Origin of the sequence: Pseudomonas sp. 6D_7.1_Bac1 (assembly GCF_025465945.1) — a bacterium.
Lineage (GTDB): Bacteria > Pseudomonadota > Gammaproteobacteria > Pseudomonadales > Pseudomonadaceae > Aquipseudomonas.
In genome coordinates this window covers 1-115343 of the sequence record NZ_JANLNW010000074.1, presented here as the reverse complement: position 1 = coordinate 115343, position 115343 = coordinate 1, and the positions used below count along the sequence as shown (strand labels likewise).

General features: G+C 57.3%; 102 protein-coding genes, 3 tRNA genes and 5 pseudogenes (1 of these 110 running past the window's edge). 56 read left to right on the top strand and 54 right to left on the bottom strand.

All coding sequences use genetic code 11. From position 1 onward, the window contains the following. Positions 1 to 1063, bottom strand: the 5' portion of a protein-coding gene (locus NTD87_RS21590; RefSeq protein WP_262116210.1) for a 3-deoxy-7-phosphoheptulonate synthase. It extends 29 nt beyond the left edge of the window; the window shows 1063 of its 1092 coding nt (coding positions 1-1063); the start codon lies at positions 1061 to 1063; the stop codon falls past the left edge of the window. A 627-nt stretch (positions 1064 to 1690) separates the two neighbouring features. Here NTD87_RS21590 and NTD87_RS21585 point away from each other — a divergent pair. From NTD87_RS21585 to NTD87_RS21560, 6 genes are all read left to right on the top strand, one after another. Further along, positions 1691 to 2449, top strand: coding sequence for a carbon-nitrogen hydrolase family protein (locus NTD87_RS21585; RefSeq protein WP_262116209.1), 759 nt, complete (start codon positions 1691 to 1693; stop codon positions 2447 to 2449). A 9-nt stretch (positions 2450 to 2458) separates the two neighbouring features. Next, positions 2459 to 2893 (top strand): GNAT family N-acetyltransferase, encoded by a 435-nt coding sequence (locus tag NTD87_RS21580; protein WP_262116208.1) that lies wholly within the window; start codon positions 2459 to 2461, stop codon positions 2891 to 2893. 135 nt (positions 2894 to 3028) lie between these two features. Then, complete coding sequence (gene uvrY, locus NTD87_RS21575; RefSeq protein ID WP_019690936.1) at positions 3029 to 3670, top strand: UvrY/SirA/GacA family response regulator transcription factor; 642 nt, start codon at positions 3029 to 3031, stop codon at positions 3668 to 3670. Between the two features lie 2 nt (positions 3671 to 3672). Beyond that, positions 3673 to 5496 (top strand): excinuclease ABC subunit UvrC, encoded by a 1824-nt coding sequence (gene uvrC / locus NTD87_RS21570; RefSeq protein ID WP_262116207.1) that lies wholly within the window; start codon positions 3673 to 3675, stop codon positions 5494 to 5496. A 33-nt stretch (positions 5497 to 5529) separates the two neighbouring features. After that, positions 5530 to 6090, top strand: a complete 561-nt coding sequence (gene pgsA / locus NTD87_RS21565) for a CDP-diacylglycerol--glycerol-3-phosphate 3-phosphatidyltransferase (RefSeq protein ID WP_262116206.1) — start codon at positions 5530 to 5532, stop codon at positions 6088 to 6090. A gap of 63 nt (positions 6091 to 6153) precedes the next feature. After that, positions 6154 to 6229, top strand: a tRNA-Gly gene (locus tag NTD87_RS21560). A 164-nt stretch (positions 6230 to 6393) separates the two neighbouring features. Here NTD87_RS21560 and NTD87_RS21555 read toward each other — a convergent pair. The 5 genes and pseudogenes from NTD87_RS21555 to NTD87_RS28150 form a co-directional block, all read right to left on the bottom strand. Continuing rightward, complete coding sequence (locus NTD87_RS21555; protein ID WP_262116205.1) at positions 6394 to 8133, bottom strand: dipeptidase; 1740 nt, start codon at positions 8131 to 8133, stop codon at positions 6394 to 6396. Positions 8134 to 8830: 697 nt separating this feature from the next. Further along, positions 8831 to 9232, bottom strand: a complete 402-nt coding sequence (locus NTD87_RS21550; protein WP_262116204.1) for an ester cyclase — start codon at positions 9230 to 9232, stop codon at positions 8831 to 8833. A 57-nt stretch (positions 9233 to 9289) separates the two neighbouring features. After that, a complete protein-coding gene (locus NTD87_RS21545) occupies positions 9290 to 10048 on the bottom strand; it encodes an SDR family oxidoreductase (protein ID WP_262116203.1) in 759 nt (252 codons plus the stop codon). A gap of 141 nt (positions 10049 to 10189) precedes the next feature. Beyond that, complete coding sequence (locus NTD87_RS21540) at positions 10190 to 11125, bottom strand: LysR family transcriptional regulator (protein WP_262116202.1); 936 nt, start codon at positions 11123 to 11125, stop codon at positions 10190 to 10192. 191 nt (positions 11126 to 11316) lie between these two features. After that, positions 11317 to 11391: pseudogene (locus tag NTD87_RS28150) on the bottom strand (hypothetical protein); the annotation flags it as partial. A gap of 561 nt (positions 11392 to 11952) precedes the next feature. On the opposite strand from NTD87_RS28150, the gene bcsE reads away from it, so the two are divergent. From bcsE to bcsC, 9 genes are read left to right on the top strand one after another with little or no spacing between them, the layout of a single operon-like run. After that, positions 11953 to 13497 carry a cellulose biosynthesis protein BcsE gene (bcsE, locus tag NTD87_RS21535; RefSeq protein ID WP_262116201.1) on the top strand — a complete coding sequence of 515 codons (1545 nt, stop codon included), beginning with the start codon at positions 11953 to 11955 and terminating at the stop codon, positions 13495 to 13497. After that, a complete protein-coding gene (bcsF, locus tag NTD87_RS21530) occupies positions 13494 to 13685 on the top strand; it encodes a cellulose biosynthesis protein BcsF (RefSeq protein ID WP_262116200.1) in 192 nt (63 codons plus the stop codon). The genes bcsE and bcsF overlap by 4 nt, the downstream gene beginning before the upstream one ends. Next, positions 13672 to 15300 carry a cellulose biosynthesis protein BcsG gene (bcsG, locus tag NTD87_RS21525; RefSeq protein ID WP_262116199.1) on the top strand — a complete coding sequence of 543 codons (1629 nt, stop codon included), beginning with the start codon at positions 13672 to 13674 and terminating at the stop codon, positions 15298 to 15300. Before bcsF ends, bcsG begins: the two co-directional genes overlap by 14 nt. Next, positions 15270 to 15512: a cellulose biosynthesis protein BcsR gene (gene bcsR / locus NTD87_RS21520; protein WP_262116198.1), complete on the top strand. Its 243-nt coding sequence runs from the start codon at positions 15270 to 15272 to the stop codon at positions 15510 to 15512. The genes bcsG and bcsR overlap by 31 nt, the downstream gene beginning before the upstream one ends. Next, positions 15509 to 16231, top strand: a complete 723-nt coding sequence (gene bcsQ, locus NTD87_RS21515; RefSeq protein ID WP_262116197.1) for a cellulose biosynthesis protein BcsQ — start codon at positions 15509 to 15511, stop codon at positions 16229 to 16231. The genes bcsR and bcsQ overlap by 4 nt, the downstream gene beginning before the upstream one ends. Further along, entirely contained in the window at positions 16228 to 18822 is a 2595-nt protein-coding gene (gene bcsA / locus NTD87_RS21510) for a UDP-forming cellulose synthase catalytic subunit (RefSeq protein WP_262116196.1), read from the top strand. Before bcsQ ends, bcsA begins: the two co-directional genes overlap by 4 nt. After that, positions 18819 to 21110, top strand: coding sequence for a cellulose biosynthesis cyclic di-GMP-binding regulatory protein BcsB (gene bcsB, locus NTD87_RS21505; protein ID WP_262116195.1), 2292 nt, complete (start codon positions 18819 to 18821; stop codon positions 21108 to 21110). Before bcsA ends, bcsB begins: the two co-directional genes overlap by 4 nt. A 4-nt stretch (positions 21111 to 21114) precedes the next feature. Beyond that, complete coding sequence (gene bcsZ, locus NTD87_RS21500; RefSeq protein WP_262116194.1) at positions 21115 to 22230, top strand: cellulose synthase complex periplasmic endoglucanase BcsZ; 1116 nt, start codon at positions 21115 to 21117, stop codon at positions 22228 to 22230. Next, the gene (gene bcsC, locus NTD87_RS21495; RefSeq protein WP_262116193.1) at positions 22218 to 25694 is read left to right on the top strand and encodes a cellulose synthase complex outer membrane protein BcsC; all 3477 of its coding nucleotides are present in this window, start codon (positions 22218 to 22220) and stop codon (positions 25692 to 25694) included. Before bcsZ ends, bcsC begins: the two co-directional genes overlap by 13 nt. On the opposite strand, the pseudogene NTD87_RS21490 reads toward bcsC, so the two are convergent. Continuing rightward, positions 25687 to 25875: pseudogene (locus NTD87_RS21490) on the bottom strand (LysR family transcriptional regulator); the annotation flags it as partial. The gene bcsC and the pseudogene NTD87_RS21490 sit on opposite strands and share 8 nt — an antisense overlap. Positions 25876 to 26051: 176 nt before the next feature. Between NTD87_RS21490 and NTD87_RS21485 the strand changes: the two are divergent. Then, on the top strand, positions 26052 to 26696 hold the full coding sequence (locus NTD87_RS21485) for a hydrolase (RefSeq protein ID WP_262116192.1): 645 nt from the start codon (positions 26052 to 26054) through the stop codon (positions 26694 to 26696). Between the two features lie 66 nt (positions 26697 to 26762). Beyond that, the gene (locus tag NTD87_RS21480) at positions 26763 to 28610 is read left to right on the top strand and encodes an amidohydrolase (RefSeq protein WP_262116191.1); all 1848 of its coding nucleotides are present in this window, start codon (positions 26763 to 26765) and stop codon (positions 28608 to 28610) included. A 96-nt stretch (positions 28611 to 28706) separates the two neighbouring features. Here the strand turns inward: NTD87_RS21480 and NTD87_RS21475 are convergent, their stop codons facing one another. Together NTD87_RS21475 and NTD87_RS21470 are read right to left on the bottom strand one after the other, a co-directional pair. Next, positions 28707 to 29771 carry a DNA/RNA non-specific endonuclease gene (locus NTD87_RS21475; RefSeq protein WP_262116190.1) on the bottom strand — a complete coding sequence of 355 codons (1065 nt, stop codon included), beginning with the start codon at positions 29769 to 29771 and terminating at the stop codon, positions 28707 to 28709. 102 nt (positions 29772 to 29873) lie between these two features. Next, positions 29874 to 30563: a substrate-binding periplasmic protein gene (locus NTD87_RS21470; protein ID WP_410017503.1), complete on the bottom strand. Its 690-nt coding sequence runs from the start codon at positions 30561 to 30563 to the stop codon at positions 29874 to 29876. A gap of 399 nt (positions 30564 to 30962) precedes the next feature. On the opposite strand from NTD87_RS21470, the gene NTD87_RS21465 reads away from it, so the two are divergent. After that, entirely contained in the window at positions 30963 to 31847 is an 885-nt protein-coding gene (locus NTD87_RS21465) for an alpha/beta fold hydrolase (protein ID WP_262116187.1), read from the top strand. A 1-nt stretch (position 31848) separates the two neighbouring features. On the opposite strand, the gene NTD87_RS21460 is transcribed toward NTD87_RS21465, so the two are convergent. Continuing rightward, the gene (locus NTD87_RS21460; protein WP_262116186.1) at positions 31849 to 32619 is read right to left on the bottom strand and encodes a DeoR/GlpR family DNA-binding transcription regulator; all 771 of its coding nucleotides are present in this window, start codon (positions 32617 to 32619) and stop codon (positions 31849 to 31851) included. 264 nt (positions 32620 to 32883) lie between these two features. On the opposite strand from NTD87_RS21460, the gene NTD87_RS21455 reads away from it, so the two are divergent. Further along, positions 32884 to 34164, top strand: coding sequence for a haloacid dehalogenase-like hydrolase (locus tag NTD87_RS21455; protein WP_262116185.1), 1281 nt, complete (start codon positions 32884 to 32886; stop codon positions 34162 to 34164). Positions 34165 to 34216: 52 nt separating this feature from the next. Here NTD87_RS21455 and NTD87_RS21450 read toward each other — a convergent pair whose 3' ends face one another. The 3 genes from NTD87_RS21450 to NTD87_RS21440 are packed head-to-tail and all read right to left on the bottom strand — an operon-like array spanning position 34217 to position 36876. Further along, entirely contained in the window at positions 34217 to 34837 is a 621-nt protein-coding gene (locus NTD87_RS21450) for a TetR/AcrR family transcriptional regulator (protein ID WP_262116184.1), read from the bottom strand. Beyond that, positions 34824 to 35675, bottom strand: coding sequence for a 3-hydroxybutyryl-CoA dehydrogenase (locus NTD87_RS21445; RefSeq protein ID WP_262116183.1), 852 nt, complete (start codon positions 35673 to 35675; stop codon positions 34824 to 34826). Before NTD87_RS21445 ends, NTD87_RS21450 begins: the two co-directional genes overlap by 14 nt. 16 nt (positions 35676 to 35691) lie before the next feature. Next, positions 35692 to 36876 (bottom strand): acetyl-CoA C-acyltransferase family protein, encoded by a 1185-nt coding sequence (locus NTD87_RS21440; RefSeq protein ID WP_262116182.1) that lies wholly within the window; start codon positions 36874 to 36876, stop codon positions 35692 to 35694. Between the two features lie 133 nt (positions 36877 to 37009). Here NTD87_RS21440 and NTD87_RS21435 point away from each other — a divergent pair, with 133 nt between their 5' ends. Further along, positions 37010 to 38032, top strand: coding sequence for an AraC family transcriptional regulator (locus NTD87_RS21435; protein ID WP_262116181.1), 1023 nt, complete (start codon positions 37010 to 37012; stop codon positions 38030 to 38032). Between the two features lie 83 nt (positions 38033 to 38115). On the opposite strand, the gene NTD87_RS21430 is transcribed toward NTD87_RS21435, so the two are convergent. The 5 genes from NTD87_RS21430 to NTD87_RS21410 form a co-directional block, all read right to left on the bottom strand. Then, entirely contained in the window at positions 38116 to 39579 is a 1464-nt protein-coding gene (locus NTD87_RS21430) for a GDL motif peptide-associated radical SAM/SPASM maturase (RefSeq protein WP_262116180.1), read from the bottom strand. Positions 39580 to 39731: 152 nt separating this feature from the next. Beyond that, positions 39732 to 40322, bottom strand: a complete 591-nt coding sequence (locus tag NTD87_RS21425) for a DUF1842 domain-containing protein (RefSeq protein ID WP_262116179.1) — start codon at positions 40320 to 40322, stop codon at positions 39732 to 39734. Positions 40323 to 40375: 53 nt separating this feature from the next. Further along, positions 40376 to 41008, bottom strand: a complete 633-nt coding sequence (locus NTD87_RS21420) for a DUF1842 domain-containing protein (RefSeq protein ID WP_262116178.1) — start codon at positions 41006 to 41008, stop codon at positions 40376 to 40378. 37 nt (positions 41009 to 41045) lie between these two features. Further along, entirely contained in the window at positions 41046 to 41234 is a 189-nt protein-coding gene (locus NTD87_RS21415; protein ID WP_262116177.1) for a DUF1843 domain-containing protein, read from the bottom strand. A 312-nt stretch (positions 41235 to 41546) separates the two neighbouring features. Then, complete coding sequence (locus tag NTD87_RS21410; RefSeq protein ID WP_262116176.1) at positions 41547 to 43088, bottom strand: FAD-dependent oxidoreductase; 1542 nt, start codon at positions 43086 to 43088, stop codon at positions 41547 to 41549. A gap of 210 nt (positions 43089 to 43298) precedes the next feature. Here NTD87_RS21410 and NTD87_RS21405 point away from each other — a divergent pair, with 210 nt between their 5' ends. Genes NTD87_RS21405 through NTD87_RS21395 form a run of 3 tightly spaced genes read left to right on the top strand, consistent with a single transcriptional unit; the run spans position 43299 to position 46541 of the window. Beyond that, entirely contained in the window at positions 43299 to 44588 is a 1290-nt protein-coding gene (locus NTD87_RS21405) for an NAD(P)/FAD-dependent oxidoreductase (RefSeq protein WP_262116175.1), read from the top strand. A gap of 25 nt (positions 44589 to 44613) precedes the next feature. Next, positions 44614 to 45171 (top strand): helix-turn-helix domain-containing protein, encoded by a 558-nt coding sequence (locus NTD87_RS21400; RefSeq protein ID WP_262116174.1) that lies wholly within the window; start codon positions 44614 to 44616, stop codon positions 45169 to 45171. A gap of 23 nt (positions 45172 to 45194) precedes the next feature. Further along, on the top strand, positions 45195 to 46541 hold the full coding sequence (locus NTD87_RS21395; protein WP_262116173.1) for a glutamine synthetase family protein: 1347 nt from the start codon (positions 45195 to 45197) through the stop codon (positions 46539 to 46541). 48 nt (positions 46542 to 46589) lie between these two features. On the opposite strand, the gene NTD87_RS21390 is transcribed toward NTD87_RS21395, so the two are convergent. From NTD87_RS21390 to NTD87_RS21355, 8 genes are all read right to left on the bottom strand, one after another. Next, entirely contained in the window at positions 46590 to 47264 is a 675-nt protein-coding gene (locus NTD87_RS21390; protein ID WP_262116172.1) for a DUF3313 domain-containing protein, read from the bottom strand. Between the two features lie 44 nt (positions 47265 to 47308). Continuing rightward, complete coding sequence (locus tag NTD87_RS21385) at positions 47309 to 48583, bottom strand: OmpP1/FadL family transporter (RefSeq protein ID WP_262116171.1); 1275 nt, start codon at positions 48581 to 48583, stop codon at positions 47309 to 47311. 59 nt (positions 48584 to 48642) lie between these two features. Then, positions 48643 to 50244: an arylsulfatase gene (locus NTD87_RS21380; RefSeq protein ID WP_262116170.1), complete on the bottom strand. Its 1602-nt coding sequence runs from the start codon at positions 50242 to 50244 to the stop codon at positions 48643 to 48645. 211 nt (positions 50245 to 50455) lie between these two features. Then, entirely contained in the window at positions 50456 to 52042 is a 1587-nt protein-coding gene (locus NTD87_RS21375; RefSeq protein ID WP_262116169.1) for a class I adenylate-forming enzyme family protein, read from the bottom strand. A 42-nt stretch (positions 52043 to 52084) separates the two neighbouring features. Continuing rightward, positions 52085 to 52861: an SDR family NAD(P)-dependent oxidoreductase gene (locus NTD87_RS21370; protein ID WP_262116168.1), complete on the bottom strand. Its 777-nt coding sequence runs from the start codon at positions 52859 to 52861 to the stop codon at positions 52085 to 52087. 72 nt (positions 52862 to 52933) lie between these two features. Continuing rightward, positions 52934 to 54091: an acyl-CoA dehydrogenase family protein gene (locus NTD87_RS21365; protein ID WP_262116167.1), complete on the bottom strand. Its 1158-nt coding sequence runs from the start codon at positions 54089 to 54091 to the stop codon at positions 52934 to 52936. Positions 54092 to 54117: 26 nt separating this feature from the next. After that, a complete protein-coding gene (locus NTD87_RS21360) occupies positions 54118 to 55359 on the bottom strand; it encodes a thiolase family protein (protein ID WP_262116166.1) in 1242 nt (413 codons plus the stop codon). A 50-nt stretch (positions 55360 to 55409) separates the two neighbouring features. Then, on the bottom strand, positions 55410 to 56195 hold the full coding sequence (locus NTD87_RS21355; RefSeq protein ID WP_262116165.1) for an enoyl-CoA hydratase/isomerase family protein: 786 nt from the start codon (positions 56193 to 56195) through the stop codon (positions 55410 to 55412). Positions 56196 to 56470: 275 nt separating this feature from the next. Here NTD87_RS21355 and NTD87_RS21350 point away from each other — a divergent pair, with 275 nt between their 5' ends. The 3 genes from NTD87_RS21350 to NTD87_RS21340 are packed head-to-tail and all read left to right on the top strand — an operon-like array spanning position 56471 to position 61824. Further along, entirely contained in the window at positions 56471 to 58522 is a 2052-nt protein-coding gene (locus NTD87_RS21350; protein ID WP_262116164.1) for an alkyl/aryl-sulfatase, read from the top strand. Positions 58523 to 58532: 10 nt separating this feature from the next. Further along, positions 58533 to 60002: a coniferyl aldehyde dehydrogenase gene (locus tag NTD87_RS21345; protein ID WP_262116163.1), complete on the top strand. Its 1470-nt coding sequence runs from the start codon at positions 58533 to 58535 to the stop codon at positions 60000 to 60002. 43 nt (positions 60003 to 60045) lie between these two features. Further along, positions 60046 to 61824, top strand: a complete 1779-nt coding sequence (locus tag NTD87_RS21340) for an arylsulfatase (protein ID WP_262116162.1) — start codon at positions 60046 to 60048, stop codon at positions 61822 to 61824. Between the two features lie 152 nt (positions 61825 to 61976). Here the strand turns inward: NTD87_RS21340 and NTD87_RS21335 are convergent, their stop codons facing one another. The 3 genes from NTD87_RS21335 to NTD87_RS21325 form a co-directional block, all read right to left on the bottom strand. Then, positions 61977 to 63098: a CaiB/BaiF CoA transferase family protein gene (locus NTD87_RS21335; protein ID WP_262116161.1), complete on the bottom strand. Its 1122-nt coding sequence runs from the start codon at positions 63096 to 63098 to the stop codon at positions 61977 to 61979. 90 nt (positions 63099 to 63188) lie between these two features. Continuing rightward, complete coding sequence (locus NTD87_RS21330; RefSeq protein WP_262116160.1) at positions 63189 to 63548, bottom strand: hypothetical protein; 360 nt, start codon at positions 63546 to 63548, stop codon at positions 63189 to 63191. Continuing rightward, the gene (locus NTD87_RS21325; protein ID WP_262116159.1) at positions 63517 to 65178 is read right to left on the bottom strand and encodes a GMC family oxidoreductase; all 1662 of its coding nucleotides are present in this window, start codon (positions 65176 to 65178) and stop codon (positions 63517 to 63519) included. The genes NTD87_RS21330 and NTD87_RS21325 overlap by 32 nt, the downstream gene beginning before the upstream one ends. A 216-nt stretch (positions 65179 to 65394) precedes the next feature. Between NTD87_RS21325 and NTD87_RS21320 the strand changes: the two genes are divergently transcribed. From NTD87_RS21320 to NTD87_RS21285, 8 genes are all read left to right on the top strand, one after another. Continuing rightward, on the top strand, positions 65395 to 66450 hold the full coding sequence (locus NTD87_RS21320; RefSeq protein WP_262116158.1) for an AraC family transcriptional regulator: 1056 nt from the start codon (positions 65395 to 65397) through the stop codon (positions 66448 to 66450). A 247-nt stretch (positions 66451 to 66697) separates the two neighbouring features. Further along, positions 66698 to 68497, top strand: a complete 1800-nt coding sequence (locus NTD87_RS21315; RefSeq protein ID WP_262116157.1) for a DUF1302 domain-containing protein — start codon at positions 66698 to 66700, stop codon at positions 68495 to 68497. Between the two features lie 32 nt (positions 68498 to 68529). Continuing rightward, positions 68530 to 69894 (top strand): DUF1329 domain-containing protein, encoded by a 1365-nt coding sequence (locus NTD87_RS21310; protein WP_262116156.1) that lies wholly within the window; start codon positions 68530 to 68532, stop codon positions 69892 to 69894. 74 nt (positions 69895 to 69968) lie between these two features. Beyond that, positions 69969 to 71045, top strand: coding sequence for a WD40/YVTN/BNR-like repeat-containing protein (locus NTD87_RS21305; RefSeq protein WP_262116155.1), 1077 nt, complete (start codon positions 69969 to 69971; stop codon positions 71043 to 71045). Positions 71046 to 71072: 27 nt separating this feature from the next. Further along, positions 71073 to 73502, top strand: coding sequence for an efflux RND transporter permease subunit (locus NTD87_RS21300; protein ID WP_262116373.1), 2430 nt, complete (start codon positions 71073 to 71075; stop codon positions 73500 to 73502). 322 nt (positions 73503 to 73824) lie between these two features. After that, positions 73825 to 73898, top strand: a tRNA-Cys gene (locus tag NTD87_RS21295). A 610-nt stretch (positions 73899 to 74508) separates the two neighbouring features. Continuing rightward, complete coding sequence (locus NTD87_RS21290; protein ID WP_262116154.1) at positions 74509 to 75402, top strand: hypothetical protein; 894 nt, start codon at positions 74509 to 74511, stop codon at positions 75400 to 75402. A gap of 251 nt (positions 75403 to 75653) precedes the next feature. Next, positions 75654 to 76310, top strand: a complete 657-nt coding sequence (locus NTD87_RS21285; RefSeq protein WP_262116153.1) for a hypothetical protein — start codon at positions 75654 to 75656, stop codon at positions 76308 to 76310. Positions 76311 to 76405: 95 nt separating this feature from the next. Here the strand turns inward: NTD87_RS21285 and NTD87_RS21280 are convergent. Next, a pseudogene (locus tag NTD87_RS21280) lies at positions 76406 to 77471 on the bottom strand (tyrosine-type recombinase/integrase). Positions 77472 to 77548: 77 nt separating this feature from the next. On the opposite strand from NTD87_RS21280, the pseudogene NTD87_RS21275 reads away from it, so the two are divergent. Further along, positions 77549 to 77794, top strand: a pseudogene (locus NTD87_RS21275) (lysis protein); the annotation flags it as partial. Between the two features lie 120 nt (positions 77795 to 77914). Here the strand turns inward: NTD87_RS21275 and NTD87_RS21270 are convergent. From NTD87_RS21270 to NTD87_RS21245, 6 genes and pseudogenes are all read right to left on the bottom strand, one after another. Beyond that, positions 77915 to 78202: a hypothetical protein gene (locus NTD87_RS21270; RefSeq protein WP_262116152.1), complete on the bottom strand. Its 288-nt coding sequence runs from the start codon at positions 78200 to 78202 to the stop codon at positions 77915 to 77917. Then, on the bottom strand, positions 78199 to 78912 hold the full coding sequence (locus NTD87_RS21265) for a peptidoglycan recognition family protein (protein WP_262116151.1): 714 nt from the start codon (positions 78910 to 78912) through the stop codon (positions 78199 to 78201). The genes NTD87_RS21270 and NTD87_RS21265 overlap by 4 nt, the downstream gene beginning before the upstream one ends. A gap of 6 nt (positions 78913 to 78918) precedes the next feature. Further along, positions 78919 to 79452, bottom strand: a complete 534-nt coding sequence (locus NTD87_RS21260; RefSeq protein ID WP_262116150.1) for a PAAR domain-containing protein — start codon at positions 79450 to 79452, stop codon at positions 78919 to 78921. Between the two features lie 829 nt (positions 79453 to 80281). Further along, positions 80282 to 80695, bottom strand: coding sequence for a hypothetical protein (locus NTD87_RS21255; RefSeq protein ID WP_262116149.1), 414 nt, complete (start codon positions 80693 to 80695; stop codon positions 80282 to 80284). 190 nt (positions 80696 to 80885) lie between these two features. Then, positions 80886 to 81254 (bottom strand): hypothetical protein, encoded by a 369-nt coding sequence (locus NTD87_RS21250; protein WP_262116148.1) that lies wholly within the window; start codon positions 81252 to 81254, stop codon positions 80886 to 80888. A 122-nt stretch (positions 81255 to 81376) separates the two neighbouring features. Beyond that, positions 81377 to 81586 (bottom strand): annotated as a pseudogene (locus tag NTD87_RS21245) (hypothetical protein). Positions 81587 to 82130: 544 nt separating this feature from the next. Here NTD87_RS21245 and NTD87_RS21240 point away from each other — a divergent pair. Further along, the gene (locus NTD87_RS21240; RefSeq protein ID WP_262116372.1) at positions 82131 to 82319 is read left to right on the top strand and encodes a DUF1737 domain-containing protein; all 189 of its coding nucleotides are present in this window, start codon (positions 82131 to 82133) and stop codon (positions 82317 to 82319) included. 115 nt (positions 82320 to 82434) lie between these two features. Here NTD87_RS21240 and NTD87_RS21235 read toward each other — a convergent pair whose 3' ends face one another. From NTD87_RS21235 to NTD87_RS21200, 8 genes are all read right to left on the bottom strand, one after another. Beyond that, complete coding sequence (locus NTD87_RS21235; RefSeq protein WP_262116147.1) at positions 82435 to 83880, bottom strand: heavy metal sensor histidine kinase; 1446 nt, start codon at positions 83878 to 83880, stop codon at positions 82435 to 82437. Then, positions 83877 to 84548, bottom strand: a complete 672-nt coding sequence (locus NTD87_RS21230; RefSeq protein WP_262116146.1) for a heavy metal response regulator transcription factor — start codon at positions 84546 to 84548, stop codon at positions 83877 to 83879. The genes NTD87_RS21235 and NTD87_RS21230 overlap by 4 nt, the downstream gene beginning before the upstream one ends. A 146-nt stretch (positions 84549 to 84694) precedes the next feature. After that, entirely contained in the window at positions 84695 to 84949 is a 255-nt protein-coding gene (locus tag NTD87_RS21225; RefSeq protein WP_262116145.1) for a DUF2790 domain-containing protein, read from the bottom strand. A 185-nt stretch (positions 84950 to 85134) separates the two neighbouring features. Beyond that, positions 85135 to 85932 carry an alpha/beta fold hydrolase gene (locus NTD87_RS21220; RefSeq protein WP_262116144.1) on the bottom strand — a complete coding sequence of 266 codons (798 nt, stop codon included), beginning with the start codon at positions 85930 to 85932 and terminating at the stop codon, positions 85135 to 85137. 100 nt (positions 85933 to 86032) lie between these two features. Further along, the gene (locus NTD87_RS21215) at positions 86033 to 86308 is read right to left on the bottom strand and encodes a hypothetical protein (protein WP_262116143.1); all 276 of its coding nucleotides are present in this window, start codon (positions 86306 to 86308) and stop codon (positions 86033 to 86035) included. 199 nt (positions 86309 to 86507) lie between these two features. After that, complete coding sequence (locus NTD87_RS21210) at positions 86508 to 86837, bottom strand: hypothetical protein (protein ID WP_262116142.1); 330 nt, start codon at positions 86835 to 86837, stop codon at positions 86508 to 86510. Positions 86838 to 87172: 335 nt separating this feature from the next. Beyond that, on the bottom strand, positions 87173 to 88603 hold the full coding sequence (locus NTD87_RS21205; RefSeq protein WP_262116141.1) for a GGDEF domain-containing protein: 1431 nt from the start codon (positions 88601 to 88603) through the stop codon (positions 87173 to 87175). 378 nt (positions 88604 to 88981) lie between these two features. Continuing rightward, complete coding sequence (locus tag NTD87_RS21200) at positions 88982 to 90811, bottom strand: hypothetical protein (RefSeq protein WP_262116140.1); 1830 nt, start codon at positions 90809 to 90811, stop codon at positions 88982 to 88984. A 733-nt stretch (positions 90812 to 91544) separates the two neighbouring features. Between NTD87_RS21200 and NTD87_RS21195 the strand changes: the two genes are divergently transcribed. Next, a tRNA-Leu gene (locus NTD87_RS21195) sits at positions 91545 to 91631 on the top strand. Between the two features lie 460 nt (positions 91632 to 92091). Continuing rightward, positions 92092 to 92355, top strand: coding sequence for a hypothetical protein (locus tag NTD87_RS21185; protein ID WP_262116139.1), 264 nt, complete (start codon positions 92092 to 92094; stop codon positions 92353 to 92355). 729 nt (positions 92356 to 93084) lie between these two features. Here NTD87_RS21185 and NTD87_RS21180 read toward each other — a convergent pair. Next, positions 93085 to 93312 carry a DUF6555 family protein gene (locus NTD87_RS21180; protein ID WP_262116138.1) on the bottom strand — a complete coding sequence of 76 codons (228 nt, stop codon included), beginning with the start codon at positions 93310 to 93312 and terminating at the stop codon, positions 93085 to 93087. A 320-nt stretch (positions 93313 to 93632) separates the two neighbouring features. On the opposite strand from NTD87_RS21180, the gene NTD87_RS21175 reads away from it, so the two are divergent. After that, positions 93633 to 93821: a hypothetical protein gene (locus tag NTD87_RS21175; protein WP_262116137.1), complete on the top strand. Its 189-nt coding sequence runs from the start codon at positions 93633 to 93635 to the stop codon at positions 93819 to 93821. 8 nt (positions 93822 to 93829) lie between these two features. Here NTD87_RS21175 and NTD87_RS21170 read toward each other — a convergent pair whose 3' ends face one another. After that, positions 93830 to 94360 carry a GNAT family N-acetyltransferase gene (locus NTD87_RS21170; RefSeq protein ID WP_262116136.1) on the bottom strand — a complete coding sequence of 177 codons (531 nt, stop codon included), beginning with the start codon at positions 94358 to 94360 and terminating at the stop codon, positions 93830 to 93832. Positions 94361 to 94519: 159 nt separating this feature from the next. Between NTD87_RS21170 and NTD87_RS21165 the strand changes: the two genes are divergently transcribed. Further along, positions 94520 to 94855 (top strand): hypothetical protein, encoded by a 336-nt coding sequence (locus NTD87_RS21165; protein ID WP_262116135.1) that lies wholly within the window; start codon positions 94520 to 94522, stop codon positions 94853 to 94855. Positions 94856 to 94865: 10 nt separating this feature from the next. After that, on the top strand, positions 94866 to 95381 hold the full coding sequence (locus NTD87_RS21160) for a hypothetical protein (RefSeq protein ID WP_262116134.1): 516 nt from the start codon (positions 94866 to 94868) through the stop codon (positions 95379 to 95381). A 51-nt stretch (positions 95382 to 95432) separates the two neighbouring features. Here the strand turns inward: NTD87_RS21160 and NTD87_RS21155 are convergent, their stop codons facing one another. Beyond that, positions 95433 to 95714, bottom strand: coding sequence for a DUF3761 domain-containing protein (locus tag NTD87_RS21155; protein WP_262116133.1), 282 nt, complete (start codon positions 95712 to 95714; stop codon positions 95433 to 95435). Positions 95715 to 96032: 318 nt separating this feature from the next. Further along, the gene (locus NTD87_RS21150; RefSeq protein ID WP_262116132.1) at positions 96033 to 96578 is read right to left on the bottom strand and encodes a DinB family protein; all 546 of its coding nucleotides are present in this window, start codon (positions 96576 to 96578) and stop codon (positions 96033 to 96035) included. A 730-nt stretch (positions 96579 to 97308) separates the two neighbouring features. Between NTD87_RS21150 and NTD87_RS21145 the strand changes: the two genes are divergently transcribed. Then, a complete protein-coding gene (locus NTD87_RS21145) occupies positions 97309 to 97944 on the top strand; it encodes a lytic polysaccharide monooxygenase auxiliary activity family 9 protein (protein WP_262116131.1) in 636 nt (211 codons plus the stop codon). 46 nt (positions 97945 to 97990) lie between these two features. Further along, complete coding sequence (locus NTD87_RS21140) at positions 97991 to 99457, top strand: glycosyl hydrolase family 18 protein (protein ID WP_262116130.1); 1467 nt, start codon at positions 97991 to 97993, stop codon at positions 99455 to 99457. Positions 99458 to 99584: 127 nt separating this feature from the next. Here the strand turns inward: NTD87_RS21140 and NTD87_RS21135 are convergent, their stop codons facing one another. The 3 genes from NTD87_RS21135 to NTD87_RS21125 form a co-directional block, all read right to left on the bottom strand. Next, the gene (locus NTD87_RS21135) at positions 99585 to 99740 is read right to left on the bottom strand and encodes a hypothetical protein (RefSeq protein ID WP_262116129.1); all 156 of its coding nucleotides are present in this window, start codon (positions 99738 to 99740) and stop codon (positions 99585 to 99587) included. An 84-nt stretch (positions 99741 to 99824) separates the two neighbouring features. After that, positions 99825 to 101372, bottom strand: a complete 1548-nt coding sequence (locus tag NTD87_RS21130; RefSeq protein WP_262116371.1) for a sensor domain-containing diguanylate cyclase — start codon at positions 101370 to 101372, stop codon at positions 99825 to 99827. A 228-nt stretch (positions 101373 to 101600) separates the two neighbouring features. Beyond that, the gene (locus tag NTD87_RS21125) at positions 101601 to 101852 is read right to left on the bottom strand and encodes a hypothetical protein (RefSeq protein ID WP_262116128.1); all 252 of its coding nucleotides are present in this window, start codon (positions 101850 to 101852) and stop codon (positions 101601 to 101603) included. 294 nt (positions 101853 to 102146) lie between these two features. On the opposite strand from NTD87_RS21125, the gene NTD87_RS21120 reads away from it, so the two are divergent. The 9 genes from NTD87_RS21120 (at position 102147) to NTD87_RS21075 (ending at position 108559) form a co-directional block, all read left to right on the top strand. Next, positions 102147 to 102863, top strand: coding sequence for a metallophosphoesterase (locus tag NTD87_RS21120; RefSeq protein WP_262116127.1), 717 nt, complete (start codon positions 102147 to 102149; stop codon positions 102861 to 102863). 181 nt (positions 102864 to 103044) lie between these two features. Continuing rightward, positions 103045 to 103260: a hypothetical protein gene (locus NTD87_RS21115; protein WP_262116126.1), complete on the top strand. Its 216-nt coding sequence runs from the start codon at positions 103045 to 103047 to the stop codon at positions 103258 to 103260. Between the two features lie 91 nt (positions 103261 to 103351). Then, positions 103352 to 103900 (top strand): NADPH-dependent FMN reductase, encoded by a 549-nt coding sequence (locus tag NTD87_RS21110; protein ID WP_262116125.1) that lies wholly within the window; start codon positions 103352 to 103354, stop codon positions 103898 to 103900. Positions 103901 to 104303: 403 nt separating this feature from the next. Beyond that, on the top strand, positions 104304 to 104504 hold the full coding sequence (locus tag NTD87_RS21105; protein WP_262116124.1) for a hypothetical protein: 201 nt from the start codon (positions 104304 to 104306) through the stop codon (positions 104502 to 104504). A 94-nt stretch (positions 104505 to 104598) separates the two neighbouring features. Continuing rightward, positions 104599 to 104988: a hypothetical protein gene (locus tag NTD87_RS21100; RefSeq protein WP_262116123.1), complete on the top strand. Its 390-nt coding sequence runs from the start codon at positions 104599 to 104601 to the stop codon at positions 104986 to 104988. 42 nt (positions 104989 to 105030) lie between these two features. Continuing rightward, positions 105031 to 105267 carry a hypothetical protein gene (locus NTD87_RS21095; RefSeq protein ID WP_262116122.1) on the top strand — a complete coding sequence of 79 codons (237 nt, stop codon included), beginning with the start codon at positions 105031 to 105033 and terminating at the stop codon, positions 105265 to 105267. A 664-nt stretch (positions 105268 to 105931) separates the two neighbouring features. Then, entirely contained in the window at positions 105932 to 107467 is a 1536-nt protein-coding gene (locus NTD87_RS21085) for a sensor domain-containing diguanylate cyclase (RefSeq protein WP_262116370.1), read from the top strand. Between the two features lie 141 nt (positions 107468 to 107608). Then, positions 107609 to 108037, top strand: coding sequence for a hypothetical protein (locus NTD87_RS21080; RefSeq protein ID WP_262116120.1), 429 nt, complete (start codon positions 107609 to 107611; stop codon positions 108035 to 108037). Between the two features lie 336 nt (positions 108038 to 108373). Beyond that, entirely contained in the window at positions 108374 to 108559 is a 186-nt protein-coding gene (locus NTD87_RS21075; RefSeq protein WP_262116119.1) for a hypothetical protein, read from the top strand. Between the two features lie 63 nt (positions 108560 to 108622). Here the strand turns inward: NTD87_RS21075 and NTD87_RS21070 are convergent, their stop codons facing one another. Next, positions 108623 to 109375, bottom strand: coding sequence for a carbonic anhydrase (locus NTD87_RS21070; RefSeq protein ID WP_262116118.1), 753 nt, complete (start codon positions 109373 to 109375; stop codon positions 108623 to 108625). A 233-nt stretch (positions 109376 to 109608) separates the two neighbouring features. On the opposite strand from NTD87_RS21070, the gene NTD87_RS21065 reads away from it, so the two are divergent. Continuing rightward, on the top strand, positions 109609 to 109851 hold the full coding sequence (locus NTD87_RS21065) for a DUF1652 domain-containing protein (RefSeq protein ID WP_262116117.1): 243 nt from the start codon (positions 109609 to 109611) through the stop codon (positions 109849 to 109851). Here the strand turns inward: NTD87_RS21065 and NTD87_RS21060 are convergent. After that, a complete protein-coding gene (locus NTD87_RS21060) occupies positions 109738 to 110673 on the bottom strand; it encodes a nitrilase family protein (RefSeq protein WP_262116116.1) in 936 nt (311 codons plus the stop codon). The genes NTD87_RS21065 and NTD87_RS21060 overlap by 114 nt on opposite strands. 43 nt (positions 110674 to 110716) lie before the next feature. After that, on the bottom strand, positions 110717 to 112216 hold the full coding sequence (locus tag NTD87_RS21055) for a purine-cytosine permease family protein (RefSeq protein WP_262116115.1): 1500 nt from the start codon (positions 112214 to 112216) through the stop codon (positions 110717 to 110719). Positions 112217 to 112499: 283 nt separating this feature from the next. Between NTD87_RS21055 and NTD87_RS21050 the strand changes: the two genes are divergently transcribed. The 3 genes from NTD87_RS21050 (at position 112500) to NTD87_RS21040 (ending at position 115298) form a co-directional block, all read left to right on the top strand. Beyond that, on the top strand, positions 112500 to 113405 hold the full coding sequence (locus NTD87_RS21050) for a LysR family transcriptional regulator (protein WP_262116114.1): 906 nt from the start codon (positions 112500 to 112502) through the stop codon (positions 113403 to 113405). Between the two features lie 102 nt (positions 113406 to 113507). Then, complete coding sequence (locus NTD87_RS21045; RefSeq protein ID WP_262116113.1) at positions 113508 to 113738, top strand: hypothetical protein; 231 nt, start codon at positions 113508 to 113510, stop codon at positions 113736 to 113738. An 864-nt stretch (positions 113739 to 114602) separates the two neighbouring features. Beyond that, positions 114603 to 115298 carry an alpha/beta hydrolase gene (locus NTD87_RS21040; protein ID WP_262116112.1) on the top strand — a complete coding sequence of 232 codons (696 nt, stop codon included), beginning with the start codon at positions 114603 to 114605 and terminating at the stop codon, positions 115296 to 115298. The last annotated feature ends 45 nt before the right edge of the window (positions 115299 to 115343 follow it).

The window sequence follows — 115343 nt, the reverse complement described above, 5'->3', positions numbered from 1 at the left end:
GGATGCGCAACTGCTGTGAGGCCTTGCGCAGTAACTGTTGTGTAGCCTCCCATCCCAGGCAGCCGTCGGTCACCGAAACCCCATAACGCAATGTGTTGCTCAACGGTTGGCAGCCTTCGAACAGGTGGCTCTCAAGCATCATGCCGATCAGTGAACGGTCACCTTGCAGGCGTTGCTCAAGTACATCAGTGAACACCGCAGGCTGACGCGACGGATCTTTACCGCTGTTGGCATGACTGCAATCGACCATGATCCGTGCCGGGATTGCCAGCTTGTTCAGGGCGCTCTGGACTTGGGCAACGCTATGCTGATCGTAATTGGGGCCTCGGTGGCCACCACGCAGTACCAGATGAGTATCCGGGTTGCCTCGGGTATGAATGATCGCCGGATGACCCTGGCTGTCGACACCGAAGTGACGATGAGGGTGGGAAGCCGAGCGCATGGCATCAGTGGCTACGCCAACGCCACCATCGGTGCCGTTCTTGAAGCCGACCGGCATGTTCAGGCCGCTGGCCATTTCACGGTGAATCTGCGACTCAGTGGTGCGGGCACCGATAGCGACCCAACTGAGCAGGTCGTCGAAGTAACTGGCGGCCATCGGTTGCAGGAGTTCGGTCGCGATCGGCAAGCCCAGGCGCAGCATTTCGCGCATCAGTTCTCGCGACAGGGTCAAGCCACCTGCCATGTCATCGCTGCCGTCCAGATGCGGGTCGTAGGCCAGGCCTTTCCAGCCGACCGTGGTGCGCGGTTTTTCGACGTAGGCACGCATTACCAGAAGCATTTCATCGCTGACGTCGGTGGCCAGGTGTGCAAGCTTCTCGGCGTATTCGAGTGCGGACTGCGGATCATGGATGGAGCACGGGCCGACAACTACCAGCAATCGGGAGTCTTCACCGTTGAGGATGGCGCGGATGGTTTGGCGATGAGTGCTGACTTGTTGGGTCAGGGCACTGGTGAGTGGCAGTTGTTGCTTGAGCTGCAATGAGCTGGGCAGACGCTGGGTCAGTGCTTCATTGGCAGGGTTCAGGGTGGACAGCGGCAGAGCAGATACGGACGAGTTCATATTCAGGCTTCCTGGGCTGGCGGCGGGTTCTGTCCCGCGCGCTCGGCCCTACTGGGGTGTTCGACAATTGGCCGGATTGGCTTCGAGTGTGTGCTTGCCACCTGTGGGTGACCGATCGGAGGCGGCAGGCTGTCCCGAACGGAGGCTGGTAAATCGCCAAGCGGAAAAACTGTCGTAACGGTAATAAGTGGCGTAGTTCATGTCGTGATTCCTTGAAGTCAGTGATGTTGCTAAAAAATGGTTGGGGCTGAAAAAACAAAACCCCCGATCGGGAGGCCGACCGGGGGTTGAGAATTCTCTGGTAGGCGACCCCTTGAGTAGTGGGCGCCGTGTGGGTATCAGGCGCGCCAGTGGCTAAACCAATACCCAAAATAAAAGTTTACCGGTGCGCAGACGTCATTCACCCGTGCAGCCGCCACCGAGCGCGGGGCGCTGGCGATACGAAGCTGTGAAGGGGTATGCAACATAGTCTGTCTCCGATGGATGCGTCGAGCTTACTAGAGGCCGGTGTGCAGATTCAATCAGAAAATGCTATCGGTTCGGTGACCAGCATCTATGGCTTAAGCGCCGCGTCGCTTTGTGACACACTTCAGGATTGCTCGCGGACACTCATCAAGGACAGCGCAGATGACCACACTGACTATCGCCGCCGCTCAATCGATCTCGATTGCCGGTAATCTTCACGCCAATATTGCCCGGCACCAACGCTTCATCCAGCTCGCAGCCGAGCAGGGCGTGCAACTTCTGGTGTTTCCCGAGTTGTCACTCACAGGTTACGAGCGCGGGTTGGCGGCGGAGTTGGCAATCGCGCCGGATGCGGCTGTTTTAAAGCCACTGCGGGATTTGGCTCGGGAGTTGGGTGTAACCACCGTAGTCGGTATGCCTATTCGTCTGTCGGCCGATGCGCCGGTCTTGATTGGCGCGCTGGTACTCGCTGCCGATGGTTCGCTGGGGGTCTACAGCAAGCAGCATTTGCATTCAGGCGAGGAGGTGGCGTTTGCGCCGGGTTCGGGCGGCTCACTGCTGGCCATGGGGGGCGATTCCATCGCGCTGGCGGTGTGCGCTGACTTTTCGCATGCCAGTCATCCCGCCGAGGCCGCTGACAAGGGGGCGAATATTTACGCTGCTGGCGTGCTGATTACGGAAGGTGGTTATGCACCGGATACTGCATTGCTGCAGGGTTATGCCAGCGAGCACTCGATGGTAGTGCTGATGGCCAATCATGGTGGTGCAACGGGCGGCTGGGAGTCGGCAGGACGCAGCGCAATCTGGGCGTCGGATGGTTCGTTGATAGCGGCAGCTCCGGGAACCGGGGATTTACTGGTGATCGCCCGCCGAAATGCAAGCGAGTGGAGCGGGGAGGTCGTGCCGGTGGTGAGTGCTTGAGGAGGGCGAATGGGTTTTGAGCTGCGATTGGCCTCTTCGGAACATTTGCCATTTGCTCGAGCGTTGACGTGCCAAACCATGCTTGGCTATTACATCAGGCATGATCTACCGTGGATCGACGAGGCCTTCGATGCTGCCTGGGCAGGTCGGGAAAACTGGCTGATTTGCCAAAATGAAACGGTGCTGGGTTTTACCAGCCTGAGTCGCGACTCGAAGGCCCTGTACATTCGCGAGTTGCATATGGTCGAGGCCTTTCGCGGTCAGGGCGCTGGCGCCTGGACCCTCGAGCAGGTGTTTTCAAAAGCCTGTGCGGAGCATCGTCCGGCGCTGCGTCTGACGGTGTTCAAGGACAACCCGGCTCAAGCGCTTTATCAGCGCATGGGCTTGCAGATAGTCGGGCAGGACGACTGTTTCCTGAGGATGGAGCGCAAATGTCCGCGCTGAAACGTCTGCAAAGCGTGTAGCTCAAGCCCCTCAAGACGAATTGAAACTTTTTATATGGCGCTTGCTGCTAGGTCTGCCGGATGCTTTTTGCTAAGGTGTTCGGCAACCAATAAGACTATATCGCGAGGTGTCTGCTTGATTAGGGTGCTAGTAGTCGATGACCATGATCTCGTTCGTACAGGTATTACACGAATGTTGGCTGACATCGATGGTCTGCAAGTAGTCGGCCAGGCTGAGTCGGGGGAGGAATCCCTGCTTAAAGCGCGTGAGTTGAAACCGGATGTGGTGCTGATGGACGTCAAGATGCCCGGGATCGGCGGTCTTGAAGCCACGCGCAAGTTGTTGCGCAGCCATCCGGACATCAAAGTCGTCGCAGTCACGGTGTGCGAGGAAGATCCGTTTCCTACCCGACTGTTGCAGGCAGGCGCTGCGGGCTATCTCACCAAGGGCGCCGGGCTTAATGAAATGGTCCAGGCGATTCGCCAGGTATTTGCCGGGCAGCGTTACATCAGCCCGCAAATTGCCCAGCAATTGGCGATCAAATCGTTCCAGCCGAGCAATGATTCACCCTTCGATGCCTTGTCAGAGAGGGAGATCCAGATCGCCTTGATGATTGTCGGCTGCCAGAAGGTCCAGATCATTTCCGACAAACTATGCCTGTCGCCAAAAACCGTGAACACCTACCGTTACCGCATTTTCGAGAAGCTTTCGATCAGCAGCGATGTTGAGTTGACGCTGTTGGCGGTTCGTCACGGCATGGTCGATGCCAGTCTCTGACAATGACCGACCCGTTTGATCCAAGCGCCTTTCTTTCGACCTGCAGTGGGCGCCCCGGTGTGTATCGCATGTTTGGAAGCGATGCGCGCCTGCTGTACGTGGGCAAAGCCAAGAATCTGAAAAAGCGTCTGGCGAGTTATTTTCGCAAGACCGGCCTGGCACCCAAAACGGCTGCGCTGGTGGGGCATATTGCCCAAATCGAAACCACCATCACCGCCAACGAAACCGAAGCACTGCTGCTTGAGCAGACGCTGATCAAAGAATGGCGGCCGCCCTACAACATTCTCCTGCGTGACGATAAGTCCTATCCGTATGTGTTTCTTTCGGAGGGAGACTTTCCACGCTTGAGCATCCACCGCGGTGCGAAAAAGCCGAAGGGCAAATACTTCGGTCCTTATCCTAGTGCGGGTGCGATCCGTGAAAGCCTGAGCCTGCTGCAAAAAACCTTTTTTGTTCGTCAGTGCGAAGACAGCTACTACAAAAACCGTACGCGACCGTGCTTGCAGTATCAGATCAAACGTTGCAAGGCACCCTGCGTCGGTCTGGTCGAGCCGCAGGTGTACGCCGAGGATGTGCGTCACTCGGTGATGTTCCTCGAGGGTCGTAGTAATGCGCTGACAGACGAGCTGTCCGCAGGCATGGAGCAGGCGGCGAGTACCCTGGATTTCGAGCGTGCGGCCGAGCTGCGGGACCAGATTTCCCTGCTGCGCCGGGTGCAGGATCAACAGAGCATGGAAGGCGGAACAGGGGATGTCGATGTCATCGCGGCATTTATCAATCCGGGCGGTGCCTGCGTTCATTTGATCAGTGTCCGCGGTGGGCGGGTGCTGGGCAGCAAGAACTTTTTCCCGCAGGTGGGTATTGAAGAGGATGTTGCCGAGGTCATGGCGGCGTTTCTTGGCCAGTACTTCATCAGCAGTCCCGAGCGCGACTTGCCGAGCGAATTGATCGTCAATGTGGTCCACGAGGACTTCCCGACCCTGATCGCGGCCATCGAAGAGCTGCGCGGTCGCGAGTTGACCATCAGCCATCGGGTTCGTGGTACGCGAGCGCGCTGGCAGCAACTGGCCGTGACCAATGCCGAGCAAGCGCTTGGCGCGCGGCTGGCCAATCGTCAGCACGTTGCCGCACGGTTTGAAGCCTTGGCGCAAGTGCTTGACCTGGATGAGCCGCCGCAACGGTTGGAGTGCTATGACATCAGCCACTCCAGCGGCGAAGCAACTGTGGCGTCCTGCGTGGTGTTTGGCCCCGAAGGGCCGCTCAAGTCTGACTACCGTCGCTACAACATCGAAGGTGTCACGCCGGGCGATGACTACGCGGCGATGCACCAGGCATTGACTCGACGCTTCAGCAAGCTGAAGGACGGCGAGGGCAAGTTGCCGGACATATTGCTGGTGGATGGCGGCAAGGGGCAGCTATCCATGGCGCGTGATGTGCTCAACGAGTTGGCGGTGCCCGACCTGATTCTCTTGGGCGTGGCCAAAGGCGCGACGCGCAAGGCCGGATTTGAAACGCTCTACCTCAATGACGCCGCCCATGAGTTCACCTTGCGCGGGGATTCTCCAGCGCTGCACTTGATTCAGCAGATCCGCGATGAAGCCCACCGCTTTGCAATTACCGGTCACCGCGCACGGCGTGGGAAAACTCGTCGCACCTCGACACTCGAAGGCGTTGCCGGGGTAGGGCCGACACGGCGGCGTGACTTGTTGAAACATTTTGGTGGATTGCAGGAGCTGTCTCGTGCAAGCATCGAAGAGATCGCCAAAGCACCGGGGATCAGTAAAAAGCTCGCTGAGTTGATTTATGCAAACCTGCACAGCGAGTAGAATGCCCAACTCACCTCGTAGCCAGTTGTGCCGATGAATATCCCTAATCTGATCACCGTTCTACGCGTTCTGCTCATCCCGATCTTCATTTTGTTGTTCTACCTGCCGTACCAGTGGAGCTACCTGGCATCCGCCTCGGTCTTCGCGTTCGCTGCGGCGACGGACTGGCTCGACGGATACCTTGCCCGCCGTCTGGAGCAAAGCACACCGTTCGGGGCCTTTCTCGATCCTGTTGCCGATAAACTGATGGTGGCGGTGGCGCTGGTATTGCTGGTGCAGGAACACGGCAATCTGTGGCTCACTCTGCCGGCAGCGGTGATCATCGGTCGCGAAATCGTCGTCTCCGCACTCAGAGAGTGGATGGCCGAACTGGGCGCGCGTGCACATGTCGCCGTGTCGAACCTGGGCAAATGGAAAACCGCTGCGCAGATGCTGGCGCTGGTGATCCTGCTGGCCAATCCGTCGGACTTCAGCTTTTGGGTTCTGGTGGGTTATACCTTGCTGATGGTCTCCGCAGGCCTGACATTGTGGTCCATGCTGCAGTATCTACGCGCGGCCTGGCCGCATCTGAAAACCGATGTGGAAAAGAAATAAAACTTTTTTGAATCAAGGGGTTGACGGGGCTTCTAATTTCTATAGAATGCGCCACACCAAGACGCGGGAATAGCTCAGTTGGTAGAGCACGACCTTGCCAAGGTCGGGGTCGCGAGTTCGAGTCTCGTTTCCCGCTCCAAATACAGAAAAACGCCACTCATTGAGTGGCGTTTTTTTTTGCGCGTGATTTTGTTGTCGGCATTGAAAAGAGAGTCTTCGCAGACTGTGCGAAAACCTGGCGATCCGACGAGATCAACACGATCAAAGAGGTGGACCCGCCAGAATAGCGGGTCCGAAAGGGAGTCAGAGCTTCGGCAACTGCCCGATGCGCCCCAGCATCTCGGTCACGATCTGCAGGTCGAGCAGGAACTGGTCGACAGTCTTGAACTCGTTGTCGGTGTGACCGGTGTACTTGACCTCGGGCCTGGCCAGGCCGAACTGCACGCCATTGGGCAGCTCATGGACCGAGGTGGCGCCGGCGGAGGTGCCGAACTTGTGTTCCATGCCAAGGTTTTCGCTGGCCACGGCCAGCAGGGCCTTGACCCAATCACCCTCAGGGTTGCGGTACATCGGCTCGGCGATCGAGTAGTTGAAGGTCGCCGCAATATGGGTCTTCTTGCTCCAGGCGCCAAGCTTTTCGGCGATTTCGGTCTTGAGCGCTTCTGGGGACTTGCCCACCGGCACACGCAGGTTGACCGCGAGCTTGAAGGCTTTTTCATCCATTGCGACATAGGTCAGGGAAGTGGTCAGCGGTCCCATGAACGCATCGGAAAAGCCGACCCCCAATTTGCCACCCAGGTAGTCCAGTCCCCAGTTGTCGGCGGCGTAGCGGGCGGCGTCGGTAATGTGGTTGTGCTTGAGTGCGATCTTCCCGTCGAGGCTGTTGATGAAGTCCAGCATTCTTGCCACCGGGTTGACGCCTGACTCGGGCTCGGAGGAGTGGGCGGAGACGCCAGTGACCGTAAGCTTGACGTCCTTGTCGACGACCTTGGCGGTCACGTCGAAGTTGCCGCCGTTGTGCGTGGCGTAGTCCGTGCCGGCCTTCTGTAGGCTGGCGGCCAGCTCGGCGGGTTTGTCTGTCACGAAGGTGGCGATCGACGTCGAAGGAATCTGGTTGGTGGCCAGCCCGCCCGTTACTGAAGTCATTTCGGCGCCTTTGCCCTCTGCGGCACGCCGGGTAAAACTGGCCATGACGGTGCCGTAGCCTTTCTCGGCAATCACCACCGGGTAGCCGCCATCCAATGCCAGATTGTAGTTGGGTGTCGGGTTGTGTTCGAAGTAATAGGGGATGGCGTCGCCGGAGGTTTCCTCGGTGGTGTCTACCAGCAGCTTGAAATTCCTGGCCAGCGGCAGCTTCTCTTCCTTGATGATCTTCATGGCGTAGAGCGCCACCACGATGCCGTTCTTGTCGTCTTCGGTGCCGCGGCCATACATGCGGTCGCCGACCAGGGTGACCTTGAACGGATCGAGTCGGGTGCCGTCTTTCAAGACCCAGTTCTCCGGCGTCACGGGCACCACATCGGCATGAGCGTGAATGCCCACGACTTCATCGCCAGCGCCTTCGAGGGAGATTTCATAGACGCGGTTGTCGATGTTGCGAAAGTTCAGGTTGAAGGCCTGGGCAAGGCCCTTGAGCTTGTCGGCGATCTTGATGAATTCGGGATTCTCGTGCTGGGCAACGCCGTCCACGCGGAAGGTCGGGATTGCCACTAACTCACGCAGGGTCTCGGTGGCAGCGTTGCCGTACTTCACCCGTGCATAGAGGCCAAGCAGGCGATGGATATCGTTCTGCTGTTCAGGGGACAGGGTCTTGTTGCCCTGGAAAGCACTGATTGCCGGGCCAAGGTCGTCGGTTTTGGCAAGCTCGCTCTTGGCCAGGTGTCCCAGGAACTGCCTGAAATCCGTTACCGATGCATCACTGAAGGTCTTGAGGATGGTCGCGCTCTGTTGCGGTGTGATGTTGGCGTACGCTGGTGTGGTGATCGACGAGAGGCTGGCCAGTATCAAGGTTGTCGCGGCCAGGTGCTTGAGTGAGAAATCCATTGTTGGGGGCATTCCTTTGCAGGTAGTTGGTGAGAAATTTCTGATCGATGAGACAGAAACTTTTCCAAACTAACACCGCGAGGGAGCGGTAGGGGAGTCCCTGAAGTGGGATCTGTCGCACAGAAATGCAAAAGCGACGCAGAAACGAAAAAGCCCTGGAAGGCTCTCAGGGCTTTCAGAGTCGTCGACTACTCATCCCAAGGTTTCTCTGACGATGATCCTGGCTGTCGTTTGCTGAGCTGGCCCTGTGTCGGTCCGATCATCGCTAGCCTACCGGCTGTGGATATGGGCGATGGTCAACAGTAGAAATGCAGCCGCGACTTCGCCGCTTCTGTCGGCCTGGTGCCTGGACAGTACAGCACTCCCACATTTGTTCGGTGTCGTTGGTGAATGGTGTGACCGGCGCTGGCCCCTTGTGGGAGCGTTCAACGGATCGGTGTACGTGTACGCACGTCGAACGCAGCATCGAGTCTTCCTGCATCGTGTAGACGATTGTAGTGGATCATCCCTTTCTCTCATCAACGCGTAGGGCCATAACTCAAACTCGTGCAGAGCCTGCGCGTTGTCTCTAGTGGGCGTGAGCAATGTGCGCCTGAGGAGTGCCGTTCCCTGGACACTTTTTGTCCAGGTCGGGGGGGCCGCATTTTTACTACGTTGCTGGTCGCCGCAAAGACGACCGAGTGGTTGTTCGGGGGCGTCAGTCCGGGAAGTGATCGCCGAACATGGGATGGCCGCCGATGGAGCTTTCGCGCGTCGCCTCGTCCTGGATGACGTCCCAATGTTCGACCATCACGCCGTCCTCGAGGCGGAGGATGTCGACCACGACCCAGTTCGTCGGCTGGCCGAGGCCAGAGAACCGGCCGTGCAGCATGACGAAATCGCCTTGCGCCACAGCGAGCTGGCATTCGTAACGCAGGTTGGCCGGCCCCGTGGTGACCAGACCGAACAGGCCCTCGCGACCTGGGGGTACATGAGCACTATGTTGGATGTAGGAGGGCGACCAGAAGTGTTCGGCCGCAGCCAGATCCTTGCGATTGAATAGGGTTTCGAAGCCTTCGAGAACGATTGCCTTGTTCTCGGTTGGTGTGCGTGCGGTCATAGTCTTGATCCTGTTAACAATGTGAGGGGCAGGCGACCGCTGGGGCCGCCCGGCCGGTCAGCTCAAAGCCGGCCCGGCTGCGATCATGTCGTTGAACTGATTGACCCACGCATGCTCGTTCGGGCCGGGGTTGGCACGCATAGCCTCGGCAGGAGAGACGAGAATTTCGTCCACGCCGCTCTCGAACTGCGTCATCGCTTCAGTAATGAACTGGTCGAGAGGAATAGCGCGCGCTTCCTCGCTGCTATCGAGCAGCTCGGTGCGTACCCAAGGCGGCGCGATTTCGACCAGTTGGATGCCATGTCCCCGCAGCAGGTAGCGCTGTGACAGCGTGTAGGAATGGAGTGCTGCCTTGGTCGCCGAATAGACCGCCGTCACTGCCATCGGCACGAAGCCGAGAACGGAGGAGACGTTGACGATCACCGCATCAGGCCGTGCCTTCAGATGCTCGACCAGCGCCGAGGTCATGCGGATCGGGCCGAGCAGGTTAGTGGTGACGGTCGACAGCGCGAGTGCATCGTCCACCGGCCTGTCTGCGTGATCCAGCATCATGATGCCGGCATTATTGATCAGCACATTCACGTCCGGGTAATTGGCGATGAGAGTCTGTGCTGCCGCCTGGATGCTGCCCGGATCAGTAATGTCGAGCTCAATTGCGGCCATGCCAGGGTTGGCGTCGAGCGTCTCCTGCAGCCGCTCCTTGCGCCGGCCAGAGATGATCACCTTATTGCCGAACGTGTGGAAGGCTTCGGCCAAGCCTCGGCCAATACCGGAGCCGCCGCCGGTGATGAAGATAGTATTGCCGGTCATACGCATGACACTTCTCCTTGATTGATGAAGTAAGGGGCGTCCAGCGCGCCGCTCGGCTGAAAAGGTCGACCGATGCGTCGTGCAGGATGACGGCACTAAATTGGCAGGTGCGGCGGGATCAGAGTAGCCACTCTGGCTCGCTATCTTCTATGTATGGGATGCATAGGTATTGCCGCGATGTGTTCCGAGCGCGTCGCAGCCCTCGCCAAGAAGGCTGGATACAAGATGCTCGATCAAGGCGCGGCCGGCACTCCGGGTACGCGATCCATGGGGGAAGTAGGCATGAACAGGTACGGATTCGGTCTCCCAATCGGTGAGCAGTGCGACGAGTTCACCACTTTCAAGCTCACGCCGGCACGCCCAGGCCGTTGTCGACGTGATCCCCAACCCGGCGGCTGCGGCTGCGACAGCGCCCTCATTTTCGTCGGTCGAGAAGTGAGCCTCGAGCTGAATGGTCCTGGTCTCTCCATTGCGTGTGAACATCCAGCCGCTCGGGACAGTCGAGGCCGGACCTGCAATGATTCGATGTGATTGCAGGTCCTGCGGTGTAGTCGGCTCTCCAGCGGCGCGCAAGTAGGAGGGGGAGGCGAGAATGAACCTGGAGATTGTCATGATCTGACGGCTTGTTGCACTGGAATCCAATAGCCGTCCCAGCCTTATCGCAACATCGATATTTTCGCGGACCAGGTCTTGCCAGTGATCAGCGAGCAGGACCTGGATATGCAGGTTGGGATGTATTGCCGCGAACGGAGCTATACGCGGAATGATTTCCCTTACGCCGATGCTCGTTGGCATGCTGATCCGGACGACGCCACGCAGCTCTCCACCTGCGCGAACGCTCTGCTCAGCTTCTTCCACCGCCGCAAGGATGGGTTCCATGCGCGACAGAAAATCAGCCCCCGCCTCAGTGGGTACAACTGCGCGTGTCGATCTGGCCAAAAGCAGGGTGCCGAGATCGGCTTCGAGTTCGGCAACAATCCTGGAGACCTGGGATTGAGAAAGACCCATTTCGCGTGCCGCGGCCGAAAAACTGCCCAGTCGCGCCACCCTTGTGAACAGCCTGTAGGTGAAAAGGTCCTTCATATAGGCACCTCTTTGGAAACGAAATAGGTGTCCATGGGCAGCTGGGGGCAGCTATGGCCCCCCAGTTGCCGGTGGTGCAGAGTATCAGGCAGCTTCGGTGTAGAAAGGATAGTCCGTGTCACCCACCTCCATGCCACCGAAGAAAGCCTCGCGGTCGTACGGGTTCAGCGGCCAGCTGTTGCGCAGGCACTTTTGGCGCTAGTGAAATGACGGTCGCGGTGGTTGACGGCCTTGAATTTGCTGTCATCAATGGCGACCAGGTTCTCTTCGATGTCTCATGCGCAGCCCAACAACGGTCGCGCGTCGAACAACCGCTCAGATAGAGGGGCAGACGTATCAATTCGCTGTTAACTCTAGGATATAGTGCTCCCCTTAAGAGGGTTTGGAGTATTCCCCAAGCGGCATGAATCAGCTTATTGAAATTGTGCTGACCTACTGGTCGCCAATAAAATGGCGAAATATTGAGTATCACCGTTTGTTCACAATATTTGACCTCGTTGGTAACGACTTATTGACACTGGCAGTCCGACATCATCACAATTGCGCGCCATTACCAATGGTATAAGAGAGTCTGGGAATGGTGATTGGCGGAGAATGTGACGTCTCGTCGTCCTCTAGCCGCTTTATATTGTTTTGAAAGTTCGGTCCCTGAGCATCACAGGGGAATGCTTGGCAGTACGACATCTAATTTATGCTGACTAAGTCTGACACTGAGCTTGGCTCGGAGCACTTGTATTGGTCGTCAGAAAAATGACTCCCTTGCAAAGCTGTGACGGGGAGAAAGTGCTGATCGTGCCGAATCCGGTTTAAAGGGAAGGGAACTACATTTGAGTCAGGTCACCTTAGGCATCCGCCATCTGCGCGATGAGCAGATCTTGTTGCGCGACGGCGGGCTTTATTGGGTGGCCGTGGATCAGGCGAGCGATTCTGCCGCGCTGGCGGTCCAGTGCCTGGCAGCGATGCCGGCCAATGCGCGAGGGATGTTGGTGTGCTGCGGGCATTCAAGTCAGGACCTGGCCCAGCAGCTGGCGGCAGATACCGGTCCCGGTCAGTTGAAGCTGTTTGACATCAACCAGGACGACATCGGCCTGACCCTCAAATCGCTGGTCGGCGAGCTGACCCGTGCTGCTCCTGCTGCCGGCACTGCCATTGTGCTGATGCTGCCGGACAGCGCCTGGCAGAGCGACGTCGCGCCAGAGCTGCGGCATTGCTGCCTGTCCCTGAGGCAATGGCTGGGCGGACGTCAATGCCCCCTGTTGGTGATCAGCCATGGCCAGACGCCTCAACTGCATGAACGTTTGTTGCGGCTCAACGATACGATCTCCGGGCTCGCTCAGCTCTATCGCCGTGATGGGGGCATTCGCTATCAATTGCACTACTGGCACAGCGAACTGGGCGTGTGCAGCGGGCAGGAGTTCGAGCTCGAGTTGCAGGTGGACGGTTTTGCGCTATCGGTCAATGAGCAGGCCACTGTGCAACTGACCCATACCGATGACCAGCGGATCTACCTGACCCAGCGTTCTGTGCTTGAAGGCTCGCCACCGTTGTCGGATCAGTGGCGGCTGTTCGAGAGCCGCGAGGACTTGCTCCAGCAAGCCAGCCACGCTCGTGCTGCCAGCGTCATCGTGGCCATCGACAGCAACCTGCAGGTCGAAGAGTTGGCCCGTCAGATTCACGCCCTGCGCGAGCGTTGCGGCATCGCGCTGAAGATCATCGTACGCGAGATGGAGCCCTGCCTGCGTTATCGGGACGAGCGTCTGCTGGTGTCTTGCGGCGCCAACATCACCGTGCCCTATGGGACTACGCTGGCACACTTCTTCAGCATCATCGACAGTGTCCAGGGCCAGACCTGGCGCCGGAGCCGCACCACCGACTTCCAATCGCTATTCGAGCGCCTGCGACCGCCCGCCGAGCGCGGCCTGTTAGCGCCCCGGGAATTCATCAGCATGGTGGAGCGCGTCTACAGCGGCGCCTCTGGCGAAATCAGCCACCAACTGCTCAGACTGATGCCGCGCGGTGGCCTGGAAATCGAACAGTACTTGAATCAAATCGGCTTGCGTCGCTTCGGTGACGTCGCCTGCGTGGTCAACGGTGCCTTTTATCTGTTCCTGTTTGCCTGTCGCGCAGACGGACTGGAGCCCGCATTGGGGAATATCTGCCGGCTGGCCTGGCGCGATCTGTTCAGCGACTTCCAGATTCTTCCTGGCGTTGAAGCGTTGCCGCGCGAGGACTTCCTCACAGTAGCCTCGCTGCCTCCCACATTCCTTCTGGCAGAAGAACGCACGGCCGGTAGTAGCTCCGCCGAAGCCGCTGGGCGTGGCGCCTATTCGCCTCAACGCACCACACTACCCATTACGGATCCCTGTTCATGAGTTATTCCGAGCTGATCCAGGTGATCGGCCTCACCAGCCTGCTGACCCTCGCACTGATCGTGGTACTGATCAGGTTTGGTCGCCATTTTCTGGCGATCGTGCAGGGTCTATTGCCCCCGCGTTACCTGAAATCCCGTGGCGTGCGTCGTCGCGCCCCTGCCCAGAGCGAGCCCCATGAGCCGGTATGAAGCCATTAACCCGGCGCCAGTGCGCGTCTGGCCGGGCCTGGGTCCCTGGAATCTGTATTTCATCCTCAAGTTCGTACTGCTGTGGGCCGGCTACCTGAACCTGCAGGTATTGCCCAACCTGGTGTTCGCTGCTGCATTGCTGCTGCCGTTGCCACATCGTTATTTGCGCATCCTGCGCACGGTCATTGCGATCCCCGTGGGCGTTGCGCTGTTTTACCAGGACACCTGGCTGCCTCCCTTCAGCCGCCTGCTGGACCAGCCCGGTGTAATGAGTTTCAGCGGTGCATACGTGGTCGAGCTGGTGGGTCGTTTCATCGACTGGAACCTGTGTGCGCTGCTGGCTGTGCTGGTGGTGGTCTATGCCTTCGTCCGTCACTGGCTGCGCCTGACCACCCTGAGCGTGCTGGGTTTGGCCTGGCTGGGCAGCGCCAATGTGCTGGCCCTGCACACCAGCAGCGAGCCGGTCGCGGCGCCGGCCAGTGGCGCCCCCATGGCTGCGGTGAGCACGGCCGCCCCGGACAGCGCGACACTGGAAGCCTACCTGCAGAAGTTCTATAGCACCGAGGCCGGGCGTCAGGTGGAGTTCAAGCCTGCGACTTCTGCCGTGCAGCCTTTTGACCTGTTGCTGATCAATATCTGTTCCATGGCCTGGGATGATCTGGAAGAAGTGGGTCTGCGCGATAACACGCTGTTCCAGCAGATGGACGTGATTTTCGACAGCTTCAACTCGGCCACTTCCTACAGCGGCCCGGCAGCCATTCGCCTGTTGCGCGCCAGTTGTGGGCAGGTTCCGCACAGCCAGCTCTACGGCACCGCCCCGGAGCAGTGCATGTTGATGGACGATTTGAGCAAGCTGGGTTTTTCCAGCGAAGTGATGCTCAACCACACAGGACAGTTCGAAGGCTTCCTTGACGAAGTCCGCGCCCAAGGTTCGTTGCCGGCCCCCTCCGTCAGTACCAGCAAATTGCCGCGTGCACTGGTGGGCTTCGACGGTTCGCCGATCCTGCGCGATGCTCAGGTACTGGACACCTGGTGGAAGCACCGCGAAGAAGAAAAGAGCGATCGCGTGGCGCTGTTCTACAACACCACCACGCTGCATGACGGCAACCGTGCGTTGACCGCCGATGGCGGCACCAAGAGCAGTGATTACAAACCGCGTGCCCAGGGGCTGATCGACGACCTCAATGGCTTCATTAAACAACTGGAGCTCAGTGGCCGTCGGGTGGTGGTGGTGATTGTGCCGGAGCATGGCGCGGCGCTGCATGGCGACCGCATGCAGATAGCCGGCATGCGCGAGATACCGAGCCAGTCCATCACCCACGTACCGGTCGGCATCAAGCTGGTGGGCATGGGTCGCAACCCCAATGCCGCACCGCTGCACATTACCGAGCCGAGCAGTTTTCTGGCCCTGTCGGAAATCATCAGCCGCCTGTACAGCGCCCAGCCCCAAGGGGATGGCCAGGGCCCCAGCTGGTCGGCGCTGCTGAGCAATCTGCCGCAGACGGCGGCAGTCTCCGAAAACGCTGGCACTGTGGTCGTTGACTACGCCGGAAAACCTTACATACGAATCAAGGAGAAAGCAGGATGGCTGCCCTACCCACAGCGCTTCAAGTGAAGGCCAGGGTGCAGTCGCGTGCGGATCGTGCCGATGACATCGCCCGCCTGAAACTGGAGCTTGAGCTGCCCGAGCTGGACTACGTGGACACGTCTGCGCAGATCGAATTGCAAAAGGCCCTGCATCGCTGGCCGCTGCTGGCGGAGATGGAGCGCCTGCAACCCGCGGTCCAGCCGATGATGCATCAGTCCGAATTCGAGACGCTGTCGTGACCGCCCTGAGTTTGCGTGGTTTGCGCGGCGGTGTCGGCACCAGCTCACTGCTAGCGGCCACTGGCCATGCATTGCACAGTCTGGGCGAGCGCGTGCTGCTGGTCGACATGTGCCCGGAGAACCTGCTTCGCCTGCACTTCAACGTCAGCGTCAGCGAACCCGGCGGCTGGGCGCGCGCCATGATTGACGGGGAGGGCTGGAACACCCAGGCCTGGACCGTGGAGCCGGGATTGAGCGTGTTGCCTTACGGCCGCTTGAAACTGGAGGAGCAGGGTCAAATCGAGCAACACCTGCTAAAGGAGCCGAAGCTATGGCGCCACCGACAGGCCAGCCTTGCCGAACACTTTGACTGGATCCTGTTCGATGTGCCCTTGCGACTGCCCGGTCATGCTCGTGTCGGACCCTGCGCGTTGCGCCTGCAGATTGTCGAGGCGGATGCTGCCTGCCATGTGCTGCTGCAGCAGGAAGAAGCCCCCAGCGAGCATCTGCTGATCAACCGTTTCGACCCGGTCAGCCAATTGCAGCGCGACCTGCTGCTGATCTGGCGCAAACAATATGGTGCCCGTCTGTTGCCACTCAACGTGCATCAGGATGAAGCCATGCGCGAAGCCCAGGCGTTCAAGAAACCGGTGGGTGCTTATTCCGAAGCCAGTCTGGCTGCCCAGGATGTATTGAGCCTGGCCACCTGGTGCCTGACCCGACGCTTGGGGGCGGTATGATCGCCCGCGTTTTCCCTTATGCTCACCTGCGTCGACGCTATGACTGTGCGCCGCCAGTTGCGCTGCTGTTGGCGACAATGAGCGCCCTGGCGTGGTTGCTGTTGCGTCTGGAGTCACCGAGCTGGCGCGCTGTGCTCGATCAGCCCAAGCGCTGGTATCCGCAACTGTCCAACAAGACACCGAGTCTGGGCGACCCGTTGCGCTATGCAGTGCAAAGCCTCTGGCTGCTGCTGGTTCGCCCGGCCAAGCCACAGGCGTGGACGCTGTCGACCCCGGCCTGGCTCAAGGCCGTCGGGGCGCTGCACCTGCGGCTGTGGGCTCGGATCGGCAAGGCGCTGGAAGAATTGCCCTTGCGCGCCGAGGCCAGCCCGCAGATTCGCCAGAGCAGCCATTGGTGGAAAGGCCTGGACCGTCGCAGCCAACGATTGGTAAACGCGGCCATCGGTGTCGTCGCCTTTATTTTGACATTGCTATGCATCACAGAGCCCTTCGGCTACGTCGCCCAGCTGGTATTCGTCTTGCTGCTGTGGGGCCTGGCCATGCTGGTGCGGCGGGTTCCGGGACGCTTTCCGACGTTGCTGATGGTGGTGTTGTCGACCATCGTTTCGTGCCGCTACCTGTGGTGGCGCTACACCTCGACCCTGAACTGGAACCAGCCCCTGGACCTGGCGTGCGGGATGATCCTGCTGGTGGCCGAAACTTATTCCTGGGTGGTGCTGATCCTGGGGTACATCCAGACTTGCTGGCCCTTGGGCCGCAAACCGGCGTCGCTGCCGCGCGACACGCGCCTGTGGCCCAGCGTCGACCTGTTGATCCCGACCTACAACGAAGACCTTTCAATCGTGCGGGGTACCGTGTACGCGGCCATGGGCATCGACTGGCCGGCCGACAAGCTGAACATCTACATTCTCGACGACGGCAGACGCGAGAGTTTCCGTCAGTTCGCCGCCGAAGTAGGGGTGGGCTACATCACTCGCAACGACAATCGTCACGCCAAGGCCGGTAACCTCAACCATGCGCTGAAGCAGCTGAACGGCGAGCTGGTCGCCATTTTCGACTGTGACCACATACCTGTGCGCTCATTCTTGCAAATGACCACCGGGGGCTTTTTGCGTGATCCGAAACTGGCGCTGGTGCAGACTCCGCACCATTTCCTGTCACCGGACCCTTTTGAGCGCAACCTCGATGTGTTCCGCGAGCACCCCAACGAAGGCGAGCTGTTCTACGGGTTGATTCAGGATGGCAACGACATGTGGAACGCGGCGTTTTTCTGCGGCTCATGCGCGGTGCTGCGGCGCACCGCGCTGGACGCGATCGGCGGCTTTGCCGTCGAGACCGTTACCGAAGACGCCCACACGGCGCTACGCCTGCACCGCAACGGTTGGAACTCGGCCTATATCAAGGTGCCGCAAGCGGCCGGCCTGGCAACCGAGAGCCTGTCAGCGCACATCGGCCAGCGCATTCGCTGGGCCCGCGGCATGGCGCAGATCTTCCGCACCGACAACCCCTTGCTCGGAAAGGGCCTGACCTTCTTCCAGCGCATCTGCTACGCCAACGCGATGATGCACTTCTTGGCCGGCCTGCCGCGCCTGGTGTTTCTGCTGGCGCCGCTGGCATTTTTGTTCCTGCATGCCTACATCATTTACGCCCCGGCGCTGATGATCCTGCTGTACGTGCTGCCGCACATGATCCACGCAAGCCTCACCAACTCGCGGATGCAGGGTGCCTATCGGCGGACGTTCTGGGGTGAGGTGTACGAGACCGTGCTGGCCTGGTACATCGCGCGCCCCACCACCGTGGCACTGTTTAACCCCAAGAAGGGCAAGTTCAACGTCACCGCCAAGGGCGGCCTGATGGAGCACAACCAGTTTGACTGGAAAATCGCCCAGCCGTACCTGCTACTGTCGCTGCTGAACATTACCGGCCTGGGATTTGCCATCTGGCGTCTGATCTGCGGCCCCCGCGACGAGATCGTCACCGTTGTGGTGAGCATTCTCTGGGTGGTTTACAACCTGGTGATCATCGGGGGCGCCATGGCGGTCGCCGCTGAAGCGCGTCAGGTTCGCCAGACCCACCGTGTACAGGTCAAGTTGCCCGCTGCCGTGCGCCTTGAAAGTGGTCACTGTTACCCAGGCATGTTGCAGGACTATTCCGACGGTGGTGCAGGCATCCAGCTCGACACCTCGCTGTCGCTCGCGGTGGGCGGGAGCATCTCGCTGATGATGCAGCGCGGTACTCGTGAATTCCTGTTCCCGGGCTACATCTGCCGCAGCCACAAGAACTTCATCGGCATCAGCTTCACCAGCCTCAATGCACAACAGAGAGTCGACTTTGTGCAGTGCACGTTTGCCCGCGCCGACGCCTGGCTCAACTGGGGCGAGAATTTTACCCCTGATCGCCCGCTGCGCAGCTTTGTGGACATCGTCAAGCTTGGCGGCACCGGTTACTACCGCCTCTACGAATACCTGCCTGCCTGGATCCGCCGCATCGCCGGCCCGCCTTTGCGAGTGTTGCGCTGGTTGGTCAGTTTCCTGCCGCGCATGCCGGCGGCTGCCCCCATTCCCAATTCCCGATCAGTGAGCGCACCATGAGCCGCTACTTCAGCAAATCCCTTGTTGCCAGTCTGGCGCTCCTGGCCGCCGGCTGCGCCCAGGCCGTCACCGCACTTGCGCCTGTCGCGCCTGTCGCGCCGGCCGTGGTCAGCAACGTACCGAGCTGGAGCACCGCGTACAGCTTCGAGCAGTTGGGTCGTCCCGCCGACAGCCTATTGCTGGGCATCCACAATAGCGACCAGATCGAATTCAGCCTGCGCCGCGATCGCATCGCCAGCGACGCGAAACTGCAACTGGAGTACACGCCGTCGCCTTCGCTGCTGCCACAGATCTCGCATTTACGTGTGTATCTCAACGACGTGCTGATGAGCGTTGTGCCGATCGAGAAGGACCAACTGGGTAAGAGGGTCAACCAATCGGTAGCCCTGGACCCGCGTCTGATTTCGGACTTCAACCGCGTACGCCTGGAGTTCGTCGGCCACTACACCGATGTCTGCGAAGATCCGGCCAACAGCACCCTATGGTTGAACGTGGGGCGCAGTAGCCAGATCCAATTGCAGGAGCAGGCACTGACGCTCAAGAACGACCTGGCCTATTTCCCGATGCCGTTCTTCGACATTCGAGGCCAGGACAAGCCGATCCTCAATTTGGTCTTCGCCGATGCGCCGACCCTGGGCGAGCAGCGTGCAGCCGGTATCCTGGCGTCCTATTTCGGCAGCCAGGCCGCTTGGCGCGGTGCGCAGTTCCCCGTTCTGTTCGACCAGCTTCCGCCCGCGGATGAACACCATCGCGTCAGGTCGGCCATTGTCTTCGCCACCAACGATCATCGTCCGTCCTTCCTGGCGGACACAGACAAGTTCCCGATGGTGGATGCGCCTGTTGTACAGATGATCGACAACCCCCAGGACCCTTACAGCAAGGTGTTGCTGGTGCTGGGTCGCAACGACGATGACCTGGCTGTGGCTGCCCGCGCCCTGGCCTTGGGCGCAGGCGCGTTTCGTGGCTCGCACGTGACCGTCAACAAGGTCGAGCAGCTCAAGCCCCGGGTGCCTTATGACGCGCCGAACTGGATGCGCACGGACCGCTCGGTACGCTTCGCCGAGCTGATCAAGTACCCCGAGCAGCTTCAGGCCAACGGTCTGCAGCCACGGTCCATCACGGTGGACGTGAATTTGCCGCCTGACCTGTTCGTCTGGCGTAACCAGGGGATTCCGCTGCAAACCAAGTTCCGTTATACGCCACCGTCGATCAACGACGAGTCGCGCTTGACCATCAGCCTGAACAACCAGTTCATCACCAGCCTGCCGCTGCAAAGCAGGACCGACAGCCGTCTGGAGGAGCTGCGCCTGGCAGTGTTGTCCAACGAGTCGGCTAACCTCAGCGACAAGCTGCTGGTGCCCGCGCTGAAGATTGGCGACCGTAACACCCTGCGTTTTGACTTCAACTTCGCCAGCACCTTTGGCAGCGCCCAGCGCGACCGTTGCCAGACTTCGCTGCCGGTGAACAACCAGGCCGTGATCGATGAAGAATCGACCATTGACCTGTCCGGCTACTATCACTACATCGCCATGCCCGACCTGCGTGCCTTTGCCCGAGGCGGTTTCCCCTACAGCCGCATGGCTGACCTGTCGGAAACCCTGGTGATGGTCCCGGCCCACAGTCGCCCTGTGCAACTGAGCACTGTGTTCGAGACCATTGCTGGAATCTCTGCGCGCTCAGGCCTGCCTGCGTTTGGCCTGCGGCTGTCGGACAACTGGGACGACGCCAGGGCAGATGTCGATCTGCTGGTATTCGGCGCCATGGCGCCGGGCGTGGGCGATGGTGCCGATGCCAATCTGGTGCTGGATAAGACCCGTGCCTGGCTACTCAAACCGTCCAATGAGCAGAGCGGTAAGTCGGCCCGCGCCGGTCAGTTCAGCGATGAACGCGACCTGGGTGCCAACCGCGTCGAAGTCAACGCCCAGGCACCGATCGCCGCCATTGTCGGCTTGCAGTCGCCGTATCACCCACAGCGCAGCATTGTGGCCTTGCTGGCCAGCGATGACGCCGACTACCAACTGCTGCGCGACACCTTGGGCGACACGGGAAAAATAGACGCCGTTACCGGTTCCGTGGCGCTGATCCGCAGCAGTGGCGTAGGCAGCAGTTGGGTGGGCCAGCAGTACTTCGTCGGCCACCTTCCGTGGTGGCTGTTGCTCTGGTACCAATTGTCCGAGCACCCGATCCTGTTGGCGGCCATGGCCACCATCAGTGTGCTGCTGACGGCCTTCCTGCTGTGGCGTGCACTGCGTTGGGCGGCCCGTCGTCGCCTGGCTGCTCAGGAGTAGTCGGGTGAAAGCCTTCCTCGCGCGGGCTTTGACCGCGATCATCGTAGCGCCAGGCTTTGCCGGTGCCGCGGAATGCGCCTGGCCGGCCTGGCAGCATTATCGCCAGGCCATGCTCAGCCCGGACGGACGGGTCGTTGACCACTCCTCGGAGCAGTTGATCTCCACGTCTGAAGGACAGAGCTACGGGCTGTTTTTCGCCTTGCTGGGCAATGACCGTAAAAGCTTCGCCCAGGTGCTGCGCTGGACCCAGGACAACCTGGCCGGCGGCGACCTTGATCGGCAGCTTCCGGCGTGGCAGTGGGGCCGCGACAAGGCTGGCCGCTGGCAGGTACTTGATAGCAACAATGCCACCGACGCCGATTTGTGGATCGCCTATAGCCTGCTGGAAGCCGGGCGTCTGTGGCATCAACCGACTTACCTGGCATTGGGCCGCAACCTGCTCTGGCGCAGCGCTGCGCAAAGCCTGCGCAAGCTGCCGGGCCTGGGCCTGATGCTATTGCCCGGCGACGTCGGATTCGACAATGCCGAGGGGTGGCGTCTGAATGCCAGCTATCTGCCGCCGCAATTGCTGGCACGCTTCGCCCAGGAAGCACCGATCTGGGCGGAGCTGGCCAGTAACACCGAGCGTCTGCTGATCGAAAGTTCGCCCAAGGGCCTGGCATCCGACTGGCAACTGTGGAAAGCCGGGCAGGGGTGGGGCGTGGACAGTCAGAAGGGCAGTGTTGGAAGCTATGACGCCATTCGCGTCTACCTCTGGCTGGGCATGCTGGACAAGGATGCGCCGGGGCGTGCCAGGTTGATTGAGCACTTCAAACCCATGCTGGACCTGACTACGCGGCTGGGCCATGTGCCGGAAAAAGTCGACACAACCACCGGCATTGAAAATGGCACCGGCCCGGTCGGTTTCAGTGCCGCATTGCTGCCCTTGCTGGCCGCAAGCCCCGACGGTGCGGGCGCCCTCAAGGCCCAGCGCCAACGCCTGCAACAACAGCCGCCCTTGGCGGATGCCTATTACAACCAGTCGCTGATGCTGTTCGGGCAGGGCTGGGACCAACAACGTTATCGCTTCGATAAAAACGGACGCCTCGTGCCAAACTGGACTGCCGCATGTACAAATTGACCAGTTTTGGGCTGCTGTTGAGCAGCGTTTATGGGGTCGCCCTGGGTCAGCCGCTCAGCCCGCCCGACCAGCAGCAATGGCTGCTGGAGCAAGTCCGCATTGGTGAGGCTCTGTACCGCGAAGACCTGGTGCATGACTCGCTGGCTCGTCTGGAGCTGATCGCCCCGGACAATCCGCGGGTGAAAGTCGTTGAGGTCCGCCAGGCACTGCTGCAAAAGAACCAGCCGGAAGCCGAACGCGTGGTCGCCCAACTGCGCCAGCAGGCGCCAGGCACTGCGGCCCTGCGTCAGGCCGAGAGCTTGCTGAAAATGCACAGCACCGATGGTCAGAGGGCCCTGCAGGAGGCGCGCCTGCTGGCCGTCGCCGGCCGTTCCGAAGACGCCGCCAAGGACTATCAGAAATTGTTCGGCGATGACATGCCGGACTTTGCCACGACCCTGGAATACCTGAACGTGCGTAGCGGCATCAAGGCTCAGCGCCCGGTCGTGATAGAGCAGTTTCGCGAGTTGGACCGGCAGTACCCTGGCAATGCCGCGCTGCGCCAGACCTTGGCCGGCCTGCTGTTTGCCGAAAAACGCGATCCCGAGGCGCTGGACGTCCTGCATCAATTGGCTGGCGATCCAAACGCCAGCAACAATGCTGCCGAACGCGAATACAACTATTGGCTCAAGCAGCCGGTAGGGCCCGAAACCGCGCAGGGCTGGCGCGCTTTTCTGAAGTTCTACCCCTACGCCAGCCTGCACGCTGACGCGACCCGACAGTTGCAAGGGCAGGAGCAATACCTGGCTGATCCGGCCTGGCAAGCTGGAGTCAAAGGCAAGGCCTTGCTCGAAGCCGGCGACAACGTCGGCGCTGAAGCCAGTTTGCGTCGGGCGATCAAGGGTTATCCGCAAGACTCCAGCCTGCTCGGTTCGCTGGGTATTTCGCTGATGCGCCAGAACAAGAACGAAGCGGCGTACAACACTTTCGTCCAGGCCTCGGCCATCGAGCAGGACACCTACTGGATGACCAAGTGGCAGGATCTCAAGGCCGCCAACTACCAGTGGATGCTGTTGCAAAAGGGTGATGAAGCCCTCGAACGAAAGGATTATCCCGCCGCGAAAAAATGGTACCGGCAGGCGGACAAAGCCAAGCCGAACGATCCTGCATCGCTGATTGGCCTGTCCTATGTTGCCCGTGGCGAATCCGATGACATCACCGCAGAAGCCCTGTTGGTGCAGGCGCGCAAGCTCGATCCGAGCAACGCAAGCGTGGTGCGTGCCATGGTCCGCCTGTACCAGTCGCAATCACCGGAAAAGGCCGAGCACTACCTCGACAGCCTGACGCCCAAGGAGCAGCAAGAGTTCCAAAGCGTGCGTCGGGGGCTGACGCTGGATCGCCTCAACGCGCAGGCCGATGACGCCACCCGACGCAGCGATTGGGCGCAGGTGACGGTAGCCTTGAACAAGGCTCGAGTACTGGACCCGGACAATCCCTGGCTGGTGTACCGCTTGGCCAATGCCCAGCGCGAACTGGGCCTCAATGCCGAGGCCGATCAAAGCTTCCACTGGCTGTTACAACGTCAGGGCCAGAACACCGAGGCGCGCTATGCCCACGGCCTGTTTCTGGCCAATGGTGACCGTGACGGCGATGCCATGGGCAGTCTGCAACAGATCCCTCGCGCCGCCTGGAGCGACAACATGAACGAGCTGTGGGCACGCCTGCAGCGGCGCCAGTTGCTCGCGAAGGCCCGGACACTACGCGATGCCGGCCATGAGGCCCAGGCTGAAGAGCTGCTGATGCGCGCGCCGACCACTGACGACTACCTGACCCTGGCCGACTGGGCCCAGCAGCGTGGCGACCTGGCGCAGGCCGAAAGCCGCTACCGCAAGGTGCTGGCCAGCGCGCCAAAAAATACCGAGGCCCAACTGGGCCTGAGCGAAGTGCTGATCGCCCGCGGTCAGCCGAACGCCGCCAAGGCCAGTCTTATGGCAGTGACTGCGCCAGTACCGGTCGATGCGTCGTTCCAGCGCCGCCTGGCCAATGCCTGGGCGTCGCTGGGCGACAAGACACGTGCGAACGCGCTGTTCGCGCAGTTGCTCAAGACCCCGCAAAGTGATCCGCTGGTCTATCGGGATGCGGCGCGTCTGCTGTCCCCAGAAGAGCCGCAGCGGGCTCTGGATGACTATGCGCGCAGCATGGGCGCGGCAAAGATGATCGAGCCGCAACAGGCCGAACCGCGTGACAACCGTGCCATGACCTTGGCCAGCCGTGCCAAGGACAGCGATGGCTGGATGCAGCGCAGCATCCGCAGTGACGTCGACGAGTTGTACCAAAAGCAGAACCCGACGGTGAACCTGTACCATGACCTCGCCTGGCGTACCGATAACAGCTCATCGGGAGTCTCGGACCTGACCACCCAGACCACCATCCTGCGCATCGACGCGCCGGTGGCGCAAGGACAGGGTTTCGTCCAGGCCGAAGACATCAATCTGGATGTCAGCAATTTTTCCAGCACCGACCAGTTCGGCTTGTGCGCGGTGGTGCAGGGTGGCTGTGCCACCGCTTCGCAGAGCGTGCGTGGCACCCTGCTGGGCATGGGCTGGCACGATGATCGCTGGGCCTTCGACCTTGGCCATACGCCACAAGAATTCACGGTGTCCAACTGGGTGGGCGGTGTCACCTACAGCGGTGACTGGAGCAGCGTGGGTTACCGGCTCACGGCATCGCGGCGGCCCCTGACCAACTCACTGGTGTCGTACGCCGGTGCGGTCGATCCGGTCACCGGAACCAAGTGGGGCGGCGTTACGGCCAACGGCTTCACCCTGGGCCTGAGCCATGACCAAGGCGGCGCTGATGGCGTGTGGGCAAGCCTGAGCAGTCATTGGTTAGTGGGTCAGAACGTTGAGAACAATCAGCGGCGCACAGCCATGGGCGGCTATTACTATCGCCTGGTGGAACGCGCCGACGAACGTCTGCGCACTGGCCTGACCCTGATGTACATGGGATATGACAAGGACTTAAGCGAACTCACCCTCGGCCAGGGCGGTTACTACAGCCCCCAGCAGTACTACTCGGTCAGCGTGCCGGTGAACTATGCCTGGCGTAACGCTGACTGGTCGGCCCTGCTCGAAAGCTCGGTGGGTTGGTCGTTCGCGAAAATCGACGGCTCTGACCTCTACCCTAAAGACACACGCGAAGCCGATCTGCAAAACCTGCTGGCGCAATCGAATCGGACCCTGGTGGACAACCCGTCCCTGACCAAGAGTGGCAGTAGCAGCAACGGCGTCAACTTCCGTGTCCAGGGTCTCGTGGAGCGTCGCCTTTCCGACAACCTGGTGCTGGGTACCGGCATCACATGGCAGCACAGCGAAGGCTATGCGCCGAGTCGCGCCTTGCTTTACTTGCGCTACACGTTTGACCCTTGGCAAGGCAACCTGCCGCTACCCGTGGAGCCGATCGCGCCTTATGCGGATATGCGCTAGCGCGCCAGAGCAGGCAGCTGCGCGTCGTGTGCTGCGGCAGTTGCACGCCGATGGCCTCTTCCAGTGCCTGAATCTGCTTGCTGACTTTTGAGCGTGGCCCCTCCATCGCGCGGGCTACGGCAGCGAAGCCGTTTGCTCCAACGGTGGCGACAAAAGTACGCATGCATTCGATTCGGTCCAAGATTGTCCCGTTTTTGGAAATTATGAATGTTGATTTCAGCTAATTGTTTCTGTTTTATCCAGAAACTACATTAGCTTCCAAGCCGGCAGCACACAGCCTCCCACCGGGGTACGCGCCGAGCCTTGCAGACAAACGAATTCATCCATCCAGAACGCCGACATCAAAAGGAACACGCCATGTCTATCCGTGAATTGCTCAACCCAACCAACTCCGCCTTGATCCTGATCGACCACCAGCCGCAAATGTCGTTCGGCGTGCAATCGATCGACCGTCAGACCTTGAAGAACAACACCGTCGCACTGGCCAAGGCCGCGAAGATCTTCAACGTGCCGACCATTCTGACGTCGGTCGAAACCGAAAGCTTCAGCGGCTATATCTGGCCGGAATTGCTCAGCGTGTTTCCTGATCACCAGCCGATCGAGCGCACCTCGATGAACTCCTGGGAAGACAAGAAACTGGTGGAGGCGGTGAAGGCCGCCGGCCGCAAGAAGCTGATCATGGCCGCACTGTGGACTGAAGTGTGCTTGAACTTCCCGGCACTGGAAGCGCTGGCCGAGGGCTACGAGGTGTACATCGTCACTGACGCATCGGGTGGCACGAGCAAAGAAGCGCACGACATGTCGGTGCAGCGGATGATCCAGGCCGGTGCGGTGCCGGTGACCTGGCAGCAAGTGTTGCTCGAATACCAGCGTGACTGGGCTCACAAAGCGACTTACGACGCCGTCATGGGCCTGGTGCTGGAACACAGCGGCGCCTACGGCATGGGCGTGGATTACGCCTACACCATGGTGCACAAGGCGCCTCAGCGTCAGGTCAAGTGAGCCCGTTGACCGGGCGCGCCAGACGCGTCCGGTCACGCTACCGTCTTCCGATAAAGGAGTGCCGACATGAGCAACGTTATCGCCGATCTGATCCTGTACAACGGCCGTCTGCATACGGTCGACCGTGAAAAACCGCATGCGACTGCCGTGGCGATCAAGGATGGCCGCTTCATTGCCGTGGGCAACGACGGCGAGGCCATGGCCCTGCGTGGCAGTGCCACCCAGGTGATCGACCTGCTGGGACGCGTGGTGATTCCGGGGCTCAACGACTCCCACTTGCACCTGATTCGGGGTGGTCTGAACTACAACCTGGAACTGCGCTGGGAAGGTGTGCCGTTGCTGGTCGACGCCTTGCGCATGCTTAAGGATCAGGCTGAACGCACGCCAGCACCGCAATGGGTGAGGGTGGTGGGCGGCTGGAACGAATTCCAGTTCGCTGAAAAGCGCATGCCGACGCTGGACGAGTTGAACAAGGCTGCGCCAGATACTCCGGTGTTCGTGCTGCACTTGTATGACCGGGCCTTGCTCAACCGCGCGGCGTTACGTGTGGTCGGCTATAACCGCAACACCCCGAACCCTCCCGGTGGCGAGATTCAGCGCGATGCCAATGGCGAACCGACCGGCATGCTGGTGGCACGGCCCAACGCAATGATTCTGTACTCGACACTCTCCAAGGGGCCGAAACTGCCGCTGGAGTATCAGGTCAACTCGACCCGTCAGTTCATGCGTGAACTCAATCGCCTGGGCGTCACCAGCGCCATTGATGCCGGCGGTGGCTTCCAGAACTACCCGGACGATTACGAAGTTATCAACGAGCTGGCTGCCAAGCAGCAACTCACGGTGCGTATCGCCTACAACCTGTTCACCCAGAAACCCAAGGAAGAACTCGCCGACTTCAAGAACTGGACCAGCAAGGTCACCTACGGCCAGGGCGATGACTTTCTACGGCACAACGGAGCAGGGGAGATGCTGGTGTTCTCTGCCGCCGATTTCGAAGACTTCCTCGAACCGCGTCCGGATTTGCCGCAGACCATGGAGCAGGAGCTCGAACCAGTGGTGCGCCACCTGGTGGAACAACGCTGGCCGTTCCGCCTGCACGCCACCTATGACGAATCGATTTCACGGATGCTCGACGTGTTCGAAAAAGTCGACCGTGATATTCCGTTCAATGGCTTGCCGTGGTTCTTCGATCACGCCGAAACCATCAGCCCGAAAAACATCGAGCGGGTTCGTGCCTTGGGCGGCGGTATTGCCATCCAGGATCGCATGGCGTTCCAGGGCGAGTATTTTGTCGATCGTTACGGCGCCAAAGCCGCAGAAATGACCCCGCCGATCCAGCGCATGCTGGCCGAGGGTATCCCGGTCGGTGCCGGTACCGATGCCACCCGAGTGTCGAGCTACAACCCCTGGACTTCGCTGTACTGGATGGTCAGCGGTCGAACCGTCGGCGGGTTGGCGCTTTACCCGCAGGGGTTGCCCCGCGAAACCGCCCTGGAGCTGTACACCCACGGCAGCGCCTGGTTCTCTTCCGAGCAAGGCAAAAAAGGCCAGATCAAGGTCGGGCAATTGGCCGATCTGGTGGCACTGTCGGCGGACTATTTCAACGTCGACGAAGAGGCTATCAAGTGGATCGAGTCGCTGTTGACGGTGGTGGGTGGCAAGATCGTGCACGCCGCCGGCGACTTCCACAAACTGGCGCCACCGACTTTGCCGGTGACACCGGACTGGTCACCGGTGGTCAAGGTCCCAGGGCACTGGAAGCCAAGCTCGCCGGTACTGACCCAGGTGCATCAATGCAGTGGCCCGTGCGGCGTGCATGCCCATGGTCATGAGCGGGCACGTATGTCGAATGTCCCCGTCAGTGACTTCCAGGGCTTCTGGGGCGCCTTTGGCTGTTCGTGCTTTGCCTTTTGAGTAAATGCTGTGCGGTGGCGTTCATCAGCGTTAGGTGAGCGTCACGTTTCCCGCTCCAATTATTGCGCTGTGGAGTTCCACCGGTGAGGTCCAGGCTTAGTAGGGCTTTTTCCTGTTGCGGCCGGTACCGCGATCAATGCTCCTCAAGGCCGTACTGTCCGCGTAAGTCAGCTGTGCGCGCTTGTCGCTGTTGTATTTGGCACTGATGAGCATGGCATTGCTGTAAGCGGCGGATCCGCTGGTGGATTTGGGGATTACGTGGTCGACTTGGGGTGTGAGGTCGTGCCCCCCCTCGACGAGCAAACCAAGCGGCTGGCCCGGAATGCGGTACTGGTCCGTGTACACCGGGTCAACTGCGGCGTCGCTGATGAGAAATCCGTCGTTGAGAACACGGTTTACCGCACGGATAGTCTCGATCTGCGTGCTCGAAAATTCGGCCGCCTGCGCCAGCATCAGGTTGTTGTTCCAGCGGGCAAGCGCCTCGGGGTTGTCCTTGGCGGCCTTCCACTCGGCATAATCAAGGAATGCGTAGGGCTTAGCCGCGCTGGGAAACAGGGGGAGGCGCCGGTAGGAGGGAAACCCCACGGCGCTGAGGTGGTCCTTGATGTCCCAGCCGGCGTTCGTCATCTCGGTGATGAGCGCGAGGTATTCGGCCTTCCTCGTCGGGTCGGCGCCGCTGACCATCGGCGCCGGCTTGGTGTGGAGAATGGGCCACGTGTGCGTGCGCCCGCCGTTCATGACCTTCGCGGTGATTGTGAACCTCGTGGGTACACGCTGCTCGTCGGCATCGTTGATGGCGTAATCGCAGACGATGGTCACCTCGCAATTTCCGCCAGCTGCGTTGACCCATGACTCGAGTTCTCGCTCGAATTGGCGCCAGATACCGCCGGAGTTGAACGAGCCATACATGGGTACCAGATTGTCCGAGGCCTCGGGCCCGCCGAATTCCAGAGCAATGAGGTGTCCCCGGTGGCAGTCCTGGTGCCGCGTGTCAGCTATGACGCCTTCGCGCATCGAAAGAGGCAGGACGGTGTTGTCGCGCGGGGTCGGAGTATGTGGCTTCATCGTGGGAGACATCTCGGCGACGAGCCGCTTCACTCGCTGGCGGGCTCCACCCTTGAAGTTTTCCGGCGGATTGCTGATGAACTTGACGAAGCGCATGGTCCCTCCTTGGATGGTGCGAGATTGCATTCAGGCGTGGTTCCTGATTGACAGCGTAGTTCCTTCTGCACGCTATGGTTCGATGCAATTGTTTTTGTGGACCTACCGCGACAAATAGCGCTTTTGTATACGCGCCAGAGCACCGTCACTGCGAAGCGTTGCAACCGCTTTGCGCAAGTCTTGTACCAGTTGAGGGGAGCATTGCTTCGAGCAGGCCAGGTAGAGATCCGCTCTGTTCATGACGGGACTCATCAGCAGTGTGTGTCGAGACACCTTCGGCCAGATGTATTGACTCTCCGGGATACCGTTGAACCAGGCATCGATGCGCCCCTTCAAGAGCATTTGCGCGGGGTTGTCACCGATGGTCAGCGGGTAGATCTGCTCGCTGCTGAAGCCTTGCGCGCGCAGGATTTCCTCTTGCGCACTGCCCAGGCCTACACCGATCACGCGGTAAACCTTCCTGGCTTCTTCGAAGCTGCTCACTGGCTGCTTAAGGCTAAAGAAAGCTCGCTCCATGGGCATGATGGGGGCGATCCAGGTGAAGTGCTGTTCACGCTCTGGCGTGCGTGACAAAGGGGCTATCAAGATGTCCTGTTGCTCACTGACGTGTTTTTGCGATCTGGCCCAGGGAAGCGCCTGTACATGAGCGACATAGCCGGCTTCGGCAACGGCCATCAGGACGACATCTCCGACGATTCCGTGACCTTTTGCATCATCGACAAACGTCAGTGGGGGAGCGTCGGGGATAAACAGTTCAATCGGTAAGGGTTCACCACACGCGTTATAGGTCATCAGCGGCAATACCGATAGACACAGTCTGCAAAGCGCCTTGGTACGGGTACTTGATACGCGTGTGATCCGGTTCATGATTGATATTTCAGGCATGGGAAGGAGAGGGTCGACTCAACTCATCGCCGACTCAAGGCGGCAAACATCTTCCCATAGGTGCATGGGTTATGCGATGGCAGCGATCCCGGGCGAAGCCTCTGCATCAGGTTTGGGAATCCTGGATTGTGAGTCAGGTCATCGCTTGCGGCTCGACCGGAATAACTCGTCTGCGTTCTTGCAGACGGGAAAATCCCTGCTTAACTCTGAACCTCTGGTCAGTCAGTGACTGATCGGTCATGAATGCCGTCTGGGCAGTCGCTCATGCTGTGCGCTTAGTCCAATTTGTTCAGGGAAGAAAATGACATGATGCCGAAAACTGCCATCGTCGAGATTTGCAAGAAGTACAAGGTTTATACCGAGCACTATCTCAACGCCGCCGCTGACAAGACCATCATTCTGGTCAACGGCTCGCTGGCAACGACCGCATCCTTTGCCCAAACGGTGCGTTACCTGCAGCCGCGATTCAATGTGGTGCTCTACGACCAGCCTTACGCCGGTCAGTCGAGACTACACAACCTCCATGGCCAGCCGATCCGAAAGGAAGACGAGGCCGAGATACTGCTGGAATTGATCGAACACTTTGGCGTGCACCATGTGCTGTCCTTTTCCTGGGGCGGTGCGGCTACCTTGCTGGCGCTGGCCCAGCGGCCGCGACGAATCGAGAAGGCGGTGATCAATTCATTTGCCGCGCGGATCAATACGCCGATGCGCGATTACCTGGAGAGCGGCCTGGACTTTCTCCAGGCCAGTGATCGCCTCAATGTCGGGCGCTTGATCAACAGCACCATCGGCAAGCACCTGCCATCGTTGTTCAAGCGGTTTAATCACCGCCATGTCTGCAGCCTGGCCGAACACGAATACCGGCAGATGCATTTTCACGTCAATGAGGTGCTGACCCAGGACACCCACTGCTACGTTGCCTGTGCCGACGCCATCGAAGTCCCGCTGCTGTTTGTCAACGGCGAATGGGATGAGTACACCTCGGTGGAAGACGCCCGGCTTTTTGCCGCTCATGCCCGTCAATCCCGGTTCCATACCATCAAGAACGCCGGGCACTTCCTCGATATGGAACACCCGGCGGCCTGGCATGACACCCAGCAGGCCTTGCTCGGCTTTCTGCAGCCGGCTTCCGGGACGCTGGGCCAGGTCCGTAATCGCTCTTTCAGTCGCGAGTCAGCACCGATTTGAGCTACGCCAGAACAATGTGTTTCAGCTTGGCGTTCAGTGCAGCAAACGCCGCTTCAGAGCTGGCCCTGTGGTTGGTGATGAGCAGGTCGATGCGTTCTGGCGGGCAGTAGGCGACGCGGCTCTCTACACCGATCTTGCTGTAGTCGGCGAGGATGACCACGCGTTCGGCATGGTCAGCCATGGCGCGCGCCACTTCGGCTTCACGGTGGTCGTAGTTGCTGGCACCGCGTTGGGCGTCGATGCCGACGGGCGACAACAGCGCGAGGTCGGCCCGATAGCGGCCAATTTCCGCCACCGTGGTGCCACCGACCGTAGCCGGCGCACGGTCGTCGAGCGAGCCCCCCAGTACGATCACCTCGTTGTGCTGGCCGCCCGGCACGGTGGGATTGCGCAGTTGCAGAGCGACGTTGAACGAGTTGGTGATCACGGTCAGCCCGCCCAGCTTGGCCAGCTCTTCGGCGAGGATGACGGTGGTGGTGCCCGCGTCGATAAACACAGTCTGCCCATGCGACAGCAAGCTGACTGCTGCGCGCGCAAGGTCACGCTTGAATTTGACGTTGATGTGCGCCCGCTCGGCGATGGGCGCCTCGTCCTCGACGCGGATGGCGCCGCCGTGTATGCGCTTCAACTCCCCCAGTTCTTCCAGAGCGACCAGGTCGCGCCGCACGGTCTCGCGTGAAACATTCAGCTCCGTGACGATGCGGTCGGTGGTAACGCGCTGCAAGGTCGATAGCAGTGCGCGGATCCGCTGGTAACGCTCTTCTTGCCACATGCCGGGTGTCCTGCTGTTTGAGTCGTTGTCCGAGCACGCATTGTGGAGGGGGCTCGATCACTGTCAAGTTCGACCCGGCCCCAAAAACATTGCTCAGGCGCAGCCTGCTCATCATGAAATTGTAATGTTGTGGCAATATTGTATTTTTGTGTATTTGAAGATAGCCTCGTCGCCGGACGGTTTTTCCCTCTCGTCCATATTTTCGAAACACGCTTTCGCCATCGCCTCGGTTGTAACCTATCGTCTAGAAGTAGGAGCTATACCATGCAGCGTCGCCAGTTTCTGAACACCCTCGCTACTGTTTCCGTCGTAAGCCCACTGCTGTTGACCTCCCGTATAACGCAAGCCGCCACGCCCTCGGCCACACCGAGCGCGCTGGATCCGGCACGCTGGTCGCCGCTCAACACCCAGCGCCTGCAGGCGGTGATCGACCAGCACGGCGTGAAAAGCGCGTCCTACCGTCCTGACCAGCGCCCGTACGCGGTGTTCGACTGGGACAACACCTGCATCATGAACGACTGTGAAGAAGCGCTTCTGGTCTACCAGATCAATCATCTGCAGTACAAGCTGACGCCCGATGAGTTCGCCGCCGTGTTGCGCCAGGACGTGCCGAACGGCGCGTTCATGAAGGACTACGCCACGGTGGACGGCAAGCCGGTCAAGATGGAAGACATCGCCAGCGACGTGGAAGCGGATTACCGCTGGTTGCACGCCAACTACAAGGGACTCGCCGGCGACAAGAGCCTGGAAGAGATCCAGGCCAGCGAGCAGTACAAGGACTTTCTCGCCAAGCTCTACTTCATGTACGACGCGATCTGCGACAGTTACCCGGTGGAGATCGGCTACAAGTGGATTCTGTACTTCTACAAGAACATGACCACTGCCGAACTGCAGGCGATGGCCGAGGCCTCCAATAACTACGCCATCGGCGACGCGCTGCGCAAGGTCAAGTACGAGAGTTCACGCACGTTGCCGGGTAAGGCAGGGGTGGTGGCGGACACGCACTTCCATGGCATCCGCATCCACGAGGAAATCCGTGGCCTGATGCACACGCTGCGCGCCAGCGGTATCGACGTCTACGTTAGCACCGCCTCGATCGACGACGTAGTGCGCGTGTTCGCTGGCAATCCCCATTACGGATACGGTGTGCCGCCCGAGAACGTGATCGGCCTGCGCATGGCCATGGAAGACGGCAAGTACACCACTCGTTATCAGCCGGACTGGCACTTCAACTACGGGCCGGGCAAGACCGTCGGCATCAAGAACGTGCTGGTGAAACAGAAGGGCTATGGCCCGGTGCTGGTGGCGGGCGACAGCGATGGCGATGCCTGGATGCTGCGCGACTTCAACGATACGGCGGTGGGGGTGATCGTCAACCGCATGAAGAAAGGCGAGATCGGCGCCGACAGCCAGCAGGCCGCTACCCAGTTGGGCAAGCCGGACGCCCGCTTCATCCTGCAGGGGCGCAACGAGCACACTGGCCTGATGATACCGGACGAAAAATCCCTCAAATACGGTAAAGACGAGCTTAAGCTGCTGGCTTGATGGTACTGGCTCGCGGAGGGTTGACTGCCATCCGCGAGCCGCAGAGCGCTTTTCAGGCAACCTTGGTCTGAATCTCTGGCAGATCACGGGAAGCATGAACCAGCAAACGTTCAATGGCCCCGGTCAGCAGGTGCTCCAGCAATTCGTCCCGTTCCCGATCATCCAGCCGGTGTAGCGCCAACCAGCTGGGCGCGCTGTTGAGCACACTGGCAATGGCATGCCCAGCGGCCAGAAGCGCTTGTTCAGTGAGTCGGGGCGTGGGGCAGAGCATCAGCAACAATTGCCGTTCGTAGCGCTCCTGCAATTGCCGCACACGCGCTTGCTGATCCTCGTTCAGGCAGCCACTGTCGCGCTCCACCAAACGAAAATGCCAGGGCATTTCCCGATGCAGGTTCAGGTGCGCGTGGATGATGTTTTGCAGGCTGTCGCGCAGGTCTCGCGGTTGTCGTTCGATACGTCCGAGGGTTGCCAGCAATTCCTCGTAAAACTCCTCGATCAGGTCGAGCAGCAAGTGTTGCTTGCTCGGGTAATGGTGATACAGCGAGCCTGGGGCAAGCCCCAGGCAAGCTGCCAGCTCACGCATACCGACCTGACCAAACCCCTTGCTGGCGAACAGCTCCAGGGCTTTGTCCCGGCTCTCGGCAAAGCGTGAGCAACGCTCAGTCATAGGCATGGAAGCCACGTCCGGTCTTGCGCCCCAGATAACCGGCGGCGACCATTTCCTTGAGCAACGGAGCGGGGCGGTATTTGCTGTCGTTGAAGCCGTCGTAAAAGGCTTCCATGATCGCCAGCAACGTATCCAGGCCAATCAGGTCAGCCAGCGCCAGCGGGCCTATCGGCTGGTTGCAGCCCAGACGCATACCGGCATCGATGTCTTCGGCGCTGGCCAGGCCTTCCTGAAACACCAGGATCGCTTCATTGATCATCGGCACCAGAATCCGGTTCACCACAAAGCCTGGACGATTGCCGGCGGTGATCGCGGTCTTGCCCAAACGTTGCGCCAACTCCAGGGCCAGGGCATGGGTCGCGTCGCTGGTTTGCAGGCCGCGAATCACTTCGATCAGCCCCATCACCGGCACCGGGTTGAAGAAGTGCAGACCGATGAAACGCGCAGGCGAACTGACGCTGGCGGCAAGCTCGGTGATCGACAGCGATGAGGTGTTGGACGCAATGACGCAGTCGGCGCTGACCTGGGCAGCGATCTGTTGCAACACCCGCCGTTTCAGTTCGAGGTTTTCGGTGGCGGCCTCGATCACCAGCTGCACGTTGTGCAGGGTGCTGTAGTCGGTGCTGGTGCGGATCTTGTCCAAGGCCGCGTGCTTTTGCTCCTCGGTCAGCAACGCCTTGGCGACCTGTCGATCGAGGTTCTTGCCCACCGTTGCCAGAGCCTTTTGCAAGGCGACATCGGAAATGTCCAGCAAGGTCACGTTGAGGCCGGCCAGTGCACAGATTTGCGCAATGCCGTTGCCCATGGTGCCGGCGCCGATCACGCCAATGTTCTGCAGATTCATCTTCATGTCCTTCCCGTCAAACCCGTTCAAACAACACGGCGATGCCTTGGCCGCCACCAATGCACATGGTCGCCAGGGCATAACGGCCCTGACAGCGGTGCAGTTCGTGAATGGCTTTGGTGGCGATAATCGCACCGGTGGCGCCTACCGGATGACCCAGCGAGATGCCCGAACCGTTAGGGTTGACCTTCTCTGGATCGAAACCCAGTTCTTGCGCGACCGCACAGGCCTGGGCGGCGAAGGCTTCGTTGGACTCGATGACATCGAGGTCGGCAACGGTCAGGCCCGCGCGCTTGAGTACCAGGCGAGTGGCGGGAATCGGTCCCAGTCCCATCATCGAAGGCTCGACGCCTGCATGGGCATAACCCACCAGTCGGGCCATGGGCTTGAGGCCTTGTTCCTGAACGATTTTCCCGGTGGCCATGATCAGTGCGCCGGCACCGTCATTCAGACCCGACGCGTTGCCGGCGGTGACGCTGCCGTCCTTTTTGAACGCAGGTTTCATACGGCTCAATTGCTCGGCATTGACCTCCGCTCGCACATGCTCATCAGTGGCAAACGAAACTGTACCTTTGCGGGTTGCCACTTCGATCGGCACGATCTGCCCAGCAAAACGTCCTTCGGCAATCGCCCGGGCGGCACGCTGTTGGCTGAGCAGCGCCAATTCATCCTGGGTCTGACGGCTGATGCCGTAGTGTTCGGCGATGTTTTCTGCGGTGATGCCCATGTGGAAACCGGCAAACGGGTCTTGCAGCACGCCGAGCATGTAGTCGATGGCCTGCATGTCGCCCATTCGTGCGCCCCAGCGTGCCTGTGGCAACAAGTAGGCGCCACGGCTCATGGACTCGACGCCACCCGCCAGCGCGGCCCCGGCATCGCCCAGCATCAAGCTTTGCGCGGCACTGACAATCGCCTGCAACCCCGAACCGCAGAGGCGGTTGACGTTGAAGGCGGGGGTCTCTTTCGTCAGGCCGGCATTGATCGCCACAGCGCGGGAAATGTAGGCGTCGCGAGCTTCAGTCGGGATCACATGCCCCATCACGGCGTGACCGATGTGTTCGGGCGCCAGGCCTGATCGTTCAATGGCTGCGCGGCAAACGTCGGTGGCCAGCTGGATAGGCGGCACATCCTTGAGTGATCCGCCAAAGCTTGCGATGGCAGAACGGACCGCGCTCACAACAAAAATATCGGAATGGTTCATGTTGTTTCCCTGAAATAGGTCTTTTTTGTTGGGCACGAGTCTAGAATCAGCAGCGCCGCTGGCCTATGCCGGAACTGTTCAAGGCGGATGGCGTTTTTTGCCACTTTCAGATGATGGGGAGAGAGACGATCACATGCGGGAAACGGATTCGGTGGCTGTCTACTTCATGTATCCAATGATCCACGCGCTACGTGAAAATCCGCAGCGTCTGCGGGCGGTACTTGAGCAGGTGGGAATCGATCCGCAACTGATGGATCAGCCTAGTGCACGGGTACCGGCCACTGCTTTTGCTGCGTTGTGGCTGGTGCAGATTCGTGAGTTGAACGACGAATTCTTCCAGCTGGACTCCCATGGCATGCCACCGGGCAGTTTCGCCTTGATCTGTCGGGCATTGATTCAGGAACCGACTTTGGAAAAAGCCATGCGTCAGTGCCTGGCCAATTTCGCGCTGTTCCTGCGTGACTTTCGCGGCACGTTGACAGTGCGTGGCAAGCGCGCGGTCATCGGCTTGCAGACTCGGGCGCAAAACAGCGACGTCGCGCATTTCGGTGAAGAGACGTTTCTGGTGTTGATGATCAGTCTGCTGTGCTGGCTGGGCGGGCGGCGTATTCCCATCGACCGTGCAGACTTTCGTCATGAGCGTTTATCGCTCAGTGATGATTCATTGCTCTGGGGCGCCAACCTGACCTTTGGCGCCGAGCGCACCGAGATCGAGTTCGACAGTCGTTATCTGCAATTGCCGGTGGTTCAAGACCTTGTTTCACTCAAGGCATTTTTGCGCAGTGCACCGCAATGGCTGGTGATTCGTTTCCGTAACCAGCATGGCCTGGCGTCGCAGGTTCATCAGCGTTTGCGTAACAGCCATTACAGCCAATGGCCGACCCTGGAGGCCTTTGCAATCGAACAGCATCTGAGCCCTAGCACCGTTCGCCGAAAACTGGAGCGTGAAGGCTGTTCCTTTCAAGAGATCAAGGACGAGGTGCGCCGCGGCGTTGCCTTTGAACAGCTGCGCCAGACCCAATCGAGCATCACAGCGATTGCCGAGCAGATCGGGTTCCAGGAGCCCAGCGCGTTCCACCGTGCGTTCAAGAAGTGGACCGGTGAAAGTCCGGGTCGTTACCGGGCGAGGTTCCAGGGCAAACACCTCGATGCCTGATATGTACATCACTAGAACGCCACTCATTGAGTGGCGTTTTTATTTGCGCGTGTTCCCGTACACGCCAGCCGTCGAGACCGCCGCTACATCAAGTTGCTTTGCGGCAGCCCCAGCAGGCCGGTGAGTGTATTGATGATGGTTTGTTGCCGGGCGCGGTTTACCTGGTGTTCGGCTTCTGCGGCGGCGACATCGGCGGCGCAATGTGGACAGGTGACTTCATGTTCATGGATGTACTGCAAGCAGCCGCGACACAGGGCCAGTTGCGGCGGAATACGGCCTTCATCAGGCGATTTCTGGCCCTGGTTTGCCCAGGCCAGTTTGATCACCTGGCCGCTGTCGCTGACGCTGTTGACCTTTTCGCCGGTATCGATGCGTTCGGTAATCAGGTCAAAACGTCCGACAGCGAAGGACGTCTGTGCCGCGTCCTCGAGTTTGACAATCCGCTCGCGCAGGCCCTGCTTTTGCAGGTCCAGCGTGCGGTAATGACAGTAGGGGTTATTGCCGGGTTTGCCGAGCAAGGAGTGCGAGGTCCAGGTGCAGCCGCCGCGGCAGACATCGTTGTAGTAGCAGCTGCGGCAGTAGCCCCACAGGTCGTCGACGCCGCGCAGGCGGCCAAAGTGCATGCCTTCGCTGTAATGCCAGATATCGTGCAGGCTCATGTTGCGCACGTTACCGCCCGAAAAGCCCACCGTTGCCAATGACGGGCAGCCTTTGACGGTGCCATCGGCTTCGAGTGCCAGCACGGTTTGCCCGGCCGCGCAGCCAGTCCAGTGCACGCGCTCATCGCCGAAGCCACGCCACATGTGCTCATAAGGGCCGTAGTAACCAATATTGTTGCCGACGTTCATCAGCAGGCCGCGATCGACACCTTCGCGGTAGAGACGCGCCAGCAAAGGCATCACTTCAAGCAGTTGGTAGGGCTGCAATAGCAGCTCCGGATGATCGACGGCATTGCCCATGGCGACGGTTAGCTGGATCTGCCAGTGGGTGGCACCGAGTTCGATGATCAGGTCCATCAATTCGGGCAAATCGGGCAGGGTAGCCGCGCCGATCTGGGTGTTGACGCTGACCGCAAGCCCTGATTGTTTGGCGCGTCGCAGGGTGTCCACGGCCTTGTCGAAAGAGCCTGGAACATTGCGCACGGCGTCATGCAGCGGGGCCAGTCCATCCAGTGAAACACCGACGCCATTGAGCCCGGCATCCACCGCGGCCTGCATTTTCGCCGGTGTCAGGTTGCGTCCACCGGTTTGGATGGCGCAATACATGTCGTGGTTGTGGATGGCCTGGATCAACTGAGTCCAGTCCTTGCGCAAATAGGCTTCACCGCCGATCAAGGTGATCTCGCGGGTGCCGAGTGCTGCGAGGGAATCGATGACGTCCAGGCATTCCCGGGTGTTCAGTTCATCGGGGCGTCGATGGCCTGCGCGTGAGCCGCAATGCAGGCATTTGAGATCGCAGGCCAGGGTGATTTCCCAGACCACATGGACCGGCACGTAGCGTTTGAGGTCGGTTTCACTGAGGTAGCGGGCAGGGCGATTGTCTGACATGGGAAATCCTTGCGCACAGACACGTACGCGGCACGAATCCATCGAAGTGTTCGCGCCTTCCTTAGCGTCAACGGCGCGAGCGGATTTACCTCTGGGTGCGAAAGATCCCGGGCTCGGCCACTGGTAGTTTGGCCAAGCCCGGGCATTGCCGGTTAGCGTGCTTCCAGTCGGGCGATTTCTGCGTGCAACTGCTCCAGTGCGCTGCGCAAGGCACCGCTGTGGGCCAGTTGCTGTTCGCCCTGGCTCACTACCGACTTCAGTTGCGCCAGATCACCGCTGGTTTGCGCTTGTTGTACCGCGACGGCGTAGAGCGGCACGTGAGGATAGTGCGCCTGCTCCGAGCGCTCCTGGCGCACCGCCGGGGCCTGGCTGACGGCTGCGTGTCTCACTGTAGTCCAGTGGTCCTGATCGTAGTACTTGTAGTCGGCAAAACCGCTGGCCCAATCGGCACCTAGAATCCCCCGCAGATCGAAGGTCTGGGCGATATTGCTGTTAGGGCCACTTGGGCTGCCATCCAAAGTGAGGATGATGTGGCTTTCCGCCTCGGGGATCAGTTTGGCCTCGGAGTAACTACCCCATACCCGCGCACGGAAGTTGAGGGGTGGGTAGGTACTTTGAAAAATGCTGGCCACACCGCTGACTTTCTTGTTGACGGTATCCACCAGCAGATCGAGGGTTAAAACCGGTGCGCCCAATAGCGAGCTGGTAACGTTGAGGCGGGTGTGAAAAAGTCCAATTGACATGGTGCAACTCCCTTAGTGGTATTCAGGACAAGCCAGGCACGTTCAGTGGCCGGTCAGCGGCGTTCCAGCCGGCTGATTTCACCCTTGGCCGCTTCAAGCGCACTCTGCAGCTGTGGTTGTTGGTCCAGTTGTTGTTTGGCAAGGCTCGCCAGACTTTTCATATGGGCCAGGTTACCGCTGGCAATGGCACTCTGAATCGGCGCGGCGTACAGCGGCAGGACCGGTGAATATGCCGGAATCACCGGGCCGGGTTCCAACGGCAGTACATGGGCGTAGGAGGGCACCGACTCGACGAGATGAGCGGGCGCATTGACCTGAACCCAGCGCTGGCCATTGAAGTACTCGTAGTTGGCGACGCCTTCTTTCCAGTCGCTACCGACCACCAGATGCAACTTGAAATTCACGATGGAGTTCGAGCCCGGGCCGCCATTGTTGCCTTGAACGGTGATCAGGATTTTGCTGACGCCGGGTTTCATCACCGTCATGTAGGTGTACTCACCCCAGACATCGGAATGCACATCCAGCGGTGGGTTGGTTGCCTGAGTGATTGCGGCAGTACCGCTTACCGTTTGCTCAGGTGTAAAAACCAGGAGATTGAGTGCCAGGTTTTGTGCGCCGGGTGCCGAAGTGCCAATTCGATAGCAGAGTGGGAACAAACCGACAGGCTGTTGATTAGAACCAGACATAATTGCCTCCATTGCAATAGATAGAGTGGAAAAAGCGTTAGTGCTTTTCCAGGCGAGCGACTTCCTTTGCCAACTGCTCGTAAGCAGTACTTAGCTCTTTGGGTTCTGGCTTGGATGCATCGCGTTGTTTCAGCAGCGTCTTCATTTGCGGCAGGTTGCCTGCCTTGATCGCGCCTTGGATGGCCACCCCATAGGGGGGCATGCTATGGCCAGTTGAATTGCTCATAACGACTCCTTCCGTGGTGTTGCGAAGACTGCTCTCATCAGCAGTTTTTGCAGTTAAGCAGGCGCGGATAAATATGCAATGGGCGATGGCGGCGTAATGCCTGTTAATTGTTTAAAACTATTTTATTAATAACGATGCGTTAGGGTGTTTGCTGTTTGATATTAAGATTGGCGATGAGGGTGGGTGTGTTCAATTCTTTCCTCATAAGAACCATGGATTCTTATCGCTATTAATGTTGAGTGTGCGATGTTGTTGTTTTTAATGTTGATTAGTGGCGAAATTTCTTACAAGTACCTTGCCTTTTGTGTGGATTCAGCCTTCTTGCGCGACCATCTGCCGAATGATTTGCAGGGCCTCCTCGCGCAGCAACGGCAGTTTCATTCGCTCGGCCAGTAACGCCATTTGCCGCGAGTACTCGCAGGCGACGACGGCCTCGACCTGTTCCCCCTTGCACAGCAACGCGATGAAGGCGTATTGCTCGGGGTTGCCCTCGAAAACGATCCGGTCCCATTGATCGGCGTGACCGAGCATCTCGAAGGTCTTGTCGAAGTGATACGTCCAAAAGAACGGCACGTCCGCATAGCGTGTTTCACCCCCCAACATGTTCTGCGCAGCGATCCGCGCCTGCTGTTGGGCCAGGCGCCAGTGCTCGATGCGTGTGGGAACGCCTTGCAAGGCAAAGGATGCGATGTCGCCGGCGGCCCACAGGCCAGGCGCGGCGCGCATGTCTTCGTTGACCGGTAATCCACCGTCGTCGTTCAGCTCAATGCCTTCGAGCAGCTCGGTGACCGGGCTGACGCCGATGCCGACCAACACCAGGTCGGCGGGAAGTCTTTGACCATCTTCGAGCAAAACGGCCTCAACGTTGTCCTGGCCCTCGAATGCTTTCGGCTGGGTAGCGGTGTGAAAGACCACGCCGTGGTCTTCGTGCAGGGACAAAATCGCCAGGCCGATGCGCTCTCCGAACAGTTGGCTGAACGGTGTTGCATGGTGGGTGACCACGCTGACTTCCAGACCATGGCGGCGCAAGGCCGATGCCGATTCCAGGCCGATGAAGCTGCCACCGATGATGACCGCGCGGGCGCCAGGTTTTGCCGTTTGGAGAATGCGCTCGGCGTCCGCTCGCGAGCGCAACATCAGGATGTTGTGCAGATGCGTGCCCTTTACCGAAAGCGGTCTGGGTTCACCGCCACTGGCCAGGAGCGCGGCGTCGTAGTCGAAGGTGCGCCCGTCAGCCAGGGAAACCCGTTTGGCGGCCACATCAAGACGGATGACCTCACCTTTGACACGCTCGATTTTCTGCTTGTTGTAAAAGAACTCATCCAGCAATGGCGGCGTTTCCTGAGGGGACATTTCCCCGGCGAGGACATATTTGCTCAGTACCGTCCGGTCATAGCCTGGGTCCGATTCACGATCGATCAACACCAGGCGGCCGGCAAAGCCTTGTTCCCGCAGGGCGGCAGTGGCGGCTGTTCCCGCAGCGCCTGCACCGACGATCACGAAGCAGCGTGAATCAGGGGCCTGAGCCACCTCGTTGGGCGCAAGCGGTTGGTCGTCCACCTGAACATCGCCATCGATCACCTTGACCGGATAGCGGGTCAGCCCACTCAGGGCCGGCGGTTCGCACACCTGGCCGTCCTCGACCGTGAACATCGCCTTGTGCCACGGGCAGATCAGCCGACCATTGCAGACCACACCTTCATCCAGCGGGGCCTGCGCATGCGGACATTCGCCCTGATAGGCGTAGACCCGCTCGCCGGCCCGCAGCAGCACAATCTGCAGCGAACCGATTTCTACGCGAGTACCACGGTCTTCACGCAGGTCGGCAAAACGGGCGACGGTGTGCAGGGACATGACAACTCTCCGGGGCGGTGTTTTCCGTTGGAGTCGGCAGTGGCGGGGTGACTCAGTGAAGCTGAGGCCCCGATTGGCAGGCTCTACCCCTACAGTAAAGCAGCGAAAGCGAGCATTCGGTTTATCAGGGATCGGTCGAGTGTTGCGTCTGTGAAATTTATGCTGTAGTTTTTCATGAAATTATAAAAACATAATTTCATGGGTGCCCGAATGTTTCAGCAGTCCAAGCGACATGTCGCCAGCTATTACGCCCACAGTTGCGCCAATCTCCTGAGCTCTCGGCCCGCGCTGGTGGGGGAACAGGACACTGAAGTTGTGATCGTCGGCGCCGGTTTCAGCGGTCTGCATACCGCATTGCGCCTGGCCTTGGCCGGCAAGCGCGTGACGTTGCTGGAAGCCAGTCGCGTTGCCTGGGCCGCCTCGGGGCGCAATGGTGGGCAGGCGATTCTCGGTTGGTCGTGTGACATGCCGCCGTTAGAGGCTGCCTTGGGTTATGAACGCGCGCGGCGCTTGTGGGACGGCATGCGCTGGGCGGCGCAGGAGTTGCGTGATTTGCCTGGACGCCATGGTTTCGACTGCGATTATCGAGCTGGACATTTGTGGACGTCGGTCATGCCGCGTCGGGTCAGCCTCCTGACTGAGTGGCAGCGCGAGGCCAGCCATAAGTGGGGTCACGATGGCTTGCAGTTCATCACGCGGGAAGAATTGCCGCAGTGGGTTGCCAGTGAGCGTTATCAGGCGGGGCTCTATGATCCCGAAGGCGCGCATCTGAATCCGCTGAAACTGGCGCTCGGCCTGGCCGCGGCCATCGAGCGCGCGGGCGGCCGCATCTACGAACAGAGCAAAGCGCTGAGCTATCGCGAAGCAGGTGATCAGTACGTGGTCACCACCGAGCGCGGCAGCATTCGGGCGAATGTGCTGGTGTTGGCGTGTAACGCCTACCTCGATCAGCTGGACCCTGAACTGGCCCGTTGCGTGTTGCCAGTGGGTACTTATCAGGTGGCCACTGCGCCGCTGACAGCAGAGCAGGCCACGGCACTGCTGCCGAGCAATGTCTGCGTCACCGACAACCAGTTCGTCCTCGACTACTTCCGTCGCACACCGGATAACCGCCTGCTGTTCGGTGGTGGTTGCACCTACCTGGGCGGGATGCCCAAGGATATCGCCGCCGCGACACGGTCGTATCTGGAGCGAGTCTTCCCGCAGCTCAAAGGTGTCGAGGTGGAATTCGCCTGGGGCGGGCATATCGACCTGACCCTCAAACGCACGCCTGACATTGGCCGGCGTGGCGATCTTTACTGGCTACAGGGCTATTCCGGGCACGGTGTGCTCCCGACTTTGGCCGGCGCCCGTGCCGTGTCCGATGCGATTCTCGGCCAGGTGGATGAGCTGGCCTTGTATCAGGGTTTGAGTAATGGCAGCTTTCCGGGCGGTAAATACCTGGCCGCGCCATTGGAAGCCATCGGCAAGGCCTGGTACCGACTGCGCGACAGCATTTGATGACTCATCTTCCGGAAGTCCTGCCATGAACAAACAAGAAGAAATCGCAGCGCTGGCGATCCTTATTCACGATCTGCGCAAGCACAAGAAATACACCCTCAAGGAACTCGCCGACAAAATCGACCGTTCTGTGGGCTTTCTTTCGCAAGTCGAGCGGGGCTTGTCTCGGCCGACAGTGGCGGACCTGACCGCGATCAGCGAAGCCCTCGGGGTGCCGACCACCTATTTCTACAGCTTGCCAAAACCCAAGGTGTTGCCTTGGGTGACCCGGCCGGATGAGCGCCGCACGCTGTATTACGCCAACGGGATTACCGACATTCTGGTCTCGCCGAAGATGAGGGCATCCTTCTCGATGCTCGAAAGCCAACTGGAGGCCGGGGCCAGCAGTGGCGAGCGGCACTTGAGCGACAGCTCCGAGCAGGGCGGCTACGTCCTGGAAGGGGCGTTGACGCTGTGGTTGGGCGATGACGCTGAGCCGGTGACCTTGCAGGCCGGCGACAGCTTTCAGCTCGACAGCCACACGCGCTGTCGTTACGGCAACCTCACTGAGCAGCTCACGCGAGTGCTTTGGGTTTACACCTGAAAACAATAAAAGGAACAACGATGATGGATGCTGCCTGCTCTGATCTGCTGGCCGAGGTTCGTGCTTTTCGCCAACGCTACCCTGAGGTGCGCTATGTCGACCTGATTGCCCTGGATATTCCAGGGCATTTCTACGGCAAACGCTATCCGATAGAGATGCTCGAAAAGGTGGCTGCCGGCAGTGCGTTGAAACTGCCGCAGAACTGCGTGCTACTGGGTGTGCAGGGCGGGTTGTTTAAAATCGGCGACTACTGCTTTAACGACGGCGACCCGGATGCTTTGCGCCGCCTGGTGCCGGGCACGCTCAAGCCGGTGAGCTGGGAATCAAAGCCACTGGGGCAGATGCTGATTACCTCGGACGGGACTGAAAAGCCGATTGTCTTCGAGCCGCGTGAAGTCCTCGCACACGTGCTGGAGCGGTTGCGCGGTAAGGGTATTCATCCGGTGGTGGCATTCGAACTGGAGTTCTATCTGTTCGATAAACAGCTGCGTGAAGGGCAGCCACAGTACCCCCGCGATGTGCTGTCGGACGATGCCGATGACCAGCCGAACATGCACATTGAACGACTCTCGCGTTTTTCTCCGGTACTCGATGAAATGGTCGAAGCGGCGCGGGCGCAAGGCATCGATACCACGGTGATCACTGCCGAGCTTGGGCCGGGTCAGTTCGAGATCAATTTCGGTCACCTCGATGACGGTCTGCGTGCCGCTGACTGGGCGGCGCTGTTTTGCCGCTGCACCCGTGGCGTTGCGCTCAAGCACGGTTACCGCGCCAGCTTCATGGCAAAGCCTTACTTGCAGCATCCGGGCAGCGGCATGCATGTGCATGTCAGCCTCTATGACGCGGAGGGTAAAAACCTGCTGGCGGCCAACCAGCAGCAGGCGCTGCGGCATGCGGTGGCCGGTTGCCTGGAGCTGTTGCCGCATTGCATGCCGATCTTTTCGCCGAACCAGAACGCACTGCGTCGTTTGGGCGGCACGGTGAACGCGGCGACACGTGCCAGCTGGGGTTTCGAGGATCGCGATGCCTGTGTGCGGATTCCCGATTCGGATTCGAAAAATCTGCGGATCGAGCATCGTCTCGCTGGCGCGGATGCCAATCCGTATCTGGTTCTGGCGGCGATTCTGGTGGGGTTGGAGCAGGGGCTGGAAGCCGGCCGTGAGCCGATCGTGCCACTCAATGAAGATCGCAGCAGCGGGATCGACTTCCCGCTGGAAATGCTCGAAGCCGTGCGCGCCATGCAGCATCAGCCACAGCTGCGTGAGGGGTTGGGAGCGGAGTTTGTTGATGTGTACTGCGAGAACAAGCGCCAGGACCATTTGGCGTTTATGCAGGAAATCAGTGCGCGCGAATACCGTTGGTATCTGTAGTGACCACCGGCTCAGCCATGCAGGCTGAGCCGGCGATACACCCCGTTGTTATCTGAGAAATGCCTGCAGGTCGCTGTCCAGCTTTTTGAGCGCCAGTTTGAAATCGTTAGCGGTCACCGGCTGGCTTGCATTTTTCAACTGCTCACCCAAGACCTTGCGCACCACTTTGGCCACGACCTGGCCGTTGCTCGCGTCGATCATCTCGGCTTCGATGTACAACTCGGTGTCCTGGTCGCGGTGACCGGTGGCCGCCTGAGTCGCGCCTACCGCGGCCGCGATCGGAACCACTTCATACCATTTCATGCCTTCGTTAGAGGCCGTGACCCCGGTAATCGCGGCGCGTATAACCAATACTCGCGAACCGGCAGGGGCTGACTGAACGTTCGGTACCACGCGGTACTTCTGACTCAGTACGCTCTTGGCGTTGTCGGTCATGTAGGTTTGCAGTTGATCCAGAGTCTGACGGTTGACCCGCTCATTGGGCTTAGGTGCCGGATACAGTTCCAGCCGCTTGAAGGCTACCGTGTCGTAAGCGTTCGGGTTCCAGGACGGGGTCACCCAGCGCATGGCTTTCTCGCCACTGGCTGTGGTGACTTCTTGCAGGTTGTTGTAGTTGGGAAGGAACCCTGAGTACTGTTCCTTCTCGGTGATTTTTGAGGTGCAACCGCCGAGCAGCAGGCTGGTCAAGGCAACACCGACAAACAATTTTCTGGTCAGGTTCATATTTTTACTCCATGGGTAAAGTCATTTTATTCGGTTGCAGGGCGTCAGAAGCGCCACGTCATGTTGCCGGTTACAGCTTGAATCCAGGCATTATCGAACTGCCCTGAGGTTCGAACGCCGGATACGGATTTGCTCTGGTCAATCGGTAGATCGCCCAGCCAGACCAAGGCCCAACTGACGTTTACATCCGTGTCCTTGTTCAGTGCATAGGTGGCCCCGGTCGCCAGTCGCCAGGACTCACCCATCGGTGCGCTCAGGGTTCGGTTGGCGTCCGACACGGCACTGGAGTCGTAGGCGATGCCGGCATTCCATAACAGTTTAGGCGTGGCCTGGTATTGCGTACCCAGAGCCAGCTGCCAAGTGTTTTTGTAGTGGGCATTGACCGTGGTCGATTGCGCGCCAGCGGCCGAGGTGTCCACTTGTACATTGACGTCACCGAACTGCGACCAGTCCTGCCAATTGACTGTAGCCAAAAAAGCCCATTGTGGGTCGAGTTGTTGGAACAAACTGAGGGTCGCGGTTTGTGGCACTTTCATGCTGAGCTTGGTGTCGAGGCCGTTCAAGCGGTCCAGCGCCGGACCATTGCCTTTGATGTCCAGCTTGTCCTTGAAGTCCAGATTGACTTTGCTGGTGTAGGCCAGGCCGATCCGCGTACCGGGTTGTGGGGCGTAGATGACGCCGAGATTAGCGCCGTAGCCCCAGGTGTCGTCCTGGTACTTGAGTTGCCCGTCGCCGCGATCGGTCAAGCCCAGGGGGGAACGGTCGATGGCCGTCTGGGACTTCAACATGCCGTACATGGCCTTGACCCCAAGGCCGACTGACCACTGATCATTGAAGCGATAAGCCACGCTGGGCACCAGGGAAAGGCCGGCGAGGCTCGATTGCTCGGAAAAATAGCGTCCGGACCAGCCATTTCGGTAGTCGGCTGCCAGACCAAAATCGCCGTAGGAGCCAAAGCCGACACTCCAGTGGTCATCCAGCATGTGGCTGATAAAGAAACTGCCGCCCGGGGTTGGGTCCAGGGCATTGCCGCTGCCGGGCCCACCGCTGTTGGTATTGGAATCGCGATCGAACTTCAGGTTGCCGTAGAGGATCTGCGCACCGGCAGTGATCTGGGTGCCCTGCAAATAGCTCAAGCCCGCGGGGTTGCTGGCAATGGTCGAGGGCCCTTGAGCCCGGGCGGCCGCACCGGCATTGGCCAGGCCAGTGTTATCGGTGCCGACCTCATACAGAATAATTCCTCCTGCCTGAGCCTGACTGCAACAGAACGTCAGCAGGGCCAGTGCCGAAAGGGGAAAGCCACAATGTCGTGAAAACATGACAGCTCCTATAGCCGATGAGCGACTGCTCGCTCATCGGTCCATTGCAGGTGAGTTTTTTATTTGCCCGCCTGACTGGAGATGGCTTTCTGGATCTGCTCCTTGACCAGATCCAGATTGAAGCTGGCCCCTTTCTGCATCGGTGGGTATTCAATCGCGGTCATGGCCACCTTGGCGACTTCCTTCTGGACGAACTGGAAGCGCCAGAACTCATACAAGAACCAGCTCATGTACTCATAAGAGCCAGTGAAACCGGTCCGCTCAAAGGGGTCCAGACGCAAGTTGGTCAGCACCGGCATATCGAGCTTCACGGTGCTGCCGATCCAGCCGTTGGGCTGATCGGTGAAGCGGTACTTGAAGTCATCGATCCGCACCGCGGCGAGGGTCCCTTCAGTGAAGTACATGATCTCGTGGCGAGTGGAAGGGCCTTTGCCGGTGATCATTGCAGTCTGGTCGTAACCGTCCAGATGAACTTTGTAGTTCCTGTCACCAATCTGTTTGCCCTTGAGCAGTTCATCGGTGATGTTCGGATTACCCGCTGCGGTGATAAAGGTCGGGAACCAGTCCATGCCGGACATGATGCCGTTCTCAACCTTGTTCGCCGGAACCTGTCCAGGCCAACGCACGATGGCCGGAACCCGGAAGCCGCCTTCCAGCGCGGTGCCCTTGCCGCCAGCGAATGGAGTTTGACCGCCGTCCGGCCAGGTGAAGTTCTCGGCGCCGTTGTCGGTGGTGAATACCACGATGGTGTTGTCGTCGACACCCAGGTCCTTGAGCTTCCTCATCACATCGCCAACGATGTCGTCGACCTGCGCCATCCCGGCTTCCTGGATGGTCCAGTCGTTCTCCGAGTTACGCATGGCTTCGTACTTGTCGGAAAGGTGGGTGGTGACGTGCATGCGGGTCGGGTTCAGCCACACGAAGAAGGGTTTGTTGTCTTTCTTGGCCTTGTCGATGAAGTCCAGGGATTTGGCCAGGATTTCATCGTCGACGGTTTTCATCCGTTCCGGGTACAACGTACCCGCGTCTTCGATTTTCTGTTTGCCGACCTTGCCCCAGCGTGGCATGACCGTCGGGTCGTCGGTGTTGGTCGCCCAGCTGTGCACCATGTTCCGTGGCCCGACGACATCCTTGAGGTTCTGCGGATAGTTGGGGTGCGATGGATCTTCCATGGCATCAAGGTGATAGAGGTAGCCAAAGAACTCATCGAAACCGTGAACGGTCGGCAGGAATTCGTTCAGGTCTCCCAGGTGGTTTTTACCGAACTGGCCAGTGGCATAGCCCATGGACTTGAGGGTGGTGGCAATCGTCAGGGCCTCGACCGGAATACCGATGGGCGAGCCCGCCTGGCCGACGGTGGTGAGGCCGGTGCGGATCGGCAGTTCACCGGTGATGAAGTTGGCGCGACCGGCCGTGCAACTGGCCTCGGCGTAGTAGTCGGTAAAGCGCATGCCTTGGGCCGCGAGGGTGTCGATGTTCGGCGTTCGACCGGCCATCATGCCTTGGTTGTAGGCACCGATATTAAACCAGCCGATGTCGTCGGCCATGATCACCACAATGTTGGGAGGAGGTTTATCGGCTGCCTGCGCCAGGGTGGGGGCGACCACTGTAGACAGCAGTGTTGAAGCAGTGAACAACGCGGATAACATTGTCTGGTTCATGCTGAGCTCCTTTGACACGACATCGTTGTCTTAAGAAGAGCCCCCCCGACGCTCGCCTGGAAACCAATTTCCCCTGAATGAGCGTAGGTATAATGCTTGAAACATCAAGTAGCTATTTCCACGGGTTCGAACGCTGGTATCAAATCTTTTACAGCAATGAGCCCGGAGGGCGTCGCTGCCGGCACACAGCGAGCCCCCGAGTCTTGAAACTTCAGCTGATCTTGCGCGTCGAACCCTGCCAGTATTTGTCGCGCACTTGCCGGCGCAGGACCTTGCCGACCACCGAGGTCGGCAGTTGATCGACAAATATCAGTGACTTGGGTGCCTTGTAACCCCCGAGCCGGGCCCGGGTCTGGGCGATCAGTTCTTCCGCACTGATGCTCAAACCACTGCGCAGTATCACTTCGGCGTGAACCGCCTCGCCCCATTCGGCGTGGGGAATACCGACCACCGCCGCCATCAGTACCGCCGGATGTGCGGCCAAGGCGGCCTCGACCTCCACCGCATAAACATTGAAACCGCCGCTGATGATCATGTCCTTGAGCCGGTCAACAATGTAGAGGTAGCCATCGGCGTCGATGTAGCCCAGATCGCCAGACTTCCACGCACCGTCGCAGAATTCGGCCGCGGTGGCTTCGGGGTTTTGGTAGTAACCCTTGATGACGGCCTTGCAGCGGATGCGGATTTCACCGGTTTCACCGACGGGCAGGGGGATGCCATGGGCATCGGTGATGAACACTTCCACCCCTGGCGTCGCTCGGCCAGCCGAGGAGAGGTGGCGCAGGGTTGTCGCATCACCGGGTTGGTGGGCGGCCTTGTCGAGGGCCGAGATCACCATCGGTGCTTCGGTAGCGGCGTAACCCTGGATGAAAATCTGCCCGAAACACTCCACCAGTTCACCCAATTTGTCCGGGCTCATGGGCGCCGCACCGTAGATCAAGGTGGTCAGGGACGAGAAGTCCTTGGGGGCTGCGCGCTGCATTTCCAGCAAGCGGTACAGCACGGTCGGCACCAGGAACGAGTGAGTCACACGTTCCTGTTCGACCTGCTCGCGCCAGGACTCCATGTCCAGTTGGTTCATGGTGAGGTTGGTGCCGCCGCCATAGACCGTCGGGAAGAACAGCATCAAGGTCCCATGGGACAGCGGCGAGACATGCAGCAACCGTGTTGCGCTGGACAGCCCCAGGTCGGTGTTGATGAAGGCTGCGTCACGGCAGGCCATCCAGTTGTCGATCGAGTACATCGCGCACTTGCCTTTGCCGGTGGTGCCACCGGTAAAGCGCAACATGCAGATGTGTTTGTCGGTATCGAGGGTCACGTCGTTATCGGCATCGGACGCGGCGTCCACCAAGGACCAGAAGCTGTGCACGCCGGTCAGCGTGGCTTGCTCGGCGGAGGGCGGGTCCATCACCACAATCTCGCAGCCGCGGCTGCGCAGCATGTCGTAGTAACTGTCCAGCAGGCGGGTTTCAAGAAACACCACCCTGGGGTTGACCAGATCGATCTGCCGCGCGTGCTCTTCGAGCGGGTCACGCAGGTTGGTCATGACCACCGTACCTTCTTGCTTGAAGGTGCTGGGAAACATCATCAGGCTGAGGTTGTCGTTCTCCAGGATCAGCATGAAGCGTTCGCCCGCCCGCACCTGAAGGGTGTTGCGCAGGACATCGGCGATGCGGTTGGTCAGCAGGTGGTATTGCTCATAGGTGTAACGTCGATTGCGTTCGACGTTGACGATGGCCTCCTGCTCGCGGTGGCGCAGTGCGAGCAGGCGCATGATCCGGCAAAAATTCATCTTCATGGTTGATTGCTCTGAGTGGCCCGTAAAAATCGTTGCGACGGATTAACGGGCACGCATGCGCGACGCGGCATCAAGGCGGATAGTCTCGCCGTTGACGTAGGCGTTTTCGATGAGAAACGCGCAGCAATGAGCAAACTCGCGCATGTCACCCAGGCGCTTGGGTGCTTCCATCTGCGCCTTCAGGGAGTTGAGGATCTTCTCGTCGAGGCCGGCGACCATGGTGGTCAGGAACAGGCCCGGGGCGATAGCGTTGACCCGTACGCCAATTTCACCGAGTTCACGAGCCGCCGGCATGTTCATGCCGATCACACCAGCCTTGGTCGCCGCGTAGGCGCACTGACCGACCTGGCCTTCATAAGCGGCGCCGGAAGAGACGTTGATCACCACGCCGCGTTCTTCGCCGGCTTCGGCTTCGTTGTTCGCCATGTGCTCGGCGCACTTGGACATGACGTTGAACACGCCATTGAGGTTGATCGCGGTGGCCTGGGCGAAGCGCGACAGCGGTGCCGCCTTGCCTTCCTTGCCCAACACTTTGAAGCCGGTCGGCACGGCCGCGCCGTTGATGCAGACGTGAATCGCACCGAACTTCGCAATGACGGCATTGACGGCGTTTTGCACCGAGGTTTCATCGCTGACGTCGGTCTGCACGAACATTGCGCGATCCGCGCCGAGGTCGGCCACGGCTTTTTCCCCGGCTTCGATGTTCAGGTCGAAAATTGCCACGCGCGCGGCTTTTTCTTCGACCAGATAATGTGCGGTGGCCAGGCCCAGACCCGAGGCGCCGCCGGTGATCACGATGACTTTGTCTTGAATACGCATGATGTGTCCCTGTTTGTGGCCCGGCTCCACGGAGCCGGGTGATTTGTTGTCAGGTATCGAATCGATGTTGAGTCAGAACGCGTTGACCCCGGTCAGGGCGCGGCCAATGATCAATTGCTGGATCTGCGTGGTGCCTTCCGGAATCGGCACGATGATGGCTTCACGGGCCAGTTTCTCGACCAGGAAGTCGGTGGTGACACCGGCGCCGCCATGGATCTGCACGGCTTGGCGGGCAATGGTCACGGCCGCTTCACAGGCGAAGTACTTGGCCATGGCCGCTTCCATTTCTGCCGGGATACCGGCACCGATCATCTCGGCAGCGCGGTAGGTCAGCAGGCGTGCGGCATCCACATGGGTGGCCATTTCCGCGAGCATGCCGCTGATCAGTTGGTGGCCAGCAATCAGCTTGCCGTGCTGCTTGCGTTCTTTGGCGTAACGCACCGCTTCTTCCAGTGCGCGACGGCCAATGCCCAGGCCTTGGGCGGCGACGAACACGCGCGAGCGTTCGAAGAACGACAGGGTGTTTTTCAGCGCTTCACCTTCGTTGCCGATGATGTTGCTGGCCGGCACGCGCACATCATTGAGGAAAATCTGCGCGGTGGACTGGCTGTTCCAGGCCATCTTGTGGATGTTCCGGACTTCGTACGGGTGCTCTTTGCGGTCCAGCAAAAAGTGCGTCAAGCCTTTGCGCGGATCATCGCCGGTGCGGCAGGTGCAGATCAGGAAGTCGGAGTAGGAGCCGTTACTGATCCAGGTCTTTTCGCCATTGATGATGAAGTCGTCACCGTCGCGGCGGGCGCGGGTTTTGATCTCCAGCACGTTGGAGCCAACGTCCGGCTCCGAGATGCCCACGCTGACAAACAGATCACCACTGATCAGGCCTGGCAGATAACGTTCACGCAGGTGATCGGGGGCGAGTTTTTCCAGCATTTGCGCGCCGAACGAGTTGATGACCACGGGCGTCGCCAAGTCCACCGAGCAGGCAGCGACTTCTTCGAACAGCATGGTCATGGTCAACCAGTCCAGGCCCAGGCCGCCATTGGCTTCACTGACTGCGCCCGAGACCATGCCGAACTCGGTGAGCTGGCGCATGACCTCGGCCATTTTCTCGCGCGGGATGAACTTGTCGCGGTACTCCTTGTTGAAGATCGGGTCGATCTTGTCGGCGAGGAAACGGCGGAAACTCTCGACGGCTTCCTGTTGTTCCGGGGTACGCATGACATGTCCCATGGGGCTCTCCTTAAAATGGTGTGTTTTTACTGTTTGGCGAGAATGTTCACGGCGACCACGGCTTCTTCGATGCCGAACAAGCCCCCACCGTTTTCCTGAATCGCGATGCGTGCACCGTCGACCTGACGCTTGCCGGCTTCGCCGCGCAACTGCGTGACCAACTCATGGATTTGTCCCAGGCCGGTGGCGCCGATCGGGTGGCCCTTGGATTCCAGACCGCCCGATGGGTTGATTGGCATGCGACCGCCAACGGTGAAATCACCACGTTCGGCAGCCGGACCGCCTTCGCCGAAGGGCACCAGCATCAACGATTCGGCATTGAGGATTTCGCCGATGGCCGAGGCGTCATGGACTTCCGCCACGCTGACGTCGGATGGATCGACACCGGCCAGGGCGTAGGCTTTTTGCGCCGCGAGGTGGGCGACGATTTTTTCCGGCTCATCCAGGCCACGGTGGGTTCCGGTCTGCACGACGCTGGCCAACACACGAACGGCGCGATCACCGGCATTTTTCAAACGCTTCAAGCCGTCGGCGTTGCACAGCACTACGGCGGCCGCGCCGTCACTGATTGGCGAACACATCAAGGTGGTCAGCGGGTAGCAGATCGGCGGCGAGGCCAGGACTTCATCGATGCTGAATGCCTGCTGGAACTGCGCCAGCGGGTTGTGTACCGAGTGTTGGTGGTTCTTCGCCGCGACGGCCGCGATCTGCCGTTGGGTGGTGCCGTAGCGCAACATGTGGTTGCGGCAGATGGCGGCATACACGTCCATGAACACGCTGTAAGGACGTTCGGAGACGGTGCCCGGCGGCGGCACGATGCCTTCGCCCATGGCCAGCAGGGTGTGTTTGTTTTGCTCGACGGTGGATACGTCCCAGCCGCCATCGAACACGGCGAACATCTTTGCCTTGTCCGGGATGTTCATCTTCTCGGCGCCGACCGCCAGGGCGATGTCGCATTGGCCGGCCCGCAGGGCCAGGGTCGCCAGATTGAATGCCGAAGAGCCGGAGGCGCAGGCGTTTTCCACGGAGAAAACTGGTACGCCCTCGATGCCGAGCCGGCGCATGGCGATCGGTCCGGGAATGCCGGTCTGGCCCTGGAGCATGCCGTTGGTCATGGTGCTGTAATACGCCGAGCCGATGTCGCCGACGGTGGCGCCGGCATCCTTCAAGGCCAGGCCGACGGCTTCGTCGACCATGTCATAGACGCTGCGCTCCAGCAGCCGGCCAAACGGCGTCATGCCAACGCCTACTACGTAGATATCGTTCATTGTCTGTTCCTGTGAGGTGATCGCGTGCAAAGCCTTGGGGGCGTTGCGGCTCAATAGCCTTTGAAGTGCGGTGCACGGCGTTCTCCGAACGCCAGCAAGCCTTCCTGGAAGTCGGCGGTGCGCAGGTGCTGACGCAACATCACTTGCTCGTGCTGCAAGGCGTCGTCGCGGGATTTGTCGGACGAGGCGCGAGCCACTTCTTTCATGCGGCGCAGGGCAATCGGGCTCTTTTTGGCGATCTGTTGCGCCAAGGCCAGGGCGGCGTCGGCGAGGGCTGCATCGGCGTGGACTTCACAGACCAGGCCGTAGACTTTCATTTCGGTGGCCGACAAGGATTTGCCGGTCATCAGCAGGTACATCGCCATGTTCAGCGGGATCAGCCGCGGCAGCACCGCCGCGCCACCGGCGCCTGGGTACACGCCGAAGTTGGCGTGAGCGTCAGCTAGGGTCGCACTTTGCGCAGCGACCACGATGTCTGCGCACATGGCCAGTTCCAGGCCGCCGGCCATGGTCACGCCGTTGAGCGCGGCAATCACCGGTTTGGGGAAATTGCGCAGCAGGCCGAAGACCTGATTGGCACGGTCGAGAAAGTCGGCTTCGCCAGCGGCCAGGCTGGAGCCCGCGAGGACTTCTTTCAGATCGGCACCCGCGCAGAAGGCCGGACCGCTGCCGGTAAGGATCACCGTCCGCAGGTCATCATCGGCGGCGATCTCGCCCAGATGCTGTTCGAGTTCGAAGAGAACCGCCAGGTTCAGCGCGTTCATCGCCTTGGGACGGTTGAGCGTCAGGCGCGCAACCGGGCCGATGGTTTCATACAGCAAGACATCTTCAGTCATGACAACTCCTCTTTATTGTTAGGGCGCGATTGTCAGGGCATGCGGCGCCGCCGTGCTGTCGCAGTTGATAGGGCGATAGTAGGAATGCGGCCTGTGCTGTCGCAGGTCATTGCAACGAAAGCGGTGGTCCGCAGGGTGGGGCAATAGAGGGGCGTCAAGCTGGCGCTACCCAGCCTGTAGAGACAGATGAATTGATTGAGAAGACCAGCAAATCAGGCGCACTTGCTTGCACCATCGCAACGGCAATCCAATAACAATTAGAGAGAGACCTTGCGATGAAAACTATCCGCGTCGTGCTGACGGTGTCAGTGCTGGCCGCCAGTATTGTGGGGGCGCTGCAGTGGTCGCGCGCGCAGACTGGCATTCATTGGCAGACCGGCGAAAACAGCGCGGGTCAGGGCGGCCAGAAAGCGGCGACGGCGGCGACCATCGCCGTCAACGCGGCCACGGCACAGAAAATGCCGCCTGTTGATCACGAAGTGGACGCCGATATCCAGCGCGGGTTTATTGCCACTATCCCCGACGCCGAAACCACCGCGGCCGATGGTCATGTGGTGTACAGCCTCAAAGGCTATGAATTTTTTGCCAGCGCGGATGCACCGGCAACGGTTAACCCGAGTCTTTGGCAGCAGGCTCAAAGAGCCATGTCCAGTGGGCTGTTCAAGGTCACCGACGGTTTTTACCAGGTGCGCGGTCTTGACCTGACCAACATGACCATCATCGAAGGCAATACCGGCCTGATCATCGTTGACTGCAACCTGGCCACCGAGGTGGCGCATGCGGCGCTTGAGTTGTACTACCAGCATCGGCCGAGAAAACCGGTGGTGGCGGTGTTCTACAACCACAGTCACGTCGATCACTTCGCCGGTATTCGCGGCATCGTCGATGAAGAGGATGTGAAGGCGGGCAAGGTACAGATCATCGCCCCGGCAGGATTCATGAAGACCGCGGTCGCCGAGAACGTGATGGCTGGCAACGCCATGAGCCGGCGCGCCGAGTACCAGTTCGGCACGACCTTGCCGCGTAGTGTTCAGGGTCAGGTCGACCTGGGTGGCGCGAAGGCCCTGTCCAACGGCACCATTACGATGATCCCGCCGACCATTGAACTCAGTCAGCCAGTCCAGACGCTGACCATCGATGGCGTAGAAATCGTCAACATGCTGGCGCCGGGGGCCGAGGCACCGGCCGAGTTCGTCCACTACTTCCCGCAGTTCAAGGTACTCGATACCGGTGAGTTGGCACTGCCCACCCAGCATCAGCTGCTGACGCTGCGTGGGGCGACCATCCGCGATGGCCTGGCCTGGTCTAAGTACCTTAACGAGGCCCTGCATCAGTTTGCCCCGGGAACCGACACCCTGGTGAGTCAGCATGGTTGGCCGGTGTTTGGGCATGAGCGCGTAGTCAACTACCTGTCCAAGCAACGGGACATGTACAAGTGGCTGCACGACCAATCGTTGCGCCTGATCAACAAGGGCTATAAACCCGTCGAGATTGCCGAATACATGCGCGATCACGTCCCGGCGAGCCTGGCCAGCGAAACCTTCACCCACGGTTTCTACGGTTCAGTGCAGCGCAACTCCAAGGCGGTGTACCAAGAGTACATGGGCTGGTATGACGCCAATCCGGCACATCTGGATGCATTGTCTGACACTGATTACGGCAAGAAATTTGTCGCCTATGGCGGCGGTGCCGATGCTGTGCTCGCCCACGCCCGCACCGACTTTGCCAACGGTGAGTACCGTTGGGTGGCACAAGCCATGAGCCATTTGATTTACGCCGAACCGAACAACAGTGCGGCGAGAGAACTGGCTGCCGATGCCCTGGAACAATTGGGCTACCAGGCCGAGTCGGCGGTTGAGCGCAACAGCTACCTGGCCGCCGCCATGGAGCATCGCAGTGGAGGCAAGAAACTGGCTTCACCAATGCGTACCGCCAGCCCCGATATGCTCCGGGCGCTGACCATCGACAGTATTTTCGATTATCTGGGTGTCCGTCTGAAGGCTCCCGATGTCGAGGGTAAACACATTGTCCTCAACTGGAACTTCACCGATATCGGTACCTCGGGCAAGCGTTACACGCTCAATCTGGAAAACTCGGCGTTGACCTATATTGCCGATTACAACGCAGAGAAGGCCGACGCCACGATTACCCTGACACGCGAGACGCTCAACGCCATTCTGGCGGAGAAAGAGTCGCCGATTGAGGCGGTGTTCAAGGGCGACCTGAAGATCGATGGCAGCAAAGTGGCGGTCTATGACGTGCTCGGCTCGCTGGACAAGTTCTCACCGGACTTCGAACTGGTCGGGCCAAATCCGTCCGCACAATAGGGCGACGCACATGAACTCTGCACTGCACGACCAGAAGACGTGTTCCGATACTGACGCAAGCACTGTGTCTGCACCCGAGCGGGTACGTGCCGTTCTTGCCCGTCAGCAAGCCGCATCCCTGGCCGAGGGGCCAGCGCCAGCCGCCTTGCGTATCGAGCGAATAAACCGAGTCATAAAGCTGTTGGTCGATAATCAGCAGCGGTTGTGCGAAGCATTGGCCAGCGACTTTACCTGGCGCAGTCATGACCAGTCGCTGATGGCCGATGTGCTGTTGCCGGTTCAGGGGCTCAAGTACGCGCGTGACCATGTTCACCGCTGGATGCGCCCGGAACGCCGCAAGACCGAATTGGGCAGCGGCTGGTTGGGCGCCAGGGCCGAGATTCACTACCAGCCACTGGGCACGATAGGCATCATCTCGCCCTGGAACTTTCCCATCGCCATCGCGCTGGGGCCACTGGCCGAAGCGCTGGCGGCCGGTAACCGGGCGATTATCCTGTTCTCTGAGTTGTCACCGGCAACGGCCGGTCTGCTGATTGAACTGCTGGCCGAGCAGTTCGATGACAGCGAGGTGGCAGCCTTTATCGGTGGCGCCGAACTGGGCGCGGCGTTCTCCGCCATGCCGCTGGATCATCTGGTGTTCACCGGCAGCCCACGGGTCGGGCGCCTGGTGATGCGCGCCGCAGCTGAAAACCTGACACCGTTAACCCTTGAGTTGGGCGGCAAATCTCCGACCATCATTGGTCGGGGAGCGGACCTTGAAAACGCCGCCAGACGCATCTGGGGCGGGAAGGGAGTCAGTAGCGGGCAGGCCTGTATCGCGCCGGATTATGTGCTGGTGCACGAGGATGATCGCGAGCGCCTGTTGAGCTGCATGCAGGCCGAGTTGCGCCGCCTGTTCCCGACGCTGCTGAACAATCCGGACTACACCGCAATGGCGACACCCGGGCAATACCGGCGAATGCAGGCCTGTCTGCAAGACGCCCGTGAGCGGGGCGTGCGGATTATCGAGGTCAATCCGGGCAATGAAGACTTGAGCACTTCGCGCAAGATCGCACCGACCCTGCTGGTTGATCCGTCGGACACGACACTGGCCATGCAAGAGGAAGTGTTCGGCCCGCTGCTACCGATTCGCAGCTATCGTCACATCAGCGAAGCGCTCGACTACATCAATGCGCGCCCGCGACCTCTGGCGCTGTACTACTTCGGTGACGACCGTGCCGAAGCCAGGCATGTGCTGGAGCGCACCCATTCGGGGGGCGCCTGTATCAACGAAGTCATGCAGCACCTGTTCCAGACGGATTTGCCGTTTGGTGGCTGTGGTCACTCGGGCTTTGGTCGTTATCGCGGTGGGTATGGGTTCAAGGCGTTCAGTCTGGAGCGCTCGGTGTTCATGCCACCACGGTTCGATGTGATGGGCCTGTTGCGACCGCCTTATGGCAGGTTGTTTCGGCGCGTGATCGGCGCTCTATTGAAGCCTTGAATGGCGTTCGCTGTCCTTGAAAAATTCAGCAAGGAACTCGTAGATGTTCACCTTGAACCGTTTCGTTCTGGCCACCCTGTGCGTGGCTTTCAGCTCGCTGAGTGTCGCCGCGTCGCCGTTGAAAAAACCGAACATCGTGGTGCTGGTGGCCGACGATTGGGGCTACAGCGATGTCGGCTCGTTCGGCAGTGAAATTTCCACACCAAACATCGACACCCTGGCCAGGGAGGGTGTGCGCTTTTCCGACTTTCATGTCACAGCATCCTGCTCACCCACCCGTTCGATGCTGATGACGGGCGTCGACAACCACCGTAACGGCGTGGGCAATATGCCGGAAACCATGCCGGACGAGCATCTGGGCAAACCCGGCTACAGCGGTGTACTCAACGACAATGCGATCACCGTGGCCACACAACTCAAGGACAACGGTTATCACACCTACATCAGCGGGAAGTGGCACCTGGGCAAGACCGCTGACACCTTGCCGAACAATCGCGGTTTCGAGCGTTCGTTCATCCAGGCCGACAGTGGTTCGGACAACTGGGAAGAGCGCCCCTACGCGCCGTTGTATGACAAGGCGTCCTGGTTCGAGGACGGCCAGCCCGCGCACTTGCCCAAGGATTACTACTCGTCGACGTTCATCGTCAGCAAGGCCATCGACTACATCTCGGCAGGTCGTCAGGACGGCAAGCCTTTCTTCGCCTATCTGGGGTTCCAGGCCAACCACATCCCGGTGCAGGCGCCCAGGGATTTCATCGACAAGTACCGGGGAGCTTATGACAAAGGCTGGACTGCCCTGCGCGAAGCTCGACGAGCCCGAGCCGTCGAACTGGGGTTGATTCCTGCAAATGCCGGCATGCTGACCATGGGCAGTACCGGCAACTGGGACGCACTGAGTGCTGATCAAAAACGTTACGAAGCCCGGCGAATGGAGGTATATGCCGGCATGGCCGATGCCATGGACCAGGAGGTCGGTCGGCTCGTCGCCAATCTGAAAGCGGCGGGTGAGTACGAGAACACGGTGTTCGTGTTTCTTTCCGACAATGGCAGCGAGCCGACGGACCCCTACGATGTTCCGGCATTCAGAATGTGGCTGGAAATGCACTACACCCGCGAGCTCGACCGTTTGGGTTCCAAGGGCGCATTCAACAGTATTGGCCCGAGCTGGGCCAGTGCGGCGGCATCGCCGTTGAGCGGTTACAAGTTCTTTGCCGGTGAGGGCGGGTTGCGTACGCCATTGATTGTGTCCGGTGTGCCGGGCATGCAGGGCAACCGGATTTCCAAGGCCTTTGCTCATGTGACCGACATTGTCCCGACGATACTGGAAGTGGCCGGGGTCCCGGCCCATAACGGCCAGTACCAGGGCAAGACGGTGGAGCCGATGATCGGCAGCAGCCTGGTGCCAGTGCTGCGCGGCGTATCCGAACGGGCACACCCCGAGGATCAGGCCATTGGTTATGAGTTGTCCGGCAGCGCGGCGTTGTTCAAGGGCGATTACAAACTGGTGAAAAGCCTCAAGCCGGTGGGCAACGAGCAATGGCACCTCTACAACATCGCCACTGACCCAGGGGAAGTGCTCGACTTGCAGAACCAGATGCCGGAACGCTTCCAGAGCATGCAGGCCGACTACGCCGAATACGCGCGGACCAACGGTGTGCTACCGATGCCGGCCGGTTATGACTACATGCACCAGGGGCAGCTATACGCGTTGAAGCATGTGGTCCTGCCCAAGCTCAAAGCCGCCGCACCGCCGATCATGGGCGCTCTGTTGTTGCTGGCCGGTTTGCTGGTGTGGCGTCGACGGCGCAAGGCGCGCGGTTGATGTATCCCACAATCAAGAGAAGTCAGCATGAGTATTGAGGTCGATGAAGGAGGGCGCCGGTTGATTCACCGGCGTCAGGTCCCATGGCCGTGTTTCTGAAAGACTGACCGGCCGACTGACCGGTCGACTCATCGGCCGGTCGGTCGCTGCGTTTAGATCAGGCGCTGGATCTGCGCGTCACTCAGACCTGCCTTGCGCAGTATCTGGGTGGTGTGCTCGCCACGTTCAGGCACATCGCCGATAGCCGAGGGTGTCGCTGAAAAACGGGGTGCCGGGGCGGCTTGCAGCACACCGTCGCGCCGCGAGTACACGCCACGCGCCGCCATGTGCGGATGGGCCAAGGCCTCAGTCGGGGTCAGCACCGGGGCGAAACAGGCGTCGCTGCCCTCCAGCAGATCGACCCAATGTTGGCGCGGCTGACTGGCAAACAACGCGGCCAGGCGTGCGCGCAAGGCCTCCCAGCGTCGTGGGTCATAAGGGCTCTTGAAGTCCGGATCGTCCGCCAATCCCAATGTGCTGAACAGCAACGCATTGAACTGTGGTTCGAGCGCTTGCACGCTGATGAAATGACCATCGGCGCAGGCATAGGTTCTGGCCCAATGCGGGCCATCGAGCAAGCCCGTGCCGCGTTCCATCGGTTGCTGGCCTGCCGAGTGTGCCGAGAGCAGCAGGTTCATCAGGTTGGCGCTGCCGTCGACGATTGCCGCATCGATGACTTGCCCGACCCCATTGGTGCTGGCATTGATGATGCCAGCCAGAATGCCCATGGCCAGGTACAACGCACCGCCGCCCAGATCACCCACCAGCGTCGGTGGTGCCAACGGCGGCAAGCCGGCTTCACCGCTGAACCACAAGGCACCGGAGAGTGCGATGTAGTTGAGGTCGTGACCCGCCGCCTGAGCCAGTGGGCCGTGCTGGCCCCAACCGGTCATGCGCCCATAGACCAGTCGCGGGTTACGCGCCAGGCATACTTCGGGGCCCAGCCCCAGGCGTTCCATGACACCGGGGCGCATCCCTTCGATCAGCGCGTCGGAGCCTTCGATGAGGCACAGCACGGCTTCAATCGCTTCAGGGTCCTTGAGGTCCAGGGCCACTGAGCGTTTACCCCGATTGACGATGCCGTGCCGACCCAGGTCGAGCATGTTGGCGCCTTGGGGGCCGGCGCGTTCTATCAGAATCACTTCGGCGCCCATGTCGGCCAGCAACATGCCACAAAACGGTCCCGGGCCGATCCCGGCGATTTCGACGATACGAACGCCGTCAAGTACTCCCATGTAGATGCTCCTTTGGATCAACAGAGTAAAGGAGTCCATTTTGCATGGCGGGTGAGGCGAGACAGGTCATTGCAGGTTGATCGGTGATCTTTAACGTCGAAAAAGCAACGCCGTCATCACCGCGTGGAACAGCACTGCCGGCCATAGCAGCACGCCGCTGCTGATGAACAGCCCGACATACGCCAGGTACAGTGCAATCGCCCCGTTGTAGACGAGCATCGCGCGTATCGCTGCGGTGCTTGTCGTTGCGGGCCAACAGGCGATCCCGAGCGCAAGCAGGGCAACACCGAAGAACCGCGCAAAGAGGTTGGTCAGGTCGGTTCCAGCAATGCCCAGCAACCAATGGCTGACTAGGCCAGGCCCCAACAGCAGTGCCAGGCCGGTGCCAAGTTCGACAACGGCGGCAAGCAACAGGAGATTATGCCGGGTGATGGCTTGCAGTGGTTTCATGGTCGTCCTTTGAGGTGTCGGCGGCGTTGAGTGCGCGGTCCTCGCGAATAAAGTCCGCGGCTTTTTCGCCGATCATCACGGTGGCGGCCGTGGTGCTGCAACCAATGATAGTCGGCATGATCGAGGCGTCGGCTACGCGCAAACCTTCAAGGCCGCGGACCTTCAAGCGGGCGTCCACCACGGCCATGGCATCGGCGCCCATTTTGCAGGTGCCCACCGGGTGATACAGCGTGTCGGAACGGCTGCGCAGTACCTGTTCGATTTCGGCGTCGGTGTTCATCGGGGTGTCGAGTACGTCCTTTGGGGCGAATGCCTTGAAGGCCGGGGTCGACATGACCTTGCGAATGATTTTGTAGCCCTCGATCAGGGTGGCGATGTCGTCCGGGTGAGTCAGGAAGGCCGGATCGATCAGCGGTGCCGCCAGCGGGTCGGCACTGGCAAGGGTCAGCTCACCGGCGCTTTTGGGGTGCAACAGGCAGGCATGCAGACTCAGGCCATGACCGCGATACAGCGTACGGCCGTGATCGGCGAACATGGCGATGGTCAGGGCCAGTTCGATGTCCGCCTGGCGCAGGTCCGGCGAGGTTTTGACGAAGGCGCAGGCCTCGGCGAAGTTGCTGGTCAGTGGACCGGTGCGATGGCGCCAATAGCGGATGCCGGCTTTCAACGTATCCCAGACGCCCAGCAACGACAGCCCCATGAGGCGGCGGGATTTAATCCGGTACGAATGAACGTAATCGATATGGTCCACCAGGTTCTTGCCCACGCCCGGCAGGTCATGGATCACGGCAATGTCGTGCTTCAACAGTTGAGACGCAGGGCCTATGCCGGACAGCAGCAGCAATTGTGGCGAGCCAAAGGCGCCAGAACTCAGGATCAACTCGCTGCGTGCGTGCATCACACACTTGAAGCCGTGCTGCATGAACTCGATGCCGACGGCGCGCTTGCCATCGAAGAGGATGCGCGTGGCGTGGGCGTGGGTTTCGATATGCAGGTTCGGCCGTGCACGATTGGGGGTGAGATAGGCCCGCGCTGCACTGCAACGCTGCCCGTCCTTTTGCATGACCTGGAGGCGACCGAAGCCTTCCATGGTCGCCCCGTTCTGATCGGGGCAAGCCGGATAGCCAGCCTGCAGGCCGGCCTCGACAAAGACTTCGCCAAACGGATTGGGCGAGGTGTGGAAGCGCACATTGAGCGGGCCGTTCTGGCCGTGCAGCGGGTCGTCGAAGTTTTCGTTGTGTTCGGCGCGCTTGAAGAACGGCAGGACCTCTTGATAGCTCCAGCCCGGATTACCCAAGGCCGCCCAGCGGTCGAAATCTTCCGGGTGCCCGCGGTGATACGCCATGGCATTGATCGACGAACTGCCGCCCAGCGTCTTGCCTCGGGGTTGATAACCGGTTCGCCCCTTCAGTCCCGCCTGGGGCACTGTCTGATATTGCCAGTTGTTGATTGACGTCGGCACCATCACTGCAACGCCGGCAGGCATGTGTATCAGTGGATGGCTGTCCGGGCCACCAGCCTCCAGCAGGCAGACTGAAACGGTTGGATCTTCCGACAGTCGGCCAGCGACCACACAGCCGGCAGCACCACCGCCAATCACGATGTAATCGAACACAACGTTCTCGTTCATGCATTCTTCTCTTTTATTATTCGACGCCGAGGCTTGTCAGGCAGGACGCGTTGATTGTGAGCAGAAGGGCTGCAAACGTACTGGTCTCTAGCGTCATATTTGCGGTCAGCGGAACAGGTGACGATCCTGCCAGCTTTGGGAAAAACACGGTGCTCCCATTGACCGCTTGGCATACGGAGGTGAGTATCGGCGTACCTATCATCGACAGGCAGGCCAATGTCCGGATCGAACAAGAATGCGCCTGGCACTGGTGTCGACAGCGCGTCGCACATCGCTGCCTTGCAGCTCACCACCATTGGCAGCTACACCGTGGCCATTGCCCGGGCGCTGGAGGCCAGTGGCGTCGACAGCAAGCGGATCTTCGAGTCTTTGGGCATCCCGACAGATGTGTCCACCGACCCCATGACTCGCTTGCCTGCCGTCACCATGACGCGCTTGTTCCGTACCTGCGTCGATGTGACCAACAACCCGTATTTCGGACTGAAGGTAGCCAAGTTCATTCACCTGACGCACCTGCATGCGCTGGGCTATTCCCTGGCGGCCAGTGGCACCCTGATGGATTTTTGCCGGCGCCTGGAGCGTTATTTTCGCCTGGTTTCGCAGTTGGCCAAGATCAGCGTCATCGAGGCCGATCAACAGATTCTGTTGCGCCTCGATTATCTGGCCGCGTTCAGTGGCGAGACCGAAGACGCTTTTTTCGGCTTTCTGATCCTCACCATGCGCTTGCTGTACAAGCAGCAATTGGCTCCAGTGCGACTGGAGATGCAGCACCCCATGCCACGCGAAGGTGCTCAACCGTATGAGGCCTTGTTTCGTTGCCCGGTGATTTTTTCCAAGGTGGGCGGGTTGCTGGTTTTCGACAAGGCCGACCTGGTGCAGCCGTTGACCGGCTCTTGTCCGGAACTGGCCCAGGTCAACGACAACATCGTCATCGGTTACCTGGCACGGCTGGACAAGAGCGATGTGATTACCGGCGTGACCCAGAAGATCATCGAGTTTCTCCCCGACGGTGATTGCACCCGAGACAAGGTCGCCAGCGCCTTGTGCATGAGCCCCACCAAGTTGCAGCTCAAGTTGTCTCAGCGGGGCACGCATTTCCAGCAACTGCTCGATGACACTCGCAAAGAGCTGGCTTGCAGTTACCTGAGCCAGGCGTCGCGCCCGGTGACCGAGATCACCTTTCTGCTGGGTTTCAGCGATACCAGCAATTTCACTCGCGCATTCAAGCGCTGGACGGGGCTGTCGCCGACAGATTATCGCCAGCAATTCTGAGTCACCCAAAGCCCGGACAATAACCAACCTCCCCAGGCCAGGCCTGGGGAGGTTTTTCGGTTTGGCTTACGCGGCCTGGCCGTGTGTTTTTCTCGGCGCATTGCGCTGACCGACGATTTGGCCCAATTGACCGGCACCCTGCCGGCCGCTCGCGATACAACAGCCTCGACCGATCCGGCCAGCGCCCCCGCTGAGTAGCGCACCGGCAAGTCGCATTTTCTTGAATCAGAGAAGGCGAGCACGCTAGATGAATAACAACAATAAGATCTGCCATCCAAATCTGCGACGCGGGCTCCTGGCGTCAGCGGTTCTCGCCGGGCTAGGGATGAGCCCCGTCTACGCTTTTGAGGTCAATACGGGCAATGAGGACCTGTCGGTGCGCTTCGACAACACGTTGAAGCTCAACTATGCCCAACGGGTACAAGGCGCGAACTCCAAGCTGTCCAATGCCTGGAACAACAACGACGGCGACCGCAACTTCTCCGTGGGCAGTCCGGTCTCCGAGCGCGTCGATGTGCTCTCCGAACTGGATGTGGCCTTCAAGCAGAAGGTGGGCTTTCGGATCAGCGCCAACAGCTGGTATGACCACGCCTATGACGATGTCGGCAGCAACAACCCGTCGACCAACCAGCTCAACAATGGCAAGCCGGACTCGAATCACCAGAGCGGCTATGTCGACCGCTACTACAACGGGCCGTCTTCCGAGTTCCTTGATGCCTTTGTGTTCGGCAGCACCGAAATCGGCGACGAATCGTTGCTCAGCGGCAAGCTGGGCAAGCACAACGTGTACTGGGGTGAATCCATTTTGGCCTTCGCCCATGGCAACAGTTATGGCCAGGCGGGCCTGGACCTGACCAAGGCGCTGACGGTACCCGGAACCGAAGCCAAGGAGCTGTTCATTCCGCGTAAACAGTTGTCCACCAGTTTGACTGTCAATCCCGAACTGACCCTGGGCGCACAGTACTTTTTCGGTTGGGATGCGGCGCGAGTGCCGGACTCCGGTACCTATCTGGGCTTTAACGATGGCATCCAGAATGGCGGGCACAATCTTTCGCTGATCGGCGGGGCCAACCCACTCTTCGGTGTGCCGGGGCCGGTCGGTCAGAATCAGTTCCTGCGACTCGACAATGGCCATACCTTCACACCGAAACAAAGCGGCGACTTCGGTCTGATGGCCAAGTGGAGTCCTGAGTGGCTGGACGGCACTATGGGCTTCTACTATCGCAAAACCTCCGACATTCTGCCCAACCTGGTCCTGCAACCCACTGCGGTCGGTATCCCGCAGTTGATCTCGGGGAACGCGGGCAGCTACAACCAGTTTTACGTGGATGACATCGATATCTACGGTATCAGCCTGGCGAAAAACATTGCCGGGGTCAGCGTCGGTCTCGACGTGAACTACCGCACGAACATGCCGCTGTCCAGCGTTCCGGCCACCGTCAATCCTTCGCCGGCGGCGGCTGGGCAGCCAGGTGTCATCAGCAGTTTTGACGGCCAAAACGGCGTTGCTCGCGGTAATACCGTGCACGCGGTGCTCAATGGTCTGACGACCTTTGGCACCACGCCGGCCTGGGACACCGCTTCGCTGCTGGTGGAATTGGGTTACAGCCGCTGGTTGTCAGTGACGGATAACCAGCAACTGTTCAAGGGGGAGGACTGGTACAACGGCATCGATAAAGTCACCAAAGACAACTACATCATGGGGATGAACTTTACCCCGACCTGGTACCAGGTATTCCCCGGCATCGATATGTACTTGCCGGTCAGCTACAACGTCGGCCTCAAAGGCCAGTCTTCCGTGCAACTGGGGGGTAACCAGGGCACGGGCAGCTACTCGGTTGGCGTCGGCATGGACGTGCGTAGCCAGTACCGCTTCGACCTCAAGTATGTCGAAAACTTTGGCGACTTCGACACCTGCGGTGCACCTAATGAAGGGGCGATCTCGGGCACCAAGTGCGTTCCCGGTCAGATCACCTCGTTTGCTGGCGTCCCGGCCCAGCTCAGTGATCGTGGCATGGTCACTCTCACTTTCAAAACCACCCTCTGAGCCAAGAGCTGTGTGTTAACAGGAGACATTTCATGAATTTCGTCAAATCACTTTTGGCCTCTGCCCTGGCGTTGACCGTTGTCGGTAGCGCCCACGCAGCGGTCACCGCCGACCAGGCCGCAAAACTGGGCACCAGCCTGACGTCCGTCGGCGCTGAAAAAGCCGCCAATGCCGATGGCAGCATTCCTGCGTACACCGGGGGCCTGACCGCGATTCCGGCCGAGTTCAAATCCGGCGACTCGTTTCGACCAGACCCGTTCGGCGCTGAAAAACCGCGCCTGGTGATCACCACCAAGAACCTCGCCGAACAGAAAGACAAACTCACTGCCACCACCCAGGCGTTGCTCAATCGTTACCCGACCTATCGCCTCGACGTGTACCCGACTCACCGCAGTGTCGCATTGCCCAAAACCGTGCTGGACAACACCGCGAAAAACGCAGTGACCGCCAAGACCACCGACGCTGGCCTGGCACTGGAAAATGTCCTGCCGGGGGTGCCGTTCCCGATCCCGGCTGACGGTAACGAGGCGATGTGGAACCACTTGTTGCGCTATCAAGGCGTGGCCATGACCAACAAGTACGACTCGTGGAACGTCGACTCGTCCGGCGCCGCGTCGTTGAGCTCCACGGGCATATTTTTTATTGAATACCCGCTCTATGCCCCGACGCGCCCCGTGGGGCCGGTCGCTGCCGATGAACCGTTCTACAAGATCAAACTGACCTATACCGGCCCGGCCCGTCGTGCCGGTGAAGCGCTGCTGCTCATGGACGCGGTCAACCCGCTGAAGCAGCCTCGTCGCGCCTGGCAATACCTGCCGGGGCAGCGTCGGGTGAAACTGGCGCCGGACCTGGCCTATGACACGCCGAACCCGGGTACCGTGGGTGCCGCGACCTATGACGATGCGTTCCTGTTCAACGGCGCCATGGACCGTTACGACTTCAAACTGGTCGGCAAGAAGGAAATGTACGTCCCCTATAACACCTACAAACTGAGCTATCACAAGGAGGCCGCCGATATGATGACAGCCAACCATGTGAACCCCGATCTGCTGCGTTGGGAGCTGCACCGGGTGTGGGTGGTCGAGGCGACGCTGAAACCGGGCAAACGCCACATCTACAGCAAGCGCACCTTCTACCTCGACGAGGACAGCTGGATCGCTCTGGCTTCCGACGAATATGACGGTCGTGGCCAGCTGTACCGTGGCGGCTTCTCGCACCTGTCCTACAGCTACGATGTGCAGGCTCCGGAAAGCATCAACCACATTCTCTACGATCTGGTCTCCGGCGCTTATAACGTCAATGGTTTCTATGGGCCTTATGGCGGCCTGAAGTACATCGACCCACTGTCCAAGGCCCAGTGGTCAGCTGAGTCACTGGCCGGGACCGGCGTCCGCTAACCGCGTCTGAAGCAGTTGTTCACCTCCGGGGCGCTCGTTCAGTCCCCGGTGGTTTTTTAGCCGAGATAATAATAATGACAATCTCCAAGTGGATCCTGCTCTGCGCATTGGCGGCAGCGCTGGCACTGCCGTTTACCCGTCCTGTGGTGGCGGCGGATTTTGCCGACGTGCTGGACACCCCGGCGGCCCCCAGCGAACTTGCCGCTAAAGGTCTGCTGACGGGACTGGCCAGCACCGGTGAGCGCCTGGTCGCTGTTGGCCAGCATGGCCACATTCTCTATTCCGACGACACCGGTCAGCATTGGCAGCAGGCGCAAGTGCCGGTGAGCTCGGACCTGGTCGCGGTGCATTTCCCCTCTGCGCAACAGGGCTGGGCCGTCGGACATGACGGGGTGGTCCTGCACAGTACGGACGCTGGACAGACCTGGAGCCGCCAACTGGATGGCCGTCAAGTCGGTCCGCTCTTGCTCGAGTATTACCAGAACCAACTCGCCAGACAGCCGGACAGTCCGGACCTGCAAGCGCGGGTTGTCGACGCCCAACGGATGATCGAGGAGGGCGCCGACAAGCCCTTTCTGGATGTCTGGTTTGAGAGCGATCGGGTCGGCTACATCGTCGGTGCATTCAATCTGATTTTCCGTACCGATGATGGCGGCGGTCACTGGACCCCGTGGCTGGACCGAACAGATAACCCGACTGCACTGAACCTCTATGCGGTGCGACCGATCGGTGACGATCTGTTCATCGTCGGTGAGCAAGGGTTGGTCATGAAGCTGAACCGCGAAAGCGGTCGATTCAACGCCACACCGACGCCCTACAACGGGACCTTCTTTGGCATTACCGGCAAGTCGGGTGCAGCGTTGGTTTTTGGCCTGCGCGGCAACGTCTATCGCAGCGTCGATGGCGGGGCGAGCTGGAACAAGATCGACCTCGGTCTGGCGCTGAGCATCACGGCCAGCGCGGTCACCGCCGATGGGCGAATCATCCTGGTCAGCCAGGCCGGCCACGTGCTGGTCAGCGCTGATGACGGCGCCAATTTTCAGCTCCAGCCGCACACCGCACAGGCCCCGGTGGCCGCCGCGCAGATCTCCGCTGTCGGTTCCCTGGTGCTGGCAGGTACCCGCGGCCTGCGGCAGTTGCCCCTCGAATAAGTCCGGCATTACCAAGAGAACACCATGATGGGTCACTACGAACTCGAAACAATGCCGGTTATCCGCGAGCTCAAGGGCTTCGATGCCCGCTCCGGAAACCTGCTGGAACGCCTGATCTTCAACAACCGGCTGCTGGTGGTGCTGACTTGCCTGCTGGTCACCCTCACGCTGAGCTACTTCGCGAGCACCCGGCTGACGCTCAATGCCAGCTTCGAAAAGATGATTCCCCAGAGTCAGCCGTTCATCAAAAACTACCTGGAAAACCGTCAGTCGTTGCGCGGCCTGGGCAACGCGGTGCGGGTGGTGGTGGAAAGCAGCAAGGGCGATATTTTCGACCCGCAGTACCTGGAAGCCTTGAAAGAGATCAACGACGAACTGTTCGTGACCCCAGGCGTCGACCGTGCCTGGGTGAAATCGCTGTGGACGCCGGCGGTACGCTGGACCGAAGTCACCGAGGAGGGCTTCCAGGGCGGCCCGGTGATGCCCGATTCCTATGATGGCTCAGCCCAGAGCGTGCAGCAGCTGCGCCAGAACATCGCCCGCTCAGGGATTGTCGGCAGCTTGATCGGCAACAACTTCAAATCGAGCATGATCTTCGTGCCACTGTTGGAGAAGGACCCGGTCACGGGGCAAGGCATCGACTACCACCAGTTCTCGAAAACCCTGGAAGAGAAGCTGCGCAACAAGTACGAGTTCGAAGGCAGCGTACGCGTCAGTGGGGAGGAGGGCAGTGGTCCGATCAAGATTCGGGTGATCGGTTTCGCCAAACTGGTCGGTGATCTGCTCGATGGCCTGATGCAGGTCATGCTGTATTTCGGTGCTGCGGCGCTGATCGCCACGGCGATCATCTTTTACTTTACCCGCTGCGTGCGCAGTACCGCCCTGGTGATCCTCTGCTCGGTGATCGCCGTGGTCTGGCAACTCGGGCTGGTGGCGCTGTTCGGGTTTGCCCTGGACCCGTTCTCGATCCTCGTCCCATTCCTGGTGTTCGCCATCGGCGTGTCCCACGGCGCGCAGAAAATGAACGGGATCATGCAGGACGTCGGACGCGGTACGCACCAATTGGTCGCCGCACGCTACACCTTCCGCCGCCTGTTTCTCGCGGGCCTTACCGCCTTGCTGGCCGACGCCGTGGGCTTCGCGGTGCTGATGCTGATCGATATCCCGGTGATCCAGGACCTGGCGATCACCGCCAGCATTGGTGTGGCGGTGTTGATTTTCACCAACCTGGTGCTGCTGCCGGTGCTGCTGTCCTATTGGGGCGTGAGCCGCAAGGCGGCGGTGCGTAGCTTGCGTGCTGAAAACGAAGAGCTGCGCGGCAAGGGTATGGGCGCCGTCTGGAGCTTCCTGGACAAGTTCACCGAACGGCGCTGGGCGACCGTGGCGGTGAGCATCGCAGGCTTGCTCGCCGTCGGCGGCCTTGTGGTCAGCAGTCATCTGAAGATCGGTGACCTTGACCCAGGCGCACCGGAACTGCGCGCGGATTCGCGATACAACCGCGACAACGCGTACATCACCGCCAACTATTCGCTGTCCAGCGATCAGTTCGCGATCATGCTCAAAACCCCCAGCGAGGGCTGCCTGAAATACGAAACCCTGATGGAAGCTGATCGCCTGGGCTGGCTATTGCAGCAGCAACCAGGTGTACAAACCACCGTGTCGCTGGTTAACGCGGTCCGACAAATTACCGCCGGTTCCTACGAAGGTAACCCCAAGTGGCTGACCATCGCCCGCAACCAGAACGTATTGAACTACGGCGCGCAACAGGCCTCGGTCAGCAGTCCCGACCTGTTCAACAACGACTGCTCGATGATGCCGATCGTGGCCTACCTGTCGGATCACAAGGCCGAGACCCTCGACAATGTGGTGCAGGTGGCCGAAACCTTCGCCCGTGAGCACAGCAGCGCCGACCGTCAGTTCATGCTGGCGGCCGGCAGTGCCGGCATCGAAGCGGCGACCAACATCGTCGTGCGCGAAGCCAACCACACCATGCTGCTGTATGTGTATGGCGCGGTGATCGTGCTGTGTTTCATCACCTTCCGCAGCTGGCGCGCGGTGGTCGTCGCCGTCGTGCCGCTGATGCTGACCTCGATCCTCTGTGAAGCGCTGATGGTCTGGCTGGGCATGGGCGTGAAAGTCGCCACGTTGCCGGTGATCGCGCTGGGCGTCGGGATTGGCGTGGACTACGCGTTGTACCTGCTGAGCGTGCAACTGGCGCAACAGCGTGCGGGTCTGTCACTGACCGAGGCCTACAAGAACGCCGTGGCGTTCACCGGCAAGGTGGTGGCCTTGGTCGGCATCACCCTGGCGGCGGGCGTCATCACCTGGGCCTGGTCGCCGATCAAGTTCCAGGCCGACATGGGCATCCTGCTGACCTTTATGTTTATCTGGAACATGGTAGGAGCACTGGTGTTGATCCCTGCGCTGTCACATTTCCTGTTGCGCAAAGTGCGTTAATCAACGGTGGGGCAGTAGCCGCAAACCGATCCGAAGCACTGTCGCGGATCGTGTTATGGTGCTGTCCCTGCCAGTGGCTCCACGTGGACGTGTTGCACAGAGCGCCTATTGCGGTTTGTGGGGGGCACTCGATAGCGTGCTTTAGAATATTTTTCTTCCTGTCCTTGACATGCCCTGCGAACACGTCCAGAATTGCGTCCATTCCTGATTCAGGAACGAGAAAAACCCTTTAGATATCAAAGGGTTGGAAATAGATAGCGATCTAGTTTCCTTCTCCAGTTTGTATGCGTTTGATGTTGTTTTTCTGGCATCTGACGTTTGAGGCCGAGTAGCAAAATGGTTATGCAGTGGATTGCAAATCCACCTACGCCGGTTCGATTCCGACCTCGGCCTCCACTCTTGAAAACCCCGTAGCTCAACGAGTTACGGGGTTTTTTATTGCCTTCAGGAAAGTGAAGTGTTCCGCAATTTTCGGGTGGTGTTCCGCAACTGCGAACGATGGGAGCACCTGTGGTCAGCGTGATGACAGGTTGTAGTCAACTGATTCTGTTGAAAAAGTCCGAGTGGGCAAGCTAGCCTGCGCTGAGCTTGGAAAAAATCCATTTTGTACGATGCAACGCAAAATCTGATCCGGTTAGCGACTGTTTCACGTCCAAATTTCAATCTCAGAGGGGCATTTTGCTGAGCCAAAACCATAGGCAGCTTTTTCAACAGAATCGGTCATGAGCAGACGCTCATTGCTATTTAGGAAAGCCTGGGCGATCCAAACCTTTTGAGTAGCGTGTGTGGTGCTCAGTGGCACAAGGCTTAACTACACTCTTCAATATTTATCCATTGAGGTTGAAATTCACAGGCCGTCTGTCAGTGTTTTTTTCAAGCCGTGCATCGGCTAGGAAAAATGCTATTACGCTTGCCTTGCGTCACTTTTTATATCTTCACAACAAATTAAAGAAACGCGAAATCGTACCGATAAATAGCCTTATTAGACCTGTGAATTGTTAATGATATGAACACTCAAAAGACTACGCTCACTGAAAAAATAAGAAGCGCACTTCTGATTCCTTCGCGAAGCCAATGGGCAAAGTGGAAGCTGCTCAGTAAACTGACAGCTGTTGGTACGCTATTAGGGTTTATTGGGGTCGGTCTCACTATCTACACGCTCCTACCATCGACACCTCAAGAGCCACTTAAAAAAGCCTATGATCTAAGCGACTCGAGGCGCAAAGATTTTCTAGAACTTCTACAAATAACGCAAAGCCGGCAGTTCGATACGCTAAAAATAGGCTGTGTCGCTTGGAGCGAAAAATCTTGCTTGGCCGCCGGTAAATTTCTCATTCTTTTTAGCGAGGCTGGATGGAAGATTGAGTCGGATCGCGTGTATAAAATGGAGCCTAATATTCCTTCCGATGGAATGACGATCGCTACAAGGGGTGAGGATATAGCTAATTTGCCGAAGTTGGCTCCTCATTTGGGTCGATGGTCAAGTGTAGATCAGAGTCAAGCCATAATTTCGATGGCATTCAAATATATGGATAATCCTGTCAAATCCTCTAGCGATCCGTCCCTACCACCGAATACGCTAGGAATTTATTTCGGTCCAGAGCCATCACTAATACAAACCATTACTCGGGATCAAAAAAACGTACGAAAACCATTGATAGGTTTTCTCTCTGCTGCTAGTTCGGTTGTACAAGCCTGCTCCTTAGATCAGAACGAAAAATGTATTAGCGCACTGACTCTATGGGATTCAGAGGTGTTCAAATATCTTAGAGAACACGAGCTTGACTCAACGGCAGTAAATAAATGGCAACACCTCTCCGCAGGAACAGAAGCTTATTCTATCGAAAGCATAGAAAAGAAAAAGGACTTATTGATCAGACTTTTCTTTGGCCTTGGATAGAGTCTTGAATCAATCGACGCCCTCCAAATATGCCTCCGTATACTCGCGGCGAAAGCAAACCCCCGCCTCATCGATTAGATGTGCGTAAACGGCCGGGGTGGGTCAGTGATGTGCCTGTGTTTTGGCGTTAACTTTCTACGCGAATGGTGGGGGTTGACTATGGTACGTTATGCGACGGCAAAGCCGTATTATGTTAGTTTTAATTCCAGTGGCCGAGCATGGCACTCTGCACAAATATATAGGGGATCAACTTGCGAAAAGCCTATGTGGTAATAATATTGGCTTGTGTCGTCTACTTCGTTGGCGGCTGGATTGCTTCCAAATTCGGAATCGTGACGAGAGACGACTACTTCGCATACGCTGGTATCGTAGGCGGCCTTGCGTCAGTAGCTGGGCTGCTGGGGCTAACTCGGCCAGCAATCACACAATCGGACTTCAAGAGTGTAGAGCTCGAAACGCTGAAGTCCATCACGGCGACTGCTGAGCAGTTGCAAGAGCTTAAGTCTGCTCATGCTAAAACCGTCCAAGAGATAGATGGACTTGCGATCAAAAAGAAGGAGATGGAGCTTCTGGTCAAGAAAGCTAGTCTCGCTTTATTCCTGAAGGAACAGTATTCACATCATGAACGTCAAGTACTTGAGGAGCTCGCAAAAAACGATCATCTACAAATGGCTCTAGAAAATGCATCGAAAAGCGCTGAGAAGATTCGGGCTTTGGATGAGGAGATTTCTATCGATCCAAATGCTAGCCAGCTTCGCGAGATTATCAATACTGCATCTCTTCGCGAGCCAACCTTCGAAGAAATGCTCAACAACCTGCCGCCTGTCTCAAGATTGGTTTTCTTAAGTCTGCGCAGCATTAACCAAAGCTTTGTTGAGGCGCTTCGAATTTTCAACAATAAAATCTAATTCGGCTATATAAAGGTACACCGTTCCCAAAGGGGCTTGCTCTGGTGAAGTATAATTTTGTGCTTAGGTCGATGCAGTCACTCAGCTGCACCCTGTCATTTTGTGGGTAGTACGATTTCTCCAGCGCGGCGATAAACCTTTTTCGTCATCTCCTGCGTCGAATGACCAAGCAACCTGCTGGCATGACCAATATCGTCTATTTCGCTGGCGGCTTTTGGTCGGATGTCGCGAAATTGGAACTGGCGGATTGCGGCGGCAAGCGTTGCATCACCTTCGGCTGCTGCCTTCGTGGCTGCTTTCTCCCGGGCTTCAACCACCGATTTCTCAGCATGGCGTAACTCATTCGCAGACCGGTCTGGTTGGTGATCAGACTTGAGCTTCTGATGCCGGCCATGGCTTTGCGCTCAAGAAGGGCGTCGAGGAAGTGGCTGAGGCTCGACGCGTCCGTGCCATCGTGCAGGCGGATGCGCAGGCGTTTCTCGGTCTTGCCCTGGCCCACCATCAGGAATCCGTTGTTGAGGTCGGCGGTCGACGCTTTTAGCACGTCGGCGGGGCGCTGGCCGGTCAGGTAGGCCAGGTCCATCGCATCCTTGAGTTCGGGCGGTGCCTCTGCGTACACCGCATCCCAAACGATTTGCCCGGCGTAGAAGTCGCGGGGTGTCTCTTTGTTCCTGCGCAGGCGGGCGCAGGGGTTGGCTTTTTCGGTCAGCCCCATTCGCGGGCAAATTTGAATATGGTCGAGAGGAGGGCGATCTCGCGGTTGGCACGTACCTTCGCTGTCCTGGCGTCACGATATTGGGTAATCACTTGTGGGATGACCGCGTCGACGGGGGCTGACTTGAACGCGTTGCGTAGCTGTTTGAGGCCTTTCAAGTAGTCCTTTTGGGTGCCGGACTTCAGTCCTGGAATGACCTTTTCTTCGTAGTCGTCGAATAGCCTGCCCATCAGGTGAGCAGGCTTGGGTATGGCTTTGCGATCCAGGCGCGCCCATTCGACTTTGACCTCGTCGAGGTTACTGCCGAGTGGAATCTCCACTCGGCTACCGTCGGCGGCGCGGCCGTTGTAGTAGTAGCCCACCCAGGTGCTGCCGTTCTTTCTCTTGCGGGTGCGGCGGATCATCCGTGGCGGTAGATCCCGGTTTGCTGCTTTCTTCTGGCGCATCGTTAACACACGCGAGATAGATCAAGAGACCAGGTTTCAGACACCGCATTGGTTGCTGATGGTTTCACCCCGGCGAGCTTCAGGCGGGCGTTGCCACTGCTGATCTGCGCCTGTCAGTCCTACTCGACGCCACCGATTCAGCCAGTGGCCGCCGAGTGTCAGCCGCCACCTCAACCGGCAGCGTGGTTCATGGAACCACAAGAGCCCAACTTGACCCGGTGCATGCTCAACGAATTATCGGCACTACCGATGCCGGCGACCAAGGATTGATTGCGTTGGCGGCCTGCCAGGTCTATGCCAGAGAAATCTCAACACCGAAGTAAAAAACAGCTCCCGGGTTGGATGTGTCAACATCCAACCCGACCGCCTCATTCTTCTGTCGCTTTTTATGCTCTGGTATGACAAACGGGGCAGTCTTGTCTAGGGCGTCGAGGAAGTTAATATTACCTTTTTTTGCATTCTTCAAGCTCGTTTTGATTTTTCAATGTTGTAGTTACGCCTAACCGATACTTGCAGTACTGGATGACCAGCTGCCGCTCCGTGTCGCTTAGCTCACTCAAATTTTTGTCATCTGATTCGTACGCGAAAATATTTTCAAACTTCATTTGAAAGGTCGGGCTTTTCTTGATGAAGAATACTTTTTCCGGGTAGGCGTCTTCCATCTTTTCGTAAAAGCCGATGTAGAGGATGGCGACGAGTGTGATCGGGAAAATGATAAGCAGCGATTTCATGATGAAGGTGGTCGCAATAGTTTGGTTTTGATTCGAAGGTTTCTCACCAGCTCCATCCCAATGTTGCCAGGGCAAATCTTTCCTTCGCCGGCTTGCATGGGGAATTCACGGTGTCCGCCTAAAGTTGTCACCCTGAAAACGCTGGTCAGGGCTTGAATTAAGGTCAGTAGGGTGTCGATTTGTATGGCAGGGATTTTCTGGTCCATATTGCCATTGATGGTTTCAAGAGCCTGACGGGCAAGAGCAACCATATCGCCACCTTCTTCGGCAGTTGTCAGGTTTTCTAGCAAAACTATGCCAATTACGCCTGTGTTGTAGTTATGTACGCTTGAACCTTTGAACCGGATGTCGCGTCCTTCGAAGACTTTACCCATACAGTCGATGCCGTAGTGATAACCGATATCATCGAACTTGACCTGATGCTCGCTCTGAATCGCACGCATTTGTCCCGCGCCAGCACCACAACCTACACTTCGACCTGCATGGTGAAGTGCGATCATCGAGTAGTCCCAGTCATCGACCATTTCGCCTTTTGCTTTATGCGCTCCCCATGATGACCGTTCTACAAATTCACACCCCTTTTTGTGAAGGAGTCTGATGATTGCTTCTCTGGTAGCAGCTCTATCATTGACAGTAATGGTCGTGGGAGCTACTGGCTCACTGGGTTTGACTTCAGTCGCCTTTGCTTCAGTAGTAAATTGTTCAGCCATTTTTGATCAATCCGTGAGTTCGCTAAGCGTCCGAGCTGGAGAGGTAAATTCAATGCTCATAGAAATGGTGGCATCTTTGATGGGGGTTTTGACGTGCGCTATTCCAGCGCTATCGGTAGTGCCAATGATCTTTTTACCATTAACGGTGGCAGTGAAACTTCTTCCGGATAAAGGTTGACCGGTTTCGCTATCAACGATGCTGAAGGCGTGTCCGTAGGTTTTTTGCAGTAAAAGCGGGAGTGGGGGGGGGAACGGTGCCGGAGTATGGGAATCACCGATGATCACTGTGCCGGAGCCTCCGATCACGATGTCACCATGAGTGCCGCCGCTGCCCTGCAATGCGGCATTCTTGCCGTTGATGAAAACTGTCGAGGATAGGCCCGAAGACAAAGCACTGCCGCAGGTGCATGTGTCGCCTTGACTAGCAGCTGCAAGCCCATCGAAGAATACGTCGGGGGAGCCTGTAGCAATGGCTTTAGGACCATGTCCAGGAAGTGGGCAGATGGTAGGGTCTGTGATACGTGCGGCTGGCTTTGCCATGCTTGACTCCCTGTCAAAGAATTTACCAGGACCGACTTTATCAGACTTGCTTGGGAATAGGGCTCAGGAGGATGCGCTCGATTGGCCGCCTGAGAGCTGGTCGGGCTTCCTGGCAGTTGAAGCATTGGGAGACTGGCACTGGTGATAGAGGCTGAACAGGCGCTGATCGACTGCTTTCGATCCATTGCCGCCTGCCGTGAAAGGCTGCACTCGACCCAATGCAGTCGCTCAATAGCAGTCTACAAAACTAGGGGCGATTCAGGTCGCCAGTTTGGCCGATATGTCACTAGTAATTTCAGTCTGCACAGCTACCAGCTTTTTTACCTTGTGAAGAGCGACAAATCTAAGAGCAGTCCGGGGCAATTCACAGTGCGCTCGTGATTGCCGCCCTACTGATTGCGGCTTTTAATTGTCACATAGAAGATCAAAAAGATAGATGCAGCGTGTTCAATGAAAAATACAATAAAGAAAAAATTGTCAGCTGTTGGGTGCGATATAGAAGTGATTAATGTGTAGACATTCATCTGTCCGAGTATCACTACGAAAACGCTCGTAATAGATACGATTCCACCTAAAAATCTTTTCAGGTAATTGTCACGAAATCGCCGCAATGAACTCAGATACCAAAGCAAAACTCCCCACTCAACAAAGGCAAATGGTAGGATTGCCAACCTTCCGAGTAATAAATGTTCGCTTCCGTGGATCATTTTCAACACCTCAACCTTGAGGACTAACTTCGCCAGCTATCACCAAGGCTAGAAATCGACCCAAAGCTGCCACTCATGAACCGGCTCTATTACTTGGATGTAGCAAATTGCACCACGATAAATCATGCTCCGCGGATATTTAGAATTATAAATAGTGATAATAATGATACAAGAATGGTTGTCACTATTGCATAGCAAAAGCTAAATCCGATTTTTATGGGTAATATTTCATCGGCTGCGACTTGATATCCGACATACCCATTTGTCAATGCAGATGTTACGACTCCGACTACCAAAATAGAAGACGTCTTGTAGCTTGGATTAAGTGCGGGGATGAGAGTTACATATGCACCACTTGTCAAAATGGTGAATATGACAACAACCTTTATAGCTGAAATAATGTTATGTTTCGTTGCGGTCATGTTTACGCCCTTCTGATAGTGGATTGTAAACAAGACTATTCCGCTAGTCCCGCATTTTGCATCTGGCTTTTTGAGTCTAGCACCGTGATCGGAATAACCAGTTCCGATATCCACATTGCTGTCCTTTGGCTCAACTCGAATTCGCCCCGGCTGAACAGGGGAAGGCGCCCCTCTCAGTCAGGGTGCGTTTCGAAGCGCTTGTTGAATGACCGCTATTGGCCGTTCTCTGTCTGCCACGAGCGGCTAAAACCGACCCAAAGCAAACATTTCAGCTTCTTGATCAGCAGGCAGTCTCCCACCAATCCTAAAATCTTGACGGCGGTTCATTTCCAGCTTTGATTTGTGAAAAGACATTGTCTGGATCTACCTGGCACCAATATCTGAACAGAAGGCGAGGTTCGTTATCCCCAAAATACTGACTCAGGATGGTTTCGGCAGGGATTACCAATTTAGGTTCTGCCCATTGCTGCGCTAAAACACCAATCTGTTTTCCAGACGAACAAATAATCCACGTCGCCTTGCCGCCACTGATGCCAGGCAGGTAGCCCATGCCTTGTATCGCTTCGAACAAAGTGCGCAGTGTCACTGCTGGATCAAGACTGATCGATGTCCTATGACTTTCCAGGTCATCCCCTGCATGCACGCTGTCTCGATCAATTCCAATGACAAACATGGATGCTCCTTATTAGCGATATGCGGTTACTAAATTGACCAGCGTAGGGATAGCAGCGGCTTTCTGTCTACAGTCCGCTTTCGGCCGATGGTCGTCATTGTGGCGACGATCTGAAGCAGGCGTCACTCCGGTGTCATAAGCACCGCGAGCGTCATCTTGATGAGTTCTTCATTCCGGTCGATCGTGTCCAGAGCGCCGCGCACGTTGTCGGCTACATCTGCCGATCCGCGCATCTCCACTCAGTTCGAAAGTTCGATGATGGCCGCCTCGAGGGCGAGCTGATTTTCGTTGATCTTGAATAGCAGGGAAGGGAGCAGGTCTGAATTTGGCATCGTAATCCTCCGTGGTGATTTCAGCGTAGCAGCATGAAGTCTTGAAGGAGCAGAGAGGCTTTTGGGTCGGTAGTAGACCTGGGATATCGCAAAAAACCGTTCCGCAACCCAAAACTGGGCCCTTGAAGGACGTGGGGTGCAGGTCGTTGAAAATCAGTAGCTTGCGGAACGCATGTCATACTAACTTATTGATCTACTTGTCTTTGTTGGGGGATTGCAAATCCACCTACGCCGGTTCGATTCCGACCTCGGCCTCCACTCTTAAAAACCCCGTAGCTCAACGAGTTACGGGGTTTTTTATTGCCTGCGGGAAAGCAAGGTGTTCTGCAACGGTCTTGGAGAGGCAACACCTGCGCGGTAAGCCATCGAATGTTGCGGGGCCTTGATTCAAAGCAGTGAGGGTTGTGGCTCAGCCCGCCGGCTGAGTTTTTCGTATCTGGCCTGCGACGCTATAGTCCGAACAAGCAGCGGTCGGTGAAGTGGTATGCCTCGAGATCATCGTGCATGCTATGTTTTATTTTCTTTCTTCGACGGGGCGCATCAAATGCAGAGTTTACCTCCTGATGGCTTGCCAATTTATCGGCTACTTACAGGCAAAGATGACGCTTCGTTCTGTCATCGCGTATCTGAAGCGCTCGCGCTGGGCTACCAGCTTTATGGTTCGCCATCTGCAACATTCAACGGTTCGCACGTGGTGGTAGCTCAGGCGGTCATCTGGAACCAGGGTAAATAGGACTCCTTCCTGACGTGAAAAAGCCCAGTCTCGTGCTGGGCTTTTTGCTTTTGGCGTCTCTTGTGACGGAGCTTGCTGTCGAAGTTCGATGAAGATCAACCGGGGGAGGGGCGTTTCACGACGATGCTGGGGCGAGGGGGTCTGGGCCGGTTTGAAAGCCGGCCTGACGCTCTTGCTGATCCTGCATGGGGAAAAACAGCTCGAAACAGGTCACGCCATTCTCGCTGGTGACGCTGTAGCGGCCACTATGCAGCTGCATGATAGTGGCTACGATCGAAAGCCCCAGGCCATTGGACAGGGCGGAGCGCTCGCGTGATTGATCAACGCGGTAGAAACGCTCGAATAATCTTGGAAGGTGTTCCGCCGGGATGGTTGTTCCGTAGTTGCGCACGCGCAGATTGATGCCATCCTCGGACGGCGTGGCCTGGATCAACAGTTCGGAATGAGGTGCACCATATTTTATCGCATTGGCACACAGGTTAGCCAAGGCGCGGCGTAGCAGCGTTGGCTCGGCCCAGATAAGGCCGTCGCCCTCCGTGCGGATGGTGATATCGACGTCCGCGGCCAGACCTTCAAAGTAATCGGCTACGCGTTCCAGCTCGTCGGCGGCGTCCAGTTCCTGGCGCTGATCACGAGCGCTACCGGGGTCAGTACGAGCGAGGAACAGCATGTTGTCGAGCATGCGTGTCAGGCGTTCGAGTTCTTCGACATTGGAGGCGAGCAACTGCTGGTAATGTTCCATGCTGCGGTTCTGCTGCATGGCGACCTGGGTTTCACCCAGCAAGTTGTTGATGGGCGTGCGTAGTTCGTGGGCCATGTCAGTCGAGACCTGGCTCAGTTGCGCAAAACCCTTGGCGAGTCGCTCAAGCATGGTGTTGAAAGAGTCGATCATCGGGAGCAACTCCTTCGGGGCGCCTCGGCCGTCGAGTCGCTCTGTCAGATTGCCAATACCGATACCGTGGGCTTGATGCGCCAGGCGTCTGAGGGGCAACAAACCGCGGTGAACCATTAGATATCCAGCCAGCGCCAGGACAATGGCCGCGAGACCTGCGAGGAGGTATACGCTGAGACGATAGCTGGCGAGCACTGCGGTTCGTTCGGTCATCAGGCAGCCAATGGTCATTTTCAGCTTGCCCGAGTCGATACTCGCGGAGATGGCCGCGAACGGGGTACCGTTCACGGCGGGTAGATGCTGTACATCGGTCAGTGCCAGGGAATGGTCCATTGCCACGGGAGTGAGGTCGGGAATATCGATATCTCTGGGATTGACCTGTAGTAAAGGGGCTTCCCCTGAAATGCCAACAGTGAGTACGTACTCGCGATTGCCCAGCATGTTCTGAAACAGCACAGGTTTGGTCCTGATCAGTTCCAGCGTATTGCTGCCATTGAGAAAATTACGCAGCTGATCTACGCGGTAGACCAGGGTGGACTCGTCGCGTTGTATCAGTTCGCGTTCAAGCTCGCGGTACAGTGCGACGCCGGTGGTTGCCAGCAGGGCGAAGGCCAGCAAGGCAAACACCACAGCCAGGCGCAGCGTCAGGGAGTAATGGCGATGGTTCATGGTTGCGTATCAAAGCGGTAGCCAATGCCCCGCACACTGTGGATCAGCTTCAGCTGGAAAGGGTCGTCGATTTTCAGGCGCAGGCGTCGCACAGCCACGTCCACCACGTTGGTGTCGCTGTCAAAGTTCATGTCCCAGACCCGGGAGGCGATCAGTGAACGAGACAGCACCTGATCCTGATGCGTGGCGAGCAGGTGCAACAATGCAAACTCCTTGTTTGTCAGCGTCACTCGCACGCCGGCCCGGGTGACGCGGCGTTTGATTACATCAATCTGCAGGTCGGCGATCTGCAGTTGGTCTTCTTCCCGGGTCGGACCTCGGCGGGTCAGGGTGCGCAGGCGCGCGACCAGCTCGGCGAAAGAAAAGGGTTTGATCAGGTAGTCGTCGGCCCCTAACTCCAGGCCTTTGATTCGGTCGGCGATGTCATCCCGCGCGGTCAGGAACAGTACCGGCGTGTCAGCTTCCTTGCGCAGGCGGCGCAGTACTTCCCAGCCGTCCATCTTCGGCATCATCACATCCAGCACGATGACGTCGAAAGGCGTTTCCAGGGCCTGGTGTAAACCATCAACGCCATCGCGGGCCAAGCTGACGGAGTATCCCTGCTCCTGCAGACCATTGAGTAAGTAATTGCCCGCCTTGGGTTCGTCTTCCACTACAAGGATGTTCATGAGAATTACCTTGGTACAGTTTCGGTATTCGATCCACAAAAAACGGACCTGAAAGCCGAGAGCAGGCTACACGCAAGTTTAGCCCAATGATCAGGTTGTGTTGCGTATTGCCTGCTCTCGGACAGCCATGTGCATAAAGCATTCCATCAGTTTTCGTTCGTGCAACGTCCTTGAACCTGATAGTCCAGCACATGTTCCCGTCCCTGATGATCCATGTAATCGAGACGGGCCGGAATTACGCCACATTGGTCCGAGATGTCAGTCATGGATTTGACTTTCGCAACGTCCAGGCGAATGAAGAAACCGGTCTTGTCGTGGATCACCGCCGAGGTGTCGGTGGTATCGGCGAAGGCTGAACCGGTGGCGAGGAGGGCGGCGAATCCGAGTATGAACAGTTTCATGGCAGTATCTCCCTGTCTAAGGTGGGCTGCCTGTTGTTTGGCAGTGAGTTCACAGTAACAAGGCAACTCCAACAGCCGACGAACAGCACAATGACAAAGTTGTAATGCAATCTTGTCCGAGGCTAAGGCTGATGTGCTCCAGCGGCATGTCGCTGAGGTGATCAAGTCTGTTTTGCAGTGCTGGATTAATCAGCATGGGTATGCAGGAAACTCTCGATCATCTTGGCAAAGTAGGGTGGGCATTCCTGCATGGGATAGTGTCCACAGTTCGGTATCGTCAGCACCTGCGTATTCGGGTGCCAGGCAAGAAAGGTCTGCTGCATGGCGTCCTTTCCCAACCCTGGATCCTTGTCTCCCACCAGTACCAGGAAGGGTGTTTCGAGTCCGCGAACATCCTCGACGAAATGGGTCCTTGTGAGCATGTCAAGGTAAGCCCGGCGACAACCGGGGGCGACGCGTTCCCGGTTCTGGCGCAGTTTTACGTCAGCCCAGGTGTCCGAGAGGCCTCCTGTCACGAACTTGACCAGTCGACGGAGTGCTTCGTCGTTGTTGCAGGTACTGGCAAAGAAGCTCAAGGCCTCACCTTCAAGGCGATTGCCTGCCGCGGAAACAGGGCATACGGCTATCGCGCTCTTTACACGGGAAGGTGCGTTGGCGGCTATACGCTGCGTTGCCATGCCGGTCATGGAGTGTCCCAGCAGATGAAAACGCTGCCAGCCCAACTGGTCAACGAGCCTGAGGCAGTCGTCGGCGATTTCGTCGATGGTGTAGCTGCCTGTCAGGTGGATGGATTTTCCATACCCACGCAGATCCACGAAGGTGTAGGTGAACGCGGCTGTGTCGAGATAGGGCATCACGGCGCTGTAGTTCGTATGATCACCAAGCCAGTCATGCATGACCAGCACACACTCCGGCCCGTTTCCATATTTCGTGTAGCCCAGGCCAGTACTGGGTGCTGGCTGCGAGGAGGGGAGGCTATTCATTTCACGGTGTTCCTTTTTTTGGGAGGGAAGCCCAAAAAAAACGCCCTCCCGGGAAGCCGGGAGGGCGTTTTGAAGTGCCACAATCGTATTGCCATTACCCTCAATTGTCAAAAGGATACAAGGAGGAAATTGATGGCGGCAGGTCAGGTCTGGAAAGGTCGCCGCTTTGCATTTTGCAAGTGAGGAGGGGCTCAGAGTCCATAATGAAGGTGGGGAGGGCATCGTAGTCCATCTTGTCGAGCCACTTGCTGTAGTCCTCTTCCAGCATGACCGGCATTCGCTCCATGCCCTGAGCAGGGATATTTCCCGGGCCTATAAGGCCGGTGAAAAAGGTTATTAGACGTGCAGAAGCTGCTTTGTTAAAAAAACAGTGCATGGCTGCTATCTGCGTGCCACTGCACCTCCATTTGGTTAAATGGAAATCGCCCAACATTGAGTTGGGCAACGATCAATGAGTCTGATTGCCGATACAGGGATAAGTAGCTGCGACTTTGGCCAACTGCTCGCGCACCAACGCATTGGGCTCATTGATCCCCTTTCTCCTCCGACGCCCTGCCGATGACTGAGCCGAACAGTCAGGAGATGGTTGGAATTTTGTCGATAAACGCTATTCGCTCACCATTGTAGAAAATTTCAACCGTTGTGTAGTGAGGCGAGTCTGGATGCATGACCCTGGAGAACCTGGCTTGCGCGCAGCTCATTTGTTGAATCCAGTTTCCTGGGCGCTGGATCAAGTGCAGATCCAGCATGAGTGATGCCGTGTTACGACCCTGCAGGGCTCGCATGGTCAGATAGGCCTCGACTCCCGGATTGGCAACATCAACATCTCCGACGACATGAAAGTCGCCCGGCTTCGGTGGCATCGTGTTCAGCCATGCATGCCAGTTTTTGGAGCTGATAGTCATTTTTCTATTCCTAGAGAAATGAAACACGAAGCTTGAGGTGCTGCAGTTCCGTATGGCGCTTCGGATGCCATCGAATTCAATGCCTGACGCCCAATCCTTTCGCGTATCCATATCCAGGCGAGGCGCTGTGGTCGAATGAACGCTGTAAGGGCGTATTCCACCATGCGACCCGGTGTCTCATGTTTTAAGGTGTAGACGAGGAAAGGGCTACAGTTCCTCGGCTTGGACGAACGGTAGTCACTTGCTACAGGACAAGGAAGAATCATGCTGATTTTGATAGCGGCCGTGGCGGTGCGGGCCTGAGATTTCCGATGCCCGGACATGAAAATGTAGGGTCATGGCAGAGGCTGGAGGCTGGTTTTGATGGTGGTGACCACACGGTTTCGGCCTTGGTGTTTTGCGTGATACAAGCGTTGATCGGCTACCTGCAAAATTGCCTCGATGGTGTCGCCGTCGCGGTTAGATTGCGATACGCCAATGCTCACTGTGACCACGGTTAACCACTGCAGGCCGCTATTAAAAGAAGTATTTGCGACGGTGGTTCGCAGGCGCTCAGCGATTACGCGGGCACCTTCAAGGGACGTCTGAGGTAGCAGTATCATGAATTCTTCCCCGCCCACTCGGGCTACGCCGTCATATGGCCGGATCGAATCGAGGCATTTCTGCACGAACCCCTTCAGGATGTCATCGCCAACCTGATGCCCGAAGCGATCATTGATGGACTTGAAATTGTCCAGATCAAGTGCCAGCACGGAGAACGGTGCACCACCGCGCTTGGTCCGGCCAATTTCGGTTTCGACCCGCTCCATGAATCGACGCCGATTATCAGCCCCTGTCAGTGGATCGGTTGCCGCGAGGTGCCCGAGTTCTTGATTGGTGCGCTGAAGCTCCATCAGGGCGCTCTCGGTGTACGCCATCGACTCGGCAAGACGCACCATCAGCTCCTCTTGGCTGTAAATCGTCGAGAACGAGTGCGTGGTGAGGAACGCTTGCACTACCCCATAGCTCAACAGGAAGAATCCAGCGGCGAAGATCGCATGAGCCAGCCACCACATGTGGTTCCACGGACGTGCAAGGATGAATGCTAGAGATGACAACGCGAACGCGGTGACCGAGATGATAAAAATCACCATCAGCGGCGAACGGATACGGCGCAGCAGGAGCATTGCCACGTTCAATGTTGAAAAAACGAGGGCACCGCCTTCCAGCGAGAGGCGCACGGCGGGAGTGCTGGCGATCGGCGAATACGCAACGTATGCCACTGCCAGGTCAACCAGCAGGAACAGTCCTATCCAGGTCAACCACGGGCGGGGCTTCATTCGTTGGTCCGCGGCATCAGGTGGGCGGTGGTACGACAGCATTCCGACTAACAGCAGAATCGCCATGACCAGTCGAGAGGCCGGTCCATAAAGCAGGAAGAGCCAGATATTGTGGTGTGCAAGCCCAGTGAACGCACCATGCAACGTGTAGATCAGTACAAAACCGAGAAAGCCAAGCGTCATCCATCGCAGCAGCGGCTCTCCCGAAACCTGATAGCAGCGCCACGTTACGTAAGTAACAAACAAACCTTCCAGGGTGGCTGCCGAGATCGCAATTATATGGAACGCGTGGTCCTCGAATAAAAGGGTGGGGTCCTGAAAAAAGTATAAGTAGCCAATCAGATAGGCTGGAATAAACGCAAATCCTGCGAGCAGCAAGCAGGCATAAACCTTGATGATGAGACGGATGGCTTTGGGTGGCTCGCCGGTGGCGATGATAGTGCTCATGGTTCCCTCCAAGTCTTCCATGGTTTTGGTTCCTGTGGAAATTTATAGCCTAGTCGAGCAATGGCTGAGCTGCTGAGGTTAAAAAACAGGTGAGGGCGATGCGACTAGCGGAGGGCGCAGGATCACTCCGGTGCCATCAGCACCGCTAGTGTCATTTTGATGAGCTCTTCATTTCGGTCGATGGTGCCCCCCGCAGCCCACGAGGGCTGTAGGCTGTCAAAAAATGCTGGATTGTGGAACGGATGTAGTACTAACTTATTGAAATACATAATTTTATAGTTGGATTGCAAATCCACCTGCGCCGGCTCGATTCCGACCTCGGTCTCTACTTTTGAAAACCCCGTAGATCAATGATCTACGGGGTTTTTCCTCGATTTTTTACGTTAATACAGCTGCGGCTTTGAATACTGCTGTAGTGCCAGCCAGTCCTGAAGTAGTGCACTTCCACCGATCCGGGACACCGGCAGCGGTAGCAATGTTTTCAATGACATGCCCTTGAGTGTAATAAAATCCGTCAGTAGGCACAGCAGAAGCCGTGTGGGCAGATACAGACTGAAGCAAGAATTCAGCACCCGCCACATAAGGTTGTATGCGCAGGAAGGTGGCTATACCACCAACGGGGATAGTAATGTCCCGTCCTGTGCCAGTTATCATGTTACTGCCCGCAGCACTCTTAATAGTGACAGGGCCGGTAGTTGCTCGAAGTACTAAAGTTTGTCCTGGCAGCAAATTGCTGGATATATGGGACAATCGTACAGTGCGATCAGCATTAGGGGCTATTGTCCCAAAGCGATGTGTGCCCATATCAATGTTGCCGCTAGCGTCCATGGCAGGCGATTTTTGTGGCAAGGCAGGTAGTACGGTAGGTCCAGTAGCATCAGTACGCAGGCAACCCCACCAGTTAATACCATTGCATTCGTTGGCCCCGGAAGACGTATTGGAAACCAAGTGATCATAAGACCCTTCTACGACGTTACCCGGACCCCAATCAATCTGGCCTTTAGCGCCTAAAGTCACAATATAACCTGTTCCGGGCAATCCACCTGCTGTGGTGCCAATACCGGCATTGGCAAAATGGTTATTAGACAGACTAATACTACCGTCGCCTACCATGGTCACTGCTTGTGCCAGGGTCTCGTACCAGCAACCATCAGATGTAATATTACGCGCAGGGCCATTGACCCAAAGACCCTTCTGCGATCCCTGAAACGAGAAGCCATCACTAAAAATAATATTGTGACCGGCTCGAGTGGCATTACCTACGCCAGAAACATCCGAAGTACTCTCACCATTGATACCTTGATACGCAGTGGTTGAAGGATCAGGGTCGACAGCCACTTTGACCGAGTACAGCGCACGCTTGACAACCGCGGAGCTGATGCTTTTACCGTGGCCGCCGCGTACTGAAATTTGCCCATGCTGCCCAGTAAACAACCAAGGCTCACCCCCATCCTGTACTTCAACTTGAACACCAGAAAAATTAATCCACTGGTGTGGTCGCTTAGAGTTGGCTTGAGTATAACCGCCGCGAGACCAGATGCCTTTTTTGAAGTTCCAAAAACACACATCGATCAGATTTGAGTGCCAGAAGCCGCCCTCTACATAGCTGGCGTCGTACTGTGCATGGCAGTAGAAACCCCATTGGTTTGGGTTAACCGCAGGTGTCCCGTATACATAAGACGGCGATCCGCAAAATGTAATACCACTGATGTGCGCACCCTGTACCACTCCAGGCGCCAGTTCCAGCATGCCATAGGGCTTGCCATTGGCAGGGTCAAAAGGCAGTGCGGGGAGGAAGGTATTAGCAGAGCCCATCCCTTGAAGCGGCGTGCCACTGTAGTGAATGATTCGGGTAACCGGATAAATTCCGGCAGTAAAACTTACGCCATAACCTCCATAGGCTGCTTTGGCCATGGACCGAGCTTCCGCCTGTGCACCAGCAATGGCCGGAGTCCAATCCCATGTAGTCGGGTCGGACGGGCTAGGCTTATTGGTAATCAGATTGACGAATTCCCAAACGCTGATCCAGGTAGTGCCTAATGATGCGGCGACAGTGCCCATGTTAAGAGACGCCATAGGTGCCCGAGTCCAGCCAACTAAAGCAGCATCTACGCTAGTAGCATTGGCCACGTGTACTGTTCCGGCGTTCGTTACTTTATTGATGGCGGATAGTGTATCTACTGCTTGAGCTAAAGTATCGTTAGGCATAAACACTCCATGTTGTTAAGTGCAGCAATTTAATCAGGCGGTCAGTACGTACGACCGCCAAATCTCATGATTCCATTTAATCCAGTATGCCCAATCGGCAATACTGGCGGTACCAAAACGGTGTGAGTCTTTTTGTTAACGGTGTAGCAAATGAAGGCTCAGTACCCGGCGCGGTGGTGCTGACTATAGGTCGTTTCTGCCAAGCAAAAATACCGGTAGCGCTTATCCAGCGCACCTGCAGGTCTTGCGGTGATCAGCAGTGACGCATTTGCGTTCTTCGACGGCGCGGGCACAGGCATTATCATGGGGGCGTCGGTGACATCGCGGCAGAGCCGGGTCAGTCGTCGGGCACAAAGATGAGTGCCATTGCCACCACCAGGTAGTCGCGCAACACCCCATCTCCGAGAGCCGCAGCTCGCAAGCCTTTAAAAATCAGTTGGTTGCGGAGCTGGCCTCATGCTAGGCTTTTGAAACACGTAGCTTTGTAGGTAGATTTCAAATCCACCTACGCCGGTTCGATACTGACCTCGGCCGCTACTATAAATAGCTCCGCAGATCACTGATTTACGGAGCTTTTTATTTGCGGTACACAGCAAGATTTTGTCTTGAATTTGACGTCAATGAACTTGCTTAGACGGGAAGGGCTGTATATATTCCTCCCCCTGTCGCATCAGCATCAAAAAGGGTTGATCGTTAATAATTCGATCGTTCCTGAATGCTTCACCGCGCTACCGCCCGAATGGCGAAACTGGTAGACGCATGGGACTTAAAATCCCCCGTTCGTAAGGACGTGCCGGTTCGATTCCGGCTTCGGGCACCATAAATATCAAGGGCTTGCGTGAGATACCTCATGCAGGCCCTTAACTTTTTTTTCCGCAATCAAAAAATCTTTTCCGCAATCCGTCGCTTTCGGTCATTTCGTCGGGGTTACTTTCATGCCTTTGCGCATACGAATGTACTGCTCTGTCATACCGACCGTGGTATGTCCCAATTGATCGTGGGCTTCGCGTATGTTGCCTTTCGATTCTTCCTTACGCCGGCATGAGTTCGGCTTCGAAAAACGCACCCGCCATCGAGCGGGTTTATTTTTGCCTGGAAAAAAGTAATGACTGTCAGGTTGTGAATTGTTCAGAATTGCGCGGGGGACGCGGCGTTACGGAGCGCGTAAGGTTTCCCGGTTCGCCCTGCCAGGTGCTTCAGGAAACATGCTGAGTGGCCGCAGCTGGTTAGGGTGAACTCTTCCTCTTGCGCAGCGCTTTGGATGTCAGGGGTGTCGGCGGATGACCGAAGCTGATGCGGCGCTTACCGGTGTAGCCGCACTGGGTGCAGCCGGCGTTGCCGCAATTGTAACCACCCTCACACCCGCAGCTGCAGCCCGAACAATCGATGGTGCAGGTTCCGATATCCTCGACTTCACCCTCTTCGGTAATCGAGTAGTTCCGGCGTCGGTCCAGGCGCAAGCCGGTGATCTTCTCGGCGTCCTTTGGGCTTGCGGTTTTTTGTGGGCATGGGGATGTCCTTGGCCGGTGATCGGCTACAGTTGATAGGTCATCGAGATGGAGATCGAATATGAAGTGCTTAATCTGTCAGGCTGCCGCTAGGACTGTTCACGCAATTGGAGACTGGTCAGAGGTCAAATGCTCAGCCGGTTGTGGACATTTCAGGGTCTCAGCGAACCTTGTTGCGAAGATGACGTTAAAGAACGAATTCTTCGACGTCGAACGCACAAGGCGATGGCTTGATATGTCTCGGAATGATGAGTCAGTGCCGTTGATATCGACCTACGATTACAACGTTTCCTTACTGCATCGCGACGCTGAAGAGAGATTTGCCAGCCTGCCAAATCGTTCTAGGCAGTCGGTAACTTCAGATTAGATAGAGGTTCTCGCTTCGATCTGGTGAAGTGCCTGCTGCACCGCGGTGATGACCAGCTTCGTAACCGTCGAGCGCTTAATGCTCAGTGGCAGGGTGATTTGGTTTTCTGTGGGTTATATGGGGATTTCCTATGCCGGGTCATGCCTGGGCGGTTCGTTGCGGGCCTCGCGAGGCGGGGCACCAGCCAGGGCGGCCTTCTGGAATACTTGGGCACTGATAAACCGGTATTGCAGCGCTACGACGAAACACCAGCCGCCGCGCACTCGCCTCGATGCTTTCGCGGTGGCGCGAGACGGATTGGCGGAACTGGCGCAGAAGGGGGGCTGATTTGTGATGGTCTTTGGTGGGGAGGGGAAGACCGCACACAAACACAGGTCTCACAATCGTGATGGGCTTTTTCAAACAGCCTCGTTCCAGCGAACTTTTGTAATCCCCATAAACTCTGCTTTCAACTGAGCAACATCCCGTGGTGTGTCGGGTGCTATTCGATCGAGCAAGCTTTCCGTGGCGTGCTGTGCTGCCAGGCGGATGGCTTCGCAGTCCGAAAGGTTTGAGGCAAGTATATAGAAGTGCCTATTCTCACCCTCGAAAAGGTAGTGAATCGAAAAAGGTATTTGAATGGTCATTGGAGCCTCTTGGCCGAAGCCATACCCAGATGGGTTTTATCCATGCGCATGGAATTCAGAGAGGTCTGCCGGAAGATATGGCCGAGAGAAATGAGGGCGCCTGAACCAGTGGTATAAGCTGTATTCATGGTGGTAGTTAACTTGTGACCAGCGGTCCGGCCTTTCGTACACGTTGTTATACCTCGCGCGCTTCCAATGCGCACTTACTCAACGCCTTGGCATTCGCTGGGGCTTTTTCAATTCTGGAGTATCAAGTGGCTGAACCAGCATCTACAGCTGCGGCTGCGCTCGATTGCCAAGCCTGCTGATCCATTCAGCCGATGAGTAACGTCTCACGCATCCGCCACGAAATGCCGGTAAGCATTGATATCGCGCAGGCACTGGCGGTGCTTTACCAAGCTCTGGTGAAGGCAATCAGCGCAGCACGTGAAGCCGGGCTACCTCGAGGATTTTTCGTCGCGCTGCTGCATGGGCAAGCGCACAGCGAGACAGCCAGGATGGTGGGCTGATTTGTGCGTCAATCAGAGCGATTCGGTCTCTCTATCTTGTAGAGCAGGTACTCTTGAATGCGATCGGTGAGCTGTTTAGTGGCGCGATGGGAGAGGCACCCGCCGATTTTTTCCATGGCTCGCTGAGATCGAATGTTCTGACTATCAACGTGAAACCAAACGGTGTCCACCATTTGAAATGCATGAGTCAGCATTAAATGTTTCAACTCTTTATTAGTCCCGCCTCCCCATTTGTCGCGGGCCAGGAAGGTATATCCGATAGCTACTTCTCGTTTTTTTTCATCGAACTCGTAGTAGCGAGAGGAGCCAATCACCTGGTTGTTACTGCGGTCGATAACGATAAGTGCGCTCTTTGAAGCAAGTGCCTCGTTAAACCACTCGCGAAAAACGGGTTCTTGATAGCGCATTGGACTTGGATGCTGAACCCAAATCAGGGGATCGGATGCGACGCTGTACAGCGATTCGAAGTCATCAGCTGCTAGTGGGCGCAGCTCTAGCGACTCACCAATAGTTGACGGGGAGACTGGTAGCGATTGCATTTTTTTCCCTTTGCCCTGGATAGTTGGTTTGCCCGTTCACTGTCACGTTGGTGCACTCATCGGCTTGATTACCTTAACAGGCATTTACGCAATTTCAATTCACCGTCGGCCGCAGTTGTCGCTACCGGCACTTCACTGTTTCAAGCCCAAGGTGAGAGCGTGAACCGACCGTACCCACCGAAAGACCTTGGCTTATTTAATAAAGGCGACGATCACCCAATTAGCCCCGCTCCCGCGCCTGATTTCGCCGACTGGCTCTTCTCCACGATCTTCGCTCCGGATGGTGAGCTGCACACGATAAGCGCGATCATGAACAGCCAGCCATACATCGTCTGTTCAGCCTTTGAAATCCGTTTCGCCATTTTCCTTGTCCCTGTGAATGGTCGATTGATAGCCGAAAGCTACTACTTCAGATGGACAGGGCGTTACTGGGGATTCGTACAGGCGGGATGGCGCTATCGCAGGATAGTGGTAAATTGCCGCTATCCACATTGAGCGATGCGAATTGATCAAATACAAAGCACTAAATCTATCAGGGTTTCTCGCCGTACTCTGCATGGGGCTATGTCTGCTCAGCTCACCCGCATTGCTGCGCCCATCCGATTCAAACTTTGGCCTTGAAGGAAAGACAGTCGAGAATTTCAAGGGCACTTTTGTTCACGCTGAGTTTATCAAAGGAGGGGGTGTGAAACTCCTGACGAAGAACCCGGAAACGGGGCGCTACCAGGCATTTTATATCGGGGGTATGAGCAATTTTACCAACAGAGACGGCCTGGTCAGCGGGCGAAACATCGAACTGACTCATCTTGAGAAAAGCGTGCTGACGTGCCAGATCAACGGCGTTCTGTTGTGCACTGCGCGTTGTTCGAGCGCTACCAGTTGCATCGAGTTGGAACGGTCGAATTCAGATGCGAGCGCCAAATTCACCTTGGTTATGTTGTTTGTATTCGCTGTTTTCTTCGCCGTGCTGTCCTGGGTGCAACACCTACGCGGTAAGCCATCGGTTGTTGCAAGACCTTGATTCAACAGCAATGAGAGTTGTAGCCCGTCCCACCGCTGGGCTTTTTCGTATCTACAGCCAAGCCATCACGCCACCATGCCGTGAGCACGTGCCGCGTCGGTGCTGGCTAAAACTGTAGGAGTTGTCGCGACACTTGGCGGTTGCGCCCTCCGGTACACGATCTGATTTTGTATGGGCGGGGCTGTGTACGGTTTTTCCGTCGCTATTTATGTACGAGCCATGCTCGATCAGCTGCGACTCGTCAGGGGTTACTGCTTGAGGATCGGTATCAGACTTTGCGAAAACGGGCTGAAAGATCAAGCAGGCAGTAAGAGCCAGGTAGGCCAGTTTCATTTGGCGACCAGTCCTTGGTGTGTGTGGGAAGAGTCTAGCGTAGTGCTGGGCTTTTTCGTTTCAGGGATTGATACCGGCTGAGGGGCATCTCTTGCACGATGCTTCCTTGCGGCGTGGCGAATAGCGTTTTTCGACCTTATGGGTAGTTCGTTTCCTTCAATTGACCATCACTGTGCAGGTCTTGCCTTGAACTGGCGTTATGTCCTGGTTGATGGATAGCGGGCTCCCGGCATAGGGGCCGCCTCGGGCCGATTGCTGGCGTTCGGGATTCGCTGACCCGATGAGGCGTGAGAAAACCCAGACTAGCGTCGGGCTTTTCTACAATATGTGCGACTCGGATGGAATGAGGACGACCAGATCCGTATCGCCTACGTCGACACCAGATTGTGAAAGCAAGGTAGTAACTTGTCCGCGGTGATGCGTCTGGTGGTTGAAAAAATGCATGACCAGACCATAAAAGCTCTTATCAGCGGGTACTCCCTTCATGCTTGTGTAATTGAGGGTGTGGTCTAAATCGGGTTCTGTAATGGCGAGGGCCCATTCGATGATTATCCGATCGAGCCACTCTCGATGTACTGAAAGCTCTCGAATATTAGAGAACAACAATTGATCGAGGCTTTTCGGATCAGGAAGCTGCCGCAGCGACTCCAGTGCCGAGTGGTTCGCTGGATGCTTGGCAAATCGCTTTAGCCACACTGTGTCTCCGGCGGTCACGTGGTTCAACGTCCCGAGAATCGAGCCAAAGAATGCTTTTTTGTCGGCTGAGAGTTCTTCATCAGACAGGCTCCTGGCCGCCTCATAAACCTTTGCATTCATCCACTCGTTATAGGTTGCCATCAGACGGATATGGCTGGTGCGGCTCATTGTGTTCATCCTTTTAGTGAATACTTGATAAGCGATCCACACTCATCTCAAAGCTCAGTCTAGTGCCGGGCTTTCTCGTTTCCGAGCCCCCAATGCTACAGTCTCGCCAAATCTCAACGAGGGAACGACATGAAATTGATTGTAGGAGCTTTGACTGTGGCGATGCTGGGGGATGTTCGACTTCGGCTGTGTCCTTCAGCGAAGCATCAACGGACGATAAAAATTTATTCGCTGATGCCGAAGCTTTCGAAATAGAAGTTTTGAGTTATGTTGGCCGCAGACTGGACACTCCGGTGTCTTGATGAACTCTTCGTTCGGATCGATTTTGTTCGCGAATTAAAGTTATGTTGCTCCTTGGTTTATATGTCAAATGGTTATAGATGATTACCGGGTTTGGTAGTGGCAGATTATGGTGAGGTGTACTACATATCTGTTTCTCTGGAACGGGGCGGTTGAACAGGCGCGAGCGTCAGTCGATTTTGATGGGGGTTAATGTTTCAAAATGTGTGGTGGGAAGTCCTGTGTTTGTTAGTCTCGGGTAGAAAAGCAGTGTCATCTTCCGGTTGTTTTTAGTGGAGGAGGTGAAGCGGTGGGTGTTGGAAAAAATTGGTTTTTTGTGTTTTTTTACTTTTGTAGTCCTATCTATTTTTTATGGTGGACAATCCAAGGTGTTGCGCTAGCCTAAGAGTTCTCCCAAGAGGGAGATTAATAAATCAAAGGAGTGAATGTAATGAACAAGCCAGAATCCAAGCCTGAGCTGAAACATGGTCATGTAATTTCCCCTCCTAGCCGTACTGCGATTGCTACACAGGAAGGACTTATCCTTGACTGGCAAGCTAATGAAATGGAAGGCGGGAAGAACTTCCCGTCCTTAACGGCTGGCCCATTCCCTAAACCTTATGAGACTGATGTCGCGAGCCTGGTACCGCCGGCTGATGGATATATTCTCAGCGGTGGCAGGACCGATGACCGTGATTGCGTTAACTTCACCAACGAAGAAATGAGCCAAAAGCTAAATCGCCCATTTACCTGGCCTCTATTGAATGTCGATCCGGGCCAGACGTTCAATGTCAAATGGGTATACACCATGCCTCACGTGACTCGGGGGTATAGCTGGTTTATTACCAAGGATGGCTGGGACCCGAAAAAGCGTATTAGCCGCGCTCAGCTTGAGCCAAAGCCCTTCTTTGATGATTTTTATACTCAGGTTCCATACTACGAGCACACCACCGAATTGAAGGCGAAAGTTGAACATGAAGTGAAACTGCCAAAGGGCAAAAAAGGCCATCATGTCATTGTCTTGCTTTGGGTTGTTGCTGATACCGGTAATGCGTTCTATCAGGCGTTTGACGTGAACTTTAAATAACGATGGGCCATGTACGGCCCTAGCACAGTTCTGAAGGAATAGAACAATGTCTAAGATTGATTTTACATTGCTAAAATCTAAAGTAAGCGATTCAGCATCTTCGATGCCTAGCATTGCCAATAAAAAAATTCTGATGGGTTTCTGGCATAACTGGCCAGCCGGCCACGGTGACGGCTATAAAGGTGGGCAGTTCGCCAATCTGGATTTGGTGGATGTACCCAAGGACTACAACGTTGTTGCTGTGGCCTTCATGAAAGGCCAGGGCATTCCTACCTTTAAACCCTATAACCTCTCTGATGACGAGTTTCGCCGTCAGGTGGGCGTGCTGAACAGCCAGGGAAGGGCTGTGTTGATTTCGTTGGGCGGTGCTGACGCTCATATCGAGTTGCACAAAGGAGATGAACAACCACTGGCGAATGAAATCATTCGTTTGGTTGAGGTCTATGGTTTCGATGGACTGGATATCGACCTCGAGCAAAACGCCATTGATTTTGCTGACAACAAGACGGTGCTGCCTGCCGCCTTGAAGCTGGTGAAGGATCACTATAGGGGCGAAGGGAAGCATTTCATCATCAGCATGGCGCCCGAGTTTCCCTACCTCAGGGTTGGCGGCAAGTACGTTGGTTACATTCAGGCGCTCGAGGGATACTACGACTTCATCGCGCCTCAGTACTACAACCAGGGTGGCGACGGGATCTGGGTTCAGGAAGCCAATGGCGGTCAAGGTGCCTGGATTGCTCAGAACAATGACGCGATGAAAGAGGATTTCCTCTACTACCTGACCGAAAGCCTGGTAACGGGTACTCGGGATTACATCGCCATTCCCGCGGACAAATTTGTCATTGGCTTACCGGCCAACAATGACGCCGGGGCCAATGGCTATGTGATTGACCCTGCTGCGGTGGTGAATGCTTTCAAGCGTCTCGATGCTGCCGGCCACTCCATCAAAGGACTGATGACCTGGTCGATCAACTGGGACGATGGCACTAGCCGGGACAATGTTTCCTACAACTGGGAGTTCTACAATCGTTACGCCCCGTTGATTCACGGTGAACCTGGTATTGGTGATCGGCCAACGGCTCCTGCAAACCTGTCTGCCAAGGGCGTGACCGAAATCAGCGTGACCTTGAGTTGGGGGGCTTCAGCCGGTCCTCGTCCGATCGAGAAGTACACGCTGTACCGCAATGGGACTCCAATTGGCCATACCGCGGCTTTAACGCTGAAAGACTCAGGTCTAACGTCGAACACGCAGTACAGCTACTTTGTCACGGCAACAGACTCTTCGGGAAAAGAGTCGCTGCCGAGCCAGAGCTTGAGCGTTCGAACCGCTGGAGACGTCACCGATCCAGAGTTCCCCGAGTGGCAGTTGAACTACCGGTATCGCAAGGAGGATGGTGTGACGTACGAAGGCAATAAGTACCTGTGCCTGCAAGAGCACACATCGAACTCAGGCTGGACCCCACCAGTCGCCTTTACCCTTTGGTCGAAGGTTGCGATCAAGCGGCGCGCGTAAAGCGGTATGTGAAGCCCGGCAGAAATGTCGGGCTTTTCTTTGCCTTTAGGAAAGGTGATTTACAAAAAAAACTTGGGAGTCAGGATCTTGTGGAGTCGGTTTCATGAGGGAAGGCAAATGAAGAGACTTATCTGCTTTGTGGTGGACGCTCAGAGGAAGATACGTCCTGGTGCGTTAAGCGCTCTGATTTTTCTTTTCTGTGGTTTTTGATATCGAGATAGGCGCCTACGACGATCAGTGCTAGAAAGAAAACTACGCCTGCGATGATTTGAAAAGTAGTCATGGTGTCCCCCTAAAACGCCCATTAATCGCATGGCATCTTCATCAGGCGCAAACCACAATCTGTAACAAATTGTTGAATCAGAAACTAATTTGAAATAATGGTCCTGTTTCTTCCATTGGACTTGGCGATGTATAGCGCTTTGTCGGCTGTATCTACCACATTTTCTGGAGTGTCAGCTTTCTCTTCAGCGAGTGTGCTAATACCAATGCTGATAGTGACCACTCCAAGTGGCGATTTAATATGTTCTATTTTGTTTTGCTCTAGCTCGAGTCGTATCTTTTCGGCTAGAAGGAAAGCTCCAACATAGTCTGTGTTTGTCAGTACGATGGCAAATTCTTCTCCGCCGTATCGGGCGGCAAGATCGCCGGCCCGGTTGACATGCGTTTTAATGATTGCCGCCACAGTCTTCAAGCATTCGTCACCCCGTACGTGGCCGTAGTGATCGTTGTAGAGTTTGAAAAAATCAATGTCGATCATGATGAGCGCTGTGCCGTCTAGCTTGCGTTTCTTTCGGTTGATTTCAGCCTCTATAAATAAGTCAAATTGACGGCGGTTGGCGATCTTTGTCAGTCCATCTTCGAGCGCCATTAACCCAAGTGCTTTATTGGCTTCGATATAGTTTTTTTGAGAGGCCTGCAGTTCTCTTTGTGCTTGAATTTGCTGGCTCATTAGCTTGATTAATCGATAGCCTATAAAGCTAAGTATTAATAATAATACGGATGATATGATTAAGCTGGCGAGGGACTCGCTTCGCCAGTCAGCAAGTATCTCATTTCTATCAAATGCGGCGATGACAACAAGAGGGTACCCGTTAATGCGTCGAAAGCCTATGACCCGCTCTACGCCGTCTATAAACGATTTTATGGTTGCCGTGCCTGAATTCACGTCCGGTTTTAGTAGGGCGAACACTTCGCCCGTTGATATGTTAAGTCCGACGTCTGAGTCGCGAAATGGTTTGCGTACCATAATATGGCCGCTTAATGTCGCCAGATTGATGAGGCCGTTTGCTCCCATGTCTACACCGTCGTAAAGACTGAGAAAGTAGTTGAGATAAATTGTCGCTATCGTTACTCCAGCAAAACTCCCGTCAGGATGGTTGATTCGGCGCGATACGGTCATGACCCATTCATTTGTTGAGCGGCTGCGTATCGATGGGCCAATGTAGGGGCCAGGCTCAGTGTGTTCTCGATGGTAAATAAAATAGTCGCGGTCTGAATTGTTTGCGCCGGCGGGTATTATGCCGTTTGAATTGAGCAGCCAGCGCCCCTGCTCATCATAGATAAAAAAGCCATGTATTTGAGGTAAGCGTTTCTGCTGTGTTTTAAGTAATTCTTCTAACTTCTTTAAGCTTTCCGCGTCACTGCCATCAGCTTCTAGTTGCTCCTTAACCCCTATAAGTACTGTATCGGCCTGGGTAAGAGTTGCCTCAATATTGGACGATAAGGTCTTCGAGAGATTTGACATCTCGGTTTCTTTGTCGTGTAAATGGTACTCTAGGGAGTTGAAGACACCCCACGTGCTTATCGCTATTAATGAGATGCATACCACTGCAACAAAGAGGACTACATGTCCGACTTTGAGTTTGGCATCGCTCCAGTCGGTGGAAAAAACTGAGGCCTTCCTAGTCAACATAGAGTCCTGCCATTGGGCGTGGGTAGTGGTATTTAGCGTATTCGGTTTTTTAAAATTCGCTGAGATATTTTCAGCGTGGGTTGCAGGTTTTTGCCATCTGCTTGTCTTGGTTGTTGCCAAGCCGGTGGCATGATCATAAACCCGTCATGCTCTCCAGGGCCTTCGTCGCTGTCGGGAAACTGTCCAATGGACGCGTACAGGATCGGGGGGGCTTGAGGCGAAGGAGACCTAGCGCGGAGGCGGGGACCACAAAACTTCAGGTTCGTGGCTTAAGTTGATAAGTGAATAGATTGCTTCACAGGAGCGATCGGAATTTCGCTCGATAGTGGATAAGTGACGCCGCAGCGACTCGGATGTCTCTGGCGTCAGGTAGCCAATCTGCTGAATTAATCCCGTCAAATCTTCAAGGGCTGCACCAATTGCAAGCTGCGTCAGATTCAAATTATAGAGAGCGAAGTAGATCTGTTCCTTGTCTTCCATGACTAGACCTCCTTATAGAGGGTTATAGCCTAGTCAAGCAATCGCTATGCTGCAGAGGATATTCGTTCAGGTAAGGATTTGGCGACGAGCTGTCGTAAGGAGTCAATCCGGCATCCGCAAGCGCGATTGACGGAAATGGCTGAGTTCGATGCGTTCAAGGGGGTAGCATAAGAGTTGTGTCCCAAAAACTCCGCGACTCAGCGAGTACACCGACCGCGATTTGATCCGCGCACTGGCCGAACCCCAAATGCACTGGATCGAAAAGGGCCTTCTGAAGGTTCCGGGGGTGGCAGCATGACTCAGGTTCAGCGTTTCACAATCAACACCGCAGGCCGGGACTTTGCCGTTGGTGATATTCATGGCCATTTCACCAAGCTTCAGGCAGCACTTGATGCTGTCGGCTTCAACCCCGTAACCGACCGTCTCTTCAGTGTTGGCGATATGGTTGACCGCGGCCCCGAATCTGCCGATGTCGACGTCTGGCTGGCCAAGCCATGGTTCTTTGCCATACAGGGCAACCATGAGCAGATGGCGGTCGATGCCCATCGGCTCAACCACAAAGGCCAGGCCAGCTATATGCACATGATCAATGGGGGCACTTGGTTGTATGGCCGGTCCACCGCTGAGCAGGCCTTCTATGTGGCTCTGTTCGCCGACCTGCCTATCGCTATTGAGGTAATGACGCCTGCGGGTCTGGTGGGGATCGTGCATGCCGATTGCCCGTTCGATGATTGGGGGCGAATGCTTGGCGCTCTTGAACGGGAGCAAGGCGCGATGCAGCGTAGTGTCCAGACAACCTGCCAGTGGTCGCGCACTCGAATTTCGAATGGAAACCGTAATGGTGTGAGCGGCGTCAGGGCGGTGATCGTCGGCCACACGGTGGTCAGCCAGCCGGCAGTGCTGGGCAACGTCTACCACATCGACACCGGTGGCTGGATGGGAGGCCACTTCACGCTGATTGATTTGGCCACGCTCGAGTGTTTTCCGCCGGTCAGTACGTCGTCCACCTGAACATGCCGACAGTGACGGTCGGCGCCAAGAGTCGGGTCAACGGCGCCGCGGTGACTGCGTTCACGGGGATACTCATGGGTTATTTCCAGTCAGGCGCCACTCATCCGAAGCTAAGCGACTGAAATTAAAAAGAAGCATTGCTGTTGTAGGGTGCAGGCCATGATTCATGAGGACTACTAAAGTGAACCGATCAGCACGAAACCTGCGTAAAACGCTGGACGCCACAGCAGCCAATAACGAGGCTGCCGCAGTTGATGTCATGCGGGCCATTGATCTGCTGGGTGATGAATTGCTGCGCCAGCGGCTGCTGGGTGTCGTCCATCGCTTGAATCAAGATGCGAGCGATTTGCGGCAAGCCAGGGATGATGTCTCTGGAGCATTGATGAAGCTGGCCTGATGTCGCCGATACGTTGCCGCCTCCGTTAAAGATGGCTTTGGCCCGCGTATGCGACAATGCACCGGCCCGTTAAGTCATGGAACGAATACACATGGTGCAATTGCTTGCGATCTCCGGAAGTCTGCGTGCAGCCTCTTCAAACTCCGCGCTGCTGCGTGCTGCTGAGAGGCTCAGTCCTGAAGGGTTGTCGATCAAACACTACCTGGAGGTGGGTCAATTACCTCACTTCGATCCGGATCTGGCTGACGATCCTCCGCAGATCGTCGCAGCGTTGCGCGGGATTATTGCCAAGGCAGACGGCATCCTCATCTCGTGCCCTGAGTACGCTCGCGGAATACCGGGGTCGTTCAAGAATGCACTGGATTGGCTTGTAGCGAGCCAGGACTTTCCCGGCAAACCGGTAGCACTTTTCAACGCTTCACCACGAGCGAGTCACGGCCAAGCGGCCCTCAGGTTAGTACTCGAAACGATGTCCGCGGTTATTGTCGAGCCGGCTTCGATAACAGTGAACCTGCTGGCTAAAGGAATGGATGAGGCAGACATCGCAGCGAGCCCGCAGATCAGTCGGCAAATCGTCTCGGCCTTGGGTGCGTTCAAGCATCAAATCGAGGGCGGTCTTTCCAGTACCAGCCCTGACTGAAATCGAAGCTGATGCACTCCGGTAGAGCCTGCTTGTCCGGGATTTTTGAACCTCTGCGGTTTGGGGCGGATCAAACGATCATAGAGTCAGGCGAAGCCTGCCCGGAGGTGATCGAATGAAACGCACAACCACTTTGATTTTGGTGATGTCAGCTGTGCTGTTACTCGGTGGGTGCTGGCCATATTGGCACGAACATGGCGAGCACGGACGTGATCATTACAACCATGGTTATCACGAGGGGCAGGAGTACAGCCGGTAACATTGTGCTGATGCAGTTGACAGGCGCTGGGCCGGGTGCGTGGGGTATTCCAATACATCCAAGACCATAAACGCACAGCGAAGTGCGGCTTGTTTACGGTTCGGGCGTAAAATAGCTGGGCTACATCATCAAAAGGAGCCTCATATGAACGCCGACCTAATGAACAAACGGACTGCTGGAGAACGAGTCGTTTGGGATCAGTACTTTTGTGCTGCGTTGATTGCGGAAAGCAATCTGTCGGCACCGACGGTAGGGGGCCCGAAGTCGAATCATGAAGACAGGCAGAACGTGTTGGTTGATAGGGCCAAACTTCTTGCTGACAAGATGATGGAACACAGAAAATAAACGGAGCCCAGCCATTGCGCTGGGCTCTTCACATTTGGCGCCACGTTGGCTCTGGTGGCAGGAGGTCACAGGGGATTCGTACAGGCGCTGACTGGTGTACATTCTGTCTTTTTTGGCGCATGAAAACTCTTGTGCCACACGTCAACAGCAGGATGCTGAGATGGTTGCCGATAGTGATGATCAGAAAGACGCCAATGACTCGGGCTGGTTTGTGTTTTTTGTGTCTTCAATTCTCGTTTTAGCCATCGTCATGGGGATTGGTATCGTCAGGCTGAATGCAGAGCTCGATCAGGCTCGAGAAGGCAGAGTTACTGTGGGCGTCGGGTGCTTGAATCGGCCTCTGATTGTTTCAAACAATCCCACAACCAATGTCTATGCTCGCTGCAAGAGCAGAGCAGGCGACATCGGGGACGATAATGGTGGAGAAAACGGTCTTGTAGCGGATGAGCCGCAGACCCTCAAAACAAATAATCGGGACGATTGATGGCTGTGTGACTCGACTATCAACTACCAGAGGGATGCAACGATGACTGAGCGCCATTTGATTCACTCCGAAACGCTTGCGAACGGGTGCAAGATCGAGGTCAGGGCAAAGATATTGAGGGACGGCTCGTTGCAAATGTTCATCGGCGTGTACCGGCCAGATGGCACGGTTATCCTTGAGGACAACGACCCCAAACCGCATCTGCTGGACATGGAAGACGCCCTGGAATGGGGGATCGAAATCGCGAGACGCACCGGTAACGACCAAAAAACGCTGTAAGGCTTTACGATCATTGGATCTGGTTTTTTGGCTTGTCGCCTCTGACCAGTGAATCATTGATCTGCTTCATGGTCGTATCTGCGGTTGAACGCTTTCCGAGTAAAATCGGGGGGTGGCGACAACCCATCTCCGTAGACCTGACCTTTGTTTTTAGGGTGTTCAAATGAAGCGCACAGCGATAATGATCCTGGCCATTTCAAGTTCTCTCCTGCTGGGAGGCTGCTGGCCTTACTGGGAAGATGGAGGCGGGTACGGTCGAGATCGAGGCCGTGATCATGGTCGTGAGTATGACCGTGGCTATGAGCACCGCGATGATCGAGGGTATGACCGAGGATACGAGCGTCGTGACAATGATCAGGGGGAGGGTCGTAACCGCGATCGTGATCATGGCGACAGGGGCGACTGACGCTTATTCGCGGCTCTCTCGCAGTCTCGAAGCAACGCCATCGCCGTAGTTCTGGACGGCAAAGTGGTCGACTGGATGGAGCAGGTCAGGGAGGAGCACTACACCAAAGCGCCCTGACCCTGAAATTCCTGAAGCGCGTTCTACTCAAACTGGAAGAAAGCTGGCCATTAGCTTTCATTCCAGTCATTAGTGCTGTTCGAAGGCGTTTATACTGCGCGAACCTTTGATGAATGGGCATTCAACAGCCTGGGTTCCCTCTTGAAACGTGATCTTCGACTTGCCTCATTGCTGACCTCCCTGGTGTGTGTATCCGTGGTGCTGCTGACTGTCTGGCAGATGTGGACAGCTCGACAGAACACCTTGAGTGACATCGAAACCGACACATTGAATCTGACCCATGCACTCAACACTTACACCGAGGGTACCTTCAAGCAAAGTGAAGTGGTGCTGCTGGGTCTGACAGAACGGATCGAGAAAGACGGGACCGGCCCGGAGCAGCTCGAGCGCTTGAGGTTGCTGGTCGCTCAGGAGATGGATGCGCTTGAGCAATTGAACAGCGTGGTGCTGTATGGCGCGCAAGGGGACTGGATATTCTCGACCAACAAGCCTGCTTCACCCCACAGCAACAACGCTGATCGAGCATTCTTCAAGCATCACCGCGACAATCCAGAGCGCGGCATCTTCATCGGTCCGGCGATTCTCAGCCGTGCCACCGGTGCTTGGGCGATTTCGGTCAGTCGGCGTATCGATCATCCGGATGGAAGTTTTGCCGGGGTGATAGCCGTCACCATCAGCCTGGAACACTTCCTCAAGCTTTATCGAACCATACAAGTGGGGCAGTTCGGCGCGATCAGCCTGACCTCATCCGAAGGGCGTCTTCTGGTGAGGTATCCATTCCAGGAGCAGGACATCGGGCGTGATCTGTCTCCTGCGCCCATATTTTCCGAGTACCTGCGCAAGATGTCGTCAGGTACCGTGGATTTTGCTTCAAAAGTCGATGGCATACATCGAATCTACGCGTTCACGAGAAGCGATCAATATCCCCTCGTAACGACTGTAGCGGTGGGTCAGACCGAGGCCATGCAAGCATGGTTGAGCCAGACAAAGCAGTCTGCCGCAGTGGTGCTGGTGCTGTTGGGACTCTTGGTCGCGCTGGGGCGCAGATTGATCTCCCACATCAGTCATCGTATTCGGGCAGAGAATGAACTGCGAACCACCCAGACCGCGCTGATTGAGCTTAACCATACACTGGAGATTCTCGCCAGCGAGGACAAGTTGACCGGTCTTGCCAACCGCCGGCACTTCGATCAGTTTCTGGATATCGAATTCAAACGCGCCAAGCGACTTCGAAGCCCTCTGTCACTGATCCTGATCGATGTGGATTTTTTCAAACGTTACAACGATCACTATGGGCACCTCGCCGGAGACGAATGCCTGCGAATAATCAGTCAGTCGATCAAGCAGTGTGTGCGCCGTCCGGGTGACATGACCGCCCGCTATGGTGGTGAAGAAATCGCCGTGGTAATGCCCAATACGGACGAATCAGGAGCCCGCTCGGTTGCCGAGGCGATCCTGCTCGGTATTGCTCGCGCGCGACTTGAACACCTTTCGAGTCCTTTCGGTACCGTAACCGCCAGCCTGGGGCTGGCGACGTATACGACCTACGATAGCGAGCAGGATGAAACGGCACTGATCGATCGGGCAGACCGCGCGCTTTATTCAGCAAAGTCGCAAGGCAGAAATCGCCTGAGTGTCGCTGCCGCGGGAATGGGCTTGCCGGTCAGCCGCGCGTAAAGCTCTTGCGCAAAAACCAAGGCTCTCATCCCTGACATCTATACTGTTTGTCATGCGTTCAGCCATAGGGTCACGATCCTGGTGCATATCCAATTCACTCGGTAGTGATGAAGTCTTGGCATAGTTCAGCGAGGGCTCGACATGCGGATTCTGATAGGGATTGCAGCCTTTGTACTTATATCAGGGTGCGTGACTTCACCGATTTCAGCGGAAAAAGCAGCTGGAGTTCCAAGTGACCGGGTTTTCGCATTTCAGCAACCCATCGAGGGGGACAGTGGAACGATTTTTGTGACGCGTGATGTTGGCTTACTGGGTTCGGCCTGCTACATCGGTGTCTACGTGAACGGTGATTTTGTCGCGAGAGTAGGGCCTGGTGAAGGAGCAAGGTTTTTCACCAAGCCGGGAGAGGTCTTTGTAGGCGCTGGAGAAGACCTGAAAGGTAACGGCTTGTGCTCGATAGGTATTTCCTTGCGTGAGGTCGTAACAACCATGACTGCCGGAGAGGTAAAACGCTTTCGGATTTACGGTGATGCGAGCGACGGTATTTCAATCGCTCCAAGCTCCCGTTGAAGTCGCCATGTATCGTCCGTTGGTGTGGTGACCAGAGCTGCTAGAGTTAGACAACTTCACAGAGACGTAGCCTTGAGAAAAGTGTGGTTATTTAAGGGCTTAGGTGATTTTTTGTGTGAAAAAAAGGATGTAAATATCTTGTTACATGTTGGCTGATGAGATAGGATAGCGTCCGTGTTCACCTACCACGGTTTACGCATTTTTAAGCCCCAAGCGTCCATCAGCTGCTTGGGCTTTTTTTTGCCTGAAATTTGTCAATGGCTGGAACTGGCTTTTGAACATTGACCCTTTCGTACCCTCTAATGCGTATCAACACAGGGCGTACGGAGGTGAGCCATGAAAATCCATCTGCACTTGCCGGGTGCTAAAAAACCGGTTCCGCCAATCCATTCGGGTGAAGCGCAACAGGACAGCGACGAGCGACAGGAAAATAATCCGAAAGAATGGAAGGATGATCAAAGCTCGGTCGAAAATGAGCTTGAAAAACTCCATGACAAAGCCAGACCCCTTACCTCGCGGTAAACAGCACGAGCCAGCGAATATCAAGAAATGCATCTCACCGCCGGGTGAGATGCATTTTTCGTATCAGGCAATCAGATCAACTTTGCCGCTGGCCAGGCGATAGATACCTCCGACGATTTTCAACGTGCCCTTGCTGAGCGCTTCCGTCAGTACGGGTGAGGCATTCTTGAGGCTCTGGACCGAGTCTTTGACGTTTTGCACGGTCGCGTTCTCGAGGAGATCTCCCGGCTCCTTGAGTACCTTTTCGATAGAGGGCTTGAGTGCGTCAGTCAGTTTCTGGATTTGGCCCGGGAAAACGGCATTGTCCTTGACTGCCTTTATACCGGCAGCGAGGGCGCCGCAATTCTCATGCCCCAGCACCAGGATCAGTGGGGCGCCGAGAACCAGGACCGAATACTCCAGGCTGGCCAGGCCTTCTTCCGTGACGAAGTTGCCCGCGACACGCACCGCGAAAAGGTCACCACGGGCCGTGTCAAACGCATACTCAGGAGCGATGCGTGAGTCCGCGCAGCTCAGCACTGCCACGAACGGATTCTGTCCAGAGACCAGCGCTTCACGCTCGGACTTGAAGTCATGTGTCTTGGAGGCACCGGTGATGTATCGCTGATTGCCTTTGATCAGTCGTTGAAGCGCCATGTCCGGGCTGATCGAGTTTTGTGGTTTTGGAGGAGGGGCCTTTTTCTCGGCGGCCTGGGCGATTCTGTCGGGCAGCACGCCGGCAAGCAGCAGAGCGCCGGCGCCAAGGCCCGCCAGCCGGAGAAATCGACGACGACCCTCTGCGTCCGGCGCAGGGTTTGAATCACATGATTGGCACATAGTTTGTGTACTCAGGTTTTGAGTGGGAGTGGCTCGCTATCAAGGGCTAAGAACGTTCTGCACTGCTTCGTTGGAGTCTAGATGCTTTGCACAAGCCTGTTTTGAGCAGTGCAGCATTACTGAAGTGAGAAACACGTAGCACTTTCAGCTTAATTCGTTCGCGTTCGCCAGGTTCAGCTAACCTGTAAAGATCAGGTAACACTCCAGCACACAATCCCCACGGACGGATCGCCATGTTTCCTGTTCTTGAGCTTTGCCAGATTGTGGAGTCCGGTTTTCATCCACTCTCGTGCACCTGCACGGTGAGTCCCGACGGATCTTTGATGATCAAAATTGTCGAGCCGGAATCCGGACGCGTTGAATTACTCATCACCGGTGTGTCGACGGCGGAGTTCACCAGTGTCCGGGATATATCCAACTTTATCGGTGAGCTGCGTACTGAGATGAAGGCCGGGCGCAGAGCGTTCGCCGGCTGAATACAGTTCCGGACGGCGATCGCGATGCAAGTCATTGTGGTTGCTGATGCGCTTGTTACGCGCCTCGGCGAGGTTCAGCGTCGCCAGCAAAATTTGCTCACCCCCCAGTTCCGCCGGCCCCGCCAGAGGGTAACCATCGGCATCGACGATGACCGATCCCTGGACCCAGCCAACCCCGCGCTCGTGGCCGTGGCGGTCACACGCGGCGATGAACATCCGGTTGACCGAGGCATTGGCCTGGACTCGTACCACTTCAGATGGGCGCTCGGTTTCCGGTCGAGGACCATCGGGCCAATTGACAGGTGCGCAGAGCAACTCCGCGCCGGCTAATGCCGGCAGGCGTACCCACTCAGGGAACTCCAGGTCATAACAGATCATCATGCCGATTCGCCCGAAAGCAGTTTCCACTACGGGCGGCGCGGCGTTTCCGGCGCTGAAAATCGAGTTTTCGGCGTCCCAGAGGTGTGCCTTGCGGTAAATCGCACGCAGACCTTGGGCATCGATCAATGCCGCGCTGTTAGCCAGTCCGTCCCCCTCCAGCCGCTCGCAGAATCCTGCGACGATGACGATATCCAATTCCCGTGCAAGTGCTTCCCACAAGCGTAAAGTCGGCCCGTCTGTCGATTCAGACAAGGCTAACGCTTCGCCACGGTCAGCGAAGAGGTAGCCGCTCTGCACCAGTTCGGGCAGCACCACAACCTGGGCGCTGCGGGAAGCTGCCGAACGGATCGCCCGTTCGGTGAGTGTTCGGTTGTAGGCAAGATTGCCGATCTTCGGCGCCACTTGGCAGCACGCGACGACGATACTTCTGGGTGTGTTCATTGTGCAGGCTTCCCTTGTTCGAACATGTGCTCACTGGCAGTGATCAACGCTCTTCCTCTGTCGATGTATGCGCCATCGAGACGAAGTCTTTTTCGGTGATCGATTCGATGACCCGGTGTTCGTATGCAAGATCAATCGAGCGGCTGAGGATGAAATAGGTCAGGCCAGAGACCACCAGACCCACCAGCCAGGCAATGTCTACACCGTTCAACAGGCGCGCCAGTGGCCCGACGAAAACTTCCTGATTGGCGGTGGCATCAACGATGTAGAAAAACGGCACCATGGCGGCGAAGCCGATCAGGTAAGAAGCAATCCCGCGATATTGCCAGGCACCGTAAATGCCTTTGGGGGTGAAGAAGTGGGGAATGGCATAGCGGCCTTTACGAACAAAGAAGTAATCCACCAGGTTGACGGCGGTCCACGGCACGAGGAAATACAGCAGCAGGACCAGGAAGGTATTCAGCAACGAGATGCCATCGCCTTTGATCGACAGCACGCAAGTCAACAAGATGCTGCTGATGGCGAAGATCGACAGCACGCGAGCACGAGGCGTCGGGGTGATCTTCTTGATCGAGTCGACACCCGTCAGCAGCGTTAGCATGGCGCTGTAGGTATTGAGTGCGATGATTGGCAGAAATCCCGCAACCGACACCAGCACCAGTACGTTGCCCAATCCTGGAATCATTGAAGAGCCGACCTGATTCAGCGCGACCAGTGCGTCAGACGCCTTTAATTGCTGTGCGAGCCAGGCACCGAGGCCGATCATCCATCCGCCTGACAACGATGCCCCCAGAAACACCGCGGCAATCAGTTTGGCGCGGCTGGTGTTTTTCGGCAGATAGCGCGAATAGTCGGACACGTAAGGCGCATAGGAAATGTTGTAGCTGGCGCCGATAGCAAACAAGGTGGCAAACGCGACCCAGTTAAAGCCGAGGTTGGTCGCGGGGGCTACATCACTTTGGCCAGCGCCAAACATCAAGGCGATGGTGACGAGCGCATACAGTGGCAAGGTGGCCAGTAACGCCCATTTGAACGCCTTGTGCATCAGGTCGTGGCCGTAGATCGCCAACAGCGCACCGACCAGCACTACCGCGACGGCCACGAGGGTCGGGTTAAGCCCGAACACATGTTCAAGGCCGCCCATGATCAGCGAGACATTCACCACGTTGAAGCCGACAAACACGAACATCGTTGCCATCAATGCGAGGATCACGCCGCGATAGCCGAATTGGGCTCGCGACTGGATCATCTGCGGGAGTCCCATCTCTGGCCCTTGGGAGCCATGGAATGCCATGAAAATGGTGCCGAACATGATGCCGAGCGCACCTGCCAGGGTGGTCCACAGCGCCGACAGTCCGAGGCTTGGGCCAACAAACCCGATGGAAATGGTAAAGAAGTGGAAATTACCCAAAAACCAGAACGGGCCCTGGCTGCTGAGCTTGGCGTGGCGTTCGTTTTCCGGGATGTAATCGATCGAATGGCCTTCGATGGCCAATCCGCTGCTCGCCTCAATGGCGCGCTCGGACATATTGGACCCTGACATACGATTCTCCTTTGCTTGGAATCGACAGTGATTGCTGTTGTTTTTATGGATGAAGCCGTCAGTCTGTGTCGCTGGAGGGGAGCGCCGAATCGTTGTGGCCATTTCACCAAAACGCGACCTATCATTGCTCGTCAGTAATGAAAGGGGAGTGACTCGAGCCCGCCAATGTTCCGGCTGAGGGCCGGTTCCAGTGCAATGTATGGATTTGATCGGGGCTGTAAAATATTGCAGGCCAACTGTTTACATAGGTGTTCGTCTATGTGACTGACTTTCGGGAGCGGGCATGCTGGGCAATGTATCTGAGCTGGATCTGCGCTTGATCCGGGTGTTTCTTGCCGTCGTTGAGGCGGGCGGGATTTCGGCAGCACAAACGGCGCTCAATACCACCCAACCCACCATCAGCGCGCAATTGGCCACGCTGGAGTCGAGGCTGGGGTTTCGCCTTTGCGAGCGGGGGCGGGCCGGGTTTTCCGTCACGTCCAAAGGTAGCCAGTTCCTGGAGGCGGCCCGCCGATTAATGGCCGCCGCGGAGGGATTTCGCGTCGAAGTCCAGCACATCAACCGCAAGATCTCCGGCAATATCAATATCGGGCTACTGGGCCAGATCGATCCCGTGGCCAACAAAAAGATCGCCTTGGCCATCGCCCGTCTGCGGTCCCATCATGAGGGGCTGTATTTTCACTTTACCGAGCTGTCGTCATCGTTCCTGGAAGAGAAACTGATCAACGGTCATCTCGATCTGGCGATAGGCTATTTCTGGCACCGCCTGGCCAATATCGATTATTTTTCGCTGTTTCAAGAAACACAAATTGCCTATTGCGGCCCCACGCATCCTCTTTTTGACAAGGTCGGGGTGCTCAATAGCGAAGATGTTCGGGAGCATGACTGGGTTTGGCCCAGCCACCCGCTACCAGAAATGCCAGCACCGACCTCCATTGATCGCCTGACGGCGCTCACCGACAGTATGGACGGGGCGGCCTTGCTCATCCTGTCTGGCCAACACTTGGGTTTCCTGCCGCAGCATTACGCCGCCAGGCATGAAGCATTAGGTCAACTGCACCCGCTTAACCCTGAGCAATTGCGTTATGAGGTCGGTTTTCACGCAGCGGTTCGGCACTCAGCCCGTCAGCGTGAGGCCGTGAGCGCTTTCCTGGCCGAGTTGATGGCTGTTTTCGGTGCGCCTGAGTAGGGGAGTTGCATCCAGTGCACGAGAGGGTTATCAAGTCTTGTGCTGTGATACCGATTTTCAGAGCGTCGCATCGAGTGATGCCGTGACGCGGAGGGAATGGCCATGTTACTCAACAAACCCGAACACGAACTGCGCAGCGATTTCCAGAACCTTGCGTCTGATATGCGATGGTCGGCGGTGGAGCTCAAAGGCATTGCCGAGCGACTGAGGCAGACCGGTAATGAGGTCGACGCTCAGTCACTGCTGAAGACATGTCAGGTGCTGGAGACCGCCGAAGAGCGGCTGGCAGCCTACGCGGATGAAGTGAAGGCTCATCGAATCGGCCTTAAATAAGCACGGGTCACCCTTGCTGCTCGTGGTGGCGAAATAATGGTGCACAATGTCAGCTCGTTTTTGTGCGAGGCCCTTTGACATCGCAGGATGACCAGCAGGCGCTGTGCGCAGTAGCGCGTTATTGCAGATTTTTTGGAACGATGGAATTTTCCAGGCGTCTCAGATGAGGTCGCCGCACTACAGTAGGGAGAGGAACCCAGTTGAAGGAAAGGTTATCAAGTCTCGCAATTGTCACGTTAATGGCGCTCGGGGGTATCTCGTTGCTGTTCGTCATTAAAATTTGCATTGAGTACTTCGTAGGGTCCATTGCTGAGTCATGGATCGATCTCACGCTTGTTCTCTCGGGCTATTTACTGTTTTTTCTTCTTGAACCCATTCGAAAGTGGTGGTGCAGAAAATGGAGTAAAGGTTCCAAGCGCAGAAAAAGAGCGAATGAATGTGAGGATGTTTGATAAGGCGATGGTTTCACCCCTTTTGATAGGCGAGCTTGGGGACAGGTTTCTGGAATCGTGGGATTTCCGTAACCGTGACAACCCTTTCACGAAGTCTTCACCCCGACCTGCCTAAATTGACCTGACTCCTTTGATACATTCCCTTTAAGCCCGCCCGCATGCGGGCTTTTTTTCGACCTGAAGAATGTCAGTTCGCGCAAAGGCTTATCAATGAATCGCTACGCTCCTACCGTTCCCACTTTCGGTACGCTGCCAAAGGGCGCCAAGGGGTAAATTTTGTAGACGCACCGATAGCGCCATGCTACTTCCGGTAGTGGCAGACGCGCAGTGATCGGCGTATTGCCCCACATCACGACGGCTCGCGCCGAGTGAGGGTGGCAGTGACTAACTCTACGAAACCGGGAGCGATCCGATGAGCGACAAACCCACGATTTTGTTGGTACACGGCTTTTGGGGCGGCGCAGCACACTGGAACAGGGTCATCGCCGAGCTGCTACGACGGGGCCATACCTCGATTCACGCTGTTGAACTGCCCCTGACCTCGCTGGCCCACGATGCCGAACGCACGCGCAAGATGATTGCGCAACAACCGGGGCCGGTCCTGCTGGTAGGCCATTCTTACGGCGGTGCGGTCATTACCGAGGTGGGCGATCAACCGAACGTGGTGGGCCTGGTGTTTATCGCCGCGTTTGCCCCGGATGCCGGCGAGAGCCCGGGCGGAATCACTCAGGAACATCTGCCCGTTGCGGCGCCGAACCTTGCGCCTGACAGCGACGGTTATTTGTGGGTCAAACCGCAGCTCTATCACCAAAGTTTCTGTCAGGACCTGCCGGCGAACGAGGGGCTGGTAATGGGTATTACCCAAAAGGCACCACTGGCCAGTACGTTTGGCGACACGATTACCGCGCCGGCCTGGAAGAAAAAGCCGTCGTGGTATCAGATATCCAGTGACGACCGAATGATCGCCCCCGAAAATCAGCAGCGGATGTCCGCGCGGCTCGGTGCCAGAAAGGTGATCACCCTGAAGGCAAGCCATGCATCACTGGCTTCGATGCCGGTCGAAGTCGCTGCATTGATCGATGAAGCGGCAAGCGAATTGACGAAGTAGTCGTCGCTGACAAAACCAGGCCCCGCCATCGAGCGGGGCTTTTTT

Coding starts and splice junctions, on each gene's coding strand:
- NTD87_RS21475 (WP_262116190.1), bottom strand. CDS start 29,771: ATGCGCTTCGTCAAGTTCATCAGCAATCCGCCGGAAAACTTCAAGGGT.
- NTD87_RS21345 (WP_262116163.1), top strand. CDS start 58,533: ATGAACTCTGCACTGCACGACCAGAAGACGTGTTCCGATACTGACGCA.
- NTD87_RS21545 (WP_262116203.1), bottom strand. CDS start 10,048: ATGCGTATGACCGGCAATACTATCTTCATCACCGGCGGCGGCTCCGGT.
- NTD87_RS21430 (WP_262116180.1), bottom strand. CDS start 39,579: ATGTCAGACAATCGCCCTGCCCGCTACCTCAGTGAAACCGACCTCAAA.
- NTD87_RS21105 (WP_262116124.1), top strand. CDS start 104,304: ATGAACGCCGACCTAATGAACAAACGGACTGCTGGAGAACGAGTCGTT.
- NTD87_RS21425 (WP_262116179.1), bottom strand. CDS start 40,322: ATGTCAATTGGACTTTTTCACACCCGCCTCAACGTTACCAGCTCGCTA.
- NTD87_RS21465 (WP_262116187.1), top strand. CDS start 30,963: ATGATGCCGAAAACTGCCATCGTCGAGATTTGCAAGAAGTACAAGGTT.
- NTD87_RS21480 (WP_262116191.1), top strand. CDS start 26,763: ATGAGCAACGTTATCGCCGATCTGATCCTGTACAACGGCCGTCTGCAT.
- NTD87_RS21320 (WP_262116158.1), top strand. CDS start 65,395: ATGTCCGGATCGAACAAGAATGCGCCTGGCACTGGTGTCGACAGCGCG.
- NTD87_RS21375 (WP_262116169.1), bottom strand. CDS start 52,042: ATGAAGATGAATTTTTGCCGGATCATGCGCCTGCTCGCACTGCGCCAC.
- NTD87_RS21180 (WP_262116138.1), bottom strand. CDS start 93,312: ATGACCATTCAAATACCTTTTTCGATTCACTACCTTTTCGAGGGTGAG.
- NTD87_RS21335 (WP_262116161.1), bottom strand. CDS start 63,098: ATGGGAGTACTTGACGGCGTTCGTATCGTCGAAATCGCCGGGATCGGC.
- NTD87_RS21485 (WP_262116192.1), top strand. CDS start 26,052: ATGTCTATCCGTGAATTGCTCAACCCAACCAACTCCGCCTTGATCCTG.
- NTD87_RS21325 (WP_262116159.1), bottom strand. CDS start 65,178: ATGAACGAGAACGTTGTGTTCGATTACATCGTGATTGGCGGTGGTGCT.
- NTD87_RS21405 (WP_262116175.1), top strand. CDS start 43,299: ATGTTTCAGCAGTCCAAGCGACATGTCGCCAGCTATTACGCCCACAGT.
- NTD87_RS21360 (WP_262116166.1), bottom strand. CDS start 55,359: ATGAACGATATCTACGTAGTAGGCGTTGGCATGACGCCGTTTGGCCGG.
- NTD87_RS21305 (WP_262116155.1), top strand. CDS start 69,969: ATGACAATCTCCAAGTGGATCCTGCTCTGCGCATTGGCGGCAGCGCTG.
- NTD87_RS21120 (WP_262116127.1), top strand. CDS start 102,147: ATGACTCAGGTTCAGCGTTTCACAATCAACACCGCAGGCCGGGACTTT.
- bcsA (WP_262116196.1), top strand. CDS start 16,228: ATGATCGCCCGCGTTTTCCCTTATGCTCACCTGCGTCGACGCTATGAC.
- NTD87_RS21095 (WP_262116122.1), top strand. CDS start 105,031: ATGACTGAGCGCCATTTGATTCACTCCGAAACGCTTGCGAACGGGTGC.
- NTD87_RS21455 (WP_262116185.1), top strand. CDS start 32,884: ATGCAGCGTCGCCAGTTTCTGAACACCCTCGCTACTGTTTCCGTCGTA.
- NTD87_RS21555 (WP_262116205.1), bottom strand. CDS start 8,133: ATGGATTTCTCACTCAAGCACCTGGCCGCGACAACCTTGATACTGGCC.
- NTD87_RS21225 (WP_262116145.1), bottom strand. CDS start 84,949: ATGAAACTGTTCATACTCGGATTCGCCGCCCTCCTCGCCACCGGTTCA.
- NTD87_RS21210 (WP_262116142.1), bottom strand. CDS start 86,837: ATGACTATCAGCTCCAAAAACTGGCATGCATGGCTGAACACGATGCCA.
- NTD87_RS21065 (WP_262116117.1), top strand. CDS start 109,609: ATGTTTCCTGTTCTTGAGCTTTGCCAGATTGTGGAGTCCGGTTTTCAT.
- NTD87_RS21175 (WP_262116137.1), top strand. CDS start 93,633: ATGAGTAACGTCTCACGCATCCGCCACGAAATGCCGGTAAGCATTGAT.
- NTD87_RS21440 (WP_262116182.1), bottom strand. CDS start 36,876: ATGAACCATTCCGATATTTTTGTTGTGAGCGCGGTCCGTTCTGCCATC.
- NTD87_RS21580 (WP_262116208.1), top strand. CDS start 2,459: ATGGGTTTTGAGCTGCGATTGGCCTCTTCGGAACATTTGCCATTTGCT.
- NTD87_RS21395 (WP_262116173.1), top strand. CDS start 45,195: ATGGATGCTGCCTGCTCTGATCTGCTGGCCGAGGTTCGTGCTTTTCGC.
- NTD87_RS21075 (WP_262116119.1), top strand. CDS start 108,374: ATGAAAATCCATCTGCACTTGCCGGGTGCTAAAAAACCGGTTCCGCCA.
- NTD87_RS21400 (WP_262116174.1), top strand. CDS start 44,614: ATGAACAAACAAGAAGAAATCGCAGCGCTGGCGATCCTTATTCACGAT.
- pgsA (WP_262116206.1), top strand. CDS start 5,530: ATGAATATCCCTAATCTGATCACCGTTCTACGCGTTCTGCTCATCCCG.
- NTD87_RS21340 (WP_262116162.1), top strand. CDS start 60,046: ATGTTCACCTTGAACCGTTTCGTTCTGGCCACCCTGTGCGTGGCTTTC.
- NTD87_RS21355 (WP_262116165.1), bottom strand. CDS start 56,195: ATGACTGAAGATGTCTTGCTGTATGAAACCATCGGCCCGGTTGCGCGC.
- NTD87_RS21435 (WP_262116181.1), top strand. CDS start 37,010: ATGCGGGAAACGGATTCGGTGGCTGTCTACTTCATGTATCCAATGATC.
- NTD87_RS21470 (WP_410017503.1), bottom strand. CDS start 30,563: ATGACCTATAACGCGTGTGGTGAACCCTTACCGATTGAACTGTTTATC.
- NTD87_RS21110 (WP_262116125.1), top strand. CDS start 103,352: ATGGTGCAATTGCTTGCGATCTCCGGAAGTCTGCGTGCAGCCTCTTCA.
- NTD87_RS21055 (WP_262116115.1), bottom strand. CDS start 112,216: ATGTCAGGGTCCAATATGTCCGAGCGCGCCATTGAGGCGAGCAGCGGA.
- NTD87_RS21450 (WP_262116184.1), bottom strand. CDS start 34,837: ATGCCTATGACTGAGCGTTGCTCACGCTTTGCCGAGAGCCGGGACAAA.
- NTD87_RS21315 (WP_262116157.1), top strand. CDS start 66,698: ATGAATAACAACAATAAGATCTGCCATCCAAATCTGCGACGCGGGCTC.
- NTD87_RS21130 (WP_262116371.1), bottom strand. CDS start 101,372: ATGTTGACTAGGAAGGCCTCAGTTTTTTCCACCGACTGGAGCGATGCC.
- NTD87_RS21240 (WP_262116372.1), top strand. CDS start 82,131: ATGCAGAGTTTACCTCCTGATGGCTTGCCAATTTATCGGCTACTTACA.
- NTD87_RS21420 (WP_262116178.1), bottom strand. CDS start 41,008: ATGTCTGGTTCTAATCAACAGCCTGTCGGTTTGTTCCCACTCTGCTAT.
- bcsR (WP_262116198.1), top strand. CDS start 15,270: ATGGCTGCCCTACCCACAGCGCTTCAAGTGAAGGCCAGGGTGCAGTCG.
- NTD87_RS21250 (WP_262116148.1), bottom strand. CDS start 81,254: ATGTTTGTCATTGGAATTGATCGAGACAGCGTGCATGCAGGGGATGAC.
- NTD87_RS21150 (WP_262116132.1), bottom strand. CDS start 96,578: ATGAGCCGCACCAGCCATATCCGTCTGATGGCAACCTATAACGAGTGG.
- NTD87_RS21235 (WP_262116147.1), bottom strand. CDS start 83,880: ATGAACCATCGCCATTACTCCCTGACGCTGCGCCTGGCTGTGGTGTTT.
- NTD87_RS21050 (WP_262116114.1), top strand. CDS start 112,500: ATGCTGGGCAATGTATCTGAGCTGGATCTGCGCTTGATCCGGGTGTTT.
- NTD87_RS21550 (WP_262116204.1), bottom strand. CDS start 9,232: ATGACCGCACGCACACCAACCGAGAACAAGGCAATCGTTCTCGAAGGC.
- NTD87_RS21460 (WP_262116186.1), bottom strand. CDS start 32,619: ATGTGGCAAGAAGAGCGTTACCAGCGGATCCGCGCACTGCTATCGACC.
- NTD87_RS21380 (WP_262116170.1), bottom strand. CDS start 50,244: ATGAACCAGACAATGTTATCCGCGTTGTTCACTGCTTCAACACTGCTG.
- NTD87_RS21330 (WP_262116160.1), bottom strand. CDS start 63,548: ATGAAACCACTGCAAGCCATCACCCGGCATAATCTCCTGTTGCTTGCC.
- NTD87_RS21265 (WP_262116151.1), bottom strand. CDS start 78,912: ATGGCTGAACAATTTACTACTGAAGCAAAGGCGACTGAAGTCAAACCC.
- NTD87_RS21040 (WP_262116112.1), top strand. CDS start 114,603: ATGAGCGACAAACCCACGATTTTGTTGGTACACGGCTTTTGGGGCGGC.
- NTD87_RS21350 (WP_262116164.1), top strand. CDS start 56,471: ATGAAAACTATCCGCGTCGTGCTGACGGTGTCAGTGCTGGCCGCCAGT.
- NTD87_RS21415 (WP_262116177.1), bottom strand. CDS start 41,234: ATGAGCAATTCAACTGGCCATAGCATGCCCCCCTATGGGGTGGCCATC.
- bcsC (WP_262116193.1), top strand. CDS start 22,218: ATGTACAAATTGACCAGTTTTGGGCTGCTGTTGAGCAGCGTTTATGGG.
- NTD87_RS21185 (WP_262116139.1), top strand. CDS start 92,092: ATGACCGAAGCTGATGCGGCGCTTACCGGTGTAGCCGCACTGGGTGCA.
- NTD87_RS21230 (WP_262116146.1), bottom strand. CDS start 84,548: ATGAACATCCTTGTAGTGGAAGACGAACCCAAGGCGGGCAATTACTTA.
- NTD87_RS21290 (WP_262116154.1), top strand. CDS start 74,509: ATGAACACTCAAAAGACTACGCTCACTGAAAAAATAAGAAGCGCACTT.
- bcsF (WP_262116200.1), top strand. CDS start 13,494: ATGAGTTATTCCGAGCTGATCCAGGTGATCGGCCTCACCAGCCTGCTG.
- NTD87_RS21585 (WP_262116209.1), top strand. CDS start 1,691: ATGACCACACTGACTATCGCCGCCGCTCAATCGATCTCGATTGCCGGT.
- bcsB (WP_262116195.1), top strand. CDS start 18,819: ATGAGCCGCTACTTCAGCAAATCCCTTGTTGCCAGTCTGGCGCTCCTG.
- NTD87_RS21540 (WP_262116202.1), bottom strand. CDS start 11,125: ATGAAGGACCTTTTCACCTACAGGCTGTTCACAAGGGTGGCGCGACTG.
- NTD87_RS21215 (WP_262116143.1), bottom strand. CDS start 86,308: ATGCACTGTTTTTTTAACAAAGCAGCTTCTGCACGTCTAATAACCTTT.
- NTD87_RS21080 (WP_262116120.1), top strand. CDS start 107,609: ATGCGGATTCTGATAGGGATTGCAGCCTTTGTACTTATATCAGGGTGC.
- NTD87_RS21310 (WP_262116156.1), top strand. CDS start 68,530: ATGAATTTCGTCAAATCACTTTTGGCCTCTGCCCTGGCGTTGACCGTT.
- NTD87_RS21170 (WP_262116136.1), bottom strand. CDS start 94,360: ATGCAATCGCTACCAGTCTCCCCGTCAACTATTGGTGAGTCGCTAGAG.
- NTD87_RS21045 (WP_262116113.1), top strand. CDS start 113,508: ATGTTACTCAACAAACCCGAACACGAACTGCGCAGCGATTTCCAGAAC.
- NTD87_RS21390 (WP_262116172.1), bottom strand. CDS start 47,264: ATGAACCTGACCAGAAAATTGTTTGTCGGTGTTGCCTTGACCAGCCTG.
- NTD87_RS21385 (WP_262116171.1), bottom strand. CDS start 48,583: ATGTTTTCACGACATTGTGGCTTTCCCCTTTCGGCACTGGCCCTGCTG.
- NTD87_RS21200 (WP_262116140.1), bottom strand. CDS start 90,811: ATGCCTAACGATACTTTAGCTCAAGCAGTAGATACACTATCCGCCATC.
- uvrC (WP_262116207.1), top strand. CDS start 3,673: ATGACCGACCCGTTTGATCCAAGCGCCTTTCTTTCGACCTGCAGTGGG.
- NTD87_RS21125 (WP_262116128.1), bottom strand. CDS start 101,852: ATGGAAGACAAGGAACAGATCTACTTCGCTCTCTATAATTTGAATCTG.
- NTD87_RS21140 (WP_262116130.1), top strand. CDS start 97,991: ATGTCTAAGATTGATTTTACATTGCTAAAATCTAAAGTAAGCGATTCA.
- NTD87_RS21220 (WP_262116144.1), bottom strand. CDS start 85,932: ATGAATAGCCTCCCCTCCTCGCAGCCAGCACCCAGTACTGGCCTGGGC.
- NTD87_RS21135 (WP_262116129.1), bottom strand. CDS start 99,740: ATGACTACTTTTCAAATCATCGCAGGCGTAGTTTTCTTTCTAGCACTG.
- NTD87_RS21270 (WP_262116152.1), bottom strand. CDS start 78,202: ATGAAATCGCTGCTTATCATTTTCCCGATCACACTCGTCGCCATCCTC.
- bcsG (WP_262116199.1), top strand. CDS start 13,672: ATGAGCCGGTATGAAGCCATTAACCCGGCGCCAGTGCGCGTCTGGCCG.
- NTD87_RS21445 (WP_262116183.1), bottom strand. CDS start 35,675: ATGAATCTGCAGAACATTGGCGTGATCGGCGCCGGCACCATGGGCAAC.
- NTD87_RS21370 (WP_262116168.1), bottom strand. CDS start 52,861: ATGCGTATTCAAGACAAAGTCATCGTGATCACCGGCGGCGCCTCGGGT.
- NTD87_RS21070 (WP_262116118.1), bottom strand. CDS start 109,375: ATGTGCCAATCATGTGATTCAAACCCTGCGCCGGACGCAGAGGGTCGT.
- NTD87_RS21365 (WP_262116167.1), bottom strand. CDS start 54,091: ATGGGACATGTCATGCGTACCCCGGAACAACAGGAAGCCGTCGAGAGT.
- NTD87_RS21205 (WP_262116141.1), bottom strand. CDS start 88,603: ATGAGCACTATCATCGCCACCGGCGAGCCACCCAAAGCCATCCGTCTC.
- NTD87_RS21060 (WP_262116116.1), bottom strand. CDS start 110,673: ATGAACACACCCAGAAGTATCGTCGTCGCGTGCTGCCAAGTGGCGCCG.
- NTD87_RS21300 (WP_262116373.1), top strand. CDS start 71,073: ATGGGTCACTACGAACTCGAAACAATGCCGGTTATCCGCGAGCTCAAG.
- NTD87_RS21410 (WP_262116176.1), bottom strand. CDS start 43,088: ATGTCCCTGCACACCGTCGCCCGTTTTGCCGACCTGCGTGAAGACCGT.
- NTD87_RS21155 (WP_262116133.1), bottom strand. CDS start 95,714: ATGAAACTGGCCTACCTGGCTCTTACTGCCTGCTTGATCTTTCAGCCC.
- NTD87_RS21260 (WP_262116150.1), bottom strand. CDS start 79,452: ATGGCAAAGCCAGCCGCACGTATCACAGACCCTACCATCTGCCCACTT.
- NTD87_RS21145 (WP_262116131.1), top strand. CDS start 97,309: ATGAACAAGCCAGAATCCAAGCCTGAGCTGAAACATGGTCATGTAATT.